The organism is Myxococcus sp. XM-1-1-1, from assembly GCF_020037095.1.
GTDB lineage: Bacteria > Myxococcota > Myxococcia > Myxococcales > Myxococcaceae > Myxococcus > Myxococcus fulvus.
Genome location: NZ_JAIQDH010000001.1, coordinates 1 through 113908 on the forward strand (window position 1 = coordinate 1; position 113908 = coordinate 113908).

Here is a 113908-nt window from a genome sequence, read left to right on the forward strand (position 1 = left end):
GGCGCGGTGCTGACGAACGCGACGGTGACGTACTCGGGTACGGGTGAGCCGGGCGCGACGGTGACGGTGGTGGTGGATGGCACGACGGTGGGCACGGTGACGGTGGGCGCGGGCGGCACGTGGTCGGTGCCGGTGGCCACGCCGCTGTCGGACGGGCCGCACACGGTGACGGCCACGGCGACGGACACGAGCGGCAACACGGCGACGGACTCGAACACCTTCACGGTGGATGCGACGACGTCGGTGGCGGTGACGACGCCGGCCGAGGGCGCGGTGCTGACGAACGCGACGGTGACGTACTCGGGTACGGGTGAGCCGGGCGCGACGGTGACGGTGGTGGTGGACGGCACGACGGTGGGCACGGTGACGGTGGGCGCGGGCGGCACGTGGTCCGTGCCGGTGGCCACGCCGCTGGATGACGGGCCGCACACGGTGACGGCCACGGCGACGGACACGAGCGGCAACACGGCGACGGATACGAACACCTTCACGGTGGACACGGGCACGTCCGTCGCGGTGACGACGCCCGCCGAGGGCGCGGTGCTGACCAATCCGGTGGTGACGTACTCGGGTACGGGTGAGCCGGGCGCCACGGTGACCGTCACGGTCGACGGCACCGTTGTCGGTACGGTGACGGTGGGCGCGGGCGGCACGTGGTCGGTGCCGGTGGCCGCGCCGCTGCCGGATGGTGCTCACTCCGTGACGGCCACGGCCGAGGACACGAACGGCAACACCGCGACGGACACGAATACCTTCACGGTGGATGCGACGACGTCGGTGGCGGTGACGACGCCGGCCGAGGGGGCGGTGCTGACCAACCCCGTGGTGACGTACTCGGGTACGGCCGAGCCGGGCGCCACGGTGACCGTCACGGTCGACGGCACTGTCATCGACACGGTGACGGCGGGTCCGGATGGCAGTTGGTCGCTGCCGGTGGCCACGCCGCTGGATGACGGCTCGCACACGGTGAGCGTCACGGCGACGGACACGAGCGGCAACACGGCGACGGACTCGAACACCTTCACGGTGGACACGGGTACCAACGTGGCAGTGACGACGCCCGCCGAGGGCGCGGTGCTCACCACGGGCACGGTGACGTACTCGGGTACGGCCGAGCCGGGCGCCACGGTGACGGTGAGCGTGGACGGCAACACGGTGGGCACGGTGACGGCGGGTCCGGACGGCAGCTGGAGCATCCCGGGCAACTCGTCGCTGGCGGACGGCTCGCACACGGTGTCGGCCACGGCCGAGGACGCGCAGGGCCACACCGCCACGGACTCGAACACCTTCACGGTGGACACGAGCACCCGCGTGGCCATCACCACGCCCGCCGAGGGCGCGGTGGTGAACACCGCCGAGGTGACGTACACGGGCACGGCCGAGCCGGGCGCCGAGGTGACGGTGACGGTGGATGGCACCGTCGTCGGCACGGTGACGGCGGGTCCGGACGGCAGTTGGAGCGTCCCGGGCAACTCGTCGCTGGCGGATGGTTCGCACACGGTGTCGGTCACCGCGGAGGATGAGCACGGCCACACCGCGACGGACACGCACACCTTCACGGTGAACACCGCCACCACGGTGGCCATCACCACGCCCGCGGAGGGCGCGGTGCTCGACAACGGCGTCGTCACGTACTCCGGTACGGGCGAGCCGGGCGCCACGGTGACGGTGGTGGTGGACGGCAATACGGTGGGCACGGTGACGGTGAGCGCGGGCGGCACCTGGTCGGTGCCGGTCGCCGCGACGCTGGCGGATGGCTCGCACACGGTGACGGCCACGGCCGAGGACGAGGACGGCAACACCGCCACGGACACGCACACCTTCACGGTGGACACGAGCACCCTGGTCGAAATCACCACGCCCGCGGAGGGCGCGGTGCTCGACAACGGCGTCGTCACGTACTCCGGTACGGGCGAGGTCGGCGCCACGGTGACCGTCACGGTCGACGGCACCGTCGTCGGCACGGCGACGGTGGGCGCGGGCGGCACCTGGTCGCTGCCGGTGGCCACGCCGCTGGCGGACGGCTCGCACACGGTGACGGCCACGGCGGAGGACGCGCAAGGCAACACCGCGACGGACACCAACACCTTCACGGTGGACGCGGAGACGTCGGTGGCCATCACCACGCCCGCCGAGGGCGCGGTGCTCACCACGGGTACGGTGACCTACTCGGGCACGGGTGAGCCGGGCGCCACGGTGACGGTCGTGGTGGACGGCACCACGGTGGGCACGGTGACGGTCGGTGTGGACGGCACCTGGTCGGTGCCCGTGTCGACGCCGCTGGCCGACGGGCCCCACTCGGTGACGGCCACGGCGGAGGACGCCAACGGCAACACCGCCACGGACACCCACAGCTTCACGGTGGACACGGTGCCTGACACGCGCATCACCGCGAGCCCGCCCGCGAGCTCCGGCAGCGCCACCGCGGACTTCAGCTTCGAGACCGTGTTGGCCGACCCGAACGCGACGTTCGAGTGCTCCATCGACGGCGGCGCCTTCACCCCCTGCACCAGCCCCACCCAGTACACGAACCTGGCGGACGGGGAGCACACCTTCCAGGTGCGCGCGGTGGACGCGGACGGCGACGTGGACCCCACGCCGGCGAGCTTCACGTGGACCATCGGCCTGGACTCGGATGGCGACGGCCTGACGGACGCGGACGAGATTGCTCGCGGCACGGACCCGAACAACGCGGACACGGACGGCGACGGCATCTCCGACGGCATCGAGGTCAACGTCGGCGGGACGGACCCGCTGGACGACGACTCGGATGACGACGGCGTGCTCGACGGCAACGAGGACAAGAACCACGACGGCATCGTCGACCCGGGCGAGACCGACCCGAACAAGGCGGACACGGACGGCGACGGGCTGCAGGACGGCACGGAGCTGGGCATCACCGAGCCGCAGGGCACGGACACGGACCTGGACGTGTTCATCCCGGACGCGGACCCGACGACGACGACGGACCCGCTCAACCGGGACACCGACGGCGGCAGCGTGTTCGATGGCAACGAGGACACCAACCACAACGGCCGTGTCGACCCGGGCGAGACGGACCCGAACGTGGCCGCGGACGACCTGGACTCCGATTTGGACGGCGTCCCCGACGCGCGCGAAATCGAGCTGGGCATGGATCCGCATGACGCGGACTCCGACGACGACGGCGTGCCCGACGGCGAGGATGGCCTCACCGACACGGATGGGGACGGCGTCATCGACGCGCTCGACCCGGACAGCGACAACGACGGGCTGAACGACGGCACCGAGCGCGGCGTCACGCGCGAGACGGCGGGCCCGGGCACCAACCTCGACTCGCCGAACTTCGTGCCGGACGCGGACCCCACCACCACCACCGACCCGAAGAACCCGGACACGGATGGTGACGGCCTGCGCGATGGCGAGGAGGACAAGAACCACGACGGCCGCCGTGACGCCACGGAGACCGACCCGAACGACGCCGACTCGGATGACGACGAGCTGAGCGACGGCGTGGAGGTGAAGGGCTCCAACGCCACCGACCCGCTCAACCCGGACACCGACGGCGATGGCCTGCGCGATGGCCAGGAGGACGCCAACCACAATGGTGGCCTCGACAACGGTGAGACGAACCCGAACGACGCCGACACCGACCGCGGTGGGGCGAGCGACGGTGACGAGGTCGAGGGCGGCTCCAACCCGCTCGATGGCAACGACGACTTCGTCGTGGTGGGCCGTGGTTGCAGCACGGGCGGCGCGGGCACCTTCGCTCCGCTGGCGCTGCTGCTGCTCGCGCTGCCCCTCTTCGGTCGCCTCCGCCGCTCGTCGCGGGCGGTGGCGGCGGGTGTCGCCGGAGGCCTGGTCCTCGCGGGGACGCTCGTGGCCCAGCCTGCCCACGCGCAGGTGACGCCGCCCCGGGGCGCGTCGCAGTCCATCGACGTGCAGCGCTACAAGCCGGGCCCGGGCGCCGAGGACATCCTCGGTCTGCACAGCGCCCGCGTGCAGCGCCACCTGGGCCTCAACCTGGGCCTGTCGCTCAACTACGCCAGCAAGCCGCTCAACTTCCTGGACCCGCGCTCGGACCGCTTCATCACCGCGGTGGTGAGCCGTCAGGTGGGCATCGACCTGATGGGCGCGGTGGGTCTGTTCGACCGCTTCGAAATCGGCGTGGTGCTGCCGGTGACCATCCAGGGCTCGGACCCGGCGCCGCAGGTGGACGCCTCGCTGGCGGATGGCGTGAGCTCCGGCGGCATCGGTGACCTGCGGCTGGTTCCGAAGGCGCGCATCATCGACGGGGAGAACTTCGGGCTCGCGCTGGCGGTGCCGGTGGTGCTCCCCACGGCGGGCGGCAACGACTTCCTCGGGGGCTCGGGGGTGGCGGTGCAGCCGAAGCTGGTGGCCGAGTACGGGCAGCGGGTCCGCTTCGCCGCCAACGTCGGCGTGGACCTGCGCGAGAAGCAGGTGCTGCGCAACCTGACGGCGGGCAACGCCTTCACCTACGGCCTGGGCACGGAGATTCCCTTCACGCTGGGCCGCGTCCCGCTCGCCGCCGAGGCGACGGTGATTGGCGCCATCGGTCTGGACGAGCAGGACACGGAGGAGAGCCCGCTGGAGCTGCTCGCCGCGCTGAAGTACCGCTCGGCGAAGGGCTTCTCGGCGCACCTCGGCGGTGGCCCGGGCCTGACCCGAGGCTACGGCACGCCTGGCTACCGGTTGCTGGCGGGCTTCAGCTTCAGCCCGCCGCCGTCGCCCAAGCCGACGGCGCCGCCTCCGCCGGTGGACACGGACGGCGACGGCCTCTACGACCCGGACGACCGCTGCCCCACGCAGCCCGAGGACAAGGACGGCTTCGAGGACGCGGACGGCTGCCCGGACCCGGACAACGACCAGGACGGCATCCTCGACGGCGACGACCAGTGCATGAACGAGCCGGAGACGAAGAACGGCTTCCAGGACGAGGACGGCTGCCCCGACGTGGCGCCGCCGGTGGACACGGATGGCGACGGCATCTTCGACCCGGATGACCGCTGCCCGAACCAGCCCGAGGACAAGGACGGCTTCCAGGACGAGGACGGCTGCCCGGACCCGGACAACGACAGGGACGGCATCCCGGACGTGGCGGACAAGTGCCCGCTGGAGCCGGAGACCATCAACGGCGTCCAGGACGAGGACGGCTGCCCCGACAAGGGCAAGGTGAAGGTCCAGGTGGATGGCGAGCGCATCCTCATCCTGGAGAAGGTCTACTTCGCCACGGGCAAGGACATCATCCTGCCGCGCAGCTTCCCGCTGCTGAAGCAGGTGGCCGCGGTGCTTCGCGCCAATCCGCAGGTGGAGCTGCTGCGGGTGGAGGGCCACACGGATGACCAGGGCAACGACGCGGCCAACCTGGACCTGTCGCGCCGCCGCGCCGCCAACGTCCGCGCGTTCCTGGTGAAGGAGGGCATCGACGCCGGCCGCCTGGAGTCGCAGGGCTTCGGCGAGGCGAAGCCGGTGGACACCAACAAGACGGCGAAGGGCCGCGAGAACAACCGCCGCGTGGAGTTCACCATCCTGCGCGTCGGCAAGGTCGAGGTGGAGCGCGAGAGCCCCTGAGCTGACCTGAGCTGGAGCTGAACCCCGAGGGTGGTCCCGGAATCCTGTCCGGGGCCACCCTCGGTTTTTGTCGCGAGACGCGTCCTCCACCATGCGTCCTGGGCGCCTGACGGTGCGTGAAGACCCGTCACGCCGGGGTGGGGGACCCGCCAGGGCGCGCCGCCTTTCGCGAGTCAAGGGGCGAAGTGGACCCTCCACGCCACGCTGCTTGCTGCCGACGCCGCTGCGTAAGTGCGCGTCAGGACTCGGTGCCGCCTCATCCCGCTACATGTGCGTAGCGGAATACTTGCCAAAGATCGGGACTTGCTGATGATTGTGGAGGTTGGAGGCCCGCGCGCTGCATCGCGCGACGCCTGCCGAAAGGACCGCGTATGGACCAGTTCGATCAGAACAAGCAGGCCGCCAAGATTCGGGTCGTCGGGGCAGGTGGGGCAGGCTGCAACGCGGTCAACACGATGATCATGTCCAAGCTGGACCGCGTGGACTTCATCGCCGCCAACACCGATATCCAGGCGCTCGCCGCCAGCAAGGCGCCCACGCGGCTGCAGCTGGGGCAGACGCTGACCAAGGGTCTGGGCGCCGGCGCCAACCCGGAGATGGGCCGCGAGGCCGCGCTGGAGTCGAGGGACCAGATTGCCGCGGTGCTCGAGGGCGCCGACATGGTCTTCGTGACGGCGGGCATGGGCGGCGGCACCGGCACGGGCGCGGCGCCCATCATCGCGGACATCGCCAAGAGCCTGGGTTGCCTCACGGTGGGCGTCGTCACCAAGCCCTTCCTCTTCGAGGGCAACAAGCGCCGCAAGCAGGCCGAGCAGGGCATCGTCGAGCTCAAGGCCGCGGTGGACACGCTCATCACGATTCCGAACCAGCGGCTGCTGTCGCTCTCCAACGAGCCGATGCCGCTTTTGGAGACCTTCAAGCGCGCGGACGAGGTGCTGCTGAACGCCGTGCAGGGCATCAGCGACCTCATCCAGTACCACGGCTACATCAACGTCGACTTCGCCGACGTGAAGACCATCATGAGCGACAAGGGCCTGGCGCTCATGGGCACGGGCAACTCGTCCGGTGACAAGCGCGCGCTGACGGCCATGCAGCAGGCCATCTCCAGCCCGCTGCTCGAGGACGTCTCCATCGACGGCGCCACGGGCCTGCTCATCAACATCACGGGCGGCCGGGACATGACGCTCCAGGAGGTCAACGAGGCGTTGACCCTGGTGCACGACGCGGCCGACAGCGAGGCGGAGATCATCTTCGGCTCGCTCATCGACGAGAACATCCAGGACGAGGTGAAGATCACCATCATCGCGACGGGCTTCGTCCACCGCGATGCGCCCAAGGTCCGCAACGTGGCGCCGGTGGTGCAGGTTCCGCTCTCCCGTTCGCCGCAGCAGTCGGTGCTGATTGGCGCGCGCGAGGAGGTGGCCAGCCTGGTCCCCGCGAAGGGCAGCGCGCCGCGTCCGCTCGCGCCGGTGGAGTCGAGCAAGAGCATCAGCAACCGCACGTCCGTGGTGAAGGAGTCGGCGCTGCCTCTGGACGAGGACCAGTTCGACATCCCCACGTTCCTGCGCCGGCAGGGTCAGACGGAGCTGCCGTAGTCCCCGCGAAGGACTAGCGGGCGGGGAGCTGGGCCACGCTGGCCTCGTCCCGCCCGGCCAGCTTGTCCGCGCGAGCGAAGAGCGTGTCCAGCTCCTCGTACAGCGCGTCGATGCGCTCCTGCTTGCGGGGCGCCGGAATCACACCGCTCCCCGACAGCTCCTCCAGTCGCGCGCCGGCCCGCTGCAGCAGTTGCAGGGCCTTGAGCAGCGACAGGCCGCGGCGCGTGCCGTCCTGGGTGAAGAGGGTGCCGCTCTGGGTGAGTGCTTCGAGCGTGCCTCGGACTCCGCGGACGCGGTCCGCGTGACGGCCACGGTAGAGGTCCATCCGCCGCGCGCGACGCGCGCCATGGAGGTCGACCACACCAACACCAGTGCCTGAGGAAGAGGAGGGCTTCACGGTGTGACAAGGTACGCCATGCCCTCCTACAGCCGCAAATTTACTGGATTGTAGGGACCTGTTGCACGGTGTCTCGCCCGTCGAGCGGGCAGGGGAGCAGGGCCCCTGCGACGAGGTGTGGGTGCGCGCGGACGGCCGTATTTGCTGAGGCATCCCGGGGCGGAAGCGTGGGAGGTTCGCGCGCGAAATCCGTGTGTGGAGGCGAGTCGAAGCCCATGACGATGGAGAAGTCACCCGGGGTGGAGGTGGAGGACCGGGAGGACGGCGTGCGGGTGCTGACGCTCTCCAACCTGGCCCGCCGCAATGCGCTCAACGACGCGATGTTGGCGCGGCTGGACGCGGCGCTGGAGCCCGCGCCGCACGTGCGCGCCTTGCTGGTGCGAGGAGCGGGCGGGACGTTCTGCGCGGGCTATGACCTGACGCACCTGGGGCCTCCCGGAGAGGACGGGCGGCTCCCGGACGACATCCTGGTGGACTGCCTGCTCAAGCTGGAGCGGCACCCGGCGCCCAGCGTGGCGCTGGTGCGCGGCGCGGCGGTGGGGGCGGGGTTCGACCTGGCGGCCTCGTGTGACTTCCGCGTGGGCGCACCGGAGACGGTCTTCCTCATGCCTCCGGCGAAGCTGGGCATCGTCTACTCGCCGGAGGGCCTGGCGCGGGCCACGCGGCTGGTGGGGTTGTCGCGGGCCAAGCAGCTGTTCCTCACGGCGCGGAAGCTGGACGCGCGCGAGGCGCTGGACTGGGGGCTGCTGGACGTGTGCGAGGAGGACGCGGAGGCGCGTGCGGACGCGCTGTGCGCGACGCTGGCGGGCCATGCTCCCGGGGCGGTGTCGGGGATGAAGGAGTCCTTCGGGCTCTTGGGGCGCTCGTCGCTCGGGGACTCGGAGCGGGCGCGGCTGCGGGAGCTGCGCGCGAGGGCGTTCGCCAGCGAGGATGCGAAGGAGGGGCGGGCGGCGTTCCTGGAGAAGAGACCGCCCCGCTTCACCGGCCGCTAGAGACTGGAGCGGCCGGCGAGGCGGTGGGGGTGCTTCAGGTGTCGCCGAACAGCTCGCCCATGCGCAGTTGGAGCGCGGAGGCGATCTTGTAGAGCGACGAGATGGACGCCGAGGACTCGGCGCGCTCGATTTGCGACAGCAGGGACACGGACAGGCCCGTGCGCCGCGCGAGCTGCTTGAGGGTGAGCTCCTGCGTCTTGCGGGCGTCGCGGATGGTGCGACCGATGGCGCGGTGGAGATCCGCCTCCGGGTCCTGCGACAGGCCCTTCTTCTGGAGGGCGTTGCGGACGGCGGAGATGAACTGCTCGGGCTCCATGGGCTTCTTGACGTAGTCAGAGGCCTGGGCCTTGAGCGACGCGACGGCCGTGTCCACCGTGGGGTACGCGGTGGCGACGATGACGGCGACGTCGGTGTCGTACTTGCGGATCTGCTCCAGCACCTCGGTCCCCGACATCTGCGGCATCATCATGTCGAGGATGACGAGGTGGAAGTCGGAGCCACGGAGGATCTCCACCGTCTGCGTGGGGTCCGTCGTGGTGACGACCTCGTAGCCTTCGCGGGTCAGCACCAGCTTGAGGTAGTCGCAGTTGTCCTGCTCGTCATCAACCACCAGGATGCGAATCTGCACAGCGTCTCCTCGCTGCAGGTGAACGTCGTCGAGCTGGGGCTCGGGGAGGGGGCGAGCACGCGCAGCCAATGGGGGATGGTCCGCCTCCCTTGAGCTTCTGCTATCGGTTGCTGTCGTACGCCTTCAGGAGATCCGTAACGCCCTTGCGAGAGGGGTGATTCGCCGGGGCGAGCTCCAGGAACTTTCGGTAGTGCTTGGCCCCCTCGTCGATTTCGTTGAGCCGTGCGCGGGTGATTCCCAGCACGAGGTGGCAGTCGGCGTTCGAGTCGTTCACCCTCGCGCACTTCTCCGCGAAGGTGAGCGCCTCGCGGTAGTTCTGCTGCTTGAGGAGCTCGCGCGTCTTGCTCACCAACTCGATGGTGGGGTCTTCGACGTTCGCCTTGTCGGGCTCCTTGGCGTTCGCGGGCGGGGTGTTCGCGGGGGGCTTCTGGGCCTGGGCTGCCGCCTGCGCCGCCGCGGCCTCATCCTGCTGCTTCTTCTCGAGCGCCCCGACCTGCTTCCTCAGCTCCGCGTAGCGGTCCTTGAAGAACTCGGTGCTGGCGGCGGCATCCAGCGACTTCTTGGCGTCCTCGAGCTTGCCCGCGCCCAGTGAGTTCTGCGCGTTCTCGAGTTGAGCCTGCGCGTTCTTCTCGGAGTCGACCTTGCCCTGCAGCTGCTTGGCCTCCTTCCGGGACTTGTCGCCCTCGGGAAGCTCCGCCAGGGTGCTCTCGGCCAGCTCCAGGTCCTTGCTGTCGAACGCGGCCCGGGCCTTGTCCATCAGCTCCTTGTAGGTCGGCTTCGCCGGCGCGGCAGGCGTCTCCGGCTGCGCCACCGTCTCCGGCGGCTGGGCGTCCTCGGGCGGCTGCTTCGCCGGAACCACCGGAGGCGGCTCCACGGGCTTCGTGTTCGGCGCCACGGCCACGGGGTCGACAGGCTGGGGAGTCCCCCCACCAAGCTGACCCTGCTTGTACATCCAGAAGATGACGCCGCCACCCAGCAGCAGCGCGACGAGCCCGGCGACCAGCGGCAGCTTCGACATGCCGCCTTCGCTCGCGCCCTGCTCCTCGGCCTCGTCCGCGGCATCACCGGCGGCCAGGAAGCGCAGCTTCACGTGGCCCAGCTCCACCACGTCGCCGCTGTTCAGCGTCGCCTGGGCGTAGCTCTCGCCGTTGACCGTCATCCCGTTGGCGGACTGCATGTCGATGACACGCCACTCGCCGGTGTTCTCGCGCACCAGCTTGGCGTGCGTGCGCGACAGCGAGCGATGATCCAACGTGATGTCGTTGTCGTCCGTCCGGCCGATGCGCAGCTCCGTCCGGATGCACGCGAACTCCTGACCGCGCAGCTCGTCCGGGGTCAACACCACCAGACGCGGCGCGTCCTTGGTGTCGATGTCCTCCAGCTTTCGCGGGCGGTCCGCCTCCACATGATCCAACCGGATGATGGAGGTGGAGTTTCGACGCTTGTCCGCGCCGTCCAGGGACGGAGGAGTGTGGTCGTTCTCCTCCCCGTCGCCGGGCGACTCGTCCTCGGAGCCCTCGGGCTCGTCGGGCTCTGATTCCTGCCGGCGCGCGGGCACCTTGGTCGTGATGGGGCCTACGGCGTTCGCGGCGCCCTCGGCCTGGAGTGCCAGGTCGTAGTCGCCGATCTGGATCAGGTCGCCCTCATTCAGGGGCGACTGACCCGCGATACGCTCGCCGTTGATCCGGGTGCCGTTATAGCTACCCAGGTCCTCCACCACGACATGGCCGTTCAACCGCACCAGTCGTGCGTGACGACGAGACACGTTACGTTCCGTCAGGCGGATGGTGTTTCCCTCCTGACGGCCGATGGTGATCTCGTCGCGCACGAAGGGAACAACGGTCTTGCGCCCCTCGTCGTCTTCGATGATGAGCTTCAGCACGGGTCCGATCCGCGTACAGTCATAGCAGAACGCCCTTTCAAACCACAAGTCATGCATCCCCCTCAAATGACAGGACTTTCTCCCCAGCAGGTGGGGCAGCCGGGCCTGTTGTCCATCGGTCAAGCGGCCGGGCAGGGGGGCGCTCGGGCGTTTCCCTGGGTCACGCTGACCCTGGTGGGGGTCCTTCTGGGGGTCCATGGCGCCCTGGTGATGCGGGGCCCCGTCGACGTGGACGCGCTGGTGCGCTGGGGCGCCAAGGCGGGGCCGCTCGTCCTGGAGGCGGGGCAGGTGTGGCGCCTGGCGACGGCCAACCTGCTGCACCGGGATGCGCTGCACCTGGCCCTCAACGTCGTCGTGCTGGTGGCCGCGGGCGTGGCGCTGGAGAAGGTCTGCCGACGTCGCGACTATGTCGCGCTGCTCGTGGCCGCGGGGCTCACCACCATGGCGAGCTCGCTTGCCTGGTCTGGCGCGGTGAGCGTGGGCGCGTCGGGGCTCGTCTATGGATGCATGGGCGCGCTGCTCGTGCTCGGACGCCGTCACCGATCACACGCCGCCTTCCGCGTGCGTTGGCTCTCCGGGGAGAGCGCGATTCCCACGGTGCTCGTGTTTCTCTGGATGGGCTGGACATCCGTGGGCGTGGACAACGCCGGGCACCTGGGCGGCCTGGTGACGGGGCTGCTCGCCGGAGCGTTCCTGGAGCCGCGCGAGCTGGAGGGCATGACGCGGCCGGGAGTGGCGCGGCCGGTGGTCGGCGTCCTGGCGGCCCTCGCGGTGTCGACGGCGGTGGTGGTGGAGCGCTCGGGCTGGCGGATGGAGCGGGATGACGGCTTTGGCGTCGCGGTGATGATGCCCCAGGGATGGAGTGGCGAGGTGGACGGGCAGGGGCGGCGCACGTTCTCCAACGGGCTGCCGGGACTGGGGCGCGCCACGTTCTCCGCGGAGGCCATCGAGGCGGGGGAGCCTGGCGACGGACTCGCGCAGGCGCGGCATTTCAAGGAGGAGACGCTGCCGCTCGGTGTGCCCGGACCCGAGGGACGGACGCTCTCTATCCAGGGCCCCCAGCGCACGCAGATCGGCGGCAGGCTCGCGCTGAGGCTGCGCGCGGAGCTGGACGGGCCGGCGGGAGGAAAGCGGCTCATCGCCTTCTTCGTGCCGCGCGGCGAGTGGGTCTACCGGCTGGTCTTCATCTGGCCCGCGCAGTGGCCCGCGTACCAGGACATCGTGAGCCGGATGGTGGCGGAGCTGCGCTTCGATGAGCCCTCGGTGCTGCGCGAGGCGCGGGGACGGGCGCTCCTGTCTCCAGGCGCCGCGGGACCGCAGCGGGAGCTGGGCGCGGTGCTGCGGCGGCTGGGCGCGTCGAGGCAGGCCATCGTCCCGCTCACGGAGGCGGTGCGCCTGTCGCCCTCACACGTGGGCGCGAGGGTGGAGCTCGCGCGGGCGCTGCTCGATGCCGGGCGCGTGGACGAGGGCTGTCACGCGGCCGAGGAGGCGGAGGTCTACGGACCTTCGGACACGGGCGCGCTCGAGGCGGGCGTGCGCTGCGAGCTGTCGCGAGGCGCGCTGCCCCGAGCGCTGGAGCGACTGGAGCATGCGCGACGCGTGGACCCGCAGGATGCGCGCCTGAGGGCCGCCGAGGCCGCGTTGCGCGCGGTGCTGGAGACCTCCTCGCCCCATCCCTCCCAGGAGTCGCCGCGTCCGGGCGGCATCCTGGAACGGGGGAGCCGGCTCACTCCTCGTCCTTGAGCAGGAAGTCGTTGTTGATGACCTTGAACGACAGCCTGCCGCCGCCCAGCGTGGGCGACTGCCGCTCGACGAGCGGCCGGACGACGATGCCTTCCTTGCGGTTCTTCGTCCCGGGGTAGGAGCCCTGGGCCAGTCGCAGGTAGTGCTCCAGGCCGTGCTCGAACGCGCGCGCCTCATCGCCCGTGATGACGTGCTCCACCGGCACCGAGCGCAGCCCGTGCCGCTCGCAGAACGCGAGGTGCTCCGCGTGGCCCAGGAAGTGGCCCGTGCGCGTGTCGTGGACGCTGAAGACGAACAGGTCCACCGCGTCGAGCCCCAGGCGGTTCTTCTGGATGCCCGGTCCGCACAGCTCTCCCTGGATGGCGAAGCCGGGTGGCAGGACGGTGGCCAGCGCGTACTTCTCCGCCACGCGCCACGCCGGGTGCTTGCCGGGCTTCAACGCCCAGTTGCGCGAGCACGCCACCAGCTCACCCTCCAGCGTCCGCAAGAACGTGGACGAGGTGCCGTCCAGCTTCGTCGTCACGTAGAAGTCGAGGCCCCGAAGCTCGTCGAGCACGCCCAGCGCCGACTGCAGTCGAATCTCGTCCGTCTTCGGCACCTGGCCCGGGAAGGGGCCGGCCACGTCGTTCCCGTCGGAGGGCGTGGGCTCGAACTTCACGACGCCCAGCGCATCCTTCACGTCCGTGCCGATGGGCGGCACCTCGCCCCCCAGGATGGAGGTCGGCAGCGCGAGCCCCTGGGACAACACGCCCCTGAGCCTCGCCGTCTTCACGCGGAAGCTCCGGGCCCGGAGGAACTCCGCCCAGGCCTTGCCCTCCGGAAGCTGGCTGTCGATTTCGAAGAAGACGCACGCATCCCCGGGCGCGAACTCGCCCCTCCTCACCACCACGTCCCAGCCCATCACCCGCGCCTTCAGGATGTTGTCGGCTCCGGGGATGTCCTCCAGGTGGTCGATGCGCTGAATCGAGACGAGCTTTCTCTCCATGACGGACCTCCCATCGCGCCGCCACGAGGGGCGGGCTCCCTGGTGACGCCACGTGCCTCGCGGGCTGACAGCCCCGCTGGCACACCGGGGGCCTTGTTACCTCGCGCTGAAGGCCCGCACCACCAGGCTCGCGCCCACCGTCCACGTGTCCCGTCGGAAGAGGCCCGCATCGCCCTGGACGGCGCCGCCGGACAGGCGCAGCGCCACGGGCTGGTCCGCCACGGCGAGGAACACCCGCTCCAGTGACGCGTCCGCGCGCATGCGGAAGGAGGTGCCTCCGTCCACGCCGTGCGTCCATCCCGCGAGCCCCGAGGCGCGCAAGGCCCACAGCCCGTCCTCGCTCTCCAGCCCTCCGTCGAACATCAACGAGGTGAAGGGGGACAGCTCCTGCGAGGTGCCGTCCCTCGAATGGCGCAGCATGTGGGTCGCGACGGGGCCCACGCCGAACCAGACGCGCTCGGTCTCCGAGCGAATCGGGTCCACCAGGAGCCCCACGCGTCCGGTCTCCAACGTCCACCCCGGTCCCTCCCAGACGCGGCGCTCCAGGTGGGCCGCGCGCAGCGCCACCGTCACGTCGAACGGGAAGGGGATGCGCAGCGGGCGCGCGGTGGGAATCAGGATGAAGCCCTCCTCCAGGTGGCGGCGCAGCAGTCCGTCATAGGCGGTGAAGGACAGGCCGCGACGGGCGCCGTCCCACAGCTCCACGTCGACCAGTCGATGGTTGTTGAACCACGGGGTGCCCTTGCTCCGGCTGGTGCGGCCGCTGCGCAGACGCACGCTCGCGCGCAGGGACAGGGCCTGGACGCCGTCGTTCATCACGACGCCCGAGCCCACCACCAGCCCTTCGCCTGGGTCGAAGCAGACGGGGAACGGGTCACCGAGCGCGTCGTGTGGAGCACACGGGTCGACGTGGAGCGTGTCCACGCCTGGGGTGGGGGCCATGGTCAGCAGCAAGGTGAGACCGAGCGCGAGCACGGGCTTTCAGTCCCGCGCCTGCTGGGCCTTGGGCGCGGAGCGGCGCGCGGGAGCCCAGAGTGAGAAGCGGAGCCCCGCGGAGGCGGACCACTCCCAGCGCTGCGGCAGGTAGGGGATGTCGTTGCGCCACATCCCGCGCGCATCCACCACCAGCGACAGCGGCTGGTCGTTGATGGCGATGAGGATGAGCTCGTAGCCGGCGGAGACCTTGAGTCGCTCCGGCCTCAACGGGCGCCCGAGGATGGCGCGCGACAGGAGCACCTTCTCCGCTTCCACGCCGAGGCGCAGGTGATGGAAGCCATCCCGGTCCAGCGTGAGGTCCGCCTCCAGCACGGCGCCGGGGACGAGCGAGTTGACGTCGTTCTCGTAGTCGCGCTCGGCGGACGGGCCCGCGCGCACGCGCACGTACGACACCATGTCGCGCGAGTGCCACAGGTCCAACGTGGCATGCACGCTGCCCCAGGTGAGGAAGCCGCCCTGCAGCTCACCGCGCTCCACCTCCTCCACGCGCAGCGCCTCCAGCCACAGGCCCATGTCGAGGCTGATGTCATACCGGCGCGGCTCGTCGAAGAACGTGGTGATGCGGAACAGCGGGTCATCGCGCTCGACACTGAAGTCGTAGCGCAAGAGCGTCGAGTCGAGCGTCCGTTGCCCCAACATCACCTCCGTCTCCAGCATGCGCAGCCGGTGCAGATGCCGGTCGTCGGCGAGCTCCAACGCGATGCCGAAGTCCAGACGCACGCGGTCCTCGCGCGGGACGCCTTCCCGCCACAGCGGGCTCCACGCGCCGCCCAACCAGATGCGTCGGTGCAGGTCGAAGTTGAACTGCATCACCCGGCCGCGCTCATCGCGATACCAGCCGGGCGGCGCGTCCGCGATGGAGGGCTCCAGCCGGTACTGGCGCAGCACGTGCGCGGGGATGGACGTGTCACGCTCGAGGATGCAGCCGCGAGCGCGCTCCAGCATCCGGTCCGTCTCCCGCCCGTCCATGTCCAGCTCGTGCTGAGGGGCGATGAGGCAGCGTCGCTCGCGGGTATCGCACTGGGCCCTCCAGTACCCCGAGGGAACCGCGGGTGTGGGTGGCAACGTGAGGCACACCACGGGTCGCTCCGGGTCCTGCATGGGCAGTGGGTCGGCCGGAGGCTGGATGGCGGACGCGACGAGGGGCGCACCTTCGTCCGGGGTGCGTTCGAACAGCGGCCCCGTCGCTTCGTCGGGCGCGCGGCCCTGTCCCTCGGAGGGCGGAGGTGTGGGGGCGGGCTCGCTGTCGGGAGGAGGCGTCCCCTTGGATACCGGGGTCACCGGAGGGGCGCCTTCATCGCGGTGGGTCGGCTGCCCGTCCGCGGGCTGAGGCTCGAAGGGGGGCGGCGTGAGGAGGGGAGGCGTGGGTCGCACGGGGGCATCCCTGCCCTGGGTGGGCGGGGGCCCGGCGGGGGGCGCTCCCTCCCACTGAGCGAGCAACAAGGCAAAACCCAACGTCACCGCTGACACGAGCATGGAGCCTCCGCGAACCGGACGGAGGCGGCCGTTACAAGGCCCGTGCCCCTGGCCGCTCCCCGGGCTCGCGGCATGTGGGCCTCCCTCTTCCGTGCAGGCTCCTGCACAATGGCGCGCAAGCTCCCGCACGGTGTGCCTCCGGCGGAGGTCGACCGGCGGGAGTGGCGGGGTTATAAGGCCGCGTCCTGCCCGTGATGCGCAGGCAACCGCCCGAAACGACTCAAGGAGCCCATCACCCGTGGCGAGCGACGGCGAACAGCAGGAACAGCAGCAAGCGCAGACCTTCGCCGAGTCCATCCTCGGCAAGGAGCTTCTCTCCGCGCCCTGGATGCGGCGTTGGCTGGCGCTGCCGACCACCTGGCGCGTGGTGACGTCCACGGCCTTCTTCGCGGCCCTGCTCTTCCTTCCGTACCTGGGCGCGGTGGGCCTGTGGGACTGCTGGGAGACGCACTACGGCGAAGTGGCGCGGATGATGATCGTCCGGCGCGACTACGTGTTCCCCTTCTGGGAGAACGCGTGGTTCTTCTCCAAGCCGCCGCTCACCATGTGGATGCAGGCGCTGGGCATGCAGGTGGTGGGCACCGTGCAATCCGGCGGCGCGCTGGGCCTGTACACCGAGTGGGGCATGCGCGTGCCCTTCGTCCTCCTGAGCATCACCGCGGTGACGCTGCTGTCGCTCGCCGTGTCGCGCGTGGTGAGCCGCCGCGCGGGTCTGGCCACCGGCTTCGTGCTGGCCACCATGCCGCTGTACTTCCTGCTCACCCGCCAGACGGTGACGGACACGCCCTTCGTCACCACGTTCGTCTGCGCCATGGCGTGCGCGCTCATCGGTCAGTTGGATGACTCGACGAAGCACCGCGCCGCGTGGTGGTACGGCTTCTACTTCTTCGCGGGCCTGTCCACCCTGGCCAAGGGTCTGCTTGGCGTGGGCCTGCCGGCCGTCATCCTGGTGCTCTACGCGGCGCTGGCCGTCATCCCGTGGGACGGGGCGAGCCTGGACGCGCACCTGCGCTGGCTGACGGACGGCGGCTTCCGCAAGGACGTGCGCGAGGGGCGCCAGCCGATGCCGGTGCTCTGGGGCCAGATGTTCAAGATGAAGCTGGGCACGGGCATCCTGGTGTTCTTCGCGGTGGCCGCGCCCTGGTACGTCGTGATGTCGCTCTTCAAGAGCGTGGACGACGAAGGGAAGCTCTTCTGGTACCGCTTCTTCGTGCACGACCACCTGAACCGCCTCACCGCGGGCGTGCACACCACCACGCCGGGCGGCACGTTCATCTACTTCATCGAGCAGGGCGGCTTCGGCATCTTCCCCTGGGTGGCGCTCTTGCCCGGCGCGTTCTCCGTCGTGGCGAAGCTGAAGCTGCGCTCGGAGAAGAAGTCGGACCACCTGGCGCTCATCACCGTCATCTGGGTGGCCTTCGCCTTCTGGCTGCTGGCCTCCAGCGCCACCAAGTTCCACCACTACGTCTTCCCCGTGCTGCCGGGCCTCGCGGTGCTCATCGCGCTGTTCATCGACCGGCTGTGGGAGGACGGAATCCCCACGCACGCGGTGAGCCTCATCTTCGGCCTGGTCCTCTTCGTGCTCGTGGGCAAGGACCTGGCGGAGAACCCGAAGAACTTCACGGACCTGTTCGTCTACAACTACGAGCGCCCCTATCCCCAGGACCTCGTCACCCGGCCCATCGCCTTCTTCTCCCGCGCGCTGTGGACCGGAGACCTCGTCACGCTGGTGCTGCTGGCGTTCGGCGTCTACCTTTCGTTCGAGGCCTTCTCGCCCAAGACGCGGGAGAAGGTGACGCCGGGCTCGCGCGCGGTCGCGCTGCTGTTGCTCCTGGCGGGCGCGGCCACGCTGACCGCGGTGGCCTCCGGCGCGAAGGTGTCCGCCACGGGCCTCATCGGCGTGGCGGTGGCGGCGGCGGCCGCGTTCCTCGGGTGGCAGTCGCTCAAGTCGGAGCCGGAGGGCCGCTCGTCGCTGCAGCTGATGGCGGGCGTGGTGGCCGTCGTGGGCGTGGTGATGGCGGTGCGCGGGTTCAAGGCGCCGGCCGGTGAGGACTCGCTGCTGCGCTCGCTGTCGGAGCCCGTCAACGTCAAGGGCGCGCTGGGCTTCGTCTTCGCGGTGGCGGGCGCCATGGCGGTGGTGGCCACGCTGATGCGCGCGCGCACCATGCTGTTCGGCACCTTCTGGATGCTGGCCGCGGGCTTCGCGCTCTGGTTCAACTGGAACCACTGGGTGGACTTGTCCCACCACTGGACGCAGCGCGACCTGTTCTGGCGCTACTACGCGCAGCGGCAGGAAGGGGAGCCCATCGTCGCGTACCTGATGAACTGGCGCGGCGAGACGCTCTACTCCAGCAACACCGTGGAGCAGTACCGCAGCGGGGACTACAACGCGAAGCTGCGCTCGCTGGTGGCCCGGCCCGGACGCGAGTGGGTGCTCGCCGAGCAGAAGATGCTCGCCACGCTGCGCAACGCGGTGGGCCCGGACAAGGTCGTCACGCCCGTGGACCGGGACATCAACAACAAGTTCGTGCTGGTGACCATCGATTGAGCGGAATCGACGTCCAGGGGCTGGGCAAGCGCTTCGGCGAACGCGTCGCCGTGGAGGGGCTCACCTTCCACGTGCGGCCGGGCGAGGTGTTCGGCCTGCTCGGCCCCAACGGCGCCGGGAAGACGACGACGGTCCGCATGCTCACCGGCCTTCTGACTCCCAGCGAGGGTCAGGTGTCCGTGTGGGGCCACCGGGTGGACCGGGACGGCGAGGCGCTGCGCAAGGTGGTGGGACTGCTCACCGAGCAGCCCGGCCTCTACGACCGGCTCACCGCGCGGGAGAACCTGCGCTTCTTCATGAAGCTGCACGAGCTGGACGAGGCGAAGGCGTGGCCTCGCACCCGGCACTATCTGTCGCGCTTCGGGCTGGGCGACCGCGAGCTGGAGCCGGTGGGCGGCTTCTCCAAGGGCATGCGCCAGAAGCTGGCCATCGTCCGCACGCTGGTGCATGACCCGAAGGTCATCTTCCTCGACGAACCCACCAGTGGCCTGGACCCCGAGTCCGCGCGCACGGTGCGCGACGCGGTGGCGGAGCTGGCGGCGGAGGGACGCACGATTGTCCTGTGCTCGCACAACCTGGCGGAGGTGGAGCGGCTGTGCGAGCGCGTCGCGGTGGTGAAGCGGCGGCTGCTCCTGATGGGGCCGGTGCGCGAGCTGCGGCGCGCGGGGCAGGCGCTGGAGGTGCGCGTGGAGGGTGAGGCGGAGCGCTACCGCAACGTGCTCGCGTCGCTGCCCTTCGCGCCCAACGTGCTGACGGAGGGCATGCGGCTGCGCGTCATGCTGGAGGATGACTCGCATGCGCCGGACGTGCTGGCGTGCCTGGTGGGCGCGGGCGCGCGGGTGCACAGCGCGGTGCCGGCGCAGCGGCCCCTGGAAGAGGTGTACCTGGACCTGCTTCGCGAAGGGGGAGTGTAGCCGTGGCATTCCGTCCGCGCCGGGCCCTGGCCGTGTTCTGGAAGGACTTCCTGGACCTGCGCAAGAACGTGGGCCTGCTGGTGTCCATGGCGGTGCTGCCCACCGTGATGGTGGCGGTGCCCATCATCGTGGTGTGGACGTACGTCAACACGCCCAACCAGGCGGACCTGCGCAGCGTGGCGCAGTTCTATGACCCCTCGCTGCCCCTGGGTGCGTCGGCCGCGCGCTTCCTCATCGACAAGACGCTCACCGACTGGTTCGGCCTGTTCCTGGTGATGCCCATCTTCGTGCCCATCCTCATCGCGTCGCAGAGCGTGGCGGGGGAGAAGGAGCGCAGGACGCTGGAGCCGCTGCTCGCCTCGCCGGTGACGGCCGCGGAGCTGGTGGCGGGCAAGAGCCTGGCGTCGCTGGTGCCCGCGGTGGTGATTACGTGGGTGGCCTTCATCCTGTTCTGCGTGGGCGTGGACCTGGTCGCGTGGCCGCTCGTGCAGGGGCCGCTGATGCCCAACGCGCTGTGGACCTTCGGCGTGCTGGTGATTGCGCCCCTGTTCGCCTTCTTCGGCAACGGCGTCGCGGTGCTCATCTCCGCCCGGGTGAGCGAAGCCCGCATGGCGCAGCAGATCTCCGCGCTCGTGGTCCTGCCGCTCGTCGGCATGGTGGGCGGGCAGGTGGCCGGCGTCCTGAAGGCGGGCTTCATGTACTACGCGCTCCAGGGCGCGGTGGTGCTGGTGCTCGACCTGGTGTTGCTGTGGGCGAGCATCCGCCTGCTGGACCGGGAGCGCCTGGTCAGCCGCTGGGGCTGAAATAAGGGCCGGAACGCCGCCGTTGACCGGGCATCAGACACAGGGCCGCCCGGTGGGCGAGCGGCTAGGCAATGGCCAGTGAAACTGGCATGTTGCAGGCAGGGCAGCCGGTCGGAAAGCGGGCGCGCTTTCGTCGCGGGGGCCATGTTCTTAGAGAGGGTCGGGTGGTGGCGCGGATTTGCCGGCCGCCACGGCGGCCACGGAGGCGCTGACTAGCAATGGGTATCTTCGACACCATCAAGGGTGAGGCGAAGCGCAACTTCATCGCTCGCGCGGACACGGCGAAGGGGGAGATCATCTACAAGTATCCGGAGAACAACATCCGGATGCTGACCCAGCTGACCGTGGACGCCGACGAGGTGGCCCTCTTCGTCAAGGACGGCAAGGTGGAGGGGAAGCTGGGGGCGGGCCGTCACCAGCTCGACTCGAACAACATCCCCTTCCTGTCGCGCCTGCTGGAGAAGTTCACGGGCGGCAACCTGTTCGTCGCGGAGGTCTTCTTCGTCTCCGTCCGTGAGTTCCCGGGCATCAAGTTCGGTGGCCCCATCGGCGACGTGCGCGACCCGGAGACGGGCCTGGGCATCGGCACCATGGTGTACGGCGACTTCTCCATCCGCGTGACGGACCCGGAGAAGCTCGTGGTGGGCCTGGTGGGCATGGGCCGCTCCAACAACGAGGCGTTGCTGGGCTGGTTCAAGAACCAGGTGCTCAAGGTGACGCGCGACCGCATCGCCGAGCTGCTGGTGAAGAAGCGCTGGCCGCTGCTCGACGTGACGAGCGGTGCGTACACGGAGGAGATTGAGACGGAGGTCATCGCCGGCCTCAAGCCGCACGTGGACGACTACGGGCTCACCGTGGTGCGGATGGGCAACTTCCACGTCAGCATCAAGGAGGAGGACGAGGCGACGCTGAAGAAGCTGGGCAAGGACGTGGCGTACTCGCGCCTCGCCGGCGGCTTCCAGCAGTACGCGCAGGGTCAGGCGATGCTCGGCGCGGCCGAGGGCATGGCCAAGGGCGGCGAGAGCAGCGGCAACGCGCTGGGCGGCATGGGCATGGGCATGGGCTTCGGCATGGCCCAGCAGTTCATGAACAACCAGCAGCAACAGCAGCAGCGTCCTGCGGAGCCCGCGCAGCAGGCGGCCCCGGCCGACACGCGCAGCCCCGCGCAGCGCCTGAAGGAGATCAAGGAGCTGAAGGACGCGGGCGTGCTCTCGGATGACGAGTACAACGCCAAGCGCGCGGAGCTGATGAAGCTCCTGTAGTCCTCAGCGTCGCTGACGCGACACCGGGCCTCCGTCCTCCGCTGTGAGGGCGGGGGCCCTTGTCGTTGATGGGGCCCACATGACGAAGGCCTCTGCCCCTCGCGAGGCAGGGCCCGTCGCGTCACTGCCCGGGGCCAGCGGCGGGCATCGAGGAGGCGGCGCCCTGCGGCGTCGCATCCTGCGCCGTGGGCGCGGGCGCACCCTCCGGCCCGGGCGCGCTGACGGTGTCCTCCGACTTCATGTCCAACCGGATGGGCACCTGCAGCGTGGTGCCCAGGCGCAAGAGCAGCACGTCCGGCTCGATGCCCGGCTCGCCGATGGCCTGGGCCACCTCGCGCGCGGACAGCGCGTTGCCCTTCGCCCACAGCGTCTTCAGGAACTCACCCGCCTCCGGCGAGTGCCACCACGACGGACCGAAGCGCGCCTTGAGCTGGGCTTGAATCTGCCCCGCCAGGAACCACGCGCGGAAGCTGTCCGCGGACTGGAAGAAGTCCTCCTGGTCCACCAGGTAGCGCGCCGTGTCCTCGGCCGTCATCGGGATGTCGTCCGTGCGCGACATGATCTCCCGGTAGAGCTCCCTGGGGTCCACGTCCGCGCGCCGGTGCAGCTCCAACTGGTACAGCAGCCGGCCCGCCGCGTGACGGATGAGGTACAGCTTGTGCGCGCTCGACGTCGCCAGGTACTTCGCGCGCTCCTCGCCGCTCAGGCCCGCGTGCTCCTCCAGCCACACCGGGTCCTCCAGCAGGTCCTCGAAGAGCGACGAGTACGCCTCGCCCACCGTGGGGTTGCCCAACCGCGCCAGCTCGAAGCGCGTCTCCGCGGTGAAGGCCGCATGCAGCGCGTGCCCGAACTCGTGCAGCACCCTCGCCTGGTGCAGCACCCCCGAGCCGGGCTTGAACGACACCCGCACGTCCTCCGGCACGCGGACCGCCAGCGCCAGGGGCCGCGAGTTCTTCTTCGGCAAGTCGCGCTCGTCGATCTCCACGTTCTTCTGCGCGGACAGGTCCAGCTTCATCCCCGCCAGCGTCTCGTGCGCCTTCTTCAGCGACACGCCCTTGGGGAACGCGTCCTCCACCTCGCGCGAGCGGAACAGCCGCGGGATGTCCGCGCGGGTGATGTCCTTGAAGGCCAGGTTCAGCTCGCGCTGCGCCAGCCGCTCCATGACGACGCGGTACGGCCCCTGCGTGGCCTGCAGGATCTCCTCCGCCAGCACGCTCAGCTTGCCCAGGTCCGCCTGCCGCAGCTCGCTGCCGAAGGCCTCGTACGAGGGGAAGCCCAGCTCCTTCACCCGCTTCTCGGCCTCCTCCTCCTTGCGCCGCAAGGTCTGGTTGAGCCGCTCCAGCGCGGGCGTCGCCGCCGCGTAGAGCGCCTTGCGCCGATTGCCGCTGCGCTCGTTGGCGAGCAGCCGCTCCAAATCCCGGTAGCGCAGCTCCTTGCCGTCCAGGTTGAAGGTGAGCGACGCCTCCAGGTTGGCGGACGCGTCGTTGTGCTCGGCGAGCGCGTGCGACAGGTACTCGCCCGCGAAGTGCGAGTGCAGCGCGGTGAGGGCGCGCACCTCGCGCGGGTCCTGGGTGAGCTGGCGCAGCCGGTCCAGCTTCCGGATGTTGTCGAGCGTGAAGAGGTCCTCCTGCCCCGCGTACGTCCCGGAGACGTCCACGTGGCGGCCCTCGGTCCAGAACACCCACACCAGGCGGTGCTGGGCCTCGAGCAGCGTCTCCGCGCGTGAGGCCAGGGCTCGGACGTCCGCCGTCAGCAACTGCTCCTCCGTCGGAGGCGGCCGGTTGTCGGCGGGAGGCGCCTTGTGGCAGGCGCTCAGGCAGCAGGCGACTGCGAGGAGGAGGGGAATCCTTGGGTGCATGTGGGGCCTCATGTTACTTCCGGCCCGCCCATGCCCAACCTTTCTCAATGGCGGGCCGCCCGCGGACGCCAGGCCCTCTACTCCGCCCTGCGACGTTTCTTCGCGGCACAAGGCTACCTGGAAGTCGAGACCCCGCTGCTCATCCCCACCCCCGGGATGGAGCCGCACATCAACGCCTTCGAGGCCCGCTTCGTCCCGGAGACGAACGTGGGCGTCGAGCGCCCGCTCTACCTCCACACCAGCCCCGAGTACGCGATGAAGCGCCTGCTCGCAGACGGGGCCGGCCCCCTGTTCCAGCTCTGCAAGGTGTTCCGCAACGGCGAGGTCTCCACCACGCACAACCCGGAATTCACGATGCTGGAGTTCTACCGGCCCCAGGCGGACTACCACGCCATCATGGCGGACCTGGAGGGGGCGCTGGCGGAGGCGGGGCGCTCGGCCACGGAGGGTGAGCCAGGCGCGGACCCGGCCTTCTTCACGCGCACCCCCTACGAGCGGCTCACCGTGCGCGACGCCGTGCTGCGCGCCACCGGGGTGGACATCCGGGTGCACTCGGACGGGCCCTCGCTCAAGCGGGCGGCGGAGGCCATCGGTGTGCGGACGGGCGACGCGGAGAGCTTCGACGACGTGTTCTTCCACCTGTTCCTGCAGCGGGTGGAGACGGGGCTGGGGTTCGACCGGCCGACGTTCCTCATCGAGTACCCGGCGTCGATGGCGGCCTTGTCACGGCTCAAGCCCGGGGACGCGGCGGTGGCGGAGCGGGTGGAGCTGTACGCGAAGGGGCTGGAGCTGGCGAACGGGTTCAGCGAGCTGACGGACCCGGCCGAGCAGCGCGCCCGCCTGCTCGAGGAACAGGACCTGCGACGCAGACTGGGACGTTCCGTGTATGCTCTGGACGAGCGGTTCCTCGACGCGGTAGGTCGAATGCCACCCTCGGCGGGCATCGCCGTGGGGCTCGACAGAATCCTGATGCTGCTGCTCGGGGTCCAGCGCATCTCGGATGTGCTCCTGTTCCCCGCCCACGAGTTCGTGTGATTCGAGACATCGTCCGGACAGCGTTCGCGGGTGTTTCAGCAGTGGGGCTGACGGGCGCTGCGTCGTCGGCGATATCGGCGCTGTCGGTGGCCGGCGCGCATCGGGAGGCGGACAAGCTCCTGAAGCTCTGGGCGCAGGGCGTGCTGGCGTCGGCGGGCGTGCGTCACGAGGCGGTGGGCCTGGAGCACATTCCGACGGAGGGCCACGTCGTCTTCGTGTGCAACCACCAGTCGCACTACGACGCGCCGCTGGGGTTGGCCTACCTGGAGAAGCACACGCGCTTCGTGGCCAAGGCGGAGCTGTTCAAGATTCCGGTGTTCGGCTCGGCGCTGCGGCTGGCGGGCAACATCCCCGTGGTGCGCAGCGGCAGCAGTCAAGACAGGGCCCGGCTGGAGGAGGCCGTGACGGCGCTGCGCGAGCGGGTGAGCGTGCTCTTCTACGCCGAGGGCACGCGCAGTGAGGACGGTCGGCTGCGGCCGTTCAAGAAGGGGGCCGCGACGCTCGCCATCCAGGCGGGCGTGCCGGTGGTGCCCATGGCCGTGTCAGGGACCCGGCTCATCCTTCCCAAGGGAGGACGGGCCGTGCGGTGGGGACAGCGCGTGGCATTGGCGGTGGGAGCGCCCATCACCACGCAAGGCCTGACGATTCAGGACCGCGAGGCGCTCACGCGCCAACTGGAGGACGCGGTCGCGCAACTCTACTCCGAGGCGTGTCGACGCTCGGGAGACGTACCTACATGAAGAAGCCCGCACCTCAGAAGTCGTTCGCATCTCATCCCTGGCACGGAATCACCCCTGGCAACGACGCTCCGGAGGTCGTCACCGCGTACATCGAAATCGTCCCCACGGACGCGGTGAAGTACGAGCTGGACAAGGAGTCGGGCATCCTGATGTTGGACCGCCCGCAGCGCTTCAGCAGCCAGTGCCCCACGCTGTACGGCTTCATCCCGCAGACGTTCTGCGACGAGCTGGTGGCGAAGCGCTGCGCCGAGCGCACGGGCATGCGCGACATCAAGGGCGACGGCGACCCGATTGATATCTGCGTGCTGACGGAGAAGGTGGTCAGCAACGGCAACCTCCTGGTGCGCGCGGTGCCGGTGGGCGGCTTCCGGATGGTCGACGGCGACGAGGCGGACGACAAGATCATCGCCGTGCTCGAGTCCGACCTGGTCTACGGCGAGCTGCAGCACATCGCGCAGCTGCCGCGCCCGCTGCTCGACCGCCTCAAGCACTACTTCCTCACCTACAAGCAGATTCCCGGCGAGGGCAAGCGCAGCGTCGAAATCGCGGAGGTGTATGACCGCCCCGAGGCGCTCGAGGTCATCCGCCGCAGCATGAAGGACTACGACCGCGTCTACGGCAACGCGCCCACCACGCCCGTGCGCAGCCGCGCGCGGCGTCCGGTGGCGCGCAAGAGCCGCGCGTCCTGACGGTGCCTCACCGGGGAGCGGGGCGGTGTCGTCCGCTCCTCGGTGATTGGGACTCAGGGCTGGTTCGGGTCCGTGCCGATGCCCTGGTACGGGTTGAAGGTGTACGTCCGGGAGAACTGTGACGACGGGCTGAAGTAGTGCGCGGCGAGCTTCGCCGGGTCCGTGGCGATTTCTCCTCGCAGCACCGGGCCGTCATTCCCGTCGTCCCAGCCCCACGGCGCGTTGGCGGAGTTGGACGAGCAGTTGCCCGCGACGAGCCCGCAGCCGCCGCTGGTGTCGCCGCGGAAGGTGCCCCAGCCGGAGAAGAGCGTGGAGAGCTCGCGGCGCTGCCAGAGCCCCTCGCCGCCGTACAAGTCGAGCAGCTTGTAGCGCACGTCCGCGGCGGTGGCGGACGCGGGCTGCTCGGCGAGCGTGAGGGAGGGGAAGTACTTCACGCCGTCACCGACGATGTCGTAGGCCGGCCACGCCTTGAGGCCATGGCCCTTGGCCTCCTGCGCGGTGATGGGATGGAGCACGCCCTCGAAGGACGCGAGCGACAGCGTGCCGTCCACGCTCTCCGCGCCCGAGCCGAGCGGGCTGCCGGTGGGAACGAAGGAGAAGAAGTCCTTGTGCGCCACCGTCACCGCGCCCACGAGCGCGCCGTACTCGCTGCCGTCGCGCTGGACGATGAGCAGCACACCCTCGCCGTCGTTCTCGTGCTCGCTGTCGAAGATGTTGTCGGACCAGTCGCGCGGGTGGAAGAACAGGTAGAGCAGGTACCAGTGCGAGCTGGTCTCGACGACGGACTGGTACGCGTGCGCGGACAACAGCCGCGAGCCCGTGTTGTCCCAGTTGTTCGTCCCGCTCCAGTCCCCGTCGAAGTCCACGCGCGTGAGGAAGTCCGACTTGCCGCCCAGCGAGTGGGAGCCCGTCACGTCCACGTCCTGGTAGTGGATGGGCGCCCACCGCTTCGTGAGCGCCGCGCGCGCCGCCGTCGAGCCGACCCCGTCAAGCAGCGCCCGCTGCGCCTCGCCGAACGGGTCGTCCTCGGAGTACCCCTCGCCGCAGCCCGCGAGCAGCCCCAGGGACACGGTGACGAGGGTGGACACCAGCACTTCGGAAACACGACGAAGAGGTGACGGCATGCCGGCCTGCCTTTCTGGAAGGCGTCACTCCACGTCATCTTGGATAAATTGTGAACACTGCTTTACTTGAAAAACGCGTCAAGGCCGGGTGGGGTGGAACGGCACCATCCGGAGGTCGTCGTGATGCGGATTCGTTCGTGGGGGTTGTTGTCGCTGTTGGGGCTGTCGACGTTGGCGGGGGCACGTGGGCTTCCGGGAGCATTCGTTCCGGGCAAGGAGCACGGGCCGTTCGTGGACGTGGTGGAGTACCTGAGCTCCGAGGAGGATTTCCGCGCCTGGTTCCAGCTGCGCGCCAACCTGCGCAAGAACTTCGATGACATCTGCGGGGACACGTTCTGCGAGGGGGACTACAGCAACATCGAGACGGTGGTGTTCCGCTGTTCGGTGGGGCAGCGCTCGGGAGTCATCGGTCAGTGCCTCTGGGTGTTCGGCGGCAGCTACGAGCACATCGATGCCAGGTCGGGGGCCATCACCACGGAGGCGCGCACGTGGGCCTGCACGAGCCCGTTGGTGCCGGGCACGACGATGGCGGCGCTGTTGAAGGCGCTGTCCGGGCCGGAGCCGATGGACGCGCCGCTGCCCGGCACGAGCACCACGCTCTATGACGGGTTGATCGACTGTCTCTAGCGGCTCAGCGCAGCTCGACGAGCCGCACGCGCTTGTAGATGCGCTTGTCCAGGGGCAGGCGCGTGTCGATGAAGCCGAGCGCCTCGTCGAACTCGAAGGTGAAGATGGGGATGGGCGGGCTGATGGAGAGGATCAGCTCGAACTCCCAGAGGCTGGTGATTCGCTCGCGCTTGCCCACGGCCTCGGCGGGAGGGGGCGGGAGCTTCTGGGCGGCGGCGCGGACGTCCTTCATCGCCTCGTTGTCCACCTCGGGCTGGTGGCTGGGCTCCACGAGCTCGACGTCGAGCAGGCGTCCTTGAGGGTCCTGCACGACGCGGATGAGGGCGCGGCGCGTGGCCCGGAACTCCTCGCGCATCTTCTCGCGCAGCTCCTGGCGCATGCGCAGCGTGGGGTCTCCGACCTGGCTCGCGGGGCGGCGACGGTCCTCCTCGAGGGGCTTGTTCGCGGCGAAGGCACCGGTGGCGCCGTAGTTGGCGGCGCGCTCGCCCCACACGCGGCCGTACGCGCGGCTGCGCTCCATGCCCATGTCGAAGTAGCCCTGGAGGCCATGCTCCTTCACGGCGCGGTCCGCGTCCCAGAGGCCCAGCAGTGTCTTGCCCAGCTGGCTGAAGTAGGGATGCACCAGCCCCCGGTCCACCTTGCCCCGGCCGACGCCCTCGGCGACCAGCTCCTCGACGAGCGCCTGGGGGGAGGTGGGCTCACGGGCGCCTCGGAGCTCGCGCTCCTGGGGCGCTTGTTCCTCGCTGCGCCACGCGGAGACGCGCTGGGTCCGGGCCGCGAGCAGCAGGCGTGCTCCCTCGCGCCGCGCGTCGGTGGGCGCCGCGCGCGGGATGTCACCGTGTGGAGCCTGTCGCGGCACGTCGGAAGACTCAGCTGACTGAGTGTTCTCGCTGGGGGCCTGCGCCATGAGGGGCGCGTCGGCCGGAGGTGGACGGTTCGTGATGGCTCGCGTGTCGGCCAGCTCCCCGCTCGGGCTGTCATCGCGAGGTTGGGCGGACAGGGCACCCGAAGTATCGGGGCGCGGCGCGTCCGCGGTCAGGGTGTTCGCGTCGCGCTGGGGCGCGGCTCGGACGATGCCTTCCTTCGGGGGTGGAGTAGCGCGTGCGACGGCGCCGTCGGTTCGGTCGGAATCCGCTGGAGGGGCCTCAGGTGCTCGTGCGGTCTTGTCGGGCCGAGGAGGGCTGGTTTCGGACCTCCGTGGGGCCGCGCCGCTGTCACCGCTTCGGGCGCCGCCAATGGATGCGTTGGGGAGAGGCGCGCGGGCGTTCGCGATGGCATCGCCGTCATCGCTCCGGCGGTCCTCCGATGGCGTGGACGGGGGGACTGGAGGCGGGGCGGGCGGTGAGCGCACCTCCACCTCGACCCACTCCAGCGCGGGGCGCGGGGGCTGGGGCGCACGAGGCCCTCGGAGGGCGCCCTCCGGAACCCTGGCGACGCCCAGCCACAGGAGCCCATGCAGGGCGAGGCTGGCGACGAGCGCGGGGAGGAGGCGTCGGGAGGGGGCCGGCGACATGGGTTCCAGGTTTAATCACGCCTGCCCGGTGTGCTTGGGAAAGCGCGGTGGAAGGGTAGGAAACCCATCATGGCGCGCGTAGTCTCCTGTGACATCGGAGGAAGGTACCCAGGATGGCGACCTCGCTGCTCGCGACGGATGGCTACAAGTTCAGCATGGCGGAGGCCGGTTGGCCGTTGCGCCGGGAGACGTTCTATTACTCACACCGCAAGGGTGGCCTCCAGGTCATGCCGCTGGACCTGGCCGCCTATGTGCGTGCCCTCCTGCCCGAGCCCAAGCCCGAGGACTACGACTTTCTCGCGAAGTACGACTACGAGATGGGCGTGGGCTTCAAGGCGGCCATCCTCCGCAAGGAGAAGCTCTCCGTCCGCGCCATCCCTCGCGGCGCGTGCTTCTTCCCCCGCGAGCCCATCCTCACCGTCACCGGTCCCTCCGCGCTCGTCTCGTGGGTGGAGCCGCTGCTGCTCCAGCTCAACTTCCGCATCCAGGTGGCCACCCAGGCCCTGACGGACCGCGAGGGACTGGCGCGCGCGCTCGCCCGCGTCACCTGCGACGAGCAGAAGGCGATTGCCCTGGAGACGCTCGACGCGGTGGGCGTCAAGCCGGTGCCCATCACCGTGGACTCGGAGGGCTACCTGCAGCGCGTGCGCGCCACGGTGAAAGAACTCATCGACGCGGTGGAGGACCCGGCCCGCATCTTCGAGGTGGGCCTGCGCGCGGCCACCTGCCAGCAGCAGCACGAGCTGGCCCTGCGGGCCTGCAAGGACGTGGGGGTGACGCGCACCAGCAACGTGGAGGGCGCGCGCAAGCTGGGGATGATTCCCGTGGGCACCATGGGCCACGAGCACATCCAGCGCTTCGGTTCGGACGATGCCGCCTTCCGCGCCATGCGCGAGCGCCGTCCGCAGCGCTCCAGCTACCTGCTGGACACCTTCGACACGCTCACCTCCGGCATCCCCGCCGCCTTCCAGCTCATCCGCGAGGAGCCGGGCGCGGGGGACTCCATCCGCTTCGACTCGGGCAACAAGAAGCTCCAGTACCTGTACGCGGTGACGCGCGCGCGCGACATCGGCATCAAGCCCGTCAACATCCTCGAGGACGGCCTGGACGCCGAGGCCACGCGCGAGTTCGAGGACCTGCGTCGACAGGTGGGCTGGGAGCCGGGCTCGCAGTTCTACGGCTACGGAGGCCACATCGTCGCGCGGACCATGGAGTGTCCCTTCACGCGCGACAAGGTGGCCGCCATCTACAAGCTGTCGCAGACGGGCCCGCAGCCGGTGATGAAGTTCGGCAACGAGCTGGCCGAGGGCAAGCAGAGCATCCCCGGCACGCCCGTCCTGTTCCGCCGCCGCCACGGCTCCGGGCCCATCGGGTTGGTGGGACAGGAGGGCGAGCCCGTGCCGGATGGGTACTTCCCGCTGATGGAGGCCGAGCCCGAGACGCCTTCGCTGGTGGGGGCGCTGGAGGTGAACTCGGAGCCCGCGAAGATTTCCCAGACGCAGGCCACGCGCGCGCTCGTCGAGGAGCTCACGCGCAAGCACTTCCCCAAGGGACGCTGAGGACGACCCATGACGCTGCCGATTCCCCGGTTCCACGACGACGCTCGCGCCGGACAGCTCTACCTGGAGCGCACCGGAGAGGTCGCCGAGGAGGCCCTGCGCTACGCGGCCGAGCACCGCGTGCGTCCGGCGAGCGAGGACCGCGTGCGCATCGCGGCCTTCGGCATCGACGTGCAGGTGGCCTTCTGCACGCCCGGCGCCAGCCTCTTCGTCCCGGGCGCGGTGGAGGACACCCAGCGCACGCTGCGTTGGCTCTACGCGAACCTGGGGCGGGTGACGGAGCTGGTGTTCTCACTCGACACGCACCGCGTCTTTCAAATCTTCCATCCCGCGTGGTGGCGTGACGCGGAGGGCAAGCCCCCGCCGCCGCTCACGTCCATCACCGCCGCGGACGTGCGCGCGGGCCGCTGGCGCGCCACGCGCTTCGAGGCGGAGAGCCTGGAGTACTGCGAGCGACTGGAGGCGAGAGGTCGCTACGTGCACACCATCTGGCCGTACCACGCGCTGCTCGGCGGACTGAGCCACGCGCTGGTGCCCGCGTTCTACGAGGCGAGCGCGTTCCACGCCCTGGTGCGCGACACGCCCACGCACTTCGAGCTGAAGGGCGAGCACCCGCTGACCGAGAACTACTCGGTGCTGTCGCCGGACGTGACGGAGGTGAAGGGCCAGCGCGTGGGGGAGTTCAACACGCGCCTGTTCGAGCGGCTCATGACGTTCGACCGCGTCTACGTGTTCGGCCAGGCCAAGTCGCACTGCGTGCTGTCCACCCTGCGCGACCTGCGCGAGCACATCGAGCGCACGGACCGCTCGCGGATGGGGCGCGTGCACATTCTGGTGGATGCGATGAGCCCGGTGCCCGCGCCGCTGTTGAATCCGCTGCCGGCCGCGCTCGACTTCCCCCGGATGGCGGATGCGGCCATCGAGGAACTGCGCGAGGCGGGCATGCGCGTGGTGCGCACGACGGACCCGCTGGAAGACTGAGCCGCGAATCCGGTGGGGTACCCCACATCCGGTCCCGCGTGCGTCGGGCCCACGCCAGTCGCCTGGGCCCGTCACGCGAGTCCGAGGTTCCGCCCCGGCCTCAGCGCGTCGTCTTGAGCCGAGCCGCCGTCCAGCGCGCCACGGCCTCCTGGAGCACCTCCGCCGCCGTTGCGCCGGGGCGCGCCTGGGTGCTCAGGTCCACCACCGTGTGGAACAGGTCCAGCTCCACGCCTTCATCGCGGCGCACCGAGCCCGCGAAGAGCTCCACCGGCGTGCCGTGCTCACGCGCCAGTCGCGCCAGTCCCCCGGGGCCCTTGCCCAGCGACGTCTGCCGGTCGAAGCGTCCCTCGCCCGTGAGCACCACCTCCGCGAGCAGCACGCGCCGCTCCAGCCCCAGTGCCCGCGCCACCAGCTCGTACCCGGGCACCAGCCGCGCGCCCGCGAGCGCCACCAGTCCGAAGCCGAAGCCTCCCGCCGCGCCCGTGCCCGGCCAGCCCGCGGACAAATCCCCCACCACGCGCGAGTAGTGCGCGAGCGCCGCCTCCAACTCCTCCACGCCCTGCGCGTCGGCACCCTTCTGCGGACCGAACAACCGCGCCGCTCCATCCGCGCCCAGCAGCGGCGACGTGACGTCCGTGGCGCCCATCAGCTCCACCTTGCCCAGCCGGGGATGGCGTCCACTCGCGTCCACCCGCGCGAGCGCCGAGAGCGCCGCGCCACCGGGCGGAAGCGGATGTCCGTTCGCATCCAGGAACCGATAGCCCAGCGCCGTGAGCGCGCCCGTGCCGCCATCCGTCGTCGCGCTGCCACCGAGTCCGATGATGAGCCGCTCGCAGCCCGAGTCCAGCGCGGCCCGCATCAGCTCACCCGCGCCGTACGTCGACGCCTTCCTCGCGCTGACGGGATTGGGCTCCAGGTGCGCCAGCCCGGAGGCCGCGGCCATCTCCACCACCGCCGTGCGCCCGTCCTCGAGCAGCGCCCACGCGGCCTCCATCGGCTTGCCCAGGGGACAATGCACCCGGCACACGCGGCGCTCGCCACGCGTCCCCGACAGCAACGCCTCCACGGTGCCAGGGCCGCCATCCGCCAGCGGCGCCAGGTCCAGCACCACCTCGGGAGAGACCTCCCGCACGCCCCGGGCCATCGCCTCCGCGGCCTCCGACGCCGTGAGGGTGCCCTTGTACTCCTGCGGTGCGACGAGCCAACGCGGCGGTATCACGACGAGGACGCTCCACCGGCCACCGGGTGGTCTCCGTTCCCCTTCGTCCTCGCAGTCAGACTTCTCCGCACGCCCACGCCTCCACAGCCGGATTGCCCGCGCAATCATGGCCTCGTCGGCGGGCGAGTTCACACTGATACATGCGTCATGTGTCTCTGAACTTCTGGAATTGCCTCAATAGCTTGAATCCAAGAGTGGGATTCAATGCAGACCCGGAGCGGTGGGGTGGGTAGGGATGACCCGTCAGGGTGTCTTGGTTGACGCCCGGGCGAGGGCCTCGGCGTGCCACTCGAGCAGGGGCCGGGGCGCGCGCAGCGAGGGCTCGCGCTGCTGGGAGACGCGCTCGAGCCGCTCCAGCAACGCCCCCACGGTTTCTGCGGGCTGGCGGGCGGGGCCGCGGATGCGCTCGCAGAAGAACGTGCGGCAGCCGAAGGGCCGGTCCGCGTACACGGTGCAGCGCTTGCCGGCCGCGTCCAGGTAGGGACAGCCGCCGTCCTCGCGCGCGGGCGGCAGGGGGCGGCCCTGGGTGAGCAGCTCCCACTCGGGCAGCCACAGCCAGGGCTGGCGGCCCGTGCGGGACAGCTGGCAGCACTCACCGCTGGCGGGGCAGGAGAAGGGGCCGTAGGCGGCGTCGGCCTGGCGGAAGATGGCGCGCACTTCCTTGAGCGCGCGCTCCTTCTGGTGGGAGCCCCGCGTGGTGGGCGCTTCCTCCTCGTCATCCCAGTCCCGGCTCCGCATGTCCTCGCCCTCTGGCCGCGCGCCGGGCGCTCACATCGCGCGCAGCACGTAGCACTTCAGGTAGCGGGTCTCCCGCAGGTTCACGAGCACGGGGTGGTCCTTGCCCGCGCCGCGCCGCTCGATGATCTGCATGCGCCGCTTCGCGTCCGCGGCGGCGGAGGCGAGCATGTCCTCGAAGGCCTGCTCGTCCACGTGGTACGTGCAACTCGCGGTGATGAGGTGCCCGCCGGGCCTGAGCAGCTGCATGGCGCGCAGGTTGATCTCCTTGTACCCGCGCACCGCGGCGGCGAAGGCGTCCTTGTTCTTCGCGAACGACGGCGGGTCCAGGACGATGGTGTCGAACTTCCTGCCGTCGTCCACCGCGTCGCGCAGGAAGTCGAACGCGTTGGCGGCCACCACATCCACATTGGAGAGCTTGTTCGCCTGGGCGTTCTCACGCAGCTGGGCCGCGGCCTGGTCGGAAATCTCCACCGCCGTGACGCTCTGGGCCCGCGTGGCGAGCTGGAGCGCGAAGCCACCCACGTACGAGAAGCAGTCCAGCGCCTCGCCCGCGGCGTACTGCGCCGCCATGACGTGGTTCTCCTTCTGGTCCAGGAACGCGCCCGTCTTCTGGCCCTCCAGCAGGTCCGCGCGCACGCGCACCATGCCCTCGTCGAAGGAGATGGGGCCCGGGGGCAATTCGCCGCGCAGCAGGCCCTTCTCCGGCGTCAGGCCCTCCAGGTTGCGCACGCCCACGTCCGAGCGGTTGACGATGCCGCGCGGCTTGAACTGCGCCTCGAGCAGGTCCGCGATGAGCGCCTTGCGTTGCTCGGTGGCGGGCACCAGGAACTGCACGCTCAGGTAGTCGCCGTACCGGTCGACCACCAGGCCCGGGATGCCGTCCGCCTCGCCGTGCACCAGCCGGTACGTCGTCTCGCCCAGCAGCGCGCTCTTGCGCAGGGCCTGGGCGGACAGGAGGCGCTGGCGGAAGAAGTCCTCGTCCACCGCGACGTCGTCGAAGCTCAGCCAGCGCAGCGAGATTTTCGACTGGCGCGAGTAGAACGCCTTGCCGATGAACCAGCCGCGCCCGTCGGTGACGCGGACGATTTCGCCGCCCTGCAGGCCCGGGTCGCCGTTGAGGTCGGCGCGGTAGATCCACGGGTGGCCCGCCTGCCAGCGCTCGACGCCCCGGCGCAGCAGGGAGACCTGGGGCAGGCCATCCGGGCCCAGCTCGGGCGAGGTGCGGTCCGGGGCCACCTTTTCGGGGCGGTGGTGGGGGCGGCCTCGGCCCTGTCCGGACGGCGGGGAGGAGGGTCTGCCGCCGCGATGGGGGCCGGAGGGGGGCTTGGAAGAGGTGGGCATGGCGTTGGGCGGCGTATACTCGCAACCCGCGTGAGATACGAGTTGCTCCTACAGACGAAGACGCCGGGCACGCCCTACGAGGCGGCGCGGGTGGATGGCCTCCTCTCCGAGCGGCGGGTGAGCGCCCGTCCGGACGGCAACCGGCTCTGGCATCTCGAGCACGGGGACGTGGAGGTGGGCGAGCTGCGCGAGGGCGGACGGGTGGTGGCCACCGAGCTGCACATCCCCTTGTCCGAGCGCACGGAGCTGGTCCGCGAGGTGGTGGCCGAGGCCGCTGGCATCGCCAGCGCGGCCGGCGCGCGGCTGGTGGACCCCCAGCTGGGGCGCTCGCTCGCGGCCACGGATGACCACGTGGTGGTGGACCAGTACCTGCGCACGGTCCGCTACGAGGGCTCCATGTCCGTGGGCTCCATGTCGTTCACCCCGGCCACGAGTGAGAGCTCGCGCGGCTTCCAGCCCGGCGCCAGGTTCTTCCTCATCGCCATCGGCGCCTTCTTCTTCCTGTACCTGCTGGTGGACTCGATGATTGGGAGCCTCGGCGGCAGGTAGACAGCGGGCGAGGGGAGGGGCGCCGCCCCTGCCGTCGGGTTGTCCAGCACGAGGGGCCGCTCGGCGTTAGGTTGGGGGCGTGTTCAAGTACTTCCTGCTCGCACTGATTCTCCCTTTCGTGGAGCTGTACCTGCTGGTCGCCATCGGCCGGGAGGTGGGTTTCCTTCCGACCCTCTCCGTCGTGCTCCTGACGGGGCTCGTGGGCTCCTGGCTCGCGCGCCGCGAGGGGAGCCGGGTGATGCGTCGGTGGCGCGACGCGCTCGCCATGCGGCAGGTGCCGGAGGAGGGCCTGTTCAGCGGCGCGCTGGTGATGCTCGGCGGCCTGCTCCTGCTGGTGCCGGGCTTCCTGACCGACGTGGTGGGCCTGTCGCTGCTCTTGCCTCCGGTGCGCCGGTTCGTCACGGCGCGCCTGCGCCGCGCGGTCGAGCGCCGCATGCGGGACGGCTCGTTCCAGGTCACCACCATTGGCGGCGTGGGGTTCCCCGGTCCGTTCCCGGGGGAGCCCAGGGGCGGCACGCCGTTCCCCGAGTCCTGGTCCGACACGGCGTCGAAGGGACCTCCCGGCCGCATCCGCTCCGGCGCGTCACGCGCGGAGGTGGACGCGGAGTTCACCGAGGACGAGCCCAGGCACTGAGGCCGGCGTTCAGGCCCGCGGGCTCATGCGCGTGCCGCTCAGGCTCGCGTTGAGCGTGGTGGAGCCGGCGCGCCACGGACGGGCCTGCTCCGTCAGCCAGCGGCCCAGCCACGCCACCACCGCGCACGTCACGAGCAGCGCCACGCCGATGCCCACCGCGGCGGGGACTCCGAGCCGGGGGCCGATGCGGCCCGCGAGACCCGCGATGTCCGCCCACCCGTACACCACCGGGAGGTGCAGCACGTAGATCCACAAGGACAGCCGCCCGAACGGCGCCAGCAGCTTGCTCAACCGGACGGGCGCGAGGTTGACGGCGCCCAGCACCAGGAGCCCCTGACCCACGCGGTACGCCACCAGCCACGCGCTCGCGGGCGTCCAGTCCGCGGTCGTCATCCGCGTCAGCCCGAGCATCCCCGCGCCGAGCGCCAGCAGCGCCAGGCCCTGCGGCCAGCCCGGACGCAGCAGGTGCAGCGCGTACGCCGCGAACGCACCCGCGAAGAAGTAGCCCGCCCACGGGAAGAAGGGGAAGCGGCTGCCCGCGGCGCTGCCCAGGAATTGCTGCACCGCGCCCGGCAGACCCACGCCCAGCTTCCACGCGGTGGCGCTCACCAGCGGGATGCCCACCGCGAGCACGAGCAGGACCAACGGCCGGCCGCCCTGCGCGGGCACGAGCGCGAGCAGCACCGAGCCCACCAGCAACGCGAAGCCGATGCACTGGAGCGCGTCGAAGGTGAGGACGTGCGACACCATCGCGTCCGTCCAGCCCAGGTCCCGCACGGCGTGCCACCCGGGCCAGTGCAGGAAGTAGCCCAGGAACAGCAGCAACAGCGAGCGGCGCACCCGACGCCCGAGCGTGTCGCGCGCGGCGTTGGGCTTGGTCCCCAGCGCGGCCACCACCGCCCAGCCGCTCACCAGCAGGAACAGGGGCGCGGTGACGCCGCGGAAGGCCCAGTAGTGCTGCACCCACGGCAGCAGGCGCGCCTCGGCCGAGAGCAGCGCGTCCAGCGTGTGTCCCAGCACCATCGCGAGGACCGCCAGACCGCGCGCCCCGTCGAGCCCGGGGTGCCGGTTCGATTGCTGCTGGAAGGTGAACGAGGGGCCGAGTCGGTTCACGCGACCCGGAGCATAGGACGATGTGCTGGACTCGTCTCGAAAACGCACCACCGGCGAGGTCATCCCCACACCCAGGGACAGGCCACCTGGACGGTCCGTGGGGTGCTACATCCCTGCTCATGAAGCTTTCCAACCGGAGCGGGTTCGTCCCCTGTCTCGTCGCGCTGCTGGCAAGCCCCGTCGCGAGCGCCGCGTCGGGGGATGACTGGCTGGGCCCGGACAAGCCCAAGCACTTCGCGGCCTGCTTCGTCCTCGCGGGCGTGGGCTACGGCGCGGGCGCGCTGATCTTCGAGCCGCCCGAGGCGCGGCTCTGGACGGGCGCGGGGCTCGCGATGGGCGTGGGCGTGGGCAAGGAGCTGTACGACCTGGGGCGGGGCACCACCTTCTCGTTCAAGGACCTGGCCTGGGACGCCGCGGGGACGGCGACGGGCCTGGGCGTGTCGTGGCTCGTGGACCGGCTCCTCTTCGGCCCCACGCCCAGCCCCCAGGCGCGGGGCTCGCTACGGGCCGCTCCGCCCGTCGTGCTCGTCCTCGGGACGCGACGGGGACAAGAGGTCCTGGTCGGGACGCGCGCGGGCCTCGACGAGGCGCAGGAGGGGCTCTCGCTCCAGCAGCGGCTCCACCGTCATCAAGGCGCTGCCCTGCTCGGCGTGGCCCCCCGTGATGAGCACGGTGACCTTGCCGCGAGGACACTGGCGCAGACAGCCGGTGGGCATGACGCGGACTTCATCGGCGAGCCCCCGGTCGGCGAGCGAGCGCTGGAGCCAGCGCGGCAGCTCGATGCCGCCCCCGCTGCGCGCGCCGCGCATCAGGCACTTGCGGCAGATGAGGACATCGACGTCCCGGTTCGCGTCTCCACCGTCTTCATCCCGCATCCATCCTCCGAGTCGTCGAGCCGGGGCGCTCCGGGCTTGTCGCACCCGGTGGACGCCCCGCTGCGTGGGCGCTGAAGCGAAAGCGGCCCGTCAAAGCTGTCGCTCCCGGGAGGTAGCGGCCAGGGCGCGGCCTCGCACCCAGGGGCTCCTCGTCCGAGGAGCAGGGGAGCGGCGGAGCGCAGGCGTCTGACGGGCTGATGGACGCGGGAAGCGCGGGCGGGGTGCGTCACAAAGACGCGGGCCCCGGCCGGAGGCGGGGCTGATAGCGTGCCGGGCCGTCCACACCCCCTGGAGTGCGTCATGTCCCGAACCCGCTTCGTCACCCTGCTCACGCTGACCTCCCTGGGCGCGTTGTCGGGCTGTGAGCGCAAGCAGGAGCCCGTCGCGCCGCCCACGACGGCGAGCGCGCCGAAGCCGCCGGGCCCCAAGCCGATGACGCCCGAGCAGCTCTCGCACTTCTTCCGCCCGACGCCGACGGCCAAGGACGCGAAACCCGTGCCCCAGGACACCGAGGCCCAGGTGGCGCTGGGCCGCATGCTCTTCTTCGAGCCCCGGCTGTCGAAGAACCACGACGTCTCCTGCAACACCTGCCACGGCCTGGACACCTACGGCGTGGACAACAAGGCGCTGTCGGACGGGCACCGCGGGCAGAAGGGCTCTCGCAACTCGCCCACCGTCTACAACGCGGCGGGCCACATCGCGCAGTTCTGGGACGGGCGCGCGGACACGCTGGAGGCGCAGGCGTCCGGCCCCATCCTGAACCCGGTGGAGATGGCCATGCCGGACGAGCGCCGCGTGGTGGCCACGCTCTCCTCCATGCCGGAGTACGTGACGCGCTTCCGTGACGCGTTCCCCGGCGACAAGAAGCCCGTGTCGCTGGCGAACGCGGCGCGCGCCATCGCGGCCTTCGAGCGGGGGTTGACCACGCCGTCACGCTTCGACCAGTACCTGGCCGGCCAGCACTCGGCGCTGAGCGAGGCGGAGCAGCGCGGCCTGCAGCTCTTCGTGGTGACGGGCTGCACCACGTGCCACAACGGCCCGGCGGTGGGCGGCACGTCGTTCCAGAAGCTGGGGCTCATCGAGGACTACCCGGGCCTGAAGGACGCGGGGCGCTTCGACGCGACGAAGAACGAGGACGACCGGGGCAAGTTCCGCGTGCCCACGCTGCGCAACGTGGAGCGCACCGGTCCGTACCTGCACGACGGCAGCGTGGAGGAGCTGCCGACGATGGTGCGGCTGATGGCGAAGCACCAGCTGGCGCGGACGCTGACGGACGCGGAGGTGGATGACCTGGTGGCCTTCCTCAAGAGCCTCACCGGGGAGCTGCCGCCGCGCGAGCACATCGCCGCGCCGCCCCTGCCGCCCAGCACGAAGAAGACTCCCGAGCCGGACCCTTCCTGAGCTAAACCCCGAGAGACCCATGGACCGAATGTTCTTCTATGCCCACTCCGGGCTCCGCTATCTGGTGTTGCTCGCGGGCGTGCTGGCCATCGCCTACTTCGCCTTCGGGCTCGCCACGAAGCGCCCGTTCGACAAGGGAGGCCGCATCCTCGGCTCCTCCTTCGCGGGCCTGCTGCACCTCCAGGTGCTGCTCGGCATCCTCGTGCTGGTGACGCGCTTCTACTACCCGGCGCTCATCGGCCACATCGTGATGATGGTGCTCGCGGCCGGCTCCGCGCAGGCGCTGCTCTCGGTGAATCGCCGGCGTCCCCAGCCGGGCTACGCGCTGCCGCTGGCGGGCGTGGGGCTCGCGGTGCTCTTCATCATCGGTGGCATCATGGCCATCGGCCGCGGCGTGTTCACCACCACCGCGATGTGATGGGTCGCTCCAGGCGGGTGGAGCCTCGTGCTCCCCGCGTGGGCCCGGGCCTCGAGGCGTCTCTCGCCTCGGGGCCTTCGTGTTTCAGCAGGGCGGGGGCATGGACTCCATCTCGCGAGTGTCTCGCGGGGAGCCGAGCGCAAGGTTCGCCGCCGTGAGGCCCTCTTCGTCATGACGTGCGCCGCGCGCGTGCTGGCGCGGGCACCGCGAGCCCGTTCGGGATGCCTGCTGGCAAACAGTGCGTCGGCGTGTGTCGCCGCGCGCAAATGCTGCGCACCGCTCGCTTGATTTCCGGAGCTTCGCGCCGCCGTGGGGCGTGGATCATCCTGGCCTTCGCGTTGCACTGACGTCCCCGCGTGCCGGGCAATGAGCCCGGCCTCCCCGCGAGGAGGGGCACGCAGCAATGCGGACACGTGAGCTGGGAGGACGGCCGCGACAGGAGCGAACGCTCGTCCCCATCATTCCGCTCCTGGCCCTGTTGGCGGCGCCGGCCGCGCTGGCGCAGGGCGCCGCGCGCCAGGGCGCTCAGCTCTTCACCCAGCGGTGCGCCACGTGCCACTCGATGGGCGAGGGCGACCGGATTGGCCCCGACCTCCACGGCGTGCTGGAGCGCCGCGACGAGGCCTGGGTGACGCGCTTCATCAAGAGCCCCGGCGCGCTCATCGACTCGGGCGACCCGGTGGCCACCGAGCTGCTCGCGAAGTTCAACGGCGTGCGCATGCCGGACCAGGCGCTCTCCGACGCGGAGCGCGACAGCCTCTACGCCTTCATCCGCGACTGCACGCAGAAGGGGAAGGGCGGCTGCAAGCCCTCGCCCGCGGAGAAGATGGGCACGGACGCCACGCCGGAGGAGATTGCCCGGGGCCGCCGGCTCTTCGAGGGCGCGGAGTCGCTGAAGAACGGCGGCGCGGCCTGCATCGGCTGCCACGACGTGCGCGGGCTGGGCGTGGCGGGCGGCGGCACGCTGGGCCCCAACCTCACCTTCGCCTTCGCGCGGCTGGGCGAGAAGGGCATGCGTCCGGCGCTGGCGAAGCTGGAGGGGCCGATGATGGGGCCGCTCTACGCGAAGGCGCCGCTCGACGAGGAGGAGCAGTACGCCCTCAAGGCGTACCTCGCGGACGTGTCCCGCGATGGCAGCCGTCCCCGGGGGGACCGTGACTTCTTCTACCTGGGGCTCGTCGGCATGGCCGCGGTCCTGGGCTTCATCGGAGTGATGTTCTCGGCTCCGTCCACGCGAGGTCAGTCGTGAGCGACGCGTTCCTCTTCAACGCCCTGCCGTACGCGGCGGCCGGGGTGGCCCTGGCGGGCACCATCTGGAGGGTCACCGCGCGCGAGCCCGCGCCGCCCACCACGCCCTGGACGTCCGCGGGGCGCGCGGTGCTGGCGGGGGTCGCCATCGTCGCGTTCTTCCATCTCTTGGGGCTGGCCGCGCCTCGCGCGATGCAGGCCTTCAACGCCTCTCCCGCGCGCCTGTTCACGCTGGAGTCGCTGCAGCTCATCGGCGCGATGCTGCTGGCCTGGGGGCTCGCGTCGCTGGGGCTTCGCAAGGCGAAGGCGGGGCAGTGGACGCCCGCGCTCACCCTGGGCCTGCTCTTCGCGCACGTGCTCACCGCCGTGTACATCGCGGTGGCGCTGCGCTGGGGCACCGCCTGGTACCTGCACATCGGTGTGCCGTACGTGCGCTCGCTGATGACGTTCCAGCCGGACGCGACGCGGATGCTCACGGCGCCGACCGTCTACCAGGTGCACGTGCTGCTGGGCTTCGTGCTGCTGGCGCTGGCGCCCTTCATCCGGATGAACCGCGCGACGGTGCCCCAGCGCGCGGAGGAGTCGGTGGAGCCGGGCCTGCTCGGCACGCCTCGGGAGGAGACGCCATGAGCCGCGCATCCATCCGCGGGCTCGGCCAGGCCGGCGCGCTCCTCGCGCTGGGACTGGGCGGGTGCAGCGGGCCGGTGAACAACCAGCAGGGCCACATGCCGGCGCAGCCGGTGGCCTTCTCGCACGCGGTCCACGCGGGCCAGTACGAGCTGGACTGTCAGTACTGCCACGTGGGCGCCGAGCAGAGCCGTCACGCGGGCGTGCCGTCCGCCAGCGTCTGCATGAACTGCCACACGCAGGTGAAGAAGGACTCGCCCGAAATCCAGAAGGTGGCCGCCGCGGTGGCAGCCAACGCGCCCATCCAGTGGGTGCGCGTGCACCGGCTGCCGGACCACGCCTTCTTCAACCACGCCAGCCACGTCACCGCGGGCCTGAAGTGCCAGACCTGCCACGGCGCGGTGGAGCAGATGGTGCGCGTGGAGCAGGTGGAGCCCATGACGATGGGCTGGTGTCTGGACTGTCACCGCAAGACGGGCGCGCAAGGACTGACGGCGCCCATCGCTTCCGCGCCGCGCAAGGGGGAGCTGTTGGCCCTCATGTCCGGTGAGCCGCTTCCCGAGCCCTCGAAGACCCCTCGCACCCTCCAGCCGCCCTCGGACTGCTCGAGCTGCCACCGCTGAGGACCCCCGCGCCATGTCCGACAAACTTCCCCAGTACTGGCAGAGCCTGGCCGAGCGCGCGACGGATGCCTCGTGGCTCGACACGCAGCGCAACGAGTTCGCCGAGGAGCTTCCGGTGGGCGTCGCCGCCGCGCCTCCGGATGCGAGCAGCCGTCGTGACTTCTTCAAGATGATGGGCCTGAGCGCCGCGGCGGCCATGGTGGCCTGCCAGCGCGCGCCGGTGCAGAAGCTCATCCCCTACGTGTCGCGGCCGGACGAGGTGACGCCGGGCACGGCGCTCTGGTACGCGTCCACGTGCGACGCGTGCCCCGCGCGCTGCGGCCTGTTGCTCAAGACGCGCGACGGTCGCCCCATCAAGGTCGAGGGCAACGACGAGCACCCCGTGTCCCGCGGCGGCGTGTGCGCCGTGGGCCAGGCCTCCGTGCTCTCGCTCTACGACGCGAGCCGCGCCCGCTTCCCCTCGCGCGCCAGCAGCCGCGTGTCGTGGACGGACCTGGACGCCGAGGTGAAGAAGGGCCTCGCCAAGGCGACCGAGGACGGCAAGGCCATCCGGCTGGTGCTGCCCTGGGTGATGGGGTCCACGGCGGAGGCCGCGGTGTCGCGCTTCCTCGCCGCGCACCCGACGGCGCGCACGGTCCGCTACGAGCCCCTGGGCGAGCTGTCGGCGCTGGGCGATGCGTACCGCGTCACGCACGGTGCCCGCGTGGTGCCGGACTACCGCTTCGACAGGGCGAAGGTCATCGCCAGCTTCGGCGCGGACTTCCTGGGCACGTGGGTGTCGCCGGTGGCCTTCACGCGGCAGTACGCGGAGGCGCGCGACGCGGCCACGCGCAAGGCGATGGCGCGCCACTTCCAGGTGGAGCCGGTGATGACGCTCACCGGCGCGGCGGCGGACCGTCGCTTCGTGGTGGCGCCGTCCGACGTGACGCTGGCCCTGGGTGACGTGGTGCGCAGGCTCGCGGTGAAGGCGGGCCGCGAGGTGCCGGGGCTGAAGTCGCTGCCTGCCTCCAGGCTGGAGCCTGCCTCGCTGGATGAGCTGGCCGAGGCGCTGTGGGCCCACCGCACCGAGTCGCTGGTGGTGTGTGGTGGCGACGAGGTGGCGGGCCAGGTGCTGGCCGCGACGGCGAACGTGCTGCTCGGCAACGAGGGCACCACGGTGCTCCCCCGGGACGGCGTGGCGCTGGACGAGAAGGCGCTGTCGTACGGCGAGCTGCTCGCGGAGCTGGAGGCCGGGAGCGTGGGCGCGGTGGTCTTCCTCGGCGTCAACCCGGCGCACACCGACGCGCGCGGTGACTCGCTGGGGGCCCTGTTGAAGAACGTGCCCCTCACGGTGGCGCTGAACGACCGGCTGGACGAGACGGCGGTGCTGGCGCGGCTGCACGCTCCGGCCTCCACGGCGCTGGAGGCGTGGGGCGACGCGGAGCCTCGCCGGGGCGTGGTGTCGCTGCGGCAGCCCGCGGTGTCGCCGCTGCACGACACGCGCGACGCGGTGGAGTCCCTGCTGACGTGGGCCGGCGCGGCCCAGGCCCACCACGACTTCCTGCGCGCTCGCTGGGAGGCGGAGGTCTTCCCGAGAGCCGGCGTGACAGGGACGGACTTCGCCCACTTCTGGGATGACTCGGTCCGCCGGGGTGTCGTGACGCTGTCGTCAGTGCCCGCGGCGCCGCTGACCTTCCGTGAGGAGGGCGTGGCGAAGGTGCTCGCCGGCGTGGCGCGTCCCTCGGTGGAGTGGGAGCTGGTGCTGTTCCCCTCGGTCGGTCTGCGCGACGGCGCGATGGCGAACAACGCGTGGCTCCACGAGGTACCGGACCCCATCACCAAGGCGACCTGGGGCAACCCCGCGCTCATCTCACCCGCGCGCGCCAAGGAGCTGGGCCTGTCCGACGGCGACGTGGTGAAGGTGAGCGTGGGCGGCAGGTCGGTCTCGCTGCCCGTGCTGATTCAAGCCGGCACGCACCCCAGCGCGCTGGGGCTCGCGGTGGGCTACGGCCGCACGCGGGCCGGGCGCATCGGCGATGGAGTGGGGGAGCGCGTCTACCCGCTGGCCGCGGTGGTGGACGGGCGCGTGCGCCGCTCGGTGCCGGGGGCGACGGTGGCGGCCACGGGGGAGCGGCAGCAGCTGGCGCTCACCCAGACGCACTCGAGCCTGGAGGGGCGGCCTCACGTGCGCGAGGCGGAGCTGGCCGCGTTCCTGGCCAACCCGCGCGCGGGCAACGAGGGACACGGCGGCCACGGCGGTGGCAACGGCGGACACTCGCTCTCGATGTGGTCCGGCCACGAGTACAAGGGCCACCGCTGGGCGCTGGCGGTGGACCTGAGCGCGTGCACGGGGTGCTCGGCGTGCGTGGTGTCCTGCCAGGCGGAGAACAACATCCCCAGCGTGGGGCGCGACGAGGTGCTGCGCCAGCGCGAGATGCACTGGATGCGCATCGACCGGTACTACCAGGGCGACGCGGCGAATCCGCAGGTCGTGCACCAGCCGATGATGTGCCAGCACTGCGAGAACGCGCCGTGCGAGACGGTGTGCCCGGTGCTCGCGACGGTGCACTCGTCGGAGGGGCTCAACCAGCAGGTCTACAACCGCTGCGTCGGCACGCGCTACTGCGCGAACAACTGCCCCACCAAGGTGCGGCGCTTCAACTGGTTCGACTACCCGCACGACGAGCCCCTGGAGCGCATGGTGCTCAACCCGGACGTGGTGGTGCGCAGCCGCGGCGTCATGGAGAAGTGCTCCTTGTGCGTGCAGCGCATCCAGGAGGGCAAGGCGACGGCGAACCGCGAGGGCCGGCCCCTCAAGGACGGCGACATCCAGACGGCGTGTCAGCAGAGCTGCCCGGCGAAGGCCATCCACTTCGGGGACCTGAATGACCCGGAGAGCCGGGTGGCGAAGCTGGCGAAGGACGGGCGGGCATTCCGGTTGCTGGAGGAGCTGAACATCGGGCCGTCCATCACCTACCTCACGAAGATCCGGAACACCGGGTCGGGAAGCGGAACATGAGCAACCAGCATCTGTCCCCGCTGCGCGTGCCGCTGGTCAGCGAGTCGCGCACCCTGGGTCAGCTCACGGAGGAGATTTGCGCGCCCATGGAGCGCGCGCCCACGTGGAAGTGGTGGGCGGCGTTCGCCATCGCGGTGTCCGTCCTGGGGACCGGCGCGGGAATCGTGGCGTACCAGGTGGGCACGGGCATCGGCGTGTGGGGCTTGAACAAGACCATCGGCTGGGCGTTCGACATCACCAACTTCGTCTTCTGGGTGGGCATCGGCCACGCCGGCACGCTCATCTCCGCCATCCTCTTCCTCTTCCGGCAGAAGTGGCGCACCAGCATCAACCGCGCGGCGGAGGCGATGACCCTGTTCGCCGTCATGTGCGCGGCGCTCTTCCCCGTCATCCACATGGGACGGCCCTGGCTGGCCTTCTGGGTGCTGCCGTATCCGAATACGCGCGGCAGCCTGTGGGTGAACTTCCGCTCGCCGCTGCTCTGGGACGTGTTCGCCATCTCCACGTACTTCACCGTGTCGGCGGTGTTCTGGTACGTGGGCCTGATTCCGGACCTGGCCACGGTGCGCGACAGGCTGAAGGCGGGCGTGAAGAAGGCCGTCTTCAAGGTGCTGTCGCTGGGGTGGACGGGCTCGCACCGCACGTGGAGCCGCTACGAGACGGTGTACCTGCTGCTCGCGGGCCTGGCGACGCCGCTGGTGCTCAGCGTGCACACCATCGTGTCGATGGACTTCGCCACATCGGTGATTCCCGGCTGGCACACCACCATCTTCCCGCCGTACTTCGTGGCGGGCGCGGTGTTCAGCGGCTTCGCGATGGTGCTGACGCTGATGATCATCACCCGGGTGGTGCTGGGCTACGAGCACCTCATTACCATTCGCCACCTGGAGAACATGACCAAGGTCATCATCGTCACCGGTGGCCTCGTCTCGCTGGCGTACGCGACGGAGTTCTTCATCGCCTGGTACTCGGGCAACCCGTACGAGCGCTTCGCCTTCATGAACCGCGCCTTCGGCCCCTACGCCTGGGCCTACTGGATCATGGTGACGTGCAACGTGGTGTCGCCGCACCTGTTCTGGTTCAAGAAGATCCGCACCTCGCCCGCGGCCATCTTCGCGCTGTCCCTGGTCATCAACGTGGGCATGTGGTTCGAGCGCTTCGTCATCATCGTCACCAGCCTGCACCGCGACTTCCTGCCGAGCAGCTGGTCCATGTACACGCCGACGATGGTGGAGGTGGGGACCTTCATCGGGACCTTCGGCCTCTTCTTCACGCTGTTCCTGCTCTTCGTCCGCGTGCTGCCCATCATCTCGATTGGCGAGGTGAAGAGCGTGCTCGGCTTCGCCAGGAGCGAGCCCGGACACGGGGCGGCCCACCCTCCGTCGCGTCCCGCCGCCGCGCACGAGGCGCCGACGGAAGACACCTCGGGCCGGCACACGCCGCCGCTCGCCATCGCCACCCGGAAGGATGTCCCCGTATGAGTGCCCCGGTTCTCATCGGCTACTTCGAGAAGGAGGAGCAGGTCCTGGAGGCCACCCGCGCGGTGCGCGAGGCGGGCCATGACCTGCGGGACGTGTACACGCCGTACGCGGTGCACGGCCTGGATGACGCGATGGGGCTCAAGCCCAGTCGGCTCACGTGGGTGTGCTTCGGCGCGGGGCTGACGGGCGCCACGCTGGCGATGTCGCTCCAGCTCTACACCAGCGTGGTGAGCTGGCCGCTGAACGTGGGCGGCAAGCCCTTCAACTCGTTCCCCGCGTTCATCCCGGTGACGTTCGAGTTGACGGTGCTGTTCGCCGCGCTGACCACGGTGGCGGCGTTCCTCTTCAGGACGAAGCTGTTCCCGGGGAACAAGCGGCCGACGTTGCCTCGGGTGACGGATGACCGGTTCGCCATTGTCGTGGCGCCGCGTCAGACGCCGGAGTCGCTGGAGGCGGCGGAGGACTTGATGCGTCGCCACGGCGCGGTGGCCACGGATGTGAGGGAGGTGCCGTCGTGAAGCGGACCTGGGTGGGAGCGGCGACGCTGGGGGTGTTGTCCCTGGCGGGGTGCGAGCAGGACGAGACGCGCCCCAATTACGAGTACGCGCCGGACATGGTGTCCTCGGTGCCGTACGACAGCTTCGCGAGCAACCCGAACACGGCGGACGGCAAGACGCTGCTGACGCCGGCGAAGGGCACGGTGCCTCGCGGGCATGTGCCGCTGAAGCTGACGGCCGGGACGGAAGCGGCGGAGAAGGCGGGCCGCGAGCTGCGCAATCCGTATCCGGCGTCGCCGGAGGTGCTGGCGCGAGGGCAGACCGCGTTCCAGCGCTATTGCACGCCGTGCCACGGCTCGGGGGGATTGGGGGATGGGCCGGTGACGGCGCGCTTCCCGGTGCCGCCGTCGTTGCTGGCGGAGCACGCGATGGCGCTCCCGGACGGTCGCATCTTCCACATCATCACGCATGGGCAGGGCTTGATGCCGGCCCATGGTTCCCAGGTGGCGCCGGAGGACCGGTGGAAGCTGGTCCACTACCTCCGCTCGCTGCAGAACCCCGCGCGCACGGCGCGCAAGGAGACGCCATGAGCGCCCCCGTTCAGGCCCACGGCCCCGAGTCGCAGGGCGGCTTCGCCGTCTCGCCCGTCTTCCACCGCGCCGCGCAGGTGGCGGCGGGGGCGGGGTTGGGGGTGTTGGTGCTCGGCCTGGTGCAGGCCCGGGAGCGGGCGCTGACGAGCCTGCTGACCAATGGCTTCTATTTCCTGTGCCTCGGGTTGGGCGGCGCGGTGTTCCTGGCGCTGATGTACGTGGCGAACGCGGGGTGGTTCACCGTGTTCAAGCGCATCCCCGAGGCGTTCGCGTCGTACGTGCCCTGGGGCGCGGCGACGATGCTGGCGCTGTTGCCCTTCGCGACGACGCTGTACCCGTGGGCGAAGCCGGGGGTGATGGAGACGGACCACCTGCTGCATCAGAAGGAGGCGTTCCTCAACGTCCCGTTCTTCGCGATTCGCATGGCGGTGATGCTGGCGCTGTGGGTGGCCTTCACGTGGATGCTGCGGCGCAACTCGCTGCGGCAGGATGCTCAGCCTGGCGAGGCGCTCACGCGGCGCAACGTGACGGTGTCGGCGGTGTTTTTGGTGTTGTTCTCGCTGACCTTCTGCCTGGCGGCGTTCGACTGGCTGATGAGCCTGGAGCCGCACTGGTTCAGCACCATCTACGCGCTCTACAACGTGGCGGGGCTCTTGAGCTCCAGCGTTTGCGCCATCACGGTGGTGGCGGTGTTGTTGAACAGGGCGGGGGCGCTGCCGCAGCTCAACGCGAGTCACCTGCATGACTTGGGGAAGCTGATGTTCGGCTTCGCCACGCTGTGGGCGTACCTGTGGTTCTCGCAGTTCCTGCTCATCTGGTACGCGAACATCCCCGAGGAGACGGTGTACTTCATCGCGCGGATGCACGGTGGGTGGGAGGTGCCGTTCTACGCGAACGTGGTGTTGAACTGGGCGCTGCCGTTCGTGTTGCTCCTGCCGCGCCCGGCGAAGATGAACCCGTCGCACCTGTTGCGTGTCGCCGGGGTGTTGTTGGTGGGGCGGTGGTTGGATTTGTACCTGATGGTGGCGCCGGCGCATCAGCCTCACGGTCCGGTGCTGGGCCTGTATGAGCTGGCGGGGCTGGTGGGCGTGGCGGCGCTGTTCACGCTGGCCGTCACGCGCGCGGTGCGCACGTCGCCGATGTTGCCGGTGGGAGACCCGTACCTGGTGGAGAGCCTGCATCACCACACGTGATGGGCTGAGTGAATCAAGTCCGCGAACACGGCCCCTGGGGACTGGCCCCGCTCCTTCCGGAACCTTGGGGCCCGTGTGACCGCGGCGGCGAGGCCATCCGCTTCCTCCTCAGGCGGATGGCCTCGTTTTTTGTGGGTGACCTCTGCCCTGATGAGGGGCACATGATGTGCTTCAATCCCGGTCGCCATGAGTGAGCCCGCGCGTTCCCAGCCTCCGCTCCGCGTCGCCCTGTTGGGTTACGGCTTCGCGGGCAAGTCCTTCCATGCGCCGCTGCTTCGCACGGTGGAGGGGCTCTCGCTGCACGTCATCGCGTCCAGCCGGCCCGAGGCCGTCCATGCGGACCTTCCGGGCGTGACGGTGCTCCCCTCGGCCATCGAGGCGGCCACGCACCCGGACGTGGACCTGGTCGTGGTGGCCACACCGAACGAGCAACACGTCCCGCTCACCCAGGCGGCCCTGCGCGCGGGCAAACACGTGGTCGTCGACAAGCCGATGGCGGTGACGCTGGAGGAGACGCGCTCGCTCGCGGCGCTGGCGCATTCACAGGGGCGCCTGTTGTCCGCGTTCCACAACCGACGCTGGGACAGCGACTTCCTCGAACTGAGAGCGCTGCTCGCCGAAGGCACGCTGGGCCGGGTGACGCACGTCGAGTCCCGGTTCGATCGCTTCCGGCCCGAGGTGCGCCAGCGCTGGCGCGAGCAGCCCGTCCCCGGCGCGGGCATCTGGTTCGACCTGGGCCCGCACCTGGTGGACCAGGCCCTGCAACTGTTCGGACTGCCGGACACCGTGCACGCCCTGCTGGCCATCCACCGTGACGGCGCCACCGTGGATGACTGGTGTCAGGTGACGCTCCAGTACCCCCAGCGCCACGTCGTGCTCCAGGCGTCGATGCTCATCGCGGGCGGAATGCCTCGCTTCGCGGTGCACGGGACGAAGGGCTCCTGGCTCAAGCACGGCATGGACACCCAGGCCGACCGGCTCATCGCTGGCGAACTGCCGGGCGCGAAGGACTGGGGCGAGGATGTCTGGCCCGGGCGTCTCATCCTGGGGCCCACGGGCGCGTCACGAGGAACGACGGCTCCTCGGGGTGACTATCGCCAGTTCTACGCGGGCATTCGGGACGCCTTGCGTGGCTCCGCCCCCAATCCGGTGACGCCTGCGCAGGTGGTGGCCGTGGCGGCCGTACTGGAGGCGGGCGTCCTCTCCGCGCGGGACGGATGCGGGCAACGACTGTCTCTAACCGAGGCCGAGCGCTCCAACTTCAAGGCTGACCGCCCGGTGGGGTTCTGACTGCGGACGTCTATCCGTACTCGCTCGAAGGTAGGGGCGGTCCTCCCGGCCGACGGCGGGGCTCCGCGGGGTGCGCTCTCAGGACGAGCGCGCAGCGCTGCTGCCTGCACTCACTGGCACGGGGTTCCGTTGCACGTCACTCCGAGCCCGACCCCACCAACATCATGGGGTCGGTTGATGCCTGGCCTCACGGCAAGGTTCACCAGCCTCGACTGAGCTGTGGATGTCGTCCCCGCGTGAGTTCATCGCCGCATATCACTCGGCGCAGCTCGCTCCTTCACGGAGGCGCGCAGGTCCGCGATGAGGGCAGGGGCCTCCACTCGCCGCGCCGGAGCGAGCGTGCCGGAGGGCGCGTCCTGTTGACCCGGGAGTGAGCGGGGCGCGCCCCAGGTCCTGCCTCCGTCACGTGTGGCGTAGGAGAACCACAGCGTGCGTGGCGGCTCCTCCTGTCGCTCCAGCGACGCCGTGCCGATGAGCACGCCCCGTCCGCGCGAGTCGAGGTCCAGGTCATGCGGCGAGAGGTACTCGCCGTTCCAGGTGGGCTGGTTCAGCTCGCGCGGAAAGGGGAGGGTGGCGCACGTCGAGGTGGCGAAGTCATTGCTCGTCACCACCACGGTGAACGACTGCCCTGGGTCTCCTATCTGCCGCTGGGTGACGACGACGAGCTTGCGGCCCTGGGCTGCGAGATAGAGCCCGACCTCGTTCTCCTCGTGTTGAGGCAGGACCGCGCGCCAGCCCTTCGCCCCCTTGATGAAGACGACGGTTCCACTCGCCGCCTCGGCGGCTTCGCGCGGCTCCCGCAGGTAGCTCAGCGTCCCGATGAGGAGGTCGTCCCGCGACTCGACGCCCTGGAGACCTGACTCGGCCGCGTCCTCGACGAGCTTCGCGGTGAGGGGGACCGTCTTCGCGCAGACAGGCCCTGCCTTCGGCGTGGACCCGGGTTCCCGCGCCTGGCCCGGGGCCGACAGGAGGACGACCGTCGATGCCACCGCGATGAACAGCCCCTGCTTCCCCATGTGTGTCACCTCACCGAGCATCAGAGAGGACCCGGCCCGGTGTTGTCGAGACGTCCAAGGTCCTGGCTCGGTTCCCGACAGGGCGTCGCCAGCAGGCTGCCCGGGGCGGGGGCCTCCTGCTACGGTGCGCGCGGATTCCACCGCTCGCCCCCGCGAGCCGAGAGGCGCAGCCCTTGAGTCAGAAGAAGCCCGGCCGAAACGACCCGTGTCCCTGTGGCAGTGGCAAGAAGTACAAGGTCTGCCACGCCAGTGAGGACCGCGCCCGCGCCGCGCCGCCTGTTGCCCCCACCTCGGGGCAGACCGCTGTCCGGAAGGAACTCGAAAACCCGGACGTGAGCTACCTGGCCGTCGCGCTGGACCGGTTCGGGAAGCTGCTCGCGGAGTGGGGGCCCGGGCCCGGGCTGCGCTTCGACGCGGAGGCGTTCGACAAGCACGTGGGCCAGGAGCTCGCGCGCATCTCCGAGGTGGAGACGCTGGACGCCAACCAGGCCCACCGGGAGCTGCTCGTGGGCACCGTGAAGGCCCTGGCGACGAAGTCGTTCCTGGACCGGCTCGCGGCCGTGCTGCGTGCGCGCAGCGAGGAGCCCGGACTCCCGGCCGAGGACCAGCGCGCGCTGCGAGCCTGCGCCGTCATCGCGGGCGCCTCGAAGGCGTCCAGCCGCCTGCGTCCCGAGAACAACCCCATCCTCGACGTGGTGTTCGACGTGCAGTTCCGCGAGTGGAGCACGCGCCACAAGGAGTGGCTGGCCAAGTACGAGCTGCTCGCGAGCGGGATGTCGGAGGGCTCGCTGTCGGAGGAGGCGCGCAAGGCGCTCCAGCAGGCCCGCGACGGCGACGTGGACGCGCTGGTGGACTATGTGAAGGAGGACCCCGGGCTCGCCGAGCGCATCGCCCGCGAGGCCAAGGAGCGCGCGGCGCGCGTCGAGGCGAAGCTGCGTGAGCCCTCGACTCCGCCCGTGTTCGCGCCCGAGGAGGAGCTCTGGCTCACCTGTGTCCTCTGGGAGCCGATGCAGGCCCTGAAGGGACTGCCCCAGGGCGCGGAGCCGGCGCAGCGCCGCGAGGCCGTGACGGCGCTGCTGCGCGGCGTGAAGGGCGCGCTGGACGAGGACTTCCTCGTGGGGATGCTGAACCGCATGCGCCAGAAGTCCCAGGACGCCGCGGTCGACGAGGCCCTGCGTGCCTTCTACGCGGACGCAGCCATCGCCTTCGAGGCCGAGCCCGCGCGCATGTCGCTGGCCGCGCTCCTCACCGCGAGGCAGGAGGCTCAAGGGCGCTCGGCGGAGGAGATGGTGGCGCTCGCGGACCTCAAGGCGCTCACCACCTGGACGCCCGAGAGCTTCGAGCCCTACCGGCAGCTGCTCCTCCAGATGAACCTGCCCGCGTCGGCCGAGCGCATCCAGCGCTGCCAGGAATGGCTGAAGACACACCCGGTGGCGCTGCGTGCCGCCACCCCGGAGTGACGCGCGGCCCCACCCCGTGATGCCTCGAGCGTCGCGACCTTGAGTCAGGGTCGCGACAAGCGCTGAAGCGGCTTGGCGCCAGGGTGACCCCCGACGACGCAGCCGGTCGTCTCCCCGCGTTCGCGGAAGATACCGTCGCGTGCTCTCTTCCGCGGGCGTCAACTGCCCGGTCACAACGCCCCCGCTTCGTGAGGACGTTCTTCTCCAGGGCCTGCGAGTCCTTGGCGGACACGCGCTGTTCGTCCGGGAGAAGTGCCCGCGGTTCGTCAGCCTCCAGAGCCCGCGGCTCCTACTTCTTCGGGTCGCTCTTCTCCGCGACCCGCGAGTCCTCCGCCGACAGCATCGCCACGCGGCGGGCCGCCTTGAGCACCTCATCGGAGATGGGGCTGCCCGCCGTCGCCTTCGCCAGGGTCAGCGCGCCCACGCACAGCGCATACGTCGCCAGGGCCCGCTCCCGCGCGGTGGCGCGCTCGTCCGAGGACAGGTGCGGTGTGAAGCTCTCCACCGTCAGGTTCAGCTCCTCCGCCAGCGCCTGCTTCAGCTCCGCCTCGCCGCGCACCACGTCCGACAGCACGGCGGGCAGGGCACACGGCGGCACCGGCGCGTCCCGGTGGGCCCGCGAGAGGTAGCGGCGCACCAGGTGGTTGAGCCACTCGGCGCCCTTCAGGTCCTCCAGCCCCTGCGGCCAGTCCACCCGCTGGCGACTCATGATGCGCTGGAGCGACTCGATGAGCAGCGCCTGCTTCGAGCCGAAGTGCGCATAGAAGCCGCCCACCGTCAGCCCGGCCGCGCGCATCACGGTGTCCACACTCGTCGTCAGGAAGCCCTTCTGGCGGAACAGCCCTCCAGCGGCCTCCAGGATTCGCTCATGCGTGGACTGCTTCTGCTCCGGGGGATGCGGCATCCGACTCTCACCTCGCTGTACACCATTATACACGTCATGGGGTGCGCGCCGCCTCCCATCCAGCTCCGTCCGCTTCCTCGTCACGTCCGGGTTGCGACCATATTATGTCCATAATATTGTTGAGACAGGGTGGCGCGACGTCGCCCGTGAATGGAGGGCTGGTCGATGGATGCCTACATCTTGGATGCGGTCCGGACTCCGCGTGCCCGGGCGAGGCCCGGGAAGGGAGCGCTCAGCGGGCTGCACCCGCAGGAGCTGTTGGCCCAGACGCTGAAGCAGTTGCCGCTGCGCACCGGCGTGGACGTCTCGGACGTGGACGACGTGGTGGTGGGGGCGGTGTCGCAAATCGAGGCGCAGGGCGCGAACATCGCGCGCAACGCGGTGCTCGCCGCCGGCTGGCCCCTCTCCATTCCGGGCTTCAGCCTCAACCGCTTCTGTGGCTCCGGCCTCCAGTCGATGTCGGTGGCTGCCATGGGCGTGGCCTCCGGGGCCCAGCGCCTGGTGGTGGCGGGCGGCGTCGAGCAGATGAGCCGCTACGGCCTCAACGCGGACGGGGGCGGCACGGACGGCGGCAACGTCGACCTGCGTCGGCGCTTCTTCCAGGTGCCCCAGGGCATCTCCGCGGACCTCATCGCCACGCTGGAGGGCTTCACGCGTGAGGAGCTGGATGCCTTCGGCCTGAGCTCGCAGCAGCGCGCGGCGCGCGCCCAGGCGGAGGGGCGCTTCCTGCGGAGCCTGTTCCCGGTGAAGGACCCGCACACGGGCGAGGTGCTGCTCGCGGCGGATGACCACCCGCGCCCGGACACGACGGCCCAGAAGCTGGCCGCGCTCGCGCCCGCCTTCACGCAGCTCGGCGCGCGCGTCGAGGGCCCGAACGGTGAGACGCTCGACGAGCTGGCGCTCCAGGCCTACCCGCGCGCGGGCGCCGTGCGGCACCTGCACACCGCGGGCACCGCGAGCGGAATCGCGGACGGCGCGGGCGCCATCCTGGTGGCGTCGAAGGACTACGTGCGCGCGCACGGCCTGAAGCCGAGGGCGCGGATCCGCTCGGTGTCCGCCGTGGGGAGCGACCCGGTGCTGATGCTGACCGGGCCGGCGCTGGCGTCGCGCAAGGCGCTGGACGCCGCGGGGCTGAAGGCGCGGGACATCGACCTCTGGGAGGTCAACGAGGCCTTCGCCGCGGTGGTGCTACAGACGGCGCGGGCGCTGGAGATTGATATCGACCACGTCAACGTCAACGGCGGCGCCATCGCCCTGGGCCATCCGCTGGGCGCGACGGGGAGCATCCTGGTCGGCACCGCCCTGGACGAGCTGGAGCGCACGGGGAAGTCGCTCGCGCTGGTGACGTTGTGCACCAGTGGCGGGCAGGCGGTGGCGGCGGTGCTGGAGCGCGGCTGAGCCGAGCTGTCCCAACAGCATCATCAGCATCATCGAGGTGTCCTCCCCAGGGAACGGCCCTGGGGACGCGTGGGGAAGGAGCGGCTTTAGTGGGCGAGCGCGGGCGAGGCCTCGCTGCGCGCGGACTGGGTGGACTTGCGCGCCAGCTCCTTCGCCGCCGTCTCCAGGTCCGTCAGGCCCTTCTCCTGCTGTCCGCCGACGAAGGACTCCATGAAGCCGAAGGCCGTCATCGCCTTGCCCATGAAGGAGTTGGGGCCGGACATGCTCCACGTGACGAGCGTGCCCTTCTCACCGGGGCGCAGCGTGAAGTCCGCGCGGTTGACGGCGGCGAAGGGCTCGATGAACTCCAGGCGGATGGCGACGAGCTCGCCGGGCTTGCTCTCCAGGATCGTCATCTTGCCCGAGCCGATGTTGCGGTTGCCCTGGTAGGCATAGGTGGCGCCCACGCCCTCCGCGGGGCCCTCGTAGCTGCGCGTCATGTTGGGGTCGACGTTCTCGTAGGGCGACCACTGCCGCCACTCGGAGAGGTTGTTGATGAGCGCGTGGATGGCCTCCGGCGGCGCCTGGATCTCTCGGCTGCGCGCGATGAGGAACGAGTCCGGACGGGTGGCGATGAAGGCAACCAGCCCGACGATGAGCATGACGATAGCGATGCCAATGATCTTGGCCATGTGAGTTCTCCCTGGGGGGTGGGTTGGAATCCCGGCTTCAAAAGGGCGACGAACGGCCTTTCGGGGGATCGACACGACCCCCGTTTTTCCCGCGCCGGACGGCGCAACCTCCTGGCATTGCTGGGGAATCCCCGCGCGCGAAAATGCCCGGATAATTCACGGGGCGCTCACGCCCTCCGCGCGCTCACCGGGTGGCATACCTGGGGCGTGGGTGGGCAACACAGGTGTGTCGATCTCGACATGTCTCATTCGTCGCGCGGATGGAGCCACGGCTCGACACCCGCGAGAGCGGGCGAGGAGGCGTGGCGTGTGCACCGCAGAAAGGCGCGACGATGCGATTCATCCTGTTGTTGAAGGCCCGCCTGGAGACGGAGTCGGGAGGCCCGGCGAGTCGAGCGCTCATCACCGCGATGGACCGCTACAACGATGAGCTGGTGCGGGCGGGGGTGTTGCTCGACGCGGCGGGACTTCATCCCTCGTCACGCGGTGCGCTTATCGACTTCTCACAAGGCAAGCGGACGGTGACGACCGGGCCCTTCGCCTCGTCCGACGCGCTGATTGCCGGGTTCTGGATGATTCAGGTGAAGACGCGCGAGGAGGCGCTGGAGTGGGCACGCCGGTGTCCCCTCCTGCCCGGAAGCGACGATGCGCAAATCGAGCTGCGGCAGGTGCTCGAGCCCTCCGAGCTGGCGGAGCTGGCGCGCGAGCCGGTGGCGCAGGACGCGTGGCCCCGCGCGGCGGGCTCACGCTCCTGAGTCGAGCGGCTCTCAGGGGGCGAGGTGGCCGGAAGTACGCTCCGGCAGCGGGGGCATCACGGTGCGGTGGAGGTGGGCGCGCCCCTCATGCCCTTCGCGGCGAAACGTGCTCCACTGCCGTCAGAGCGAGGTGGGCACATGAAGGTGGTGGCACTCGTGGAGGCCGCGCCGGACATGCAGTCTGCGGCCAAGGCGCTGGCGGCGGTGACGGGCATGGCGCTGGCGGAGGCGCGGATGCGGTTGGCGCCGGAAGCGCCGGCGTTGCTGGCGCGGCTCGCGCCCGAGGCGGCGGAGACGCTCGTGGAGGCGCTTCGGAGCGAGGGGCTCGCGGTGCTCGCGGTGGACGAGCAGGGGCTGGGGCGTGAGTGGCTCGCGGCGCGACGGGTGACGTTCGGCGAGGACGCGGTGACGTTCAGCGCGCGCTCCGGTGAGACGCAGTCCTGGCGCTGGCGTGACGTGGCGGTGGTGCTGCGAGGCGCGAGTTCCGTGCGCACGCGCAGCGAGCACAAGGAGCAGCCCAGCAAGATGGAGGTGGCCAAGGCCTACGGGCTGGCCATCGCCTCACATGGGCTGATGCTGCCGCGCACGGGGGCGAAGACAGTGCGGCAGGAGTCGGAGGAGACGACGCAGGTCATCTACGTCTTCTCTCGCGACGGCCAGGGGGCGCTGCTGAGCGAGCACGGCATGGAGTTCTCCTGCCTGGGTCCGGGGATGCAACCCTCGCGCATCGCGAACATGACGGTGCTGATGCGGAGGTTGTGCGAGCGGGCACCGGAGGCTTTCCACGACGAGCGGCTCCTGCGGCTGGGACGACGTCCGCTTCCCTTCGTGGTGGGCGATTCGACGCAGACGTCGACGAACAATGTGTCGGTGCGGACGGTGAGCTCGCTGCCCGGCATGGACGTGCTCGCCGAGGTGCTGCGTCAGGCCGCGGCCCTGCGCCTGCTGGAGTGACGACCTCCTGTTGGAGACCTTCGGCGCCGGCCCTGGGAGTCCCGATGAGAGACCCGGGCCGCGACAGGTGCTCGAGCCCACCGAGGTGTCGCTCGCGGGGACCCGGGGATTCTCCGCGTCGGCGGGTGGGCTCGTCCGTGTGTTTCTTGTTCACTGCTCGTGGTAGATTCGTGAGCTTGAATGAGCCGGCCCTTGGGGGGCTGGAGAAGCGAGGGGGAGATGAGTGATTGGCGCGTGAAGTTGTCACCACAGGCACGGGTGTACGTCCCGCCGCGGGAGGCCCGAGCTCAGGTGTCGTCCGAGGTCCCGGTGAAGACGGGCGGTGTGCGAGGGCCTGTGGATGAATTCGTGGGCACTCCGGGCGCGAGGGGAAGGAGCAGGGCCCATCTGCTGGACGGTGGGACCTCCAGCGTCGCGATGACGCACCTGCTCCAGGCGCAGACGCCCACGCCCGAGCCGACGCGTCCGACCTGGGACCCCGAGGCAGGGCAAGCCTTCCTGAATGACGGAGAGACGTGGAGCCCGGTCGACGTGCCGTATGAGCGATACGCGTGGCTGGGGGAGGTGCGGCGCCAGGACGACTCCGTCTACCTCATCGAGCCGGACGCGCAGGCGGTGCGCGAGGATGACAACGCCAACTGGTGCGCGACGCTGGCGTGGGACTTCCTGGGGGCCGCCGTGCCGGGGTGGTCCTCGCAGGCGACACGGGACGGCGCGGCGGCGGACTACGAGAAGACCTCTTCCGAGGCCGTCTGGGCGCAGGTCGTGGGGCAGCAGGTTCCCGAGGCAGGCCTCGCGGTGAGCCTGCCGGTATCCTCCACCGGTGAGTCGCTGGACTTCAAGGCGGTGGAGACCTTCACCTCCGAGACGGATACCTCGATGGACTCCCCGCCGACGCTGACCTCGTTGGCGGACATTCCCGTGGGGGAGTCCCGCGCCATCGTCATGCGCCCGTTGAACGGAGACGGGACGTCGAACGGCGACGCGACGGGGCACTGGGTCATCGTGGAGCGCGTCTCCGAGGACGAGTACCGCATCCACCAGTCCGCGCCCGGCAACTGGGTCATGGCGGGCATGTCGGCGCCGCAGGGAGGCACCTTCACCCAGACCTTCACCGGCCCGGATGCCGCCCAGCAGGTGAGCGACTGCGTGCAGCGACAGAGCAGGTTCGCCGCGGAGAACCAGGGCTCGAGCCGCTACGGGCTTGTCGTCCTGGAGCCCACGCTGCCCCCGGAGCGTCGCAGCGAGTCGGTGGCGTGAAGCGTGGGGGCTGGGAGCTCCCAGCCCCGTCACGCGTCACCTGATGCAGCGCCTCGAGTGCTGCTGGCGCTCGAGGCCGCTACTCCTCGCCGAGCAGCAGCTGGCGGACGATGGGCACGGGCGGGTAGCCGTAGGACACCACCTCGTCGTGGAAGCGCAGGAGCGAGAAGTCCTTGCCCCACTTCACGCGCGCCTCCTCGCGCAGGTCCATCAGCATCTTCTTGCCCAGCGCATAGACCAGGTACGTGGGGTCGGAGGTCCCGCGGCGCGCCTCGCGCTCCGCGTTCGTCCTGGTCATGAACGCCTCCTCCTCGAACAGGCGCACCGCCTGCTCGTACGTCATGCCGCGCGTGTGCAGGGACAGGCCCGCCACGTAGCGCGCGAGCCGCTGGAGGTAGAGCGCCAGCTGGTTCAGCCGCAGCTTGTCCGCGCCCTGCCCCGAGCGTCCGCCGTAGCCCTCGTCGAGCATCATCTGCTCGGTGTACAGGCCCCAGCCCTCGGAGAAGGACGCGGAGCCGAGCAGCCGCCGCACCTTGGACTCCACCCGGTTGGTCCACAGGAACTGCACGTAGTGCCCGGGATAGGCCTCGTGGATGGACACGAGCGGCAGCGCGTGGTGGTTGTAGAAGCTCATGTGCTGCTCGGTCTGCTCGGCGCTCCACGTCGGGTCTGGCGGCGTGACGTAGTAGTACGCCTCCGTCGCGCGCTGCTCGAACGGGCCCGGCGTGCTCATGCTCGCGAAGGACAGCGAGCGGTTGAAGGACGGCGTCTCCGCCACCTGCGCGCGGACCTCGCTGGGCACGGTGATGATGCGCTCACGGATGAGGAACGCGCGGATATCCTCCAGCGTCGCGGTGGTGGTGGGCACCAGCTCCGCGGGCGTGGGGTGCTCCTTGCTCAGCTCCCGGTACACGTCCATGGGCGCCTTGCCCGGCCCGAGCCGGCCCGCCACCTCGCGGAACCGGGCCTGGGTGCGCTTCATCTCCGCGTGCCCCCACGCGAGCAGCGAGTCGATGCTCTCCGTCACGCCCTCCTCGTAGAGGAGCTTCTGGCGATAGGTGTCCTCGCCAATCGCGAAGTCACCCTTCGAGCGCGGCAGCAGGTCCTCGCGCAGGAAGCGGATGTACGCGTCGATGGCCGCGAGACACCGCGCCTGCTCCCGCTGGAAGGCCTGGTTGAGCTCCGCGTCCTTCACCGGCGCGAAGGCCTGGGGCAGCGTCTGCGCGTAGAGCGCGCGAGTGCCCTGGGCCTGCTGGAGGGCGATGTCGGTCCAGATTCGCGGCGGGTTGTTCAGCGCGGCCTGGGCGGCCGAGAACAGCTCCGGCACCTTCGTCATGCGGCCCACCGCCGAGCGCATCCGCTCCTCCAGCGGCGCGAAGTCGCGGTTGATGAGCTGGAACACCGCGTTGGACGCCTGGCCCAGCGCCGCGTTGGGGTTGCGCTCCCACGAGCGCACCACCTCGTAGTCCAGGATGCGCGCGCGGAAGTGGTTCTCCAGGATGTCGTAGTCGGCGCGGTCCTGCGCGGGCAGCGCGCGGCGGTCCACGGTCTTCGGTAGCGCCGCGAGCCGGTCCTTCAGATAGGCCAGGTGCGACGCGCGCTCCTCGGCGGTGAAGCCCCGCAGCTCGCCGTCATACGTGTGCACGCCGGCCGAGGTCGCGGACAGGGGGAAGCGGCGGAACTGCTCGTCGAAGTGCGCGTCGACGAAGCTCCGCAGCGCCACCTGCGCGGGCGCGAGCGTGGGGGCGGCCTGTGTCGACGGCGCCTCCGCGGTGGCGGTGCGCGACGTGGTGCAGCCCGTGGACAACAGCAGCAACGCGGCGAGGAGGCGTGGCGCGGTCATGTCAGCTCGGCGGAAGAGAGGGGAGGTGAGCCTCGCCGAGCCAGGGGCCCACGACAAGCGCGGGACGGCGACCCTCAGTGGCAGTGCGGCGACGTGTCCACCGCGCGCATGACGAGCACCGCCGCCGCGATGAGCGGCATTGCCCGACGAAGCAGGAAATCCGAGAGCCGCGGCCGACGACTCCACAGGCTCGACTGGAGCTGTGCGCCGAGCAGCGCGGGAATCCCGCCCAGCGCGAAGGCGCCCATCACCAGCGCGCCACCGCTGAACGAGCCGCTCGCGAGCGCCACCGCGAACACGCCGTAGAGCAGGCCGCAGGGGAGCAGCGGGGTCACCGCACCCATTGCGCCCGCTCGCGCCGTCGACGAAAACTTTGCGCTCCATCGCGCGATGGTGCCCGTGAGCCGCGCGAGCCCAGGCAGAGGAGGCAGGCGCTTTCCCACCTCCAGCGCGGAGGCCACCAGCGCGGCGGCCATCAGCCAGGGGAGATACGGGCGGGTGGACACGGCGAGCACGCTCGTGACGCCGCCGCCCAGCGCGCCCAGCAGGCCTCCCACGAGCGCATACGCGGCCAGGCGCGCGCCCTGGTAGGCGAGCAGGGCTCGACGTCGCTCAGGGCCCTGGAGGGCGGGCAGGCCCGCGCACGCCAGCGGTCCACACATGAGGAAGCAGTGCACGCTCCCCGTCAGGCCCACCGTGAGTGCTCCCAGCGCACCCGCCACCAGCGTGGGAGTGGGAGTCAGCGCCGTCAGCAGCAGCGAGGTGTCGAGGGCCATGCACGACTCCTTCGCAACAGGCATGCCGTTCGCAAGGTGACAGCCTGCATGGCTGATCCCGCGCAAACCCGGCCCGACGAGGCCCTCTGCCTCCACTGTGGCAGCCGCGTTCCGGAGGGCGCCAGCTCGCGCGAGTTCTGCTGCGCGGGCTGTGAGGCGGTCCATGGCCTGTTGGTGTCGCAGGGGCTGACCCGCTACTACCAGCTCACGGGTGGCAAGACGTCGCCGGCGGCGGAGCCCGCGCGGGGGCGGGGGCTTGCGTGGTTGGAGCCGCTGGTGACGAAGGCGGAGGCGGCGCCGGGCGCGCTGTGCTCGCTCGAGCTGGACGTGCAAGGCATCCACTGCGCGGCCTGCGTGTGGTTGATGAACGAGCTGTTCCGTCGGCAGCCTGGAGGCGCGGGCTTCACGGTGGACCCGGCGCTGGGCAAGGCGCGGATGCAGTGGCGGCGCGGCGCCTTCGATGTGGCGGGCTTCCTGCGCGCGGTGGAGGGCTTCGGCTACCTGTTCGGGCCCAGTCGCAAGCGGCCCGCGCCAGCGAGCCTGGATTTGCCCATCCGGCTGGGCATCTGCGTCGCGCTGACGATGAACGTGATGTTGTTCTCGGTGAGCTTCTACGTGGGGCTCACGCCCGAGGACGGCGAGGTCTTTGGGCTCTTCACGCGGCTGAGCCTGTGGCTGTCCACGGTGGTGGTGCTGGTGGGCGGCTGGCCGTTCTTCCGCTCGGCATGGCAGGGGCTGCGTCGGGGCGTGCCGCACCTGGACCTGCCGATCGCGTTGGGCATCCTGCTGGTGTTCGGCACGTCGCTGGTGCAGGCGCGCGGCGGGCGGGGAGACCTGGCGTACTTCGACACGCTCAACACCTTCGTGACGCTGATGCTGGTGGGGCGCTGGCTCCAGCAGCGCGTGTTGGAGCGCAACCGCCGCTTCCTGCTCGAGGACGATGGGGCCGAGGGGCTCTTCGTCCGTCGACAGGAAGCGGACCAGCTCGTCACCGTGCGGGTGTCGCAGGTGGAGGAGCGGGATCTGCTCGTCATCGCGCCGGGCGACCTGGTGCCGGTCGACGCGGAGTTGCTCGATGCCCGCGCGCGGGTCTCCACGGATTGGATGACGGGAGAGCCCGACGAGCGCGAGGTGCTCGCGGGGCAGCCGCTGCCGGCGGGCGCGTTCAACGCGGGGCGCGAGGCGGTGCGGGCGCTGGCGACGCAGTCGTTCCAGGACTCGCCGCTGGTGGCGCTGCTGCGGCGTCCTCCGGAGGGCTCGGGGCGGAGCGCGGGGCACACGCGCTTCTGGGAGTCGGTGTCGCGGCGCTGGGTGGTGACGGTGCTGGCCGTGTCGGCGCTGGGGCTCGCGCTGTGGTGGCCGTCGGGGCCGGACAAGGCGCTCGAGGTGGCGGTGGCGCTGCTGGTGGTGACGTGTCCTTGCGCCATCGGCATCGCCACGCCGCTGGCGTACGAGTTGGTGCAGGCGCGGCTGCGTCGAGAGGGCTTCTTCATCCGCGCCACGGACCTGTTGGACCGGCTGCCGCGTGTGCGTCAGGTGCTGTTCGACAAGACGGGGACGCTGACGCTCGGTCGGATGGAGCTGGTGGACCGGAGCGTGGTGGAGTCGCTCGACGACGAGGCGCGGGATGTGGCCTTCAACCTGGCCTCGCGCAGCAACCACCCGGTGAGCCGGTGTCTGGCGGAGGCGCTGTCGCGCACGGGCGCCCGCTTCGTGCCGGATGCCCGTGTCATCGAGCACCCGGGACAGGGACTCGAGTGGATGCGAGACGGCGTGTCGTGGCGGCTGGGGCGCGCGGACTGGCGCGCCGCGCGTGGCGGTGAGGTGTCAGAGGTGGCTGGCCTCGCGCCGCTGACCACGCAGTCGGTCAGTGTTGCTGCCGGGACCACTCCGGCGCCGGCCTCGGTGGGTGGTGCACGTGGCACGGTGCTCTTTCGCGACAACACGCGCGTCGCCGCCTTCCCCTTGCGCGAAGCGCTGCGCCCCGACGCCCGCCGCGAGGTCTCCGCGCTCCAGGCCGAGGGCCACGCGGTGTGGCTCATCTCCGGCGACGCCCCCGCGCGGGTGCGCGAGCTGGCGACCTCGATCGGGGTCCCCGAAGCGCAGGCGCTCGGCGGCCTGCGTCCGGAGGACAAAGCGTGCACGGTGTCGCGGCTGGGCTCGACGGACTCGCTGTACCTGGGTGACGGCGTCAACGACAGCCTCGCCTTCGAGCGGGCCCTGTGCGCGGGTACGCCCGCCATCGACCGTCCGGTGATGCCGGGCAAGAGCGACTTCTTCCTGGTGGGCGAGGGCCTCGCGTCCCTGCGTGAGGCCCTGCGCCTGTCGCGCGAGCTGCACCAGGTGGTGCGCCGGCTGCTCACGCTGGCCATCGGCTACAACGTGGTGGCCGTCGCCGTGTGCCTGGTGGGCTGGATGACGCCCCTGCGCGCCGCGGTGGCGATGCCCGCCACCAGCCTGGCCACCGTCCTGTTCACCGTGTGGAGCCTGTCCGCGCCCCGTGCACCCCGGCGCGACGCGGCGGGCCTCCCTCGCCCCACGGAGGTGCCCGCATGAACGTGCTCGTGCTCCAGGTCTTCGTGAGCCTGATGCTCGTGGCCAGCTCGGTGCTGCTGTTCGTCTACAGCATGCGCCACCGCGACCACGAGCAGGCGGACCGGCTCGCGCTCTTCCCGCTCGAGGAGGACAGCGCCCGCCCCGCGCGGACGTCCGACGAGCGGACCTCGCCTTCGGCTTCCCAGGAGTGAATCCGTGCAACAACAGCGAATCGTCTACGACGACACCACGGTCCGCCGCTTCATCATCGCGGCGGTCATCTTCGGCATCGTGGGCATGGCGGTGGGAGCGCTGGTGGCCAGCCAGCTCGCGTGGTGGCAGGCCAACCTGGGCATCCCCTACCTGACGTACTCCCGCCTGCGCCCCCTGCACACCAACGCGGTCATCTTCGCGTTCGTGGGCAACATGATGTTCGCCGGCGTCTACTACTCCACCCAGCGCCTCTTGAAGGCGCGCATGGCGTCGGACCTGCTCTCCAACATCCACTTCTGGGGCTGGCAGCTCATCATCGTCGCCGCGGCGATAACCCTTCCCCTGGGCATCAGCACCTCCAAGGAGTACGCGGAGCTGGAGTGGCCCATCGACCTCGGCATCACCCTCATCTGGGTGGTGTTCGCCATCAACTTCTTCTGGACGCTGGCGAAGCGAAACGAGAAGAACCTCTACGTCGCCATCTGGTTCTACATCGCCACCATCATCACCGTGGCGGTGCTGCACATCGTCAACAGCCTGGCGCTGCCCCTGGATGGCCTCAAGAGCTACTCGGTCTTCTCCGGCGTGCAGGACGCGCTGGTGCAGTGGTGGTACGGCCACAACGCCGTCGCCTTCTTCCTGACCACGCCCATCCTGGGCATCATGTATTACTTCCTGCCCAAGGCGGCGGAGCGGCCGGTGTACTCGTACCGGCTGTCCATCATCCACTTCTGGGCCCTGGTCTTCATCTACATCTGGGCCGGCCCGCACCACCTGCTCTACACCGCGCTGCCGGACTGGGCGCAGTCCTTGGGCATGGTCTTCAGCGTGATGCTCTGGGCGCCGTCGTGGGGCGGCATGCTCAACGGCCTGCTGACGCTCAAGGGCGCCTGGTACAAGCTGCGCGATGACCCCGTCCTGAAGTTCCTCATCGCGGCCGTGACGTTCTACGGCATGGCGACGTTCGAGGGACCGCTGCTCTCCATCAAGTCGGTGAGCGCGCTGGGCCACTACACGGACTGGATTGTCGGCCACGTGCACGGCGGCGCGCTCGGGTGGAACGGCTTCATGGCGGCCGGCATGTTCTACTGGCTGGTGCCCAGGCTGTACGGCACGAAGCTGCACTCGACGCGCTCGGCGGACGCGCACTTCTGGCTCGCGACGGTGGGCATCCTCCTCTACATCGTGTCGATGTGGGTCAGCGGCATCAGCCAGGGCCTCATGTGGCGCGCCACCAATCCGGACGGCACGCTGATGTACCCGAACTTCGTGGAGACGCTGCTGGCCATCCGGCCCATGTACATCGTCCGCTTCGTCGGCGGCTCCATGTACCTGGTGGGCTTCTGCATGATGGCGTGGAACCTTTGGAAGACGGCCCGCTCGGGCAAGGCCGTCGACGGCGAGACCACGGTGGTGGTGGGCGAGGAGCCGCACCACGCGGGAGCCCCCGTGCCCGTCCCGACGGCGCCGGCCTGGGTGCAGGTCATCACCGGTCGTCCGCTCATCTTCGCCATCGCCATCCTCACGGTGACGATGTTCCTGGGCTGGGCGAAGCCGGTGCGCGCGCTGGTGTTGATGGGCGGCATCATCGTGCTGGGGGAGCTGGCCTGGATCGTCACCCGCAGGGACCGCGAGGCGGGCCGCCCTTCCTGGTTCGCGCTCATCGAGGGGCGCCCGCTGGCCTTCACCGTGCTCACGCTCATCGCCATCCTCATCGGCGGCGTGGCGGAGCTGCTCCCCACCATCCTCATCCAGCAGGCGGTGCCCGCGCACGGCGAGGCGCAGAAGCCGTACTCGCCGCTGGAGCTCCAGGGGCGCGACCTCTACGTCCGCGAGGGTTGCTACACGTGCCACTCGCAGATGATCCGCCCGTTCGTGGCGGAGACGCAGCGCTACGGCGACGTGTCGCGCGCGGAGGAGTTCATCTACGACCACCCGTTCCAGTGGGGCAGCAAGCGCACGGGGCCTGATCTGCACCGCGTGGGTGGCCGCTACCCGAACCTCTGGCACTACACGCACCTGATGGACCCGCGCGCGACCAGCCCCGGCTCGAACATGCCGGCGTACCCGTGGCTCGCGGAGAACTCCATCAAGGTGAAGGACGCGCCCAGGAAGCTGACGCTGATGCAGAAGCTGGGCGTGCCGTACACGAACGCGGAGGTGGACGCGGCCGAGTCGCGGCAGAAGGCGCAGGGTGAGGCCATCGCCGCGGACCTGGCCACGCAGGGGGTCCAGGTGGCGTGGGACTCGGAGATGGTGGCCCTGGTGGCCTACCTCCAGCGCCTGGGCCGTGGACCGCAGGACGTGCCCGCGCCGTCGGATGTCGCGCCCACCGCGTCGGCGGCGGGCGTTCAGGAAGGGAGCCGCTGATGTACAAGCAATTCTACCAGGGGATGACGCTGGAAGAGCTGCCGCTCTTCGCGCTCGTCCTGTTCATCGCCGTCTTCCTGGGCGTGTGCGCCTGGGTCTTCGGGGCGCGCCGCAGCCAGGACTTCGACGCGCTGTCGCAGCTGCCGTTGTCGGAGCGCGGGGAGGGCGGCCATGAGTGACGAGAAGTCGCCGGTGCTCCACGTCTATGACGGCATCGAGGAGCACGACAACCAGCTGCCCAACTGGTGGCTGGCCATCCTGTGGACCACGCTCGTCTTCGGCGCGGGGTACTGGTTCTGGTACCACGTCGCCGAGGTGAGCCCCGGCCAGCTGGGCGAGTACGCCGCCGAGTCCGCGGAGCATGCCCAGCGCATGGCGAGCAACACGCCCGCCTCCGACGAGCTGCTGCTGGCGCTGGTGAAGGACCCGACGTCGCTGGAGAACGGCAAGGGCGTGTTCCAGGCCAACTGCGCCGCGTGCCACGGCGCGCAGGGGCAGGGGCTCATCGGCCCCAACCTCACGGACGGCTTCTGGCTGCACGGCGGCTCGCCCATGGCCATCCACAAGGTGGTGGCCGACGGCGCCGTGGCCAAGGGCATGCCCGCGTGGGAGCGCACCCTGGGCGCCGAGCGCGTCAAGGCCGTCACCGCGTACCTGCTGACGCTCAAGGGCACGAACGCGCCGGGGGGAAAGGCCCCGCAGGGCGAGCCGGAGACGCCGTAGTCCTCGCGCTCCACCAGGAACCCACGTCATGGCGACAGCACCTCAGCGAGACGGCCCTCCGCGCATCGACCAGTTGTCGTCCATCCACGCGGATGGCTCGCGCAAGGCCATCCATCCCTCGGACGTGAGCGGGCGCTTCATCACGCGCAGGCGGGTGATGTTCGCGGTGCTGCTCGGCATCTACGTGGCGCTCCCCCTGGTGGACGTGGGGGGACATCCCGCCGTCCACCTGGATGTGGCGGCGCGGCGCTTCTACCTCTTCGGCGCCACGTACAACGCGCAGGACTTCTGGCGCGTGCTCTTCCTGGGCACGGCGCTGGGGTTCGGCCTGCTGTTCGTCACCGCGTGGCTGGGCCGCGCGTGGTGTGGCTGGGCGTGTCCGCAGACGGTGTTCCTGGAGGGCCTCTACCGTCCCATCGAGCGGCTCTTCGACGGGCCCCGCGAGCGACGGCTCAAGCAGGAGACCTCGCCGTGGACGCCTCTGCGCGTGGCGCGCGCGACGGCGAAGCACGGGGCCTACGTGGGCGTGTCGCTCCTCGTCGCGCACGCGGCGCTCAGCCTCTTCGTGTCCGCGGGCGGGCTGGTGTCCATGGTGTCCAGCGGCCCGGCCACGTCCCCGGTGGCCTTCACCTGGGCCATGGCCGTCACCGGCGCGCTGTACTTCAACTTCGCGTGGTTCCGCGAGCAGCTCTGCGTCGTGGTGTGCCCCTACGGCCGGCTCCAGTCGGCGATGCAGGACCGGGACTCGCTCATCGTCGGCTATGACACGCGGCGGGGCGAGCCCCGGGGACGGATGGTGAAGGTGCTCCCCGCGCACGCCGCGCCGCCCCGGGGCGACTGCGTGGACTGCCGCAAGTGCGTCACCGCGTGCCCCACGGGCATCGACATCCGCCACGGCCTGCAGATGGAGTGTCTGGCGTGCGCGCAGTGCATCGACGCGTGCGACGAGGTGATGGACCGGGTTGGCCGGCCGCGCGGGCTCATCCGCTACGACTCGCTCAAGGGCCTGGCGGGCGAGCCCCGCCGCATCCTGCGCCCCCGGCTCGCGCTGTATGGCCTCCTGTTCGTCGCCTCCGTGGTGGGCCTGGTGTGGACGCTCGCCCGCCGTGTGCCGTTCGAGGCGAACCTGCTGCGCTTCCAGGGGATGCCCTACCTCGTCGAGGAGGGGCAGGTGCGCAACCAGTTCGAGCTGCACCTGGTGAACAAGAACCCGGAGCCCACCACCTTCACGCTGTCCATCCAGGCGCCGCCATCCGCGCGGGGCGTGATTCCGCAGTCGCAGGTGAAGCTCGGCTCGCTGGAGAGCTTCCGGGTGCCGCTGTTCATCCTGGCGCCCCAGGGCAGCACCGAGGTGCCGTTCAACTTCATCGTCGAGGTGGCCGACTCCGCGTCGGGCGAGGTGAAGCGGATGGAGGCGCGCTTCCTGGGACCGCCGTCCAAGGCCCGCTGAGGCGGCGGACGAAAATCGTGCGCGTCACCCGGGGGGCTCCGCGGATTGTGCGCGGGGCCCTCCGTTCTGCGGGCGCGCGACGTGGCACGCGCCTTGGATTGGGACGAGGGGCATGGACATGCTTCCAGGAGTCCCCCGTCCGTCGCCGGAGCTGCTGGGCCGGTACAACGTCTCCGGGCCGCGCTACACCAGCTATCCCACCGCGCCGGAGTGGCGACCGGACTTCGGGCCGGAGGCGCTGGAGGCCCGGCTGCGGGTCGCCGGAGCGCAGGACGAAGCCTCGCCCCTGTCGCTGTATGTCCACCTGCCGTTCTGCCACAGCCTGTGCTGGTACTGCGGCTGCAACGTGGTCATCAGCAAGGACTCGAGCGCGGCGGACCGGTACCTGGACCACCTGGTGATGGAGCTGTACCTGGTGGCCGAGCAGCTGGGCCCCCGTCGCGCGCTGTCGCAGATCCACTGGGGCGGCGGCACGCCCACGTTCCTCACCGAGCAGCAGCTGGAGCGGCTGTGGATGGAGCTGATGCGCCGCTTCACGCTCCTGCCGGACGCGGAGGTCGCCATCGAGGTGCACCCGTCCGTGACGACGTCGGGCCAGGTGTCGCTGCTCCGGCAGCTCGGCTTCAACCGGCTGTCCATGGGACTGCAGGACTTCGACCCGCGCGTGCAGGAGGTGACGAACCGGCTGCAGACACCCGAGCGCACGCGGGCGCTGCTGGACCACGCGCGGGAGCTGGGCTTCACCGGCGTGAACTTCGACCTCATCTACGGCCTGCCGTACCAGGAGCCGGAGGGCTGGGCGCGCACGCTGGAGACGGTGCTGGCGATGCGTCCGGACCGGCTGGCCGTCTACTCCTTCGCCTTCATGCCGGACGTGCTCAAGCACCAGAAGCGGATGCCCGCGGACGCGCTCCCCAGCGCGGAGGTGAAGATGGAGCTGTTCCGCGCGGCCTACGCGGGCTTCGTGGGCGCGGGCTACCAGGCCATCGGCATGGACCACTTCGCGGTGCCCGAGGACGAGCTGGCGCGCGCCCTCTCCGAGCGACGGCTGGGGCGCAACTTCCAGGGCTACACGGTGAAGGCCGCCTCGGACGTGGTGGCGCTGGGCAGCACGGGCATCAGCGACGTGGCGGGCGCGTATGCGCAGAACGTCCGTGCGCTGCCCGCCTACTACGAGCGCATCTCCCACGGCCGACTGGCCACGGAGCGCGGGCTCTTGTTGACCGAGGACGACCGCAAGCGCCGCGCCGTCATCACCCAGCTGATGTGCAACGCGTGGGTGGACCTGGGCGAAGAGGGTGTGCGCGACTTCGCGCCGGAGCTGGAGCGCCTCCGGACGTTCGAGGAGGACGGGCTGCTGGTGCGCTCGGGCTCGCAGCTGGAGCTGACCGCGCTGGGGCGGCTGTTCGTGCGCAACGTGGCCATGGTGTTCGATGCCCGGCTCGCCCGGGCCGAGCGACCGCGCTTCTCCCGGACGGTGTAGGAGGGCGGGCAGGCGGGCCTCGCGGGCGTCCGCTCCCCTGGCGTGCTCGCCGGGCAATGACCACCTCATCCTGGCGCCCTCGCGCGCGATGGGGAGGTGGGCATGGCGGGCCTGGAGCGAAGGACGGTTCGACGGGGCCTGAAGGGCGCGTGCCTCGTGGGCGCGCTCCTGGCCGCGACGCTGGCGAGCGCCGCGCTGAAGCAGGGCGAGGTGGTGCCGGCGTTCTCCGCCGAGGACCTGCGGGGTGAGAAGCACAGCAGCCAGGAGTGGCGCGGCCGGCGCACGCTGCTGGTGGTCCTCACCGACAAGGACGGCGGCGAGGCGATGCGGCGCTGGTTCGACGAGGCCGCCGCGCTTGGCGTCCCCGACTCGGTCCACCGCGCCTCGCTGCTCTCCTTCAAGCTGCCCTTCTTCGTGGGCCTGGGGACGGTGCGCGAGAAGGCCCGGAAGAAGGTCCCGGAGGCGGTCTGGTCCGACACCTGGCTCGACAAGAATGGAGACATGGGCAAGCGGCTGTCGTTGCCGTCCAGTCGCATGCCGTATGCCTTCGCGCTGGACGAGGAGGGGCGGGTGCTCGCCGCCGTGCACGGCGAGGTGGACTCCCCGGAGGCGAAGGCGCTGCTGCAGCTGTTGACGCGGCCCTAGGAACACGAAGGGCGCCGCGGGAGGGATTCCCGCGACGCCCCGGTGCCGCTTGGACGCTTCAGCTCAGCGCGCGGACAGGATGTCCTGGGCGCGCTTCTTGTCGGCGGAGAACGTGAAGGCGTTGAAGAGCAGGTAGTTGTTCTCCGTGTCGAGGATGCGCGGCTTCACGATGCGCAGGACGTTGATCTTGTCGTCGCTGAACTGCATGCGCTCCATCAGCCGCTGCACCTGGGAGACCAGCAGGTAGTTGTCCTGGAGGCCCATCTGGAGGACGCGGAGCTTGTCGTCGGTGAACGTCTCCCGGGAGATGGCGTCGTACCAGCGCTGGAAGGCGCTGTCGCTCATCGGCCGGACCATCGGCTCCGGCGGCGGGGGCGGCGGGCGCGGCATCACCGTGGCGAGCAGCGGGGCCTCCTCGACGTGGCGGGCCACGCCGTCGAGCACGTCCTGGGCCTTGCGCACCTTGGCGCGGGTGTCACGGTCGGCCCGGTCCTCGATGTCCTCGAGCAGCTTCTCCAGGCGCGCCAGCCGCTGCGCCAGCTCCTCGCGGCCCACCACCACCAGCGTGCCCGTGTGGTTCTGCGGCGGGTAGTTCTGCCCCGGGTTGTGGCGCGGCGGGTAGTTCGGCGGCTGCGGCTGCGGCTGGGGCTGCGGCATCGGCCGGCCCGGCGGGGGCGGACGGAACTTCTCGGCGGCCGCGTCTTGCGCGAAGGAGGTGGAGGCGGACAGCAGGGCGACTGCGAGCGCGAGGGCCTTCATCGGGGCTTCCTTGTTCGTGTACTCAACATCTCGGACGAGCCGTCCCTCTTCGCATTCATTCCGCCCTGTCGACAAGGCCCCCACCCTCAGGGAGAGGGGTTTCGTTTGGACAGCACCGTTCCCTCGGGGGACAGCTCGTAGAGGAGGGGAACCCCGGTCGCCAGCTCCAGCCCCACCACCTGCTCGCCGGTGAGCTGGTCCAGCTTCATGACCAGGGAGCGGTTGGAGTTGCCGTGCGCGACGACGAGGACGTTCTTGCCCAGGCGCAGGTCGCCGCCGATGGCGCGCTCGTAGAAGGGCAGCACCCGGCGGGCGGTCATCTCCAGGGACTCGCCGTTGGGCGGCGGCACGTCGTAGGAGCGCCGCCAGAGCTTCACCTGGGCCTCTCCGAAGCGCTGGGCCGCGTCCGCCTTGTTGAGGCCCTGCAGGTCGCCATAGTTGCGCTCGTTGAGGGCCGCGTCGCGGATGATGGGGGGGCGCTGGCCCAGGGCCTCCAGGATGAGCGCCAGCGTCTCCTGGGCGCGGGTGAGCCCGGACGTGTAGGCGACGTCGAAGGTGAGCCCCTGGAGCGAGCGCGCGGCGGAGCGCGCCTCCTCGCGGCCCTTCTCGGTGAGGGGCACGTCCACGAAGCCCGTGAAGCGGTTCTCGTGGTTCCATAGGGACTGGCCATGACGGACGAGGGCGAGGAGGGGCATGGCCTCCTGCTAGCCCAACCCGGCCTTCACGGCCAAGGGGGCGAGCGTCGCAGCAGGGCCTTGGGGGTGTGTCCTGTCAGGCCGCGGAAGTCGGAGATGAGGTGGGCCTGGTCGTAGTAGCCCGTCGCCGCGGCGATGGCGCCCCAGTCCGGCGACGTCATCCGCCGCGAGGCCCGGAGGGCGCGCTGCAGGCGCACCACGCGCGCGTAGGCCTTGGGGCCCAGGCCCACCACGTCCTCGAAGGCCCGGCGGAGCTGTCGCTCGCTGACGCCCAGGGCTTTCGCCAGGGCGTCCACGCGGGGCAGCTCGCGCGCCTGGGAGAGGACGCGCACGGCGCGGCGCACGACGTGGGCGGAGGGCGGCTCGAACACGTCGCCTCCGCGCAGGCGCGCCTCGAGCGTCTCCTGGAGCACGCCGAGCTTCGCCTCCAGGCCCGGGCGCTCGTGCAGCCGTTCGCGAAGCCATCCCCCCGCCGGGCCCCACAGCGTGTCGAGAGGGATGACGCGGTTGGTGAGCTCTCCCATGGGGACGCCGAAGAACGGATAGGCCCCCGCGACCTTGAAGCGCACGGCGATGGCCAGGGGTGGCACCTCCGCGCCGCCCTTCTGCAGGGGCTTCAGCCGGGTGCCGATGACGTACGCGTCGCCGCGGGTGTCGCCAAGCCGGACGATGAGCTCGGACTCTCCATCGGGGAGGCGGACATAGCCCGGTGCCTGCTCGCCACGGGGGACGGCGCGGAGGCCGCGCACGAAGCTCGCGAGCAGCCCTCGGGGAGCGACCTGGAGCGACGGGGAAGCCACCCGCAGAGCATGCGGCACGGTGCTCGGGGATTCAATCCATGGGGGCGCGGATGGCCGATTTCTCCAATCGCCCTCCACGTGCCCTCCCTACCTTGGGGACACCTCTCGCCGTTCCCTTCGAGGAGTGTGTCCCGATGCGAGTCCATCACCTCAACTGCGGCACCCTGTGCCCCGCCAGCGCGCGCTTCGTCCTGGGCGAGGGGGGCCTGTTCACCCGCGCGCGCCTGGTCTGCCATTGCCTGCTCATCGAGTCGAACGACGGCCTGGTGCTGGTCGACACGGGCCTGGGGCTCGCGGACATCCAGGACCCGCGCCGGCTGGGCCAGCGCTTCCTCCGCCGCAACGCACCCCGGCTGTCGCGGGACGAGACGGCGGTGGCGCAGGTGGAGCGGCTGGGCTTCCGGCGCGAGGACGTGCGGCACATCATCCCCACGCACCTGGACCTGGACCACGTCGGCGGGCTCGCGGACTTCCCTCGCGCGAAGGTGCATGTCTTCCGGGACGAGCACGCCGCGGCCATGGCCCCGGTGGGGCGCAGCGCGAAGTTCGGCTACCGCGCCGCGCAGTGGGCCCACCAGCCGCTGTGGCGGCCGTATGACGTCGAGGGCGAGCGCTGGTTCGGCTTCGCCTCGGTGCGCGTGGTTCCGGAGCTGGACACGGAGCTGCTGCTGGTGCCGCTGCTGGGGCACTCGGAGGGACACTGCGGTGTCGCCGTGAAGACGGAGGGACGCTGGCTGCTCCACGCGGGGGATGCGTACTTCAGCCACAAGGAGATGCACCCCGTGTCGCCGAGCAGCCCCTGGGGACTGGCGCTCTTCCAGCGCCTGCGCTCCACGGACAACGCCGCGCGCCTCGAGAACCAGGCGCGCCTGCGGGCCCTGGCGAGGGCGCATCCGGAGGAGGTGAGCGTGTTCTCCGCGCACTGCGCGGTGGAACTGGAGCGCCACGCCCGTGTGCCGGTGCCCTCTGCGGTCCGTGACTCCGCGGCCTGAAGGGGCGGGCTCACGTCCGACGACGGCGGGCGCGGTGGAGGTCGTCGTAGAGGCCGAGGAAGAGGTGTCCTCCGAGCAGGAGCCCCTGCTGGATGTCCCGCCGGGCCGAGGCGTCGCTCGCGAAGGGCGCGTCGAGCTGGCGGTAGAACCCGTCCGCGTGCTCCTCGTCGAGCGTCGCGTGCGTGGGGTAGTGCACCACCTGGTCCGCCGCGAGCCACCCGCGCGCCACGATGCCCTGCCCCAGCTCCAGGGAGATGCCGCTGAACAGGTCCTCGATGATGCCGAACACCGCGAGCCCGGTGTGCGTGGACTCGAAGGCGGCGATGCCCGTCAGCGCGACGTTGAACTTGCGCACCTCCGGCCAGGACGTGTCGTCGTGGAGCCCGTCGAGCGAGGCCCCGAGTCGCTCGAGCAACAGGCGGAACGTGTGCTCATGGCCGTGGGAGAGCGTGCCCCGGCCGTGCTCGTCGAAGACGTTCTCCACCAGCGGCAGACGCAGCTCGGGACGGGGAAGCCGGCTGGCGAGCACGGCCATGGGCCGCGTGAAGTGCGCCACCGCGGCGAAGAACTGACGCTGCGTCTCGACGAAGTCCCCCCGCTCGAAGGTGCCGTCCCGCAGCGCGCGCAGGTACGCGGAGGACTCCCGCGCGTTCCACTCGGCCTTCAGCGCGCCGACGTGGTGGCGCAGGTTCAGATTTCGGAGGAGGGAAGGTGCACCCATGCCGGGGACCCTTTAAGTCGGGTGAGGTCGAGAGAGTAGACGGTGCACGCCGCGTCGGGGGAGACCCCTTGTCCTCGCAGCCAGCGGACGTGGTCCTCCAGGCGCTCGTCGATGACGAAGCAGGCGAGCGACTGGGGGCTGTGCGCGGTGAGCTCCTCGCCGCAGGTCTTGAGGTAGTGCCCCCATCCCCGGGTCCACGCCGGCGGCGGCGCGGCCAGGTGCATGAGGGGCCAGGGGGCTTGTGTCGACATCAACTGGAGGTCCTTGCTCCCGGAGGTGGTGCACCACCCCGCGCCCTCGAGCCGGCGGGTTGGCGCGGGGCCGAGCACCAGCCCCTCACCCCGTGGACACCCGGGCGCGTCCGCCAGTTCCAACATGGCCAGGCGCGCGGGCGGCGTGAAGTAGAGCGCCAGCCGGCTCTGGGGGCGTCCCATCCGCAGCGGGTTCCAGCCGCGCGCGGTGCGCATGACGTCGCCCCGCGCGCCTCGCATGGCGGCGCCGTAGAGGAACCGGATGCCGCGCAGGGCGGGGATTCGGAACAGGTGGGTGAGCCCCCGGAGGATGAGTCCTCGGGCCAGCCCCGAGCCGCGCGCGTGGGGCGCGACCTTGAGGTCGCAGATGTAGAACCCGGGCAGGGCGCGGGGGCCCCGGTGGACCTGCCGCAGGATTCCCGTCACCGAGCCGAGCAGCGCCTCTCCGCGCAGGGCGAGCAGGAAGTACGCCTCCCCCATGGACGAGAAGAAGGGGTGGTACTCGGGGCCGTGGTCGATGAAGAAGTGGTCGGCGCCGTCGGCGATGGGGTACTCGATTCCGCGCTCCAGCCTTCGCAGCCGCTCGACATAGGGCCCGAGCGTGTCGGGCCGGAGCACCACGTAGCGGATGCCGCTCATGTGCCCGACGTCCGTCGGAAGCCGACCTCGACGCGCTCGTAGAACAGGCTGCGGTCCTGGGCCTGGAGCCGCGCGCCGAGCGCGTCGTCGAACTCGAAGGCAGGGGCGAAGAAGCGCCTCAGGTCGCGTTGGTTGTTGAGCTGGCGCAGCAGCACGGCGCAGCCGGGGCGGGCCTTCCGCGACAGCAGCGTGGCCCACGCTTCGACGAGCGTGTCATCGGACCAGTCGAAGATGTTGGACAGGGAGATGACGTCGAAGCGGCCCAGGTCGGGCACGTCCGGCAGCGAGCCTTGCACCAGGCAGACCTGGAGCGGCGCGGTGGCGCGCAGGTAGCCGGGCGCGTCGCCGGGGCGGTAGGCGCCGAGCAGCACGTGCTGCAGATACGGATTGCGGCAGGCGTCCTCGCGTCGCAGGCCCCGCTCGAACAGCGCCTGGAAGTAGCCGGGGTAGGAGCCGGGGCGGGCGTGCTGGGTGGCCGCGGGGCCGAACATGGCGTGCAGGAGCGGGTCGGCGAACGCGAGCTGGAAGGCCACGGGCCAGTAGTGCGACGCGAACCAGCCGGCGCGCAAGGCTTCGCGCTCCGACTCGGGGACGCCGGGGTCGAAGAACGTGTTGAGCTCGCGGCGGGGCGCGACGAACTCCTCCACGAAGAGGCGCAGCGTGCGGAACAGCCCCTCGAACTCGCCGCGCTGATTCAGCCCCGCGGCGTCGTTGGAGAGCACGTTGAAGTGCTGGGGCGCGGCGGTGCCCAGGCAGCGCGCCTTCTCCTTCACGTGCTCCAACTGCCTCGGGTTGAAGTCGAAGCCCACCAGCTCGAGCGTGGGGTTGTCCTTCGCCAGCGTCAGCAGGGTGCAGCCGCCGGAGGCGACGGTGAGGAGCGCGCGGGCCCGGGTGTGCTCGATGAGCGCCTGCTCCAGCGCCGGGTCTTCGCGGACGACGGCGAACTTCAGACGAGGGAGAGGTGCGCTCAAGGCCGGGTGGGGGGCGAGGGTTGCTTCGACTCGGAGCGGGATTGTAAGTCATCAGGACGCGCCATGCCCACGCCCTCCGCCGTGCTGTCCCCCGAGTCCCTGCGCGAGCTGGAGCGGGTCGACGCCCGCCATCTGCCCCGGCTCGTCCTGTTCCTCCTGCTCCAGGGCGTGTCTGCGTGGCTCGTCGTCCTGCTGGCGAGGGACGGTGACTCGGTGGCGAGCTGGCTCGTCCGGCTGCCGCTCTACCTGGTCTCGGCCGCCGCGCTGCACGGCATCAGCCTGTTCACCCACGAGGCGGTGCATGGTGGGCTGTCCTCGCGGCCCTGGCTGAATCGACTGGGCGGGATGCTGTGTGCCTGGCCCGTGCTCCAGAACTTCGCGGCCTACAAGGTGTTGCACCTGCGGCACCACCGCGATTTGGGCGGTGGCTTGGACCCCGACCACTACGCGAACTACACGGGGCGGCGCTGGCTGGAGCTGGCGATGCACCTGGGCCGGCTGCTGCTCGGCTACCCCGCGTACATCACGATGATTCCCATCCTGGGCTTCAAGCACGGCACGCCGTCCGAGCGGCGATGGATTGCGTTCGAGGTCGCCGTGGTGCTCGTGGCGGGTGTTCTCGCGGCGCGCTTCGTGCCGTGGCAGGTGTTGCTGCATGCGTGGGTGCTGCCCATGGTCATCATCAACACGCTGGTCAACATCCGGGGCATGAGCCAGCACACCTTCCTGACGGAGAATACGCATCCGGTCCGGGGCTCGCGGACCATCCTCTCCAATCCGGTGACGCGCTTCTTCATGTGCAACGAGAACTACCACCTGGAGCATCACCTGTATCCGCGGGTGCCCTGGTACAACCTGCCCGCGCTGCACCAGTCCCTGCGGGCCGAGCTCGTCGCGCAGGGCGCGCCCTTCATCCCGTCGTACTTCTCGTTCGTCCGCGGCGTGCTGAGTGGCTCGCTGATGCGCGAGGCTCGGCGCGCCGCGTCCCCGGATGTCTGAGCGTCCCTTCCTGCACGAGGGGTTGCTCGCGGGCTTCGGGGTCGTGCTGTCGTGTGGGCTCCTCGTCGTCGCGGGAGCGGGCTCGGCGGTCTTCCTCCAGGTGCTCGGCGCGACGCTCGTGTTCATCCTCGCGGTGGTGGGGCTCGCGCGCCTGGAGCGCTGGGGACACGTCTTCCGCGTCCGATTGCTGTGCGCCTATGCGGCGACGTTCTTCTTCTACGCGTCGGTGAAGGACACCGTCCCCGCGCTCGGGCTTCCGACGCGGGATGCCCTGTTGTTCGGCGTGGACGCGTGGGTGTTCGGTGGGAGCACGCCGTCGGTGTGGCTGCAGCGCTGGAGCTCGCCGGCCGTGAACGACGTGTTCAGCGCGAGCTACCTGTCGTTCCACGTCTACCTGCACCTGGCCATGGCGTGGGCGGTGGTGGGCTCGCGGGAGCGCGCGGAGGCATTCTTCGGTCCGGTCTTCTCCGCCTATGTGCCGGGGCTCGTGGGCTACTACCTGGTGCCCGCGGTGGGGCCCGTGGCGGCGTATCCCGAGCTGTTCACCGTGCCCGTGGAGGGAGGGTGGGTGACGTGGCTGAACGCGGCCGTCGTGGCCCACGGCTCGTCGACCTTCGACCTGTTCCCGAGCCTGCACGTGTACATCACGCTGGTGTTGCTCGCGCACGACAGGCTCGCGCATCCGTGGCGCTTCCGGGGGATGTTGCCGGTGGCGGTGCTGCTCTTCGTCTCCACGCTGGTGCTGCGCTACCACTACGCGGTCGACCTGCTCGCGGGCGTCGTGTGGTTCATTGCCTTCCGCGCGCTGTATCCACGACTGCTGCGTGGGTGGGAGTCCTGGCGGCGCGGGAGCGCGGTGGAGCGCGCGGTGGTGATTCCGCCGGGGTGACGAAGGCGCGTGCGTCGCGCTGTCACGCGGGCGGCGGCGCATTGACGAAATGTCTCGCGCGGCCCGGGCGTTGAGCCCGCAACCCCCTGGAATCTCGTCGGGGGTGGCTTGGAACGGCATGTGAAGAGGAGGGGAGGCAACAGGAGGAAGCCCCATGGCCCGGTGTCGCCCGTCCAGTTCCCGCCCGACTCTCCCCACCTTCACGTTCCTGGAGCACAGCGCGCGCGGGATGCTGCGTCAGGAGGTCCTGGACTTCATCCTCGACTACGGCCTGCGGGTTCGCGCGGCGGGAGCGACGCACGTCACGGTGCTGGAGCGAGACCTCTCGCGGGCCCTGCGCGACTCGTCCCTCGCGCGGCAGGCGCGTGGCTGGATTGTGTTGGTGAGCGACGACGAGCGCCTCCTCACCTGTTACCGCCGCGCGGATGCGAGCAGCTTCCTGCGCCGCAAGTCCAAGCACCGGCTCAACGGTGGACGGCCTCACCGCGACACGGGCTGGCGCAACGCGGAGGGCCGACGTGGGTCGGGGCGCGCGAGCCACGCCGGGTCATGAGGACGTGGCTGTCGCGCGGGGGATGGCGATGGCCTGGCCACTCAGGGTGATGACCTGGGCAGCGATGCGAGCGCGCTCGACACTGTCAATCAGGTAGCGGGGACTCGCTCCCGCCGCGGGCGGGAACAGGCACTGGATGACGTCGTAACCGATGTGTCTGGAGATGAAGGTCTCCAGGACGTCGGCGTGTCGCTCGACCAACCCGGTCAGGGGCGGCCACCCGAGTGCTCGCAACCGCAGGATGTCCTCGTCGTCCTCCCGCGCCCCGTGGGCTTTGTCGTCCTGGGCGTAGTCTTCATAGAGGGACGCCAGGCTCGTGACGAAGGTCTCCGCATCCACGGAGATTTCATAAGCGACGACAGGCAACGTCGGATGCCCGCGCCCGTAGTCGAATTCGCGGAAGTACAGCCACGAACAAGGCACCTGGCGGTCGGCGATTCTGCAAAGCATGGGTCCCCTGGGCATGAGGCTGTCTGCGTGCGGGCGGCTTTAGCGGGGTTGGGCGCGTCGGAAAAGGGCGCGCTGCTTCACATTCGGGGTGTCCGGTGAAGGGCACCCCGGAGGTCGGCGCTGCGCCAGAAGGCGGGCTCCGGAAGGAGAGGGCAGTCGTCCTCGCACCTCCTGGAGCCCCGCATGCCCCGCACCGCGCTCTTCGATTCGTTCCGCCAGACCACCCGGAAGGCACTCGCCGCTTCCATCACGCGACGCGAGGTCACCCGTCCGTCCGAGGCCCGGCGCGGCGTGGACCGCCGCTCCGTGTTGAAGGGGCTGACGGTCCTGGGGCTGGGGGTCGCCGTCGGGAGCGCGCGGGCGCGGGAGGCGAATGCGCTCTCATCGCCGCGGGTGGGAATCGTCGGCGCGGGGCTCGCCGGGCTCGCGTGTGCCTACGAACTGCGGCGCGCGGGCGTCATCGCCACGGTGCACGAGGCGAGTGAGCGCACGGGTGGCCGGGTGTACTCGATGGGCGGCGCGTTCGGCGGGCCCGTCACGTTCCCGGGACAGGTCGTCGAGCGGGGAGGCGAGTTCATCGACTCCGGACATGCGACGATGCTGGGCTACGCGCGCCAGTTCCATCTGGAGCGAGAGGACCTCGCGCGGTTCCACGGCGAGGTGACGTACTTCTTCGGAGGGCAGCGGTACGCGGAGTCCGCCATCCTGGCGGAGTACTGCCCGCTCATCGCCGCCATCCGCCAGGACCTGTCACGGCTCTCCGACGCGCCCACGGCCGCGCGACATACGCCCGTGGACCGCGCCTTCGACGTGATGGACCTGATGACCTATCTGGAGTCCCGCGACGCGGGGCCCCTGATATCGGCCGCCATCATCGCCGCATACGAAGCGGAGTATGGACGGACGGCGGACACGCTGAGCTGTCTCAACCTGCTGTTCCTGATTGGGACGGAGCAGTGTCGCCGCTTCGAGCCCTATGGCGAGAGCGATGAGCGCTACCGGCTGCTCGGCGGCAATCAGCAGATTCCTCGCGAGCTGGCCGCGCGCCTGCCCGGTCAGGTCCGCTGGGGCGAGCGACTGGAGGCCGTACGCAGGACGCCCGCGGGAGCGCTGGCCCTGTCGCTGCGGCGGGACTCCTGGAGCTTCACCGCGACCTATGACGTCGTGGTGCTCGCCGTGCCCTTCACCACCCTGCGGCGCGTGGCGCTGGATGGCTCGCTGGGGCTGCCGCCCTGGAAGACGAAGGTCATCCAGGAGCTGGGCTACGGCACCAATGCGAAGATGATGGTGGGCTACCAGGGGCCGGTGTGGCGCGCGGGCGGGGGCAGCGGCGCGACGTACTCGGACCTGATGCACCACCAGGCGACGTGGGAGACGAACCCGAGCCGGGCCACGGCCAGGGACGCGGTGCTGACGGACTACGCGAGCGGAGCGCGCGGCGCGGCGATGGACCCGGGCAACGTGGCGCTGGAGGCCGAGCGCTTCGTGGCGGCGATGAACCGGGTGGTGCCGGGCACCGCGAGCGCGGTGAAGCGCGGCGTGGACCGGCGCATCCTCGCGCACCTGGAGCACTGGCCGAGCTCCCCCTTCACGCTGGGCAGCTACACGGCCTACGGACCGGGACAGTTCACGAGCCTGGCGGGCTACGAGGCACCCCCCGTGGGCCACCTGTTCTTCGCGGGCGAGCACACCAGCTCGTTCTACGAAGCCCAGGGCTACATGGAGGGCGCGGCGGCTTCGGGAAGGAGCACCGCGGCGGCCATCCTGGCGGCGGCGCGAATCGCGGCCCTCGGCTGACGCGCACTGGCGAAGGTGGAGCACCGCTGCCTCCGCTTCGCGCGCCCTGGGCCTCCGGCGACACGCTTGAACGAAGGCGCGCTCCCAGCGCATTCACGGACTCAGCGAGGACTCACGCCGAGGGCGAAACGCTTGAGCGAAGGCGCGCTCCCAGCGCGTTTACGGGCTCGGCGAGGACTCGCGCCGAGGGCGACACGTTTGGACGAAGGCGCGCTCCCAGCGCGTTCACGGGCTCCGCGAGGACTCGCGCCGAGGGCGACAACCCGGCCGTCATGGCCGAAGAGGCGCCCCCAGCGCGGCACAGCACATCGGGGGTGGACTACGGCGTGGCCGACGCGCGGCGCGGCGAGGTCAGCTCGCGCTGCATGGTGTCGTCGCCCACGAGCACGCCATCGGCGAACAGGGTCCGCTCGTTGGGGCCGAGCGACTCGAGCTCCTCGGCCGTGCCCAGCTTGAGGTTGTAGACCTTACCGTCGTACGGCACGCGCTCGGTGGCGGTGATGAAGGCCGTGCCGGACTCGGTGCGCACCTGGTCCTTCACCTGGACCTTGTCCGCGGGCACCACGAGCCCGGAGGTGAGCAGCACCGGGTGCTTCTCCGTCAGCCGCACGTCGTGGCCCTGGTCATCGCGCAGGCGCACCAGCGGCTTGGGCTCCCGCCCGAAGATGAAGTCCTGCACCGTCAGCACCCGGCCGCTCGCGTTGGCGCGGACCTTGTCGCCCACCTTCAGCGTCTCGATGGGGGCCCGCGTGCCGTCCGCGAGCGTCACCTTCGTGCCCTCCGCCATGCAGCTGTTGAGCACGTTGAGGTTGAAGGGGTTGGTGGGCAGCGCCGTGCTCGTGAAGGTCGTCAGGCGCGGCACCGCGGCGGCGCCGCCACACGTCGCCATCGAGTAGAGGGTCATCGACATCACCACGGGCTCGTTGACGATCTTCTCCATCGTGCAGCCCGTGCCACCGTTGGCCGTGGTGTTCTGCGAGAGGTTGACCAGCCGCTGGATGCTCGCCGTCTTCCCATTGATGGTGAACAGGTCCGACAGGTCCGCGAGCGTCGTGCAGGTGCCGCCCGAGTCCGTCTTGATGAGGCGCATCCGCGTCGTCGTCGGGCCGTTCTTCATCGCCTGGATGGTGCACGGCTGCGACATCGCGCCCGCGTCGAACGTGAGCTGCGTGGGGACGTAGATGTTGGTGATGTCGAAGGTCTGCCCCGCCTGGAACGGGAAGTAGGCCGCGGGGTCTCCCGTCCAGGGGTTGCCCGTCTTGCGCAGCGCCAGCCCCACCGGGGTCTGGGGGTATGGCGCCAGCGTGCCCTGGGCGTTGGTCACCATGGCGTAGTCACAGTCCGCGCCGCCGCGCAGCTGGCACGTGGTGAGGTTGATGTTCGAGCGGGGCTCGTTGCTCGCGAAGCGGGGGTGGTCCATCGTGAAGCTCACCGGCTCGGGCGTCAGCGTCGTGTCCAGGCTCGCGAACGAGACGTGCTCCTCGCCCGTCTGGTCGTTGTGCGCCACCATCAGCGACTCCACGACGACCTTGCTCTCCGGCGCCATCGACGGGCGCACCGACACCGCCGTGTCGTCGAACGTCTTGCCGTCGTTGTGCTCCTCGTTGGCGCTCTTGGCCAGCACCGTCAGCTTCTTGCCAGACAAGTCACTGTCGTACGCCGTCACGTCCGTGAAGACGTGCGTCGCGCCGCCCGCGCACGTGGCGTAGGGGTTGAGGATCAACGAGGGCCGGTTGTCCTGCGCCTTGTCCGCCTGCTGCACCTTGCCACCGCCCAACGTGCGCGAGTCGTTCACGTGGATGAAGTGGTCGCAGTCCCAGTCGGTGGGCTTGGGGCGCGGGCCTCCCCGCACCGCCTTGGCCCGGGCGATCTCCAGTGTCTTCAGCGCGCGCGCGAAGTCGCGGGCCACCGTCGGCCCCGGCGTGTCCTGACCGCCCTGGGTGGCCTGCGCGGCGGCGGCCTCCTGGAGCCGGTGGCGCGCGTACTCGTACTGGTCGTCATCGGCCAGGTCCAGCATCACGAAGTCCTCGTGAGGCGGACGCTTCTGGAAGGCCGCCATCACGACCTCTCGCTGCTCCTCGATGCTCCTGGGCTTGGGCGTGGGCTTGATGACCCACGGGCATCCGGGCAGCAAAGACAGGCATCCTGCGAGAACGACGAGACGTGTCGCGATGCGACTGTGCGTCAAATCCATGAGCTCCCCCTCAGAGCGGGCCTGGTTCGAGCCCGGACAAACACTGTCATACGCTCCGTGTCGGAAAGTCAACGAATGACAAGTCATCGGCCTCGCTGGTCAGCCGCGACCCGGCCTGTCACATCGCGAGCCTTTCCGGGTGTGACACGCGCGGCGGGCGGAGCGTAGGGGGACTCCAGGGGTAGGTGGCGCCACGTGGGCGTTGACTCCCCGCGGCGCATGAGGGACGGGGTGGACATGGCGCAGCAGAAACTCCTCGTCCCGCATGAGGTCGCGGGAGAGCGGCTGGACCGTTTCGTCTCCAAGCACGTGCCCGGCTTCTCGCTGGAGCGCGCCCGCGCCCTCATCGAGTCGGGCGGGGTGCGCATCCGCGGCAAGAAGTGTCAGCCCACGCGCAAGCTGTGGGGCGGCGAGGAAATCGAGCTGGAGCGTCCCGAGCCCAAGGCCCCCACGCGCCCGCCCGTCGAGGGGCCCGCGCTGACGGTGCTCCACGACGACGCGGCCCTGGTCATCATCGACAAGCCGCCCGGCCTCGTGGTGGAGCCCGAGGGGCGCGCGGCCTCCGTGGTGGACCTGCTCGCGAGCCAGCGCCCACCCTTCGACGTGGAGGGACAGGCGCTGCCCGGCGTGGTGCACCGGTTGGACCGGGAGACCAGCGGGTGTCTGGCCTTCGCGCGCACGGACACCGCGGCGGCGGCGCTCCTGCGTGCCTTCCAGCAGAAGCAGGTGGACAAGCGCTACCGGACGCTCGTCCTGGGCCACCCGCCGGAGCAGGGGCGCCTGGAGGGGCCCTACACGAGAGACCCGAAGGACCCGCGCCGCTTCACCACCCGGGTGCACTCCGCGCGCAGGGCGGCGCTCTCCTTCGAGGTGCGCGAGCGCTTCGCGGGGGCCGCGCTCCTGGAGGTGGACCTGGACACGGGGCGCACGCACCAGATTCGCGTGCAGCTCTCCGAGGCGGGCTTCCCGGTGTTGGGGGACTCGCTCTACGGCACCGAGGCCGCCCGCGAGCACCCCGCGGCGAAGGCCCTGGGCCGACAGGCGCTCCATGCATTCCAGCTGGAGCTGCCGGGCCCGTTGAACGGGGAGCTGGTGCGAGTCCAGGCCGCGCTTCCGGAGGACTTCCAGCGCGCCCTGGAGCTCTTGCGTCGCTGACGCGCCGGGCCCCCACGTTCGACGGGGAGCCCGGACCGTCGGGGCCTACTTCGCGTCCACCACGAGGACCATCCAGCGGTCCGTGGAGTGGTCGATGCGGACGTTGGCGGCGCCCGCCTCCTGGAGCTGCTGCACGATGCCTTCCAGGAAGGTCAGGTGCTCCTTGGGCGCGTCCACGAAGACGTTCTTGGGGCCGTTGCCCTTGGCCTTCGGCTTCTTGGCCGGGGCGGCGGCGCCGTTGAGGGCCTCCGGGTTGGCGGCGGCCTTGAGCTGCAGGGCGGCGTCATCGACGGTGGGCTCGGGCGTGCTGTCCACCTCGGCCTCGGGCTCCTCGGCCGCCACCGGGGCGGCGGCGGCCACCTCCTCCTCGGCCTCCGCGCGCAGCTGGTTGAAGGTCTTCAGGTTGATGGTCGCCCCGAACTTCGTCTTGAAGGACTCCAGCGCGTCCTTGCTGCTGATGTCCGGCTGCTGGCGGAAGAGGGTGAGCAGGAACGCGTGTCGCTCCTGGGTCTGCTCCTGGGACGTCCTCGGCATCTTCTGTGCTCCTGTGAACCGTGAAGGGCGGCGCACCCTAGCCGACCCCTCCCGAGGAGAAAAGGTGGTCGGATGTCCCTGCGTGGACGCTCGACGCGGACCTTCGCGCCTTCGGCTGTCTCGTTATTCACGAGGTGCGGGTGGCGGCTCGTCCGGCCTCGGGGCGAGCAGGGGGCCGGGCCCCGTGGCCGTCGGCGCGGCGCGCGGGCGATGGCCAGGATTCAGAGTCATGGAGACCGCTGCCGAGACGAGCCGCTCCGCCCCCGCGTCGCCGTGGGTGGACATCTCCGTGCCGCTGCGCGACGGCATGGTGCACTGGCCGGACAACCCCGAGGTGCGCATCACCCGCTCGCAGGACTTGGACAAGGGGGACGACGCCAACGTGTCGGACCTGTCCTTCGGCGCGCACTCGGGCACCCACGTCGACGCACCCGTGCACTTCGTCAAGGGCGCCGAGGGCGTGGACGCGCTGTCCTTCGACCGGCTGATGGGCGTGGCCCGCGTGCTGGAGATTCACGACGCGCGCGCCATCCAGGTGGAGGAGCTGAAGGCGCACGCAATCCAGCCGGGGGAGCGGCTGCTCTTCAAGACGGCGAACTCCGCGCGGCGGTGGCCCTCCCAGCCCTTCCAGCCGGACTTCGTGTACCTGTCGCTCGAGGGCGCGCGCTACCTGGCGGAGCTGGGGGTGCGCACGGTGGGCATCGACTACCTGTCCATCGGCAGCCCGGACGAGGGCGTTCCCACGCACCGCGCGCTGCTGGACGCGGGCATCTGCATCATCGAGGGGCTCGACTTGTCCCAGGTGCATGAGGGGACGTACGAGCTGGTGTGTCTGCCGCTGCGAATCGCGGGGGGCGACGGGGCTCCGGCGCGCGCCATCCTCCGCGCGCGCTGAAGTGCCCGGTTCAGGCGGAGGGGGCGCGGCGCCTGCGGCGCAGGAAGAAGGCGAAGCCCATCACCGTCGGCAGCAGCATGCCCCCGCCGACCATCAGCTTGACCCGGTGCCGCTGGGGCAGGGCCTGGGCGTAGAAGGGGCGCTCGGCGCGGACCTTCGCGAAGTTCGGCTCCAGGCACGACGCCCCGAAGGACCACTGCACGTCGTCGATGCGCGCGCCGTTGCGGATGTACGTCAGGTACAGGCGCTCGAACATCGCCGGGTCCCGGTTGGCGACGTGGAGCGCGGCGTGGCACAGCATCATCGCGTAGGCCTGACTGCGGGGCGGCAGCAGCTCCGCGCCGCGCTGGGCCAGCCGCGCCGCCACGTGCCGGTAGTGGAAGCGCTCGGTGAGGGGCGGGCCGTGGAGGGCCGAGAGCCGCTGCTCCTCCGCGCCCATGAGCGACGCGCGGGGGAACATCGCGCGGGCCCGCTGCTCGTCCTCGGTGGCGTCCCCTTCCTCGTCGTCCCGGTCATAGCGGGAGACGTCGTAGTTGCCGTCGACCCAGCCCCAGTCCGGCGCGGCCTCGGTCCCCAGCAGGCGCATGCCCTCGGAGCGCGCGAGCCTGGCCGCCGCGAAGAGCGCCTCGGCCCGGTCCAGGTCGTCCCACGCGCTGTCGGCGCGGCGCAGCGCCTCCACGTACCGACGCGCCGCGTCCTCCACCGCGGTGCCGCGGAAGGCCTCCAGGGCCTCGTCGTGCCGGCCCTCTCGCAGGAGTCGCCGCGCGAGCAGCAGGTGCAGCCGCTCGGGCATCCCGAGCGACGTGTTGCCGTCTTCGACGCTGTCGGGTGACTCCGGCTCCGACTCCGGCACCAGGTCGCAGTGGCTCTTCTCCGTGCGAGGGTGGGTGGCCGCGAAGCGCTGGAGCTCCTCCAGGCTCAACGTCCGCTCCGCGACGTAGGCGACGTCCGGCCAGGAGCAGCCCGCCCACAGTCGCTCGGCGGCGCGGGTGAACTGGCCCTGCGTCAGCGCGAGCACGCCGCGCTCTCCCTCCGCGCGGCACAGGGGGCGGTTGGTGTCGTCCAGGTACCAGTCATGCCACCACTCCCGCTCGGGAAGCCCGCGCACGGCCTCGGCCAGGTACGTCTCCGCGGAGGATGCGTCGCCCCGGCGCAGCGCGAGCTTGGCCTTCACCCAGGAGGCCAGCGGGGTCTGCTCGGAGGCGACGAAGCGCTCGGCCAGGTCGAAGCGGCCCGCGCGCCAGGCGCCCGCGGCCAGCCGGTCCGCGCCCGCGAGGTCCGGCACCGCGGCCAGCGCGTCCAGCACCGCGCCGAGCCCTCCGGCCGAGGGCTCCTCGGACCATGCGGACTCGCGACCGCGCGTCCACACGAAGGTGGTCATGAGCCGCTGCGCCAGCGGGTCCTTCAGCGCGACCTGGAGGCGCTCGGGGTTGCGCGCGAGGGCTCGCGCGACGAAGAGCAGCGACACCTCCGCGCTCCCGCTGCCGTGCGAGGCCTGCTCCGCGTACAGGTGGATGGCGCCCACGTCGTCGCCCCGCTGGAGCAGCACGCGCGCCTGCATGCCCAGGCTGGAGACCGCGAGGCCCAGCGGGTCGTCGAAGCCCTCGCGGACCAGCTGCCGGGTGAGCTCGAAGCCGTACTTCGCGTCGTCCTCGAAGCCGGCGCCCGCGTTGCGGCCCAGCATGTACGCGGCGAAGGTGGAGAAGCGGCGTCGCTCCGCGGCGGGCAGCGCGAGCACCTCGAGGAAGCGCGCCCGCGCCGTCACGGCGTCTCCGGCGGTGAAGGCCTTGGCGCCGGCCTCGTACAGCGCGGTCTCCCGGGCCCCGGCGCCCTGACGCGCGTCGGGGGGCTCGTCGGGGAACTCGTTCACCGCGAACGCGTCCGAGGGCTTCGGCAGGAGCCGGTGGACCTCCAGCGCGAAGAGCCCACCGGGCAACTCGCCGAGCGTGAGCGCGCGGTCGGCGAGGAGGCGGTCCTGGAAGCCGGGGCCACAGGCCTTCGCGGAGCGGATGGGCGTCAGGGCGACCAGGATGACCACGGCGGACAGCAGGCTACGGAGCCACAAGGGACACCTCGCTTCCCCGCACGAAGCCGACGACGCGTCGCTCGCCGGCGCGCAGGCGGGGAGGCTTGCGCGCCACGAGTGAGCTCCCCCGCGGGGCATAGCCGCCCACTCCGTCGAGGACCTCCAGGTTTCCAGAAAGGGTGAGCCGGGCCGGGGCCTCGCCGTCCAGGCGGCCGGTGTTCTCGAGGACGATGTCGAGCGTGCCTCCGCCCGCGTCCACCAGCCGGGACTCCACCTGGAGCGTCAGCGGCTCCTGTCGGAGGACGGCGGTCAGCGTGGACGGGCTCCAGGCCTCCGAATCACCCGCGTGGCCCCAGCGGAACCACACGAGCCCCTTCACGCCCTGCACCGGTCGCGCGCGCAGCTCCGCGAGGAAGCGCGAGACCTCACGAGGCTCGGAGACCAGGGGCGTGCCGTCGCGCAGGCGCACGCGGTAGGTGGGCAGCGCGACGTGGAAGGGTCTGCGCGTGGCCTGGGACCAGCGCTCGATGAAGCCGCGCGCCTCCTCGGGGGTGAAGAGGGTGGGGGCGCGGATGGCGTGCACCTGGACGACGACGTCGTCGGGGATGGATGTCAGGCGCTCCAGTTCGGGCGCGCCGGCCCAGGTGGGCAAGGCGGTGATGGACAGGGACAGCTCGCCGAGCAGTCGCCGCTCACGCGCGAGCCAGTCCGCGTATGCGGGCAGGGCGGTGGTGGCGCAGTCATGGTCCAGCTCCACGCCGCGCACGCGCACGCCGCGCGCCTTCCAGTCGCGGGCGATGGCGGCGACCTCCTCCAGGGAGATGCCGTCGAGGGGCGCGGTGCCATCCACGCGCATCACCGCCACGACGTCGCGCCCCGTCCTCGCGAGGGCCGCGACATCCACCGCGATGGAGACGGGGGCGCGTGTGTCGCCGGAGCGCTCCCTCGCGAGCACGCGCAGCGCGCCCACCTCCGGGGGCATCCGCGTGAGGGACTCGACGAGCGACGGGCTCCAGTCCCGCTGCCACACGTAGGCCGCGTGCCCGAGCGGCGGCGGGGGCGCGCGGGTGCAGCCAAGCATGAGGCACAGCCCCATGAACGCGAAGCTCGCGAGTCGGCGCGACGAAGACAGAAACGGGGTGCGCATGGTGAGACGACACGCATCGCGGGAGTGGATGCGACGTCAATGGTGCCACAACCGGGGCGTGCAAGCTCTGCGCGCGTGCGCACCGGTTGTGTCTCGCGTCGTGAGACTGCGTGGAGCCCCAGGGATTCGTAGCCACGCGAGCGAGGAGGCGAGCACTCCGCTTGGGACGGGGCCGTCAGTGGGGCGGCGGCGGCGGGTTGCTGTGGTCACAGTGCAGGAGGGAGGGCGGGTCGAAGCAGGTGAGCCGCTGGTCGTTCAGCGTGCAGACGCCTCGGGGCGTGTTGGTGCAGCGCACCTCCGTGCGGCTGGCCTTGCAGTCGAAGCCGCACGCAATCGCCTCGGAGGCGTTGAGGCAGCGGGCCGCGGGCATGGCCTGCGCGTACTCATGGATGACGCTGTCGGGCGGGTCCCAGCAGACCAGCCTGCCGAAGTGCGTGTCGCAGAGCCCGTAGGGCGTGGAGTTGCACGCCACCTCGCCATTGAAGATGCGGCAGTTGAAGCCGCAGTCGACCTTGCCGCGCACCGCCTTGCACTCGGGGCGCACCGGCGTGCGGGGCGGATGCTGGATGGCCACCCGTGGCGGGTCCCAGCAGTGGACCTCGTCGCGGAGGACCTGACACGTCCCATAGGGCGTCTGGGCACAGCCCGCCTTCGAGCCGCTGGTCCTGCACTGGAAGCCGCACAGCTCGCGCCCCTGGGCCGTGATGCACTGGGGTCTGGGCTGTTCCGGGGGCGGCTTGGGCTCGGGCGTGACCTGGGGCGGCGTCGGCGGCGCCGCGGTCAACAGCAACAGGGCAATCAAGGGGAGCATGTGGCCCCCCGACGAACGTCACCGCAGTTTATTCAAACGGTCGGCTGGACGGCCGCTTTTCGCTCAGCGGGCCCTGGAGCCGTGGGGGCGTGGGCCACCGGGACGGCGCGGACCTCGGGGCGCGGGGGCCTGGGACTCACGCGGCGCGTCGTCCAGCTCGCGCCCATCCCGCTCCTCGGTGCGCTGACGTCGGGCGGCCTCGGCGGGTGTCTCCGGCGGGACGAGCGCGTGCGGGCCACGGCCGATGAGGTCCGCGCGGCCCGCCTGCTTCAGGGCCTCGCGGGCCAGGGGCCAGTGCTCGGGGTTCCAGTAGAGGAGCAGCGCCTTCTGGAGGCGCTTCTCGCGCAGACCCTGGGCCGTGTAGACGGGCTCCATCTTCAGCGGGTCGATGCCGGTGAAGTACATGGCCGTCGCCATGGCCATGGGGGTGGGGATGAAGTCCTGCACCTGACGGGGGCGCTTGCCGTTCTTCTTCAGCCATAGCGCCAGGTCCACCATGTCCTCCAGGGTGGAGCCCGGGTGCCCGCTGATGAAGTAGGGGATGTCGTACTGCTCCTTGCCGGCCTCCTCGCTGGCGCAGGCGAACATCTGCTGGAAGCGCTCGAAGCTCTCGATGCCGGGCTTCTTCATCTTCTCCAGCACGCGCGGCGAGACGTGCTCGGGCGCCACGGAGAGCTGGCCGCCCACGTGGTGCGCGGCGAGCTCCTTGACGTACTCGGGGGAGCGCTCGGCCAGGTCGTACCGCACGCCGCTGGCGATGAAGACGTGCTTGACGCCGTCCTCCTCGCGCACGTCCTTCATCAGGCTGATGAGCGGGCCGTGGTCCGTCTGGAGGTTCTCGCACACGCCCGGGTGCACGCAGGACAGCTTGCGGCAGCGCTTCTCGATGTCCTCGCTCTTGCACTTGAGCTTGTACATGTTGGCGGTGGGGCCGCCGAGGTCCGTAATCGTCCCGCGGAAGTCACCCATGCGGCGGAGGGCGCGCACCTCGCGCAGGACGCTCTCCGCGGAGCGGCTCTGGATGACGCGGCCCTCGTGCTCGGTGATGGAGCAGAAGGTGCAGCCGCCGAAGCAGCCGCGCATGAGGACGATGGAGTGCTTCACCGTCTCGTACGCGGGGATGCCCTCGCTCTTGTAGATGGGGTGGGGGACGCGGTTGAAGGGCAGGTCGTACAGTTCGTCCATCGCCACCGTGGCCTTGCCGGCGGCGGTGTCACCCACGCCGTCCTCGAGCGGGAGGGCGGGGGCGTTCATGAAGATGGCGCGGTTGCCGTGGCGCTGCGCGAGGGGGCGCGCGTTGCCGGGGTTGGTCTCCATCTGGAAGTCGCGGCTCATGACCGCGAAGGCCTGCTTGTCGGAGACGACGGCCTCGTAGGGTGGGAGGACGACCGTCTTGCGGTCGGCGGCGCGGCGGGCGGGGTCGGCCTCGTGGGCGCGCATCTCCTCGTCGTTGATGAGGTAGGCGGTGCCGCGCACGTCGCGGATGTCCTGGATGTGCTCGCCGTTCCGCATCCGGTCGGCGACCTCCATGATGGGGCGCTCGCCCATGCCGAAGACGAGCAGGTCAGCCTTGGCGTCGAAGAGGATGGAGCGGCGGACCTTCTCGCTCCAGTAGTCGAAGTGGGCGATGCGGCGCAGGCTGGCCTCGATGCCGCCGAGGACGATGGGGACGTCGGGGTAGGCCTCGCGGCAGCGCTGGGCGTAGACGATGGTGGCGCGGTCGGGCCGGCAGTTGGTGCGGCCGCCGGGGCTGTACTGGTCGGCGGAGCGGTTCTTCTTCTGCGCGGTGAGCCGGTTGAGCATGGAGTCGAGGTTGCCGGCGGCGACCCCGAAGAACATGCGCGGTGGGCCCAGGGCCTTGAAGGGCTCGGCCGAGTGCCAGTCGGGCTGGGGGATGAGGCCCACCTTGAAGCCCCGTCCCTCCAGGAAGCGGGCGATGAGGACCGGGCCGAAGGCCGGGTGGTCCACGTACGCGTCTCCCGTCACGATGATGATGTCGCACTGTTCCCAGCCCCGGGCCTGCATGTCGGCGCGGGTGATGGGCAGGAAGGGATGGGCGTAACGCGTCGTCTGGGCCATGGCGGTGGGGCGGCGTCGGCGGGGGGCTTCTCTCCTAAACACCCCCGGGCGCCCGAAGCAAACAGGGCGGGGCGTGGGTGTACACCCAAGAGGGTCGAAGGTCCTACACCCTTGCTTGGTGGGAGAGCGGGAAACACGGCGAGGGTGGGTGGCTGAGGGAGGCCGCCTAGACTTCCTCGAACTTGGCTCCGGTGACCTTGGCGCGCTCCATGGCGACCTTGATGTCCTCCGAGACGATGAGGGCAACGCTCCATCCCCAGGTGCGAAAGACCTTCGTATCGCCCACCTTCCTGGGGTCGATTCTCATGTCGACCACGTTCCGGTATTGGCCGAGCTTGTCCGGTCGCTCATCCTCTGGCAGCCAGAACTCCACCTCACTCGAGGCCTTGTCGTCGATGCACCGGACCGTCTTCGTCGCTACGAGGATTTGGTAGTCGTCCGGATAGCCTTTGAGCTGGACGGGTATCAGCTGCACATCATCAGGTGCTTGCTCCGCGAAGAGGGTAGCCACCCTGATGTGGACGACAGGCGTCATGCCGACGCCGGCCATGCTGAAATCGCGCTGACGCCCCGGCTCACGAACCGAGAGCTCCAGGCTGCTCGTTGCTCGAACGGGCCGTCCCGAGGTGAACTCCCGGATGTCCTCCAGCTCCTGTCCTTGCCCGCGCGACGGTTCACCCAGGTACCAAGAGCCGGCCCGTACGTCCTCTTTGAGCCTGAAGTATCGAGAAGGGGGAGGCATGGTGGACTTCCTCACGGTGTCACTTGCGCTGAGTCAAGAGCCTGTGGATTTCGGTTCCTGGAGTCGAGGCATCTCTGGCGAGCCTGCGAAGCTCAATCGTGAGGGCCTGGCGGCAATCTGCCACCTTCCGGCAGCTACCCAAAGCTTCGAGGAGTCGCTCCTGGACGCGCTCATGATACCGCTGCGGATGCGGGCCCTTGTGTCCGACGACTTCCACGATGTTCTCGGGGTCCTTCAGCTCCATTCCGGCCCTGGTGAAGAGGTCGCGGAATCTCGGCGTCCAAGGCCCGCCACGTGCAGCCGAGACATCGTTCTTGTTCGTGGCGATGTGGTGGCGCTCTTTCTGGCGGCTCGCCATGGCCAGCGCATTGGGGGCCAGAACGAGGGTGAACCCCTCTGCCGTCACCGCGACGGACTGCACACTCCCCGCCGCGGCGTACTGGAAACCTGCCTGGGCCTCCACGGCGAGTGCCGCGGGCGCGGATCCCGGCAGCCTCCCAGCCTTCGCGGCCAGTCCCGCCGTGTTTCCAATGGCGGCCGTTGCCAGCATCACGAAGACCCGTGCCGCATTCTCACCCAGGATCTCTCCGTAGGCTTCGCCTGCTGCACTGAGCTGCGAGAATGTCGTCGCCTGGTCCGCTTCTCGTACCAGCGTCAACCAGCCGTCCAGCAAGCTCCACACCGTATCGACTCCGAGGTATGCGATTGCGAGAGCCGTCAAGGTCGCCGCGACGCCCTTGGAAAGCGGCTCGGGCAACGACCAGAGCAGGAGGTACATCGTGACGGAGGCCGTCAGGGTGGCCATGACGGCGCCAGGGTCCGTCATGTCCTCCAGAGCCTCGGCGGTCTCATCCCACACGGAGTCCATCGCGATGGCCAATGCCCAAGTGTATCTGCCATCGCTGGCCAGCAGGGGGCCCTCCTCCAAGAGTCGCAAGCAGTCCCCTGATTGCTTCTTTCGAGTGCACCACTGGCCGTAGGCGCGCGTCAGTTCGTCATCGGCATAGGACTCCAGCAGATGAGGGTCGTCCGCGTCCTCTCGACGCTGGAGGGTGAGTCGAGAAGGGTGGCTTTCGTATCGGTACACGCCGCTGCGGGCAGGCACTCCGAAGAAGTCACGGGCCTCCTGCATGGGGTTTCGGAACGGACGGACGTCCCGAGCCAGTTCCGTGATGATCTCCTCGTACTCGTCGTCGTCGAGCTCTGCCGCACTCACTTCCGCGCCCGACTCTTCGTGAGGAGTGACGACGAGGGAGGCTTGTCCCGTGTCCAATCGGACGACGCGACTCGTCGCGCAACCGGCGACGAGCGTCAGTAGGAGCAGCGGCACTACCCAGTGAAGCCGCATGGCGTGTTCCCCGAGAGAGGCCCGTCAAAGGCAGGCGCAACCCAGAAATACAGGAAGACGCTGACAGCGCACGCGGTCTCACCCACTTCGTCCGGAGGCCACGCCCAAGTCGCGGTGCTGTTCAGAAGAAATCCGTCGTTGGTGTCGACGCCCATGCCTGGCCGGCTGCTGGGAGCCAGCCGTACGTGAGCGCACAGCCGCGCCCCTGGGGCTTGCATTGACGTGGATCCACGCCTCCCCTACCTTCGCGCGCCCGTACCCGGCCTGGGCCGAGGGGCCCGGGGCCCGCCGCCATGACGCACCGGACGCACAACGAGGTCTCCGAAGGGCGCCCCGCGCCACAGAAGGAAGACTCCGTCCGAGAGCTTCACGTCGAGTACGACGACGCCCCTGTCCCACCTCCGTCCTCCCGCACTGTCCCCGAGGACATCCCGCGCTCGCCCAATCCGCTGCTGGCCCTCTCCCGCGCCAGGCCCCAGCGCCCGACGCCGCCCGCTCCGCGCCCGGACGCCCCTTCACCCGAGGAGCCACCCGCACGCGACGTCGCCGCGCCCTCCGATGTCACCGCGTCCGAGCGCCAGGTCATCCAGGCCGCCGTCGCCACCGGGAAGCGCCGCGAGGCCTGGCGCCCTCCCGAATACCTCCCTGAGGACCTGAGCGACGCGCTCCTCTCCGAGCGCAGCCAGTACCGCGCCAAGCTGCTCCAGGACGCGCGTCAGGTCTCCCTGCAGGGCCCCGGCGTGTTGTCCCTCGTCCCCGTGCCCGCGGCGGACCCGGACTGGTCCGGCGGCTCGCTGCTCGGCTTCCTCGGCGAGGAGTGCGTCTTCGGCGGAGACGTCGTCCACCTCGACTTCGAGTCCGGCCGCGTCTTCGCCGCCCCCGACCACGGTGACGACGTGGACCGCCGCGCCCTCGCCGCCGACCGCTGGTGCTATCGGCCCTATGACTTCGCCGAGGCCCTCTGCACCGCCGCATCCGCGTACGAGGACCGTCAACCCGCCCTCCATCAGGCCCTGCGCCGCGCCAGCGGAGACGAGCCCGCGCCCACCCCGCGTCCCCAGGACGCCGAGCTCCTCCCGACCGACCGCCTCTGGGCCCAGCCCTGGGGCTGCATCTGGGGACCTCCCGGCACCGGCAAGACGACCGCCGTCGCCGACCTCATCGCCCGCGCCCTGCGCGCCTTCCCCAACGAGCGCATCCTCGCGGTGGCCCCCACCAACCGCGCCGCCGATGAGCTCGTCCTGCGCGTCAGCGCCCTCCTGGAGCGCCAGCCCATCCCCCTGCGCCCCCTGGCGCGCAGCATCTTCCGCGGCGGCACCGGCGCCAGCGACGCCCTGGCGAAGCTGCCCACCGTCACGCTCGAGGACACCAAGGGCGGCAAGCTGCGCGCGAGCATCGAGGAGCGCGAGCGCGAGCTGTACCTCCAGCGTGTCCGCGGCGGCCCCGCGCACGAACTCGCCAAGCTCCAGGCGGAGCTGCGCGGCCTGCGCGGCAAGATGAAGGACCCCACCTTCAAGGAGGCGGAGAAGGGCGACTGTCCCCTCATGGTCCTCACCGTCCACCGCGCCCTGCGGCTGGTGTCGGAGCTCGAGGGCAAGTGCACCTTCGCGCGACTCGTGGTGGACGAGGCCGGCATGGTGACCCGTGCCGCCACCGCGCTCATGGCCCCCCTGGCCGAGCGCGTGACGCTCGCCGGAGACCCCAAGCAGATCGGCCCCGTCAGCCGCGCCGCCGAGGGCGCCGGACGCGGCTCCCAGAAGTGGCTGCGCGCCAGCGGCCTGTCCCACCTGGAGGACGCGGTGCGCGACGCCGCGCGCCCGGACGTGCTGCTCTTGCGCACCCAGCACCGCATGCACCCGGACATCGCCCGCGTCGTCAGCCACTTCTGCTACGGCGGCGCGCTCGAGGACGGTGACATCGTCAAGGCCCGCGCCGAGAAGGCCCCACCCGTGCCCGCGTTCGCCGGGACACGCGCGGGCTGGGTGGTGCTCGATGGCCTCAGCCGCGACGCGAAGCGCCTGACGCACGGCCGCGGCGAGACGGGCTCCGGCTACCAGCGCGAGCTGTCCGCCGAGCTCGCCGTGTCGCTCGCGCGCGAGGCCGTGCGCGCCGGCCTCAGCGTCCTGTGTGTCACGCCCTATCGCGCGCAGGCCTCGCTCCTGCGCAGGCTCGGCAACTCCGCGGGCTTCCGGGGCGACGCGTTCAGCGCCTCCACCATCCACCGCCAGCAGGGCACCCAGTACGACGTGGTGCTCGTGGACACCGTGGCCGGAGGCCGGCCCTTCCCGCCGCACACGCTGGTGCCCATGCTCAACGTGGCCGCCAGCCGCGCGCGCGACTATCTGCTGGTGCTCGCCTCGCGCGACGAGGCCCGGGGCGCCACCATCCCCCAGCGCTTCCTCTCGCTCCTGCCGCGCCTGCGCGTCCTCCCCGGCTCGCCGCTCCGACTGGAGGCGCTGCCCCTGCCGCGCGAGGCACCCCCGCCGCCGCCACCGCCCCCCGCCGCGCCCACCAGCCTCGGCGGGGAAATCGAGGGCTCGCGCCCCACGCGGCCCCTGTTCACCCAGGAGCAGGTGTCCCTCTTCGAGCGGCGCTTCGATGACGGCCACCACCTGGTGCGCGGCGTCGCGGGCAGCGGCAAGACGTTCGTCCTGGCCCACTGGGTGGCGCGCTATCTGCTGGAGCACGAGGACACCCAGGTGCTCGTCTCGTTCTTCAACCGCGCGCTCTCGCCCCTGGTGGAGAAGTTGTTGGTGGAGGCGATTGCCCAGCGCGCCGGCCGCGAGCGGGTGCGCGCGCTCCGGGCCCGCGTGACGGTGAAGCACGTGGGCGCGCTGCGCCGCGTGGAGCCCGAGTCCTTCGACGGCGTCTTCGTCGACGAGGCCCAGGACATGGACGCCCGCGCGCTCGCCATGCTCCACGCCCTGGTCCGCCCGCGCGCGTCGCAGGACGGCAAGGGGGTGCGCTGCCTCCAGTTGTTCATGGACGACTCGCAGAACGTCTACGGCCAGGTGCCCATCGACGCGCTCAAGGAGCAGCTCCCCGAAGGGCTGTCCTTCCGGGGCCGCACCCGCATCCTCAAGGAGACCTTCCGCGCCACGCGCGACATCCTCGACGTGGCCTTCAACGTGGTGCTGGACCCGCTGCGCCAGCACGGCACCAGCGACCCGGGCATGCGCGAGTACATGAAGGCCGGGGAGCTCGCGCGCGAGGGGCTCCTGTGGCTCCCCGAGGAGACGCTGGAGGGCCTCTACCGCGTGCAGTCCACCGAGCGCGGCGGCGTGCTGCCCCAGGTGCGCGGCTTCGCCTCCGGCGCGAGCGAGGCCCGTCAGGTGGCCAAGGAGGTGGCACGGCTCATCCGCGACGAGGGCGTGCACCCCGGCGACATCCTCGTCGTCGCGCCCGTCATGCCGTCGCAGTACACGGAGGCCCTCAACCGGGCCGGTGTGCCCGCGCACGCCTACGGTGGCAAGGGCGGCCGCGACGTGACGGACTTCCGCGTCAGCGGCGTGGACCACGTGCGCGCCACCACCGTGTTCTCCTGCAAGGGCCACGAGTGCCCCGTCGTCTTCTTCGCGGGCCTGGACGCGCTGGACACCGTGGAGAACTGGATGGCCGGCGCCAAGGAGCGCAACGCGCGGGAGAACGAGCGCATCCGCCGCGCCATGTTCTACGTGGGCGCCACGCGCGCGATGAAGCGCCAGTACCTCACCGGCGTGAAGGGCGCGCGCTTCCTGCGCGTCGCCGCGTCCTACGTGGAGACGCTCTCGGGCCTGGCCCCCACCGAGGGTGGCAGGTCCGCCTGAAACGACGAAGGCCCCGGCGCCGCACCTTCGCGACACCGGAGCCTCCTGTCCTCAGCGCCTCACGTGATTACTGATTCACGCGTCCGGGGGCCGCCGTCCGCTTGACGGTCGGGATGCCCACCTCGAGCGTGGACCAGTAGGTCAGCGCGGCCAGCCGCTTCACCTTCTCGACCAACTGCTGGTGGCCCGTGGGGTCGCCGCCGCCGCCCGACGCGCCACCCGGGTCTCCGTCATGCAGGTCGGCGACGCTCAGGCAGCCCTCCTTGTCCGTCTGGGGGACACAGTCGGTGAGCAGCTCCACGTCGCCGACGTAGAGCGGTCCTCCCGACTGCATCGCGGAGGTGTCGCCGTCCGTGGTGGCCTTCTCGGACGAGGTCTCCCCCTGGGCGCCCCGCGTCGAGGACGGGTCGCGGTTGGACTGGGCGACGATTTCGTTGCGGCTGACGTCCACCACGTAGGTGGTGAGCCGCTGGGGGTTGGCCCGGTCGCGGAGGATGACGCGGACGAGCGCGCCCTTGGGCGCCTTGCGCTGAATCTGCTCGGTCGACGGAACCGTCTCGATGTGGCGGCACGCCGCGACGCCGAGCAGCAGGGGGACCAACAGGAGGACTTTCTTCATGGGTTTTCGAGACTCTGGGATGAGACGAGGCAACTACTCGAAGAGGAGCACCTGGCGGACCCAGGCGCTTCCCCGACTGCGGAGCCAGTCCTGACGTGCATCGCGAAGGACGCGGGCCGCGGGCAGCCCCTCGCGAATGCGCGCCAGCACCGGCTCGAAGAAGTCCGACGCCTCGGCGTCGGGAATCTCCTGCGTGGCGGCGAGCACGGCCCGGGCCCCGGACTCGACGAACGCCACCGGCAGGCCGAACGTTTCATGGAAGTACGCCTTGCTGTGCGCGGCATGACACGCCGCCAGCAGCACCACGGGCCGGCCCTGCAGCCGCTCACCGTGCAGGTCCGACGCCGTCAGCGCGTAGCGGCCGCCCTGCGCCTCCGGAGACAGCACGAGCAGCGAGCCATCCGCGGCGCTCGGGTCGACGACGCCGTGCGCGTGAATCTGCACCTCCGTGGCCTCGCGCATCGCCCGCAGCACCTGCGACGGCGTGGCGGAGGCGCCTCGCAGCGTGGCCAGCGTCGCGTCCTCGTCCTCCGAGGGGCGCCAGGCGCGCAGCGAGGGCAGGCGCAGCTCCGCGGGGGCATGCACGTCCGCCACCACCAGCCGGCGCGAGGGCTGTCCGGTGGGCTCGTCGGGGGTCGCTCCGACACGGTAGGCCCAGGCGATGTCCGGCGGCAGCAGGTCCGGCTTGCCGAGCACCGGCGGCCGCGCGAGCACGTCCACGTGGGGGCAGTCGCGCAGGGCCTGTGCGAGGCGCTCGGGGACCAGCCCCTCCACGCTCTCCAGCCGCTCACGGCGCTGGGTGTCGAAGTGGCCGACCCAACGCCCCGACGCGTCGCGGGCCACCAGGGCCGTGCGCTCGTCGTCCACGGTGACGCCCAGCGCGCAGCGCTCGGGCAGGGGCAGGGCGCGCTCCTCGGCGAAGAGGGCCATGGCCCGCTCCAGCTCCTCGTGCCGGGAGGCGTCGAGGATGAGGGACGTGAAGCTGTACACGCGCGCCTTGCGGGCGTTGACGTCCGAGCCCACGAGCGGCGCCGCTTCCTCGATGGCCTGACGCAGCAGCGCCTGCCCCCGACGGCGGTCCTGCTCGACGAAGAAGCGGCCCTCGATGTGGCGCAGCATCGCGCCCTCGCCCGCGGTCTCCAGTCGGGCCGGTGAGGCTCGCAGCGCCTCCAGGCCCCGGGTCAGCACCTCGGTGTCCTCGGCGCGGCGGGCCTGCGTGTGGGCCAGGTCCGCGATGGCGAAGGCGCGCGCCAGGGAGGGCGGGTTGCCGCAGCGCGCGGCGCGGTCCAGCTGCTCCCGGGCGCCGTTGAAGTCGAGCGTGCGGTGGAAGGCGAGCGCGAGGTTGACGTAGGCCGACTCGTGGTCCGCGCAGCGCTCGGGCAGCCGCTGGATGTTCTCCTCCAGGTAGGCGCGCGCCAGCGACAGGTCTCCGTGGAAGAGGGCCACCTGGCCCAGCTCCTGGAGCAGCCGCCACTCCTTGGTCCACTCGTGCCCCGCGCGGGCCCGGGCGAGCGCGAGCAGGCCGTGCGCACGGGACTCGACGGGGCGGTGGAGCTGCCGCTCCACGAGGGCCAGGTTCCGCTCGAGCTCCAGGCAGCGGTAGTTGAAGCGCGCGCCGTCAGGGCAGGTGCGCAGGGCCTCGGTCAGCCGCGTGCGCGCCTGGGGAATCTGTCCGCGCTGGATGTCGGCGCGCGCCTGGCGCTCCTCGGCGAGCAGCGCGAACCACGGGTCTCTCGTGGCCAGCGCGAGCTCGCGGTACTCACGCTCGTGCTGTCGCAGGTCCTTGGGGAAGAGCAGGGCGCCCAGGAGCAGGTCGTCCTGCCGGGCCTCGCGCAGCTTCACGAGGAAGGTGTCGAGCTGCGCCGGGGACAGCTCGTTGCGCGTCAGCCGCACGTAGTCCGCGACGAAGGGCGCGCGCGCGGAGAAGTCCGTGCGGGCCGCGCGCTGGAGGGCGTCCTCCAGGTGGGTTCCGCCGTCCACGGCGTCGAGCTGGCGGGCCAGGGGTCGCAGCGACTCGACGCGCTCGGGGGAGGTGGCGGTGCGCAGCGCATCGTAGAAGCACAGGCGGGACAGGCCGGGGTGCTGCTCCACCTGGGCCTGGGCGAGCACGGGGCCGCCGGACACCATCTGGTCGCAGTCCTGCTTGGTGCCCTTCCAGCCCTTGCGCTGGGTGTCCTCTTGACGGCGCAGGTCGGCGGCGCGCTCGGCGGCCTCCTGGCTCCAACCCGGCTCCTGCTGCGCGGCCACCTGCTCGAAGGCCTCGGCGGCTTGCAGGGACAGGCCCAGCTTCTCGAGCGCGAGGCCGCGGTTCCACAGCGCCTGGGGATGACCGGGCTTCGCCTTCAGCGCGCGGTCCACCAGGGCGAGGGCCTCTTCGTGGGCGCCGCGCTGGAGGGCGAGCGCCGCGCGGTCCGAGTCCAGGTCGGGGGACGCGGGCAGCTTGTCGAGGAAGGCGGCGGCCTGGGCGGGGTCTCCGCGCAGCAGGTAGGCGGAGGCGATGCCTCGCTCGTCACCGACCTCCTCCAGCTTCGCCAGCTCGCGCAGAGACAGCGCGCGGGGCGAATTGCCGCCGCTGCGCATCACCTCGTAGGGGCGATGGCGGTCGGCGCCCGGATGGGTGAGGCGGGCCTCGAGCGTGCGGCCCGGGTCCTGCCCCAGCCACAGCTCGGGGGAAGTGGGGGACGAGTCGGTCCGCGTCACGAGAACCCACGCCGCCAGGCCCGCGGCCAGCGCCAGCGGCACCACCATCATCCAGTTCCTGCGCCGCTTGAGCTGGGGAGGTGGGGGGACGAAGGCCAGTGTGGAGTCCCCGGGTTCGTGCAGGGCGTCGTCGGCGAGGAGCTCGAGCGCGAGCAGTTCCTTCATCCGTGTCTCGCACGCGGTGCAGCCGGTCAGGTGGTGACGGAAGTTCTCCGCGTCCGCCGGGGCCAGCTCACCGTCGATGAAGGACTCCAGTCTGTCGCACTGCTCGGTCATGGTCTGGCCCTGCCTTCACTCGAGGCGGCGCTAGGGGTCAGCAGCCCCCGCAGAGCCTGCCGCGCCTCGCTGAGCCACCGTCCCACCGTTCCCTCGGGCGCATCCAACCGCTGAGCGATGGCCCGGTATCGAAGTCCCGCCACGTGGAGCCGGTAGGCCTCCTGGAGATGGGGAGGCCGCAGCTTGTCGATGGCCCGCTGGAAGTCCTCGCGGCTGACCTGCTCCCACTGCTCCAGGGCGGCGGGTTCGCCGGAGGACTCCGTGTCCTGCACCACACGCAGCGCGGGGGCCCCCAGGACCTCGGTGCGTCTGCGACGACAATGGTCCAGGAAGCGGTTGCTCAGCGTGGTGCTGAGCCACACGCTGACGGCGCCTGGGTTCTCCGCCACCAGCCGGTCGAAGTTCCGGTAGGCGCGCTCGAGGGTCTCTTGCACCAGGTCCTCCGGGTCGATTCCACCCCCGGAGCACAGGCGTCGGGCAAGGCGAAGCAGCCCCGGTCGTCGCGAGCGTGCGAAAGCATCGAACTGGCGGTGCTGCCCGTCGTCCATCGTGGCGCGAACCCCTACACCCATCTTCTCATGTCGTTCCACCGGTGGAGCGCCCCCTCCGTACGATGTGAACGCGTCGGAGGAAATCCCTTCGGATGGAGCGAGCTGTGACGCGATGCGTTGCGGGTGGGTGCGGGTGGAAAAGACTCATGTCCAGGGAGGGGGAGGGTGATTTCCGCTCCCACGGTCCGCCCCGGAGGTGGGGTGGGGCCTGCTTCAGCCCCGCAGGGACGCCACGAGCGCCGCCCAATCCGTGCTCGCCGGAAGCCGTCCCTCGGCGTGCTCCGGGCGTCCACCCCCGCGTCCTCCCGCGGCCTCCGCCGCCCGCTTCAGGAACGCGCCGCAGCCGAACGTGGACGCACTGCCCCGCGCGATGAGCACGGCCAGGCCCTCGGGCGCGCGGCCCGCCAGGAACACCACGGCCTGAGGCCGGGACGTGAGCCTCGCCGCCACCGCGCGCAGTTGCTCCGGCCCCGCGCCGTCGAGCACCGCCACCACCTGCTTGTCCGCCGACGCCTCCAGCTCCTGCGCCAGCTCCACGGCCGTGTGCTCCGCCAGCCGCGCTCGCGCCGCGCCCAACGCCTCGCGAGCCTCGGTCAACTCACGCCGCAGCTTCTCCACCACCGTGGGCACCTCGGCCGGTCCACACGTGAACGCCCGGCTCATCGCGCGCAGCACCCCCGCCTCCTCCCACAGCTCGCGCCGCGCACGCGGCCCCGCCGAGAAGAGGACCCGCCCCTTGCCCTTGTAGCGCTCCACGCCCAGCACCCGCACCATCCCCACCTGTCCCGTGCGCGTGCAGTGCGTCCCGCCACACGGCGACACATCGAAGTCCCCCACCTGGATGACGCGGATGTTGTCCGTCACCTTGGGCGCACGCCGCAGCGGCAGCGCCGCCAGCTCCTCCGGCGTGGGGAAGAAGGCCCGGATGGGCAGGTCCGCGTCGATGATGGCGTTGACGTGCGCCTCCGCCTTCGCCACGAGCTGCTCGTCCAGCGTGTCCTGGTCCGTGTCGATGGTGCACGTGGCCCCCAATCGCGACGACACCGTGGCCGCGCCCGCGAGGTCCAAGAGCGCCCGCGACAACATGTGCTGCCCCGTGTGCAGCGACATGTGCACGCGCCGCCGCTCCGAATCCACCACGCCCTCCAGCGCCTCACCGGGCGCGGGCAGCACGCCCTCCACCAGGTGATGCACCACCCCCGCGTCGTCCACCTGCACGTCGCGCACGGGCAGCCCCCCGAGCACGCCCTGGTCCCCCATCTGTCCACCCGCCTCCGGATAGAAGGCCGTGCGGTCCAGCACCACCGAGGGCGCGCCATTCCACGCGCCGTGGCCCACCACCCGCGCGGTGAATCGATGGAGGAAGGGGTCCGCGTAGTCGAGGCGCTCGGTCGTCATGGTGCGCGGGAAATAACACGGCGCTGAAACTCCCGCGCCGCTCGCGTCACTCCTTGCGTGCGAGGGCATCGCCCCTCGTCACGCCAGGCCTCCAGGCAGGACGCCGGGCGTGCCGCATCCATCCCACTCCAGAGGTCCACCATGAAGCTCCGCGCTCCCGCCCTCCTGGCGGCCGCCGTCGTGTTCTCTTCGCTCAACCCCGCCCTCGCCGGTGACGAGCCCACCCCCGACTGCGACAAGCAGCCCAAGGCCGCCCGCGCCCAGCCCAAGCTCATCTCCGCCACCCCGCGCTCGGAGGCCCCCGCGCTGGGGCCCCGCGACGCCCAGGTGACGGTGGAGGTGTGGAGCGACTTCCAGTGTCCCTTCTGCCAGCGCGGCGCGTCCACCGTCGAGGGGCTGCGCGAGCGCTACGGCGACAAGATCCGCATCGTCTTCCGCCACATGCCGCTGCCCCGCCACGAGAACGCGAAGCTTGCCGCCGCCGCCGCCATGGCCGCCCACGAGCAGGGCAGGTTCTGGCAGATGCACGACGTGCTCTTCGACAACCAGGGCGCCCTGGACCGCGCCTCGCTGGAGAAGTACGCGAAGGCACTCGGGCTGGACCTCGCGAGCTTCAAGCGCGCGCTCGACACCAAGGCCTGGGACAACTACGTGGAGGCCGACCGCCTGGAGGCCCAGCGCCGCGGCATCGTCGGCACGCCCACCTTCTTCATCAACGGCACCGGCGTGACGGGGGCGCAGTCGCTCGACACCTTCGCCACGCACATCGACGCCGCGCTCAAGCGCTGAAACAACCTCAGGCCGGGTCCCACTCGACGAGCAGCTGCCGCGGGCCCCGGTGCAGGAAGTTGGGCAGGTAGCGGACGGCCTCGCCCGGCGCCAGTCGCAGCCCGGGCAGCCGCTTCAACAGCAGCTCCATCGCCAGCCGCACCTCCATCCGCGCCAGCGGCGCGCCGATGCAGTAGTGGATGCCCATCCCGAACCCCAGGTGCTTGCCCACGTCCGGACGGCGGAGCACCCCCTCGCCGGGCGCGTGGAACACCGTCTCGTCCCGGTTCCCCGACGCATAGAGCACCAGCAGCCGCGCGCCCTCGGGCACCTCCACGCCGCCCAGCGTCACCCGGCGGCGCGTGGTGCGCATCATCCCCTGCACCGGCGCGTCCAGCCGCAGCGTCTCCTCGATGGCCCGGGGGATGCGGCCCGGGTCGTCCCGCAGCTCGCGCAGCCGCTCCGGCGCGCGCAGCACCCACACGAGCAGGTTGCCCAGCAGGTTCGACGTCGTCTCGTGCCCGGCGAAGTGCAGCATGGAGATGAGGCTGATGAGCTCCACGTCGCTCAACGGCGGCGTGTCCTCGTACCGCGCCTCGATGAGCGCGCTGATGAGGTCATCGGTGGGCGCGCGTCGCCGCGCGGCGATGTGCTCCGCCAGGTACTTCTGGATGGAGACGAGCCCCCTGGCGCACTCCACCTGGCGCTCCACGGGCGCGTTGCCCGCGGACATCACCACCAGGTCCTCCGTCCACTGCTTCAGCCGCGTCACGTCCGAGTCCGGCAGCCCCATGATGGCGCCGACCACGCGCGCGGGCAGCGGGTAGCCCAGCCTCTCCACCAGGTCCGCCTTCCCCTCGTGGGCGAAGCCGTCCAGCAGCTCCGTCGCGATCGCGGACACCCGCGCCTCCATCGCGCTCAGCCGATGCGGCGCCAGGGCCTTGTTGACGATGACCCGCATGCGCGTGTGGTTGGGCGGGTCGTCATCCACCAGCGCGGGGACCTGGGGGTAGCCCTCCGCCAGCACCGCGAGCACCTCCGGCGCGGGCGGCACGGGGTTGCGGAAGGCGTTGGCCGACAGGAAGTCGTCCGGGTTGAGCACCACCGCCTTGATGTCCTCGTAGCGGGAGACGACCCACAGGTGCATCTGTTCGCTGAAGTGGACGGGAGCCTCGTGGCGCAGGCGCTCGTAGAGCGGATACGGGTCCTCCACGTAGCGAGGCTCGAAGCGGCTGGCGAAGGCGGGCGGCGAGGAGGACATGGCGCTCTCGAGGGACAGTCGCGTGCGGGCTCAGGCCGTGTCCGGATGCGACTTCGGCGGGGTGGGGACTCCGCCTGACAGTCCGGGCAGGTGCATGGCGAGCGGAGGGATGCGTGGGAGGCGGACGGTGAAGCGCGTGCCCGTCTGGGGCGAGGTCTCCACGTCGATGCGTCCCTGGTGCGAGGTGATGATGCCGTGCACCACGGCCAACCCCATGCCCGTGCCTTCACCGGCGGGCTTGGTGGTGAAGAAGGGCTGGAACAGCCGCGAGCGCACCTCGGGCGTCATGCCGTGCCCGGAGTCCTGGACGCACAGGACGGCCTCGTCGGCCTCCATGCGCGTGCTCAGGAAGATGCGTCCGCCCGAGGGCATCGCCTGCGCGGCGTTCATCAGGAGGTTGACCACCACCTGCGCCAGCTGCCCAGGACGTCCGAGCAGGCGCGGCAAGTCGCCCAGCGTCACCTCCACCTCGCAGCGCGACTGCACCTGCGTGCGGGTGATGCGCAGCGCGACGGCGATCTCCTCGTTGAGGTCGTACTCCTCCAGCGCGCCCGGGTCTCCACGCGCGAAGCGCCGCAGGTCCGCGACGATGGCCACGACGCGCCGGATGCCGTCCGCGGTGGCGGGCAGCACGTCGTCCACGTACTCCTGCAGCTCCGGCGGCAGGTTCTTGCACGCGCGCAGGTCCATGAGCAGCGCGTTCACGTTGCTCTTCACGTAGCTCATGGGGTTGTTGATTTCGTGCGCCACGCCCGCGGCCAGCATGCCCAGGCTGGACAGCCGCTCCTGCTCACGGGCGCGCCGGTGGGCCATCTCCAACTGCTCGTGGGCCAGGGCCAGCTCGTCGTGCTGGCGCGCCAGCTCGCGCAGCGTCGAGTGCGTGAGGAAGACGCGGCCCTCGGAGAGCGCGTACGTGAGCACCGACAGCAGCACGAAGCTGGCGGCGACCTCGGGCGCGGCCCCGTCCGACAGCGCCGCGCCGGCCACCAGCACCAGCATCAACCCCAGCCGGCGCCGGGCGCCCGAGTCCGCGAAGCGGTCCACCCACAGCGCGTTGAGCGGCAGGTACAGCCACACGGGCAGCGCCCAGTCGCTCACCACGCCGTAGAACACGGTGCCCACCATGTTCAGCGTGAAGCGCGTGGCCTCGGCGGCCTGGGTGTGCCGCGAGAAGAACCCCCGCGCGAGCACCACGTTGGCCCCCGTCACCCCCGCGAAGGCCACCGTCACGACGAGGACCTCGTGCCAGCGCCCCCAGAGGCTGACGATGAGCAGACCGTGGATGAGGAGGCACGCCAGCAGGGTGAAGCGCTTGAGGCGGCTGTTCACCCAATCCGCGTCGACCTCCGGGGCCATCACGCCTCGCCCAGCCCCGGTCGAACACTCGGCGCGCTCTGGGCGCGCATGGGCAGCTCCAGGCGCAGCCGCTGCGGCCCGCCCACCTCCGCCACGAAGGACAGCCGGCCACCGAAGCGCTCCAGCAAGCCCCCCACCACCTTCAGGCTGTCGTCGGCCAAGAGGCCCGCGAAGCGCTCGATGATGGACACGGCCTGCTCGGCGGGGAACGACGGGTCCGCCACCTGGACCTTCAGGACCAGCGCGGCGTCCGTGGGGCTCACCTCCGCGCTGACACCCAGGGGCGCGGCGCGGAACGGGGCGTAGAGCTGGGCCATCGTCTCGCGGTGGCGCAGCAGGCCCGACAGGTACGTCACCAGCTCCGCGTCATCCCAGGGCTTGCTGATGAACCGGCAGATTTCGCCCTCGTTCACCGACGCCACCACCGACTTGAAGTCGGCGTAGCCGGAGATGATGAGCCGCAGCGCCAGCGGGTGGCTGCGTTTGATGCGCTGGAGCAGCTCGCTGCCCGTCATCCCCGGCATCCGGAAGTCCGTCAGGACGATGTCCGGGCTGAAGGTCTTCAGCCGCTCGAGCGCCTCTTCTCCGTTGAACGCGAGCTGGACGTCGAAACCCTCGCGCCGCAGCAGCCGCCTCAAGGCGTGCGCCACCTGCGGCTCGTCGTCCACCACCAGCACCTTGTATGCTTCCATGACGCCTTGGCTCCTCTGTCGCGACACTCTAGTACGCAGTCCCGGAGAAAGTGTCAGGACCTGAATACTGGGTCACACCTGCACCTGCTACAGAGTGGGAGTCCCTGAAATGGATGTGAGCGGTGTGTGGAGGAGGGGCGGGGCGCTGCTCGTGTTCGCGGTGGTGTTGACGTCCTGCGTCCAGCGGGAGGAGCCCGGGCTGGAGCGGGTGCGGAGGGCAGGCGAGCTTCGCTGGGGCGCGGACGCGCAGGGCGGCGAGCCGTACGCCATGGAGGACCCGGACGTGCCCGGGCACATGCGCGGCTTCGAGGTGGAGCTGGCGGACGCGCTGGCGCGGGAGCTGGGCGTGCGCGCGCGCTTCGTGCAGAACGACTGGTCCAGCCTCATCCCCTCCCTGGAGCGGGGCTCGTTCGACGTGGCGCTCAACGGCATTGAAGTCACCCCGGCGCGCAGCGGACGCATCCTCTTCACCCGGCCGTACTTCATCTTCCAGCTGCGGCTCCTGGCCCGGCGGCAGGACGACAGCGTCACGGGGCTTTCGTCCTTGCGTGGCAGGAGGGTGGGGACGCTCGCCAACTCGCAGGCGTGGGACCTGCTCCAGCGCGAGGGCATCCAGGCGGTGCCGTACGAAGGCGTGGAGGAGCCCTACATCGACCTGGAGCAGGGGCGGGTGGACGCGGTGCTGATGGACGACCTCATCGCCCAGCGCTACGGCCAGCCGAGGCCCCAGCTGCGCGTGGTGGGCGACGTGGGCGAGGGCTACTACGCCATCGCGGTGCGGCCCGGGGACGAGGACCTGCGCGCGGCGCTGGACGTGGCGCTGGGGCACGTGGCGCGCTCGGGGGAGCTGCGGCGCATCTTCGCCCGGTGGAACATCGACAGCGCCCAGCAGCAGAAGATGGTGGAGTGGACGGACGCGCAGACGCGCGAGGTGCTGTCGCAGACGCGCACGGCGAAGCTCGGCTGGGGCCAGGGCCTGATGTTCCTCCAGGCGGCGCTGGTGACGCTGGTGGTGTCCGTGGGCGCCATGGCGCTCGCGGTGCCGCTGGGCGCGGGGCTGGCGCTGGTGCGCCTGTACGGACCCCGGTGGCTGTCGGGGATGGCGTCCTTCTACGTGGAGGTGTTCCGTGGAACCCCGGTGCTGTTGCAACTCTATGTCCTGTACTACGGGCTCGCGGGCGTGCTGCGGCTGGACGCGCTGAGCGCGGCGGTGCTGGGGCTGGGGCTGAACTACGCGGCCTACGAGGCGGAGGTGTACCGGGCGGGGGTGCTGGCGGTGCCCCGGGGGCAGATGGAGGCGGCGCTGGCGCTGGGCATGTCCACGCCGCTGGCGCTGCGCCGGGTGGTGTTCCCGCAGGCCTTCCGGGTGGCGCTGCCGAGCGTCACCAACGACTTCATCGCGCTGCTCAAGGACAGTTCGCTGGTGTCCGTCATCTCCGTCGTGGAGCTCACCAAGCGGATGACGATTACCGCGGTGGATGTTCGCAGTTGGTTGTTGCCCGGGGCGCTGTGCGCGGCGCTCTACCTGGCGATGAGCTACCCTCTGTCCCTCCTGGCGAGGCGGTTGGAAGCGAGGTTGGCGCGCGGATGATTGAAGTGAAGGACCTGTGCAAGCGGTACGAGGGGCGCATGGTGCTGGACGGCATCAGCGCGGCCTTCGCGCCGGGTGAGGTGGTGGCGCTGGTGGGCCCCTCGGGCGGCGGCAAGAGCACGCTCTTGCGGTGCCTGAACGGGCTGGAGCCCTTCGACGCGGGCAGCATCCGGGTGGGGGACGACGTGCTCGGCCCCAGTGCGTCGCGAGCGAGCGGCGCCGCCGTCTCCAACATCCGCCGCCGCGTGGGCTTCGTCTTCCAGCAGTGGCACCTGTTCGCGCACCGCACCGCGCTGGGCAACGTCATCGAGGCGCCCCGACACGTGCGGGGCCTGGACGCGAGGAGCGCCACGGAACTGGGGCGCGCGCTGCTCGCGAAGGTCGGCCTGTCCCACCGCGAGGAGGCCTACCCGTCCGAGCTGTCCGGCGGTGAGCAGCAGCGGGTGGCCATCGCCCGCGCGCTCGCGATGGAGCCCGAGGCGCTGCTCCTGGACGAGCCCACCAGCGCGTTGGACCCGGAGCGCGTGGGCGAGCTGGTGGCGCTGTTGTCGCGGCTTCGCGAGGACGGGCTCACGCTGGTGGCGGTGACGCACGAGATGCGCTTCGCGCGCGAGCTGGCCTCGCGCGTCCTGGTGCTGCACGGCGGGCGCATCCTGGAGGAGGGCCCTCCCGCGCAGGTGCTGGAGCGGCCCCGACATGAGCGCACCCGGACCTTCCTGGGGCTGGCGCGGGAGCAGCCCGCCCCGGAGCCGGAGGTGGCCTCGCTGGAGGCGGGCAGAAGCGGCGTCGTCACGCTGTTCCCCGCCGCGACCGCGAGGGAATGAGATGCGCTCGGACGTGCAGCTGACGGAGGTGGGGCAAGGCGAGGGGCCGAGGGTGCTCCTGCTGCCCGGCCTGGGGGCGAGAGGCTCCGGCTTCCGCGCGCTCGCCCAGGCGCTGTCACCCCTCTGTCGTCCCGTCCTCGTCGAGTATCCGGAAGGAGCGCATGCGGCGGTGGGCGCGGGCGCGCTCGCGCGACAGGTGGCGCACGCGGCGGGCCCGGTGGACGCGGTGGTGGCCAGCTCCTTCGGTGGGATGGTGGCCGCGCACCTGGCCGCGGCGGGCGTCGCTCGCGGGGTGGCCTTCCTGGGCGCCTTCACGCGCACCACGCACCTGGGCGCTCGCGGTTGGCTCATCGGGATGATGGGTCCCATCGCCGTGTGGGCGCGGCCGGGTGTGGTCGCCGCGGGGCTGGCCGCGTGGAAGCCGGTTCCCTTCGGGCAGGTGGCGGAGGTGGTCCCCACGACGGTGGTGGAGCGCGGCACCACGTGGCATCGCGCGCTCGCCATCCAACGCGAGGCCCACCCGCCCGAGCTGCGACGGCTGGACGTCTCCTGCCTCTGCATCCAGGGGGACAGGGACGTGCTGGTGCCCCCCTCCACCGTGGAGCGACTGCTGCAATCGCTTCCGCCAGGGACGCCGCACCACATGCTGAAGGGGGCGGGGCATGTGCCCTACTTCACCCACCCGGAGGCCTGCGCGGAGCTGCTGGCGCCGTGGCTCGCGAGGTTGACGTCCACCCCGAAGGTGTCGGCGGCGTGAGTCGGGCGGTGGGCCCCGGGAGGCGTCGTGAAAGGGAGTGTACCTGACGGCGGTGTGCCGCTAGCGTGCGGCCCGAATGCGGAAGCGCTTCACGGGTTGGTTCGTCGTCCTCGTCGTGTTCTCCACCGGGCTCTCCTGGGCTGCTCCCTCCGGACCGGATGCGGGCCCCGCGTCCGAGGCCGTGCTCGCGGCGCCGGCGTCGCCTGCTGACGCGGCGGCTCCCGCGGCCGAGCGTCCGCGCTCCGTGCTGCTGCTCGGTGACAGCCTCATCGCCACGGGCTTCGGGGACTACCTGCTCGCCCGGCTGGAGGCGCATCCGACGATTCGCGCGTCGCGCCGCGCCCGCTCCTCCACGGGGCTGGCCCGACCGGACTTCTTCGACTGGATGGCCGTGGGCGAGGAGGAGGTGAAGCGCCACCAGCCGGACGTGGTGGTGGTCATCCTCGGGGGAAACGATGGCCAGTCCCTGCTGGAGCGTGATGGCAAGAAGCCCGTCCACTGGGGCAAGCCCGAGTGGGAGGACGCGTACCGTCAGCGCATCGACTCCTTCGCGAGCGTGCTCGCCGCGCCGGGACGGAAGATCATCTGGCTGGAGCTGCCGGCGACGGGGCTCAAGCGCTTCGAGCAGAAGCTGGGCCTCATCCGGGGCCTCCAGCGCGAGGTCATCGGCTCCCGCGCGGACGCGCGCTACGTCGACACGCGCCCGTACTTCACGGACGCCAAGGGCAAGGCCCTGCTCCAGGCGCGCGTCGAGGGCTTCAGGAAGCCGATGAAGCTGCGCATGAGCGACGGCGTGCACTTCACCATCGCGGGCGGGCGCTACTTCGCGAGCAAGGTGTACCCCGAGGTGCTCGACGCGCTGGGCCTGCTCCAGGGTTAGCGCGCCGGGCCCACGTCAGTGCGAGTGGTGTGACGGGCCGGACTCTCCGGAGATGGAGGAGCCTCCGCCGGGAATCAGCCGGCGCACCGCGCGCAGCAGCAGCTGCTCGTCGCGGGGATTGGCGAGGAAGCCCCGCGCGCCGAGCTTCCTCGCCCGCTCGAAGCCCTCGTCGTCCGACGTGCCGTGGACGATGAGCGCGCCCTCGATGTGGACCTCGCCGGCCAACAGTCCCTCCATGGCCTGCAGGGGCGCGAGCACCACGTCGTTGGCGCTGGTGTGGAGGACCTCCAGTGGGGTCGCGACCCGGGCCTGGAAGCCGCTGCGCGCCAGCTGCCGCGAGATGAGCACGGCGGTGACGGGAGGCCAGCCGTAGAGCAGCAGGTGCCCACCGGGGGCGGGCGCGGGCGTGGCGGCGGGCTCGGCGGGCTCCTCGAAGCCGTACAGCTCGGAGAGCGCGCGGGTGATGGCGGGGTCGGAGGCCACGTAGGCCTCGACGCGCGGCTTGCCGGTGACGGCGCGCACGGCGTCCACGGCCTCCAGCGACACGGGGGCGGGCAGGGCGATGTGGAGCACCTCGCGCTCGCCCTGCTCCATGGGCACCAGCTCCACGCGCAGGGGCACCGCGCGATACTGCCGGGCGATGCGCGCGGGCAGCAGGTCCGCCATGCCGCGCTCGGGAGGTTGCAGGTCCAGGTCCACCGCGCCCACGCCGAGCTGCGCCGACAGGCCGCGCAGCACGTCCGCCTCGGTGCACACGCCCTCGCGCACCAGCGCGCGTCCCAGGGGGACATGCGTCTCGTGGTGGTGGACCAGCCCCACCCGGAGCTGGGCGCGGTTGAGCACCCCCATCTCCAGGAGGATTTCTCCGAGCGGACGCCTGGTGCTGGATTCCATGGAGAGGAATCTTCACGCGCGGCCGCGCTTCGCGAGGGACGGGCGCACGTCCGCCCGCCCGGCTGCTCGGCCCTCAGCCTCGCTGGGAGAACACGCGCTCCCAGGCTTCCTCCTGGAAGCCCACCAGAACCGCCGAGGGTGTGACGAGCACCGGCCGCTTCACCAGCTTGCCATCGGCGGCGAGCCAGGCCCGAACGTCCGCCTCGCTCGCCGCGTCCACCTTCGCCTTGCCGAGCGCCCGGTAGCTCAGGCCGCTGGTGTTGAGCCACTTGCGCACGGGCAGGCCGCTCTTCGCAATCCACGCGTCCAGCTCGGCGAGGGTGGGGGGCTCGTCCACGATGGGGCGCACGCGAGGGGAGAGGCCCTTCGCCTCCAGCCACTTCAGCGCCTTCTTGCAGGTGGAACAGCCCGAATAGGAGAGCACGAGGAGGTCGTTCGCCATGGCGCGGGCTTCTATCAGCCCGGGCGCGGTTTGCGGCGCGCCTCGGCGCCGTGCTAGCGCGCGAAGCCATGCACCTGTCCGCCTCCGAGTCCGTGAAGCGCCTCTTGTGGGCCGTGGTCCTGGGGTTGTCCTACGCCGCGTGTTCCTCCACGCCCGAGAAGCCCGGCGTGGTGCCCGGCGGTGAGGACGGAGGGACTCCGGGGGGCGGTGACGGAGGGCCCGTCATCGTGGTCCCTGAAGACGGCGGCACCGTGGTGACGGGGACCCTGGCGGGCACGCTCACCGAGGCGGGCTCTCCCTACCGCGTCGTCGGGGACGCAGAGGGCGTCGTCACCATCCCCAAGGGCCAGGTGCTCACGGTGGAGCCGGGCGTCATCCTCGACTTCAAGGGGCGCCCCGACGTCACGCAAGCCGACGTGGACCCCGGCGCGGCCGAC

97 protein-coding genes (1 of these 97 cut by a window edge) are annotated in these 113908 nt (G+C 70.8%); 55 read left to right on the top strand and 42 right to left on the bottom strand.

What is annotated here, in order from left to right; all coding sequences use genetic code 11:
- On the top strand, window positions 1–5571 hold a 5571-nt coding region (locus K8640_RS00005; protein ID WP_223745194.1), incomplete at its 5' end, for an Ig-like domain-containing protein.
- Window positions 5572–5942: 371 nt separating this feature from the next.
- Window positions 5943–7166, top strand: a complete 1224-nt coding sequence (gene ftsZ / locus K8640_RS00010; protein WP_046715493.1) for a cell division protein FtsZ — start codon at window positions 5943–5945, stop codon at window positions 7164–7166.
- Window positions 7167–7179: 13 nt separating this feature from the next.
- Here the strand turns inward: ftsZ and K8640_RS00015 are convergent, their stop codons facing one another.
- Window positions 7180–7527, bottom strand: coding sequence for a hypothetical protein (locus tag K8640_RS00015; RefSeq protein ID WP_046715492.1), 348 nt, complete (start codon window positions 7525–7527; stop codon window positions 7180–7182).
- 251 nt (window positions 7528–7778) lie between these two features.
- Between K8640_RS00015 and K8640_RS00020 the strand changes: the two genes are divergently transcribed.
- Window positions 7779–8555, top strand: a complete 777-nt coding sequence (locus tag K8640_RS00020; protein ID WP_223745195.1) for an enoyl-CoA hydratase/isomerase family protein — start codon at window positions 7779–7781, stop codon at window positions 8553–8555.
- Window positions 8556–8589: 34 nt separating this feature from the next.
- Here the strand turns inward: K8640_RS00020 and K8640_RS00025 are convergent, their stop codons facing one another.
- Both K8640_RS00025 and K8640_RS00030 read right to left on the bottom strand, forming a co-directional pair.
- Complete coding sequence (locus K8640_RS00025; RefSeq protein ID WP_046715490.1) at window positions 8590–9183, bottom strand: response regulator; 594 nt, start codon at window positions 9181–9183, stop codon at window positions 8590–8592.
- A 100-nt stretch (window positions 9184–9283) separates the two neighbouring features.
- Window positions 9284–11065, bottom strand: coding sequence for an FHA domain-containing protein (locus tag K8640_RS00030; RefSeq protein ID WP_223745196.1), 1782 nt, complete (start codon window positions 11063–11065; stop codon window positions 9284–9286).
- A 66-nt stretch (window positions 11066–11131) separates the two neighbouring features.
- Between K8640_RS00030 and K8640_RS00035 the strand changes: the two genes are divergently transcribed.
- On the top strand, window positions 11132–12808 hold the full coding sequence (locus K8640_RS00035) for a rhomboid family intramembrane serine protease (RefSeq protein WP_223745197.1): 1677 nt from the start codon (window positions 11132–11134) through the stop codon (window positions 12806–12808).
- On the opposite strand, the gene K8640_RS00040 is transcribed toward K8640_RS00035, so the two are convergent.
- The 3 genes from K8640_RS00040 to K8640_RS00050 form a co-directional block, all read right to left on the bottom strand.
- Window positions 12792–13793: an RNA ligase family protein gene (locus K8640_RS00040; protein ID WP_223745198.1), complete on the bottom strand. Its 1002-nt coding sequence runs from the start codon at window positions 13791–13793 to the stop codon at window positions 12792–12794. The genes K8640_RS00035 and K8640_RS00040 overlap by 17 nt on opposite strands.
- A gap of 96 nt (window positions 13794–13889) precedes the next feature.
- Window positions 13890–14768 (bottom strand): hypothetical protein, encoded by an 879-nt coding sequence (locus tag K8640_RS00045; RefSeq protein WP_223745199.1) that lies wholly within the window; start codon window positions 14766–14768, stop codon window positions 13890–13892.
- Window positions 14769–14774: 6 nt separating this feature from the next.
- Window positions 14775–16070, bottom strand: coding sequence for a hypothetical protein (locus K8640_RS00050; RefSeq protein ID WP_223745200.1), 1296 nt, complete (start codon window positions 16068–16070; stop codon window positions 14775–14777).
- A 433-nt stretch (window positions 16071–16503) separates the two neighbouring features.
- Here K8640_RS00050 and K8640_RS00055 point away from each other — a divergent pair, with 433 nt between their 5' ends.
- The 4 genes from K8640_RS00055 to K8640_RS00070 all read left to right on the top strand — a co-directional run bounded on the left by K8640_RS00055 (window position 16504) and on the right by K8640_RS00070 (window position 21792).
- A complete protein-coding gene (locus K8640_RS00055; protein WP_223745201.1) occupies window positions 16504–18813 on the top strand; it encodes a glycosyltransferase family 39 protein in 2310 nt (769 codons plus the stop codon).
- On the top strand, window positions 18810–19727 hold the full coding sequence (locus tag K8640_RS00060; RefSeq protein ID WP_223745202.1) for an ABC transporter ATP-binding protein: 918 nt from the start codon (window positions 18810–18812) through the stop codon (window positions 19725–19727). The genes K8640_RS00055 and K8640_RS00060 overlap by 4 nt, the downstream gene beginning before the upstream one ends.
- Before the next feature lie 2 nt (window positions 19728–19729).
- Window positions 19730–20530 carry an ABC transporter permease subunit gene (locus K8640_RS00065; protein WP_046715484.1) on the top strand — a complete coding sequence of 267 codons (801 nt, stop codon included), beginning with the start codon at window positions 19730–19732 and terminating at the stop codon, window positions 20528–20530.
- A gap of 218 nt (window positions 20531–20748) precedes the next feature.
- The gene (locus K8640_RS00070; protein ID WP_223745203.1) at window positions 20749–21792 is read left to right on the top strand and encodes an SPFH domain-containing protein; all 1044 of its coding nucleotides are present in this window, start codon (window positions 20749–20751) and stop codon (window positions 21790–21792) included.
- A 121-nt stretch (window positions 21793–21913) separates the two neighbouring features.
- On the opposite strand, the gene K8640_RS00075 is transcribed toward K8640_RS00070, so the two are convergent.
- On the bottom strand, window positions 21914–23650 hold the full coding sequence (locus K8640_RS00075) for a chromosome segregation protein SMC (protein ID WP_223745204.1): 1737 nt from the start codon (window positions 23648–23650) through the stop codon (window positions 21914–21916).
- A gap of 30 nt (window positions 23651–23680) precedes the next feature.
- On the opposite strand from K8640_RS00075, the gene epmA reads away from it, so the two are divergent.
- Genes epmA through K8640_RS00090 form a run of 3 tightly spaced genes read left to right on the top strand, consistent with a single transcriptional unit; the run spans window position 23681 to window position 26114 of the window.
- On the top strand, window positions 23681–24685 hold the full coding sequence (epmA, locus tag K8640_RS00080; protein ID WP_223745205.1) for an EF-P lysine aminoacylase EpmA: 1005 nt from the start codon (window positions 23681–23683) through the stop codon (window positions 24683–24685).
- Window positions 24682–25425, top strand: coding sequence for a 1-acyl-sn-glycerol-3-phosphate acyltransferase (locus K8640_RS00085; protein ID WP_046715480.1), 744 nt, complete (start codon window positions 24682–24684; stop codon window positions 25423–25425). The genes epmA and K8640_RS00085 overlap by 4 nt, the downstream gene beginning before the upstream one ends.
- Complete coding sequence (locus tag K8640_RS00090; protein ID WP_223745206.1) at window positions 25422–26114, top strand: inorganic pyrophosphatase; 693 nt, start codon at window positions 25422–25424, stop codon at window positions 26112–26114. The genes K8640_RS00085 and K8640_RS00090 overlap by 4 nt, the downstream gene beginning before the upstream one ends.
- 53 nt (window positions 26115–26167) lie before the next feature.
- On the opposite strand, the gene K8640_RS00095 is transcribed toward K8640_RS00090, so the two are convergent.
- On the bottom strand, window positions 26168–27238 hold the full coding sequence (locus tag K8640_RS00095) for a hypothetical protein (RefSeq protein WP_223745207.1): 1071 nt from the start codon (window positions 27236–27238) through the stop codon (window positions 26168–26170).
- Window positions 27239–27361: 123 nt separating this feature from the next.
- Here K8640_RS00095 and K8640_RS00100 point away from each other — a divergent pair, with 123 nt between their 5' ends.
- Window positions 27362–27865 (top strand): hypothetical protein, encoded by a 504-nt coding sequence (locus tag K8640_RS00100; RefSeq protein ID WP_223745208.1) that lies wholly within the window; start codon window positions 27362–27364, stop codon window positions 27863–27865.
- Between the two features lie 4 nt (window positions 27866–27869).
- Here the strand turns inward: K8640_RS00100 and K8640_RS00105 are convergent, their stop codons facing one another.
- Window positions 27870–28724 carry an energy transducer TonB gene (locus K8640_RS00105; RefSeq protein ID WP_223745209.1) on the bottom strand — a complete coding sequence of 285 codons (855 nt, stop codon included), beginning with the start codon at window positions 28722–28724 and terminating at the stop codon, window positions 27870–27872.
- A gap of 767 nt (window positions 28725–29491) precedes the next feature.
- Here K8640_RS00105 and K8640_RS00110 point away from each other — a divergent pair.
- Together K8640_RS00110 and K8640_RS00115 are read left to right on the top strand one after the other, a co-directional pair.
- Window positions 29492–30937 carry a nicotinate phosphoribosyltransferase gene (locus K8640_RS00110; RefSeq protein WP_223745210.1) on the top strand — a complete coding sequence of 482 codons (1446 nt, stop codon included), beginning with the start codon at window positions 29492–29494 and terminating at the stop codon, window positions 30935–30937.
- 9 nt (window positions 30938–30946) lie between these two features.
- Entirely contained in the window at window positions 30947–31918 is a 972-nt protein-coding gene (locus K8640_RS00115) for a nicotinamidase (RefSeq protein WP_223745211.1), read from the top strand.
- A 100-nt stretch (window positions 31919–32018) separates the two neighbouring features.
- Here the strand turns inward: K8640_RS00115 and K8640_RS00120 are convergent, their stop codons facing one another.
- The 3 genes from K8640_RS00120 to K8640_RS00130 all read right to left on the bottom strand — a co-directional run bounded on the left by K8640_RS00120 (window position 32019) and on the right by K8640_RS00130 (window position 35216).
- The gene (locus K8640_RS00120) at window positions 32019–33137 is read right to left on the bottom strand and encodes a glycerate kinase (RefSeq protein WP_223745212.1); all 1119 of its coding nucleotides are present in this window, start codon (window positions 33135–33137) and stop codon (window positions 32019–32021) included.
- A 243-nt stretch (window positions 33138–33380) separates the two neighbouring features.
- Window positions 33381–33875, bottom strand: a complete 495-nt coding sequence (locus K8640_RS00125) for a YkgJ family cysteine cluster protein (RefSeq protein WP_223745213.1) — start codon at window positions 33873–33875, stop codon at window positions 33381–33383.
- A 30-nt stretch (window positions 33876–33905) separates the two neighbouring features.
- Entirely contained in the window at window positions 33906–35216 is a 1311-nt protein-coding gene (locus K8640_RS00130) for a class I SAM-dependent rRNA methyltransferase (RefSeq protein WP_223745214.1), read from the bottom strand.
- Window positions 35217–35258: 42 nt separating this feature from the next.
- Here K8640_RS00130 and K8640_RS00135 point away from each other — a divergent pair, with 42 nt between their 5' ends.
- Window positions 35259–35765 carry a hypothetical protein gene (locus tag K8640_RS00135; RefSeq protein WP_223745215.1) on the top strand — a complete coding sequence of 169 codons (507 nt, stop codon included), beginning with the start codon at window positions 35259–35261 and terminating at the stop codon, window positions 35763–35765.
- Window positions 35766–35844: 79 nt separating this feature from the next.
- The gene (locus K8640_RS00140) at window positions 35845–36399 is read left to right on the top strand and encodes an FxsA family protein (protein WP_223745216.1); all 555 of its coding nucleotides are present in this window, start codon (window positions 35845–35847) and stop codon (window positions 36397–36399) included.
- A 9-nt stretch (window positions 36400–36408) separates the two neighbouring features.
- Here the strand turns inward: K8640_RS00140 and K8640_RS00145 are convergent, their stop codons facing one another.
- Window positions 36409–37512 carry an acyltransferase gene (locus K8640_RS00145; protein ID WP_370640293.1) on the bottom strand — a complete coding sequence of 368 codons (1104 nt, stop codon included), beginning with the start codon at window positions 37510–37512 and terminating at the stop codon, window positions 36409–36411.
- 119 nt (window positions 37513–37631) lie between these two features.
- On the opposite strand from K8640_RS00145, the gene K8640_RS00150 reads away from it, so the two are divergent.
- The 12 genes from K8640_RS00150 to K8640_RS00205 all read left to right on the top strand — a co-directional run bounded on the left by K8640_RS00150 (window position 37632) and on the right by K8640_RS00205 (window position 50753).
- Window positions 37632–38462: a YfiM family protein gene (locus K8640_RS00150; protein WP_223745217.1), complete on the top strand. Its 831-nt coding sequence runs from the start codon at window positions 37632–37634 to the stop codon at window positions 38460–38462.
- A gap of 225 nt (window positions 38463–38687) precedes the next feature.
- Entirely contained in the window at window positions 38688–39788 is a 1101-nt protein-coding gene (locus K8640_RS00155) for a cytochrome-c peroxidase (protein ID WP_223745218.1), read from the top strand.
- A 19-nt stretch (window positions 39789–39807) separates the two neighbouring features.
- Window positions 39808–40206, top strand: coding sequence for a hypothetical protein (locus tag K8640_RS00160; RefSeq protein WP_046715465.1), 399 nt, complete (start codon window positions 39808–39810; stop codon window positions 40204–40206).
- 403 nt (window positions 40207–40609) lie between these two features.
- The gene (locus tag K8640_RS00165; RefSeq protein ID WP_223745219.1) at window positions 40610–41455 is read left to right on the top strand and encodes a cytochrome c; all 846 of its coding nucleotides are present in this window, start codon (window positions 40610–40612) and stop codon (window positions 41453–41455) included.
- Window positions 41452–42084, top strand: a complete 633-nt coding sequence (locus tag K8640_RS00170) for a respiratory nitrate reductase subunit gamma (protein ID WP_223745220.1) — start codon at window positions 41452–41454, stop codon at window positions 42082–42084. Before K8640_RS00165 ends, K8640_RS00170 begins: the two co-directional genes overlap by 4 nt.
- Complete coding sequence (locus K8640_RS00175; protein ID WP_223745221.1) at window positions 42081–42704, top strand: cytochrome c3 family protein; 624 nt, start codon at window positions 42081–42083, stop codon at window positions 42702–42704. Before K8640_RS00170 ends, K8640_RS00175 begins: the two co-directional genes overlap by 4 nt.
- 13 nt (window positions 42705–42717) lie before the next feature.
- The gene (locus tag K8640_RS00180; RefSeq protein WP_223745222.1) at window positions 42718–45702 is read left to right on the top strand and encodes a TAT-variant-translocated molybdopterin oxidoreductase; all 2985 of its coding nucleotides are present in this window, start codon (window positions 42718–42720) and stop codon (window positions 45700–45702) included.
- Window positions 45699–47183, top strand: coding sequence for an NrfD/PsrC family molybdoenzyme membrane anchor subunit (nrfD, locus tag K8640_RS00185; RefSeq protein WP_223745223.1), 1485 nt, complete (start codon window positions 45699–45701; stop codon window positions 47181–47183). Before K8640_RS00180 ends, nrfD begins: the two co-directional genes overlap by 4 nt.
- Window positions 47180–47701 carry a DUF3341 domain-containing protein gene (locus K8640_RS00190; RefSeq protein WP_223745224.1) on the top strand — a complete coding sequence of 174 codons (522 nt, stop codon included), beginning with the start codon at window positions 47180–47182 and terminating at the stop codon, window positions 47699–47701. Before nrfD ends, K8640_RS00190 begins: the two co-directional genes overlap by 4 nt.
- Window positions 47698–48270: a cytochrome c gene (locus K8640_RS00195; RefSeq protein ID WP_223745225.1), complete on the top strand. Its 573-nt coding sequence runs from the start codon at window positions 47698–47700 to the stop codon at window positions 48268–48270. The genes K8640_RS00190 and K8640_RS00195 overlap by 4 nt, the downstream gene beginning before the upstream one ends.
- Window positions 48267–49463: a hypothetical protein gene (locus K8640_RS00200; RefSeq protein WP_223745226.1), complete on the top strand. Its 1197-nt coding sequence runs from the start codon at window positions 48267–48269 to the stop codon at window positions 49461–49463. The genes K8640_RS00195 and K8640_RS00200 overlap by 4 nt, the downstream gene beginning before the upstream one ends.
- A 186-nt stretch (window positions 49464–49649) precedes the next feature.
- Window positions 49650–50753 (top strand): oxidoreductase, encoded by a 1104-nt coding sequence (locus K8640_RS00205; protein WP_223745227.1) that lies wholly within the window; start codon window positions 49650–49652, stop codon window positions 50751–50753.
- 242 nt (window positions 50754–50995) lie between these two features.
- Here K8640_RS00205 and K8640_RS00210 read toward each other — a convergent pair whose 3' ends face one another.
- Entirely contained in the window at window positions 50996–51769 is a 774-nt protein-coding gene (locus tag K8640_RS00210; RefSeq protein ID WP_223745228.1) for a hypothetical protein, read from the bottom strand.
- A gap of 173 nt (window positions 51770–51942) precedes the next feature.
- Between K8640_RS00210 and K8640_RS00215 the strand changes: the two genes are divergently transcribed.
- The gene (locus K8640_RS00215; protein ID WP_223745229.1) at window positions 51943–53229 is read left to right on the top strand and encodes a YecA family protein; all 1287 of its coding nucleotides are present in this window, start codon (window positions 51943–51945) and stop codon (window positions 53227–53229) included.
- A 289-nt stretch (window positions 53230–53518) separates the two neighbouring features.
- Here the strand turns inward: K8640_RS00215 and K8640_RS00220 are convergent, their stop codons facing one another.
- On the bottom strand, window positions 53519–54133 hold the full coding sequence (locus tag K8640_RS00220) for a TetR/AcrR family transcriptional regulator (protein ID WP_223745230.1): 615 nt from the start codon (window positions 54131–54133) through the stop codon (window positions 53519–53521).
- 165 nt (window positions 54134–54298) lie between these two features.
- Here K8640_RS00220 and K8640_RS00225 point away from each other — a divergent pair, with 165 nt between their 5' ends.
- Window positions 54299–55531 (top strand): acetyl-CoA C-acyltransferase, encoded by a 1233-nt coding sequence (locus K8640_RS00225; RefSeq protein ID WP_223745231.1) that lies wholly within the window; start codon window positions 54299–54301, stop codon window positions 55529–55531.
- Window positions 55532–55617: 86 nt separating this feature from the next.
- Here K8640_RS00225 and K8640_RS00230 read toward each other — a convergent pair whose 3' ends face one another.
- Window positions 55618–56202, bottom strand: a complete 585-nt coding sequence (locus tag K8640_RS00230; RefSeq protein ID WP_223745232.1) for an SRPBCC family protein — start codon at window positions 56200–56202, stop codon at window positions 55618–55620.
- 332 nt (window positions 56203–56534) lie between these two features.
- Between K8640_RS00230 and K8640_RS00235 the strand changes: the two genes are divergently transcribed.
- The 3 genes from K8640_RS00235 (at window position 56535) to K8640_RS00245 (ending at window position 59171) form a co-directional block, all read left to right on the top strand.
- Complete coding sequence (locus K8640_RS00235; protein ID WP_223745233.1) at window positions 56535–56957, top strand: YciI family protein; 423 nt, start codon at window positions 56535–56537, stop codon at window positions 56955–56957.
- A gap of 138 nt (window positions 56958–57095) precedes the next feature.
- Window positions 57096–57911 carry a hypothetical protein gene (locus K8640_RS00240; RefSeq protein ID WP_223745234.1) on the top strand — a complete coding sequence of 272 codons (816 nt, stop codon included), beginning with the start codon at window positions 57096–57098 and terminating at the stop codon, window positions 57909–57911.
- Between the two features lie 417 nt (window positions 57912–58328).
- Window positions 58329–59171 (top strand): hypothetical protein, encoded by an 843-nt coding sequence (locus K8640_RS00245; protein WP_223745235.1) that lies wholly within the window; start codon window positions 58329–58331, stop codon window positions 59169–59171.
- Window positions 59172–59250: 79 nt separating this feature from the next.
- Here the strand turns inward: K8640_RS00245 and K8640_RS00250 are convergent, their stop codons facing one another.
- The gene (locus K8640_RS00250; RefSeq protein ID WP_223745236.1) at window positions 59251–61014 is read right to left on the bottom strand and encodes a DUF885 domain-containing protein; all 1764 of its coding nucleotides are present in this window, start codon (window positions 61012–61014) and stop codon (window positions 59251–59253) included.
- A gap of 74 nt (window positions 61015–61088) precedes the next feature.
- Window positions 61089–61790 carry a sulfite exporter TauE/SafE family protein gene (locus tag K8640_RS00255; protein WP_223745237.1) on the bottom strand — a complete coding sequence of 234 codons (702 nt, stop codon included), beginning with the start codon at window positions 61788–61790 and terminating at the stop codon, window positions 61089–61091.
- Between the two features lie 48 nt (window positions 61791–61838).
- Here K8640_RS00255 and K8640_RS00260 point away from each other — a divergent pair, with 48 nt between their 5' ends.
- From K8640_RS00260 to K8640_RS00295, 8 genes are all read left to right on the top strand, one after another.
- The gene (locus K8640_RS00260) at window positions 61839–64346 is read left to right on the top strand and encodes a heavy metal translocating P-type ATPase metal-binding domain-containing protein (RefSeq protein WP_223745238.1); all 2508 of its coding nucleotides are present in this window, start codon (window positions 61839–61841) and stop codon (window positions 64344–64346) included.
- The gene (locus K8640_RS00265) at window positions 64343–64537 is read left to right on the top strand and encodes a cytochrome oxidase (protein ID WP_223745239.1); all 195 of its coding nucleotides are present in this window, start codon (window positions 64343–64345) and stop codon (window positions 64535–64537) included. The genes K8640_RS00260 and K8640_RS00265 overlap by 4 nt, the downstream gene beginning before the upstream one ends.
- 4 nt (window positions 64538–64541) lie before the next feature.
- Window positions 64542–66908, top strand: a complete 2367-nt coding sequence (ccoN, locus tag K8640_RS00270) for a cytochrome-c oxidase, cbb3-type subunit I (RefSeq protein WP_223745240.1) — start codon at window positions 64542–64544, stop codon at window positions 66906–66908.
- The gene (locus K8640_RS00275; RefSeq protein WP_074950417.1) at window positions 66908–67087 is read left to right on the top strand and encodes a cbb3-type cytochrome c oxidase subunit 3; all 180 of its coding nucleotides are present in this window, start codon (window positions 66908–66910) and stop codon (window positions 67085–67087) included. The genes ccoN and K8640_RS00275 overlap by 1 nt, the downstream gene beginning before the upstream one ends.
- Window positions 67080–67631, top strand: a complete 552-nt coding sequence (locus K8640_RS00280) for a cbb3-type cytochrome c oxidase N-terminal domain-containing protein (protein ID WP_141323792.1) — start codon at window positions 67080–67082, stop codon at window positions 67629–67631. Before K8640_RS00275 ends, K8640_RS00280 begins: the two co-directional genes overlap by 8 nt.
- Before the next feature lie 28 nt (window positions 67632–67659).
- Window positions 67660–69081 (top strand): cytochrome c oxidase accessory protein CcoG, encoded by a 1422-nt coding sequence (gene ccoG / locus K8640_RS00285; protein ID WP_223745241.1) that lies wholly within the window; start codon window positions 67660–67662, stop codon window positions 69079–69081.
- Between the two features lie 118 nt (window positions 69082–69199).
- The gene (gene hemN, locus K8640_RS00290) at window positions 69200–70564 is read left to right on the top strand and encodes an oxygen-independent coproporphyrinogen III oxidase (RefSeq protein WP_223745242.1); all 1365 of its coding nucleotides are present in this window, start codon (window positions 69200–69202) and stop codon (window positions 70562–70564) included.
- A gap of 102 nt (window positions 70565–70666) precedes the next feature.
- On the top strand, window positions 70667–71209 hold the full coding sequence (locus K8640_RS00295) for a peroxiredoxin (RefSeq protein ID WP_223745243.1): 543 nt from the start codon (window positions 70667–70669) through the stop codon (window positions 71207–71209).
- A gap of 63 nt (window positions 71210–71272) precedes the next feature.
- Here K8640_RS00295 and K8640_RS00300 read toward each other — a convergent pair whose 3' ends face one another.
- The 3 genes from K8640_RS00300 to K8640_RS00310 form a co-directional block, all read right to left on the bottom strand.
- Window positions 71273–71968, bottom strand: coding sequence for a DUF4476 domain-containing protein (locus tag K8640_RS00300; RefSeq protein ID WP_223745244.1), 696 nt, complete (start codon window positions 71966–71968; stop codon window positions 71273–71275).
- Between the two features lie 86 nt (window positions 71969–72054).
- On the bottom strand, window positions 72055–72663 hold the full coding sequence (locus K8640_RS00305; protein WP_223745245.1) for a 2,3-diphosphoglycerate-dependent phosphoglycerate mutase: 609 nt from the start codon (window positions 72661–72663) through the stop codon (window positions 72055–72057).
- Window positions 72664–72689: 26 nt separating this feature from the next.
- Window positions 72690–73463, bottom strand: coding sequence for a helix-turn-helix domain-containing protein (locus K8640_RS00310; protein WP_223745246.1), 774 nt, complete (start codon window positions 73461–73463; stop codon window positions 72690–72692).
- A 134-nt stretch (window positions 73464–73597) separates the two neighbouring features.
- Between K8640_RS00310 and K8640_RS00315 the strand changes: the two genes are divergently transcribed.
- Entirely contained in the window at window positions 73598–74455 is an 858-nt protein-coding gene (locus K8640_RS00315) for an MBL fold metallo-hydrolase (RefSeq protein WP_223745247.1), read from the top strand.
- A gap of 10 nt (window positions 74456–74465) precedes the next feature.
- On the opposite strand, the gene K8640_RS00320 is transcribed toward K8640_RS00315, so the two are convergent.
- The 3 genes from K8640_RS00320 to K8640_RS00330 are packed head-to-tail and all read right to left on the bottom strand — an operon-like array spanning window position 74466 to window position 77037.
- Window positions 74466–75176: an iron-containing redox enzyme family protein gene (locus K8640_RS00320; protein WP_223745248.1), complete on the bottom strand. Its 711-nt coding sequence runs from the start codon at window positions 75174–75176 to the stop codon at window positions 74466–74468.
- Complete coding sequence (locus K8640_RS00325) at window positions 75146–76066, bottom strand: GNAT family N-acetyltransferase (protein ID WP_223745249.1); 921 nt, start codon at window positions 76064–76066, stop codon at window positions 75146–75148. Before K8640_RS00325 ends, K8640_RS00320 begins: the two co-directional genes overlap by 31 nt.
- Window positions 76063–77037 (bottom strand): DUF3419 family protein, encoded by a 975-nt coding sequence (locus K8640_RS00330; RefSeq protein ID WP_223745250.1) that lies wholly within the window; start codon window positions 77035–77037, stop codon window positions 76063–76065. Before K8640_RS00330 ends, K8640_RS00325 begins: the two co-directional genes overlap by 4 nt.
- Before the next feature lie 63 nt (window positions 77038–77100).
- On the opposite strand from K8640_RS00330, the gene K8640_RS00335 reads away from it, so the two are divergent.
- From K8640_RS00335 to K8640_RS00345, 3 genes are all read left to right on the top strand, one after another.
- A complete protein-coding gene (locus K8640_RS00335) occupies window positions 77101–78036 on the top strand; it encodes a fatty acid desaturase (protein ID WP_223745251.1) in 936 nt (311 codons plus the stop codon).
- Complete coding sequence (locus K8640_RS00340) at window positions 78029–78925, top strand: phosphatase PAP2 family protein (RefSeq protein ID WP_223745252.1); 897 nt, start codon at window positions 78029–78031, stop codon at window positions 78923–78925. Before K8640_RS00335 ends, K8640_RS00340 begins: the two co-directional genes overlap by 8 nt.
- Window positions 78926–79079: 154 nt before the next feature.
- A complete protein-coding gene (locus K8640_RS00345; RefSeq protein ID WP_223745253.1) occupies window positions 79080–79478 on the top strand; it encodes a hypothetical protein in 399 nt (132 codons plus the stop codon).
- On the opposite strand, the gene K8640_RS00350 is transcribed toward K8640_RS00345, so the two are convergent.
- Window positions 79473–79928 (bottom strand): hypothetical protein, encoded by a 456-nt coding sequence (locus tag K8640_RS00350; RefSeq protein WP_223745254.1) that lies wholly within the window; start codon window positions 79926–79928, stop codon window positions 79473–79475. The genes K8640_RS00345 and K8640_RS00350 overlap by 6 nt on opposite strands.
- A gap of 183 nt (window positions 79929–80111) precedes the next feature.
- On the opposite strand from K8640_RS00350, the gene K8640_RS00355 reads away from it, so the two are divergent.
- Window positions 80112–81725 (top strand): FAD-dependent oxidoreductase, encoded by a 1614-nt coding sequence (locus K8640_RS00355; RefSeq protein WP_223745255.1) that lies wholly within the window; start codon window positions 80112–80114, stop codon window positions 81723–81725.
- Window positions 81726–82044: 319 nt separating this feature from the next.
- Here the strand turns inward: K8640_RS00355 and K8640_RS00360 are convergent, their stop codons facing one another.
- Window positions 82045–83859, bottom strand: a complete 1815-nt coding sequence (locus tag K8640_RS00360; protein WP_223745256.1) for a Hint domain-containing protein — start codon at window positions 83857–83859, stop codon at window positions 82045–82047.
- Window positions 83860–84156: 297 nt separating this feature from the next.
- Here K8640_RS00360 and K8640_RS00365 point away from each other — a divergent pair, with 297 nt between their 5' ends.
- Window positions 84157–85074 (top strand): RluA family pseudouridine synthase, encoded by a 918-nt coding sequence (locus tag K8640_RS00365; RefSeq protein WP_223745257.1) that lies wholly within the window; start codon window positions 84157–84159, stop codon window positions 85072–85074.
- 45 nt (window positions 85075–85119) lie between these two features.
- Here K8640_RS00365 and K8640_RS00370 read toward each other — a convergent pair whose 3' ends face one another.
- Window positions 85120–85608, bottom strand: a complete 489-nt coding sequence (locus K8640_RS00370; protein WP_223745258.1) for a hypothetical protein — start codon at window positions 85606–85608, stop codon at window positions 85120–85122.
- A gap of 229 nt (window positions 85609–85837) precedes the next feature.
- Between K8640_RS00370 and K8640_RS00375 the strand changes: the two genes are divergently transcribed.
- Complete coding sequence (locus K8640_RS00375; RefSeq protein ID WP_223745259.1) at window positions 85838–86503, top strand: cyclase family protein; 666 nt, start codon at window positions 85838–85840, stop codon at window positions 86501–86503.
- 10 nt (window positions 86504–86513) lie between these two features.
- Here the strand turns inward: K8640_RS00375 and K8640_RS00380 are convergent, their stop codons facing one another.
- From K8640_RS00380 to K8640_RS00405, 6 genes are all read right to left on the bottom strand, one after another.
- On the bottom strand, window positions 86514–88568 hold the full coding sequence (locus tag K8640_RS00380) for a hypothetical protein (RefSeq protein ID WP_223745260.1): 2055 nt from the start codon (window positions 88566–88568) through the stop codon (window positions 86514–86516).
- The gene (locus tag K8640_RS00385) at window positions 88555–89610 is read right to left on the bottom strand and encodes a DUF3142 domain-containing protein (protein ID WP_223745261.1); all 1056 of its coding nucleotides are present in this window, start codon (window positions 89608–89610) and stop codon (window positions 88555–88557) included. The genes K8640_RS00380 and K8640_RS00385 overlap by 14 nt, the downstream gene beginning before the upstream one ends.
- Window positions 89611–89851: 241 nt before the next feature.
- The gene (locus tag K8640_RS00390) at window positions 89852–90487 is read right to left on the bottom strand and encodes a hypothetical protein (protein WP_141323774.1); all 636 of its coding nucleotides are present in this window, start codon (window positions 90485–90487) and stop codon (window positions 89852–89854) included.
- Window positions 90488–90550: 63 nt separating this feature from the next.
- Window positions 90551–92566, bottom strand: a complete 2016-nt coding sequence (locus K8640_RS00395; protein WP_223745262.1) for a YgiQ family radical SAM protein — start codon at window positions 92564–92566, stop codon at window positions 90551–90553.
- A 166-nt stretch (window positions 92567–92732) separates the two neighbouring features.
- Complete coding sequence (locus K8640_RS00400) at window positions 92733–93308, bottom strand: imm11 family protein (protein WP_223745263.1); 576 nt, start codon at window positions 93306–93308, stop codon at window positions 92733–92735.
- Between the two features lie 19 nt (window positions 93309–93327).
- Window positions 93328–94656 carry an AHH domain-containing protein gene (locus tag K8640_RS00405; RefSeq protein WP_223745264.1) on the bottom strand — a complete coding sequence of 443 codons (1329 nt, stop codon included), beginning with the start codon at window positions 94654–94656 and terminating at the stop codon, window positions 93328–93330.
- Window positions 94657–94949: 293 nt separating this feature from the next.
- Here K8640_RS00405 and K8640_RS00410 point away from each other — a divergent pair, with 293 nt between their 5' ends.
- The gene (locus K8640_RS00410; protein WP_223745265.1) at window positions 94950–98462 is read left to right on the top strand and encodes an AAA family ATPase; all 3513 of its coding nucleotides are present in this window, start codon (window positions 94950–94952) and stop codon (window positions 98460–98462) included.
- Between the two features lie 67 nt (window positions 98463–98529).
- Here the strand turns inward: K8640_RS00410 and K8640_RS00415 are convergent, their stop codons facing one another.
- The 4 genes from K8640_RS00415 to K8640_RS00430 form a co-directional block, all read right to left on the bottom strand.
- Window positions 98530–99081 (bottom strand): hypothetical protein, encoded by a 552-nt coding sequence (locus K8640_RS00415; RefSeq protein ID WP_223745266.1) that lies wholly within the window; start codon window positions 99079–99081, stop codon window positions 98530–98532.
- A gap of 33 nt (window positions 99082–99114) precedes the next feature.
- On the bottom strand, window positions 99115–102057 hold the full coding sequence (locus tag K8640_RS00420; RefSeq protein WP_223745267.1) for a CHAT domain-containing protein: 2943 nt from the start codon (window positions 102055–102057) through the stop codon (window positions 99115–99117).
- Window positions 102054–102629, bottom strand: a complete 576-nt coding sequence (locus K8640_RS00425) for an RNA polymerase sigma factor (protein WP_141333011.1) — start codon at window positions 102627–102629, stop codon at window positions 102054–102056. The genes K8640_RS00420 and K8640_RS00425 overlap by 4 nt, the downstream gene beginning before the upstream one ends.
- Before the next feature lie 192 nt (window positions 102630–102821).
- Entirely contained in the window at window positions 102822–104006 is a 1185-nt protein-coding gene (locus K8640_RS00430; RefSeq protein ID WP_223745268.1) for an alanyl-tRNA editing protein, read from the bottom strand.
- Between the two features lie 141 nt (window positions 104007–104147).
- Between K8640_RS00430 and K8640_RS00435 the strand changes: the two genes are divergently transcribed.
- Window positions 104148–104795, top strand: a complete 648-nt coding sequence (locus tag K8640_RS00435; protein ID WP_223745269.1) for a DsbA family protein — start codon at window positions 104148–104150, stop codon at window positions 104793–104795.
- 7 nt (window positions 104796–104802) lie between these two features.
- Here K8640_RS00435 and K8640_RS00440 read toward each other — a convergent pair whose 3' ends face one another.
- From K8640_RS00440 to K8640_RS00450, 3 genes are read right to left on the bottom strand one after another with little or no spacing between them, the layout of a single operon-like run.
- A complete protein-coding gene (locus K8640_RS00440) occupies window positions 104803–106035 on the bottom strand; it encodes a cytochrome P450 (RefSeq protein ID WP_223745270.1) in 1233 nt (410 codons plus the stop codon).
- A gap of 30 nt (window positions 106036–106065) precedes the next feature.
- Window positions 106066–107391, bottom strand: coding sequence for a sensor histidine kinase (locus K8640_RS00445; RefSeq protein ID WP_223745271.1), 1326 nt, complete (start codon window positions 107389–107391; stop codon window positions 106066–106068).
- Window positions 107391–108083, bottom strand: a complete 693-nt coding sequence (locus tag K8640_RS00450; RefSeq protein WP_223745272.1) for a response regulator — start codon at window positions 108081–108083, stop codon at window positions 107391–107393. Before K8640_RS00450 ends, K8640_RS00445 begins: the two co-directional genes overlap by 1 nt.
- 109 nt (window positions 108084–108192) lie before the next feature.
- Here K8640_RS00450 and K8640_RS00455 point away from each other — a divergent pair, with 109 nt between their 5' ends.
- From K8640_RS00455 to K8640_RS00470, 4 genes are all read left to right on the top strand, one after another.
- The gene (locus tag K8640_RS00455; protein ID WP_223745273.1) at window positions 108193–109674 is read left to right on the top strand and encodes an ABC transporter substrate-binding protein/permease; all 1482 of its coding nucleotides are present in this window, start codon (window positions 108193–108195) and stop codon (window positions 109672–109674) included.
- Window positions 109671–110498, top strand: coding sequence for an amino acid ABC transporter ATP-binding protein (locus K8640_RS00460; protein ID WP_223745274.1), 828 nt, complete (start codon window positions 109671–109673; stop codon window positions 110496–110498). Before K8640_RS00455 ends, K8640_RS00460 begins: the two co-directional genes overlap by 4 nt.
- A 1-nt stretch (window position 110499) precedes the next feature.
- Entirely contained in the window at window positions 110500–111255 is a 756-nt protein-coding gene (locus tag K8640_RS00465; protein WP_223745275.1) for an alpha/beta fold hydrolase, read from the top strand.
- A gap of 76 nt (window positions 111256–111331) precedes the next feature.
- On the top strand, window positions 111332–112135 hold the full coding sequence (locus tag K8640_RS00470; protein ID WP_223745276.1) for a DUF459 domain-containing protein: 804 nt from the start codon (window positions 111332–111334) through the stop codon (window positions 112133–112135).
- 15 nt (window positions 112136–112150) lie between these two features.
- On the opposite strand, the gene K8640_RS00475 is transcribed toward K8640_RS00470, so the two are convergent.
- The gene (locus tag K8640_RS00475; RefSeq protein WP_223745277.1) at window positions 112151–113029 is read right to left on the bottom strand and encodes a general secretion pathway protein GspE; all 879 of its coding nucleotides are present in this window, start codon (window positions 113027–113029) and stop codon (window positions 112151–112153) included.
- Window positions 113030–113102: 73 nt separating this feature from the next.
- Window positions 113103–113471, bottom strand: a complete 369-nt coding sequence (locus K8640_RS00480) for a Spx/MgsR family RNA polymerase-binding regulatory protein (protein WP_141328238.1) — start codon at window positions 113469–113471, stop codon at window positions 113103–113105.
- Between the two features lie 68 nt (window positions 113472–113539).
- Here K8640_RS00480 and K8640_RS00485 point away from each other — a divergent pair, with 68 nt between their 5' ends.
- On the top strand, window positions 113540–113908 hold the 5' end (the start) of the coding sequence (locus K8640_RS00485) for a right-handed parallel beta-helix repeat-containing protein (protein WP_223745278.1). It continues 897 nt past the right edge of the window; only the first 369 of its 1266 coding nucleotides appear in the window; it begins with the start codon at window positions 113540–113542; its stop codon lies off the right edge, out of view.

What these genes read in the sequence shown, in the direction of transcription:
- ftsZ (WP_046715493.1), top strand. Translation starts at nt 5,943, where the DNA reads ATGGACCAGTTCGATCAGAACAAGCAGGCCGCCAAGATTCGGGTCGTC.
- K8640_RS00020 (WP_223745195.1), top strand. Translation starts at nt 7,779, where the DNA reads ATGACGATGGAGAAGTCACCCGGGGTGGAGGTGGAGGACCGGGAGGAC.
- K8640_RS00035 (WP_223745197.1), top strand. Translation starts at nt 11,132, where the DNA reads ATGACAGGACTTTCTCCCCAGCAGGTGGGGCAGCCGGGCCTGTTGTCC.
- K8640_RS00040 (WP_223745198.1), bottom strand. Translation starts at nt 13,793, where the DNA reads ATGGAGAGAAAGCTCGTCTCGATTCAGCGCATCGACCACCTGGAGGAC.
- K8640_RS00070 (WP_223745203.1), top strand. Translation starts at nt 20,749, where the DNA reads ATGGGTATCTTCGACACCATCAAGGGTGAGGCGAAGCGCAACTTCATC.
- K8640_RS00075 (WP_223745204.1), bottom strand. Translation starts at nt 23,650, where the DNA reads ATGCACCCAAGGATTCCCCTCCTCCTCGCAGTCGCCTGCTGCCTGAGC.
- epmA (WP_223745205.1), top strand. Translation starts at nt 23,681, where the DNA reads ATGCCCAACCTTTCTCAATGGCGGGCCGCCCGCGGACGCCAGGCCCTC.
- K8640_RS00090 (WP_223745206.1), top strand. Translation starts at nt 25,422, where the DNA reads ATGAAGAAGCCCGCACCTCAGAAGTCGTTCGCATCTCATCCCTGGCAC.
- K8640_RS00095 (WP_223745207.1), bottom strand. Translation starts at nt 27,238, where the DNA reads ATGCCGTCACCTCTTCGTCGTGTTTCCGAAGTGCTGGTGTCCACCCTC.
- K8640_RS00100 (WP_223745208.1), top strand. Translation starts at nt 27,362, where the DNA reads ATGCGGATTCGTTCGTGGGGGTTGTTGTCGCTGTTGGGGCTGTCGACG.
- K8640_RS00110 (WP_223745210.1), top strand. Translation starts at nt 29,492, where the DNA reads ATGGCGACCTCGCTGCTCGCGACGGATGGCTACAAGTTCAGCATGGCG.
- K8640_RS00115 (WP_223745211.1), top strand. Translation starts at nt 30,947, where the DNA reads ATGACGCTGCCGATTCCCCGGTTCCACGACGACGCTCGCGCCGGACAG.
- K8640_RS00125 (WP_223745213.1), bottom strand. Translation starts at nt 33,875, where the DNA reads ATGCGGAGCCGGGACTGGGATGACGAGGAGGAAGCGCCCACCACGCGG.
- K8640_RS00130 (WP_223745214.1), bottom strand. Translation starts at nt 35,216, where the DNA reads ATGCCCACCTCTTCCAAGCCCCCCTCCGGCCCCCATCGCGGCGGCAGA.
- K8640_RS00150 (WP_223745217.1), top strand. Translation starts at nt 37,632, where the DNA reads ATGAAGCTTTCCAACCGGAGCGGGTTCGTCCCCTGTCTCGTCGCGCTG.
- K8640_RS00155 (WP_223745218.1), top strand. Translation starts at nt 38,688, where the DNA reads ATGTCCCGAACCCGCTTCGTCACCCTGCTCACGCTGACCTCCCTGGGC.
- K8640_RS00160 (WP_046715465.1), top strand. Translation starts at nt 39,808, where the DNA reads ATGGACCGAATGTTCTTCTATGCCCACTCCGGGCTCCGCTATCTGGTG.
- K8640_RS00165 (WP_223745219.1), top strand. Translation starts at nt 40,610, where the DNA reads ATGCGGACACGTGAGCTGGGAGGACGGCCGCGACAGGAGCGAACGCTC.
- K8640_RS00175 (WP_223745221.1), top strand. Translation starts at nt 42,081, where the DNA reads ATGAGCCGCGCATCCATCCGCGGGCTCGGCCAGGCCGGCGCGCTCCTC.
- K8640_RS00180 (WP_223745222.1), top strand. Translation starts at nt 42,718, where the DNA reads ATGTCCGACAAACTTCCCCAGTACTGGCAGAGCCTGGCCGAGCGCGCG.
- nrfD (WP_223745223.1), top strand. Translation starts at nt 45,699, where the DNA reads ATGAGCAACCAGCATCTGTCCCCGCTGCGCGTGCCGCTGGTCAGCGAG.
- K8640_RS00190 (WP_223745224.1), top strand. Translation starts at nt 47,180, where the DNA reads ATGAGTGCCCCGGTTCTCATCGGCTACTTCGAGAAGGAGGAGCAGGTC.
- K8640_RS00200 (WP_223745226.1), top strand. Translation starts at nt 48,267, where the DNA reads ATGAGCGCCCCCGTTCAGGCCCACGGCCCCGAGTCGCAGGGCGGCTTC.
- K8640_RS00205 (WP_223745227.1), top strand. Translation starts at nt 49,650, where the DNA reads ATGAGTGAGCCCGCGCGTTCCCAGCCTCCGCTCCGCGTCGCCCTGTTG.
- K8640_RS00210 (WP_223745228.1), bottom strand. Translation starts at nt 51,769, where the DNA reads ATGGGGAAGCAGGGGCTGTTCATCGCGGTGGCATCGACGGTCGTCCTC.
- K8640_RS00220 (WP_223745230.1), bottom strand. Translation starts at nt 54,133, where the DNA reads ATGCCGCATCCCCCGGAGCAGAAGCAGTCCACGCATGAGCGAATCCTG.
- K8640_RS00225 (WP_223745231.1), top strand. Translation starts at nt 54,299, where the DNA reads ATGGATGCCTACATCTTGGATGCGGTCCGGACTCCGCGTGCCCGGGCG.
- K8640_RS00230 (WP_223745232.1), bottom strand. Translation starts at nt 56,202, where the DNA reads ATGGCCAAGATCATTGGCATCGCTATCGTCATGCTCATCGTCGGGCTG.
- K8640_RS00235 (WP_223745233.1), top strand. Translation starts at nt 56,535, where the DNA reads ATGCGATTCATCCTGTTGTTGAAGGCCCGCCTGGAGACGGAGTCGGGA.
- K8640_RS00240 (WP_223745234.1), top strand. Translation starts at nt 57,096, where the DNA reads ATGAAGGTGGTGGCACTCGTGGAGGCCGCGCCGGACATGCAGTCTGCG.
- K8640_RS00245 (WP_223745235.1), top strand. Translation starts at nt 58,329, where the DNA reads ATGACGCACCTGCTCCAGGCGCAGACGCCCACGCCCGAGCCGACGCGT.
- K8640_RS00250 (WP_223745236.1), bottom strand. Translation starts at nt 61,014, where the DNA reads ATGACCGCGCCACGCCTCCTCGCCGCGTTGCTGCTGTTGTCCACGGGC.
- K8640_RS00255 (WP_223745237.1), bottom strand. Translation starts at nt 61,790, where the DNA reads ATGGCCCTCGACACCTCGCTGCTGCTGACGGCGCTGACTCCCACTCCC.
- K8640_RS00260 (WP_223745238.1), top strand. Translation starts at nt 61,839, where the DNA reads ATGGCTGATCCCGCGCAAACCCGGCCCGACGAGGCCCTCTGCCTCCAC.
- K8640_RS00265 (WP_223745239.1), top strand. Translation starts at nt 64,343, where the DNA reads ATGAACGTGCTCGTGCTCCAGGTCTTCGTGAGCCTGATGCTCGTGGCC.
- K8640_RS00275 (WP_074950417.1), top strand. Translation starts at nt 66,908, where the DNA reads ATGTACAAGCAATTCTACCAGGGGATGACGCTGGAAGAGCTGCCGCTC.
- K8640_RS00280 (WP_141323792.1), top strand. Translation starts at nt 67,080, where the DNA reads ATGAGTGACGAGAAGTCGCCGGTGCTCCACGTCTATGACGGCATCGAG.
- ccoG (WP_223745241.1), top strand. Translation starts at nt 67,660, where the DNA reads ATGGCGACAGCACCTCAGCGAGACGGCCCTCCGCGCATCGACCAGTTG.
- hemN (WP_223745242.1), top strand. Translation starts at nt 69,200, where the DNA reads ATGCTTCCAGGAGTCCCCCGTCCGTCGCCGGAGCTGCTGGGCCGGTAC.
- K8640_RS00295 (WP_223745243.1), top strand. Translation starts at nt 70,667, where the DNA reads ATGGCGGGCCTGGAGCGAAGGACGGTTCGACGGGGCCTGAAGGGCGCG.
- K8640_RS00300 (WP_223745244.1), bottom strand. Translation starts at nt 71,968, where the DNA reads ATGAAGGCCCTCGCGCTCGCAGTCGCCCTGCTGTCCGCCTCCACCTCC.
- K8640_RS00305 (WP_223745245.1), bottom strand. Translation starts at nt 72,663, where the DNA reads ATGCCCCTCCTCGCCCTCGTCCGTCATGGCCAGTCCCTATGGAACCAC.
- K8640_RS00315 (WP_223745247.1), top strand. Translation starts at nt 73,598, where the DNA reads ATGCGAGTCCATCACCTCAACTGCGGCACCCTGTGCCCCGCCAGCGCG.
- K8640_RS00320 (WP_223745248.1), bottom strand. Translation starts at nt 75,176, where the DNA reads ATGGGTGCACCTTCCCTCCTCCGAAATCTGAACCTGCGCCACCACGTC.
- K8640_RS00325 (WP_223745249.1), bottom strand. Translation starts at nt 76,066, where the DNA reads ATGAGCGGCATCCGCTACGTGGTGCTCCGGCCCGACACGCTCGGGCCC.
- K8640_RS00335 (WP_223745251.1), top strand. Translation starts at nt 77,101, where the DNA reads ATGCCCACGCCCTCCGCCGTGCTGTCCCCCGAGTCCCTGCGCGAGCTG.
- K8640_RS00340 (WP_223745252.1), top strand. Translation starts at nt 78,029, where the DNA reads ATGTCTGAGCGTCCCTTCCTGCACGAGGGGTTGCTCGCGGGCTTCGGG.
- K8640_RS00345 (WP_223745253.1), top strand. Translation starts at nt 79,080, where the DNA reads ATGGCCCGGTGTCGCCCGTCCAGTTCCCGCCCGACTCTCCCCACCTTC.
- K8640_RS00350 (WP_223745254.1), bottom strand. Translation starts at nt 79,928, where the DNA reads ATGCTTTGCAGAATCGCCGACCGCCAGGTGCCTTGTTCGTGGCTGTAC.
- K8640_RS00355 (WP_223745255.1), top strand. Translation starts at nt 80,112, where the DNA reads ATGCCCCGCACCGCGCTCTTCGATTCGTTCCGCCAGACCACCCGGAAG.
- K8640_RS00365 (WP_223745257.1), top strand. Translation starts at nt 84,157, where the DNA reads ATGGCGCAGCAGAAACTCCTCGTCCCGCATGAGGTCGCGGGAGAGCGG.
- K8640_RS00370 (WP_223745258.1), bottom strand. Translation starts at nt 85,608, where the DNA reads ATGCCGAGGACGTCCCAGGAGCAGACCCAGGAGCGACACGCGTTCCTG.
- K8640_RS00375 (WP_223745259.1), top strand. Translation starts at nt 85,838, where the DNA reads ATGGAGACCGCTGCCGAGACGAGCCGCTCCGCCCCCGCGTCGCCGTGG.
- K8640_RS00385 (WP_223745261.1), bottom strand. Translation starts at nt 89,610, where the DNA reads ATGCTTGGCTGCACCCGCGCGCCCCCGCCGCCGCTCGGGCACGCGGCC.
- K8640_RS00390 (WP_141323774.1), bottom strand. Translation starts at nt 90,487, where the DNA reads ATGCTCCCCTTGATTGCCCTGTTGCTGTTGACCGCGGCGCCGCCGACG.
- K8640_RS00395 (WP_223745262.1), bottom strand. Translation starts at nt 92,566, where the DNA reads ATGGCCCAGACGACGCGTTACGCCCATCCCTTCCTGCCCATCACCCGC.
- K8640_RS00400 (WP_223745263.1), bottom strand. Translation starts at nt 93,308, where the DNA reads ATGCCTCCCCCTTCTCGATACTTCAGGCTCAAAGAGGACGTACGGGCC.
- K8640_RS00405 (WP_223745264.1), bottom strand. Translation starts at nt 94,656, where the DNA reads ATGCGGCTTCACTGGGTAGTGCCGCTGCTCCTACTGACGCTCGTCGCC.
- K8640_RS00410 (WP_223745265.1), top strand. Translation starts at nt 94,950, where the DNA reads ATGACGCACCGGACGCACAACGAGGTCTCCGAAGGGCGCCCCGCGCCA.
- K8640_RS00415 (WP_223745266.1), bottom strand. Translation starts at nt 99,081, where the DNA reads ATGAAGAAAGTCCTCCTGTTGGTCCCCCTGCTGCTCGGCGTCGCGGCG.
- K8640_RS00420 (WP_223745267.1), bottom strand. Translation starts at nt 102,057, where the DNA reads ATGACCGAGCAGTGCGACAGACTGGAGTCCTTCATCGACGGTGAGCTG.
- K8640_RS00425 (WP_141333011.1), bottom strand. Translation starts at nt 102,629, where the DNA reads ATGGGTGTAGGGGTTCGCGCCACGATGGACGACGGGCAGCACCGCCAG.
- K8640_RS00430 (WP_223745268.1), bottom strand. Translation starts at nt 104,006, where the DNA reads ATGACGACCGAGCGCCTCGACTACGCGGACCCCTTCCTCCATCGATTC.
- K8640_RS00435 (WP_223745269.1), top strand. Translation starts at nt 104,148, where the DNA reads ATGAAGCTCCGCGCTCCCGCCCTCCTGGCGGCCGCCGTCGTGTTCTCT.
- K8640_RS00440 (WP_223745270.1), bottom strand. Translation starts at nt 106,035, where the DNA reads ATGTCCTCCTCGCCGCCCGCCTTCGCCAGCCGCTTCGAGCCTCGCTAC.
- K8640_RS00445 (WP_223745271.1), bottom strand. Translation starts at nt 107,391, where the DNA reads ATGGCCCCGGAGGTCGACGCGGATTGGGTGAACAGCCGCCTCAAGCGC.
- K8640_RS00450 (WP_223745272.1), bottom strand. Translation starts at nt 108,083, where the DNA reads ATGGAAGCATACAAGGTGCTGGTGGTGGACGACGAGCCGCAGGTGGCG.
- K8640_RS00455 (WP_223745273.1), top strand. Translation starts at nt 108,193, where the DNA reads ATGGATGTGAGCGGTGTGTGGAGGAGGGGCGGGGCGCTGCTCGTGTTC.
- K8640_RS00460 (WP_223745274.1), top strand. Translation starts at nt 109,671, where the DNA reads ATGATTGAAGTGAAGGACCTGTGCAAGCGGTACGAGGGGCGCATGGTG.
- K8640_RS00465 (WP_223745275.1), top strand. Translation starts at nt 110,500, where the DNA reads ATGCGCTCGGACGTGCAGCTGACGGAGGTGGGGCAAGGCGAGGGGCCG.
- K8640_RS00470 (WP_223745276.1), top strand. Translation starts at nt 111,332, where the DNA reads ATGCGGAAGCGCTTCACGGGTTGGTTCGTCGTCCTCGTCGTGTTCTCC.
- K8640_RS00475 (WP_223745277.1), bottom strand. Translation starts at nt 113,029, where the DNA reads ATGGAATCCAGCACCAGGCGTCCGCTCGGAGAAATCCTCCTGGAGATG.
- K8640_RS00480 (WP_141328238.1), bottom strand. Translation starts at nt 113,471, where the DNA reads ATGGCGAACGACCTCCTCGTGCTCTCCTATTCGGGCTGTTCCACCTGC.